The organism is Aeromicrobium sp. CF3.5 (assembly GCF_051262695.1).
Taxonomy (GTDB): Bacteria; Actinomycetota; Actinomycetes; order Propionibacteriales; family Nocardioidaceae; genus Aeromicrobium.
The window spans coordinates 113,858-226,810 of the sequence record NZ_JBIMEZ010000001.1 but is presented as its reverse complement, the minus strand read 5'-3'; the positions used below and the strand labels follow the sequence as shown (position 1 = coordinate 226,810).

The 112,953-nt window shown below is 68.7% G+C and carries 118 protein-coding genes and 1 tRNA gene (2 of these 119 only partly in view); 79 read left to right on the top strand and 40 right to left on the bottom strand.

Annotated elements, in window-relative coordinates; genetic code table 11:
- The 4 genes in view from ACHAA3_RS01150 to ACHAA3_RS01135 are tightly spaced (at most 35 nt apart) and all read left to right on the top strand, a layout consistent with a single transcriptional unit that may run on beyond the window.
- Positions 1-505, top strand: the 3' portion of a protein-coding gene (locus ACHAA3_RS01150) for a hypothetical protein (protein WP_435707094.1). Its footprint begins 155 nt before the window's first position; the window shows 505 of its 660 coding nt (coding positions 156-660); its start codon lies beyond the left edge, outside the window; it ends in the stop codon at positions 503-505.
- A complete protein-coding gene (locus ACHAA3_RS01145) occupies positions 505-1,617 on the top strand; it encodes an AAA family ATPase (RefSeq protein WP_435707093.1) in 1,113 nt (370 codons plus the stop codon). The genes ACHAA3_RS01150 and ACHAA3_RS01145 overlap by 1 nt, the downstream gene beginning before the upstream one ends.
- 35 nt (positions 1,618-1,652) lie before the next feature.
- Complete coding sequence (locus ACHAA3_RS01140) at positions 1,653-3,053, top strand: WS/DGAT/MGAT family O-acyltransferase (RefSeq protein ID WP_435707092.1); 1,401 nt, start codon at positions 1,653-1,655, stop codon at positions 3,051-3,053.
- A 10-nt stretch (positions 3,054-3,063) separates the two neighbouring features.
- Positions 3,064-3,360 carry a hypothetical protein gene (locus tag ACHAA3_RS01135; protein WP_435707091.1) on the top strand — a complete coding sequence of 99 codons (297 nt, stop codon included), beginning with the start codon at positions 3,064-3,066 and terminating at the stop codon, positions 3,358-3,360.
- On the opposite strand, the gene ACHAA3_RS01130 is transcribed toward ACHAA3_RS01135, so the two are convergent.
- The 3 genes from ACHAA3_RS01130 to ACHAA3_RS01120 all read right to left on the bottom strand — a co-directional run bounded on the left by ACHAA3_RS01130 (position 3,361) and on the right by ACHAA3_RS01120 (position 5,228).
- Entirely contained in the window at positions 3,361-3,849 is a 489-nt protein-coding gene (locus tag ACHAA3_RS01130) for a DUF2505 domain-containing protein (RefSeq protein ID WP_435707090.1), read from the bottom strand.
- An 8-nt stretch (positions 3,850-3,857) separates the two neighbouring features.
- On the bottom strand, positions 3,858-4,607 hold the full coding sequence (locus ACHAA3_RS01125; RefSeq protein ID WP_435707089.1) for a PspA/IM30 family protein: 750 nt from the start codon (positions 4,605-4,607) through the stop codon (positions 3,858-3,860).
- Between the two features lie 144 nt (positions 4,608-4,751).
- The gene (locus ACHAA3_RS01120; protein WP_435707088.1) at positions 4,752-5,228 is read right to left on the bottom strand and encodes a hypothetical protein; all 477 of its coding nucleotides are present in this window, start codon (positions 5,226-5,228) and stop codon (positions 4,752-4,754) included.
- A gap of 183 nt (positions 5,229-5,411) precedes the next feature.
- Here ACHAA3_RS01120 and ACHAA3_RS01115 point away from each other — a divergent pair, with 183 nt between their 5' ends.
- Positions 5,412-7,610: a thiamine pyrophosphate-dependent enzyme gene (locus tag ACHAA3_RS01115; RefSeq protein ID WP_435707087.1), complete on the top strand. Its 2,199-nt coding sequence runs from the start codon at positions 5,412-5,414 to the stop codon at positions 7,608-7,610.
- Positions 7,611-7,643: 33 nt separating this feature from the next.
- Here ACHAA3_RS01115 and ACHAA3_RS01110 read toward each other — a convergent pair whose 3' ends face one another.
- The 7 genes from ACHAA3_RS01110 to ACHAA3_RS01080 all read right to left on the bottom strand — a co-directional run bounded on the left by ACHAA3_RS01110 (position 7,644) and on the right by ACHAA3_RS01080 (position 12,624).
- A complete protein-coding gene (locus tag ACHAA3_RS01110; RefSeq protein ID WP_435707086.1) occupies positions 7,644-7,817 on the bottom strand; it encodes a hypothetical protein in 174 nt (57 codons plus the stop codon).
- A gap of 66 nt (positions 7,818-7,883) precedes the next feature.
- On the bottom strand, positions 7,884-8,279 hold the full coding sequence (arfB, locus tag ACHAA3_RS01105) for an alternative ribosome rescue aminoacyl-tRNA hydrolase ArfB (RefSeq protein WP_435707085.1): 396 nt from the start codon (positions 8,277-8,279) through the stop codon (positions 7,884-7,886).
- 32 nt (positions 8,280-8,311) lie between these two features.
- Positions 8,312-8,743 (bottom strand): CBS domain-containing protein, encoded by a 432-nt coding sequence (locus ACHAA3_RS01100; RefSeq protein WP_435707084.1) that lies wholly within the window; start codon positions 8,741-8,743, stop codon positions 8,312-8,314.
- A 53-nt stretch (positions 8,744-8,796) separates the two neighbouring features.
- Positions 8,797-9,729 carry an inositol monophosphatase family protein gene (locus tag ACHAA3_RS01095; RefSeq protein WP_435707083.1) on the bottom strand — a complete coding sequence of 311 codons (933 nt, stop codon included), beginning with the start codon at positions 9,727-9,729 and terminating at the stop codon, positions 8,797-8,799.
- Between the two features lie 73 nt (positions 9,730-9,802).
- Positions 9,803-10,828, bottom strand: a complete 1,026-nt coding sequence (rsgA, locus tag ACHAA3_RS01090) for a ribosome small subunit-dependent GTPase A (protein WP_435707082.1) — start codon at positions 10,826-10,828, stop codon at positions 9,803-9,805.
- Between the two features lie 15 nt (positions 10,829-10,843).
- On the bottom strand, positions 10,844-12,151 hold the full coding sequence (gene aroA / locus ACHAA3_RS01085; protein WP_435707081.1) for a 3-phosphoshikimate 1-carboxyvinyltransferase: 1,308 nt from the start codon (positions 12,149-12,151) through the stop codon (positions 10,844-10,846).
- Positions 12,148-12,624, bottom strand: coding sequence for a DoxX family protein (locus ACHAA3_RS01080; protein ID WP_435707080.1), 477 nt, complete (start codon positions 12,622-12,624; stop codon positions 12,148-12,150). Before ACHAA3_RS01080 ends, aroA begins: the two co-directional genes overlap by 4 nt.
- Before the next feature lie 71 nt (positions 12,625-12,695).
- Here ACHAA3_RS01080 and ACHAA3_RS01075 point away from each other — a divergent pair, with 71 nt between their 5' ends.
- The 3 genes from ACHAA3_RS01075 to rsrA all read left to right on the top strand — a co-directional run bounded on the left by ACHAA3_RS01075 (position 12,696) and on the right by rsrA (position 14,538).
- Positions 12,696-13,430 (top strand): SOS response-associated peptidase, encoded by a 735-nt coding sequence (locus ACHAA3_RS01075; RefSeq protein ID WP_435707079.1) that lies wholly within the window; start codon positions 12,696-12,698, stop codon positions 13,428-13,430.
- Between the two features lie 132 nt (positions 13,431-13,562).
- On the top strand, positions 13,563-14,192 hold the full coding sequence (locus ACHAA3_RS01070) for a sigma-70 family RNA polymerase sigma factor (protein WP_435707078.1): 630 nt from the start codon (positions 13,563-13,565) through the stop codon (positions 14,190-14,192).
- 82 nt (positions 14,193-14,274) lie between these two features.
- A complete protein-coding gene (gene rsrA / locus ACHAA3_RS01065; protein WP_435707077.1) occupies positions 14,275-14,538 on the top strand; it encodes a mycothiol system anti-sigma-R factor in 264 nt (87 codons plus the stop codon).
- Positions 14,539-14,636: 98 nt separating this feature from the next.
- Here rsrA and ACHAA3_RS01060 read toward each other — a convergent pair whose 3' ends face one another.
- The 8 genes from ACHAA3_RS01060 to ACHAA3_RS01025 are packed head-to-tail and all read right to left on the bottom strand — an operon-like array spanning position 14,637 to position 22,557.
- The gene (locus ACHAA3_RS01060; RefSeq protein ID WP_369797015.1) at positions 14,637-14,711 is read right to left on the bottom strand and encodes a 50S ribosomal protein bL37; all 75 of its coding nucleotides are present in this window, start codon (positions 14,709-14,711) and stop codon (positions 14,637-14,639) included.
- A gap of 38 nt (positions 14,712-14,749) precedes the next feature.
- The gene (locus tag ACHAA3_RS01055) at positions 14,750-15,106 is read right to left on the bottom strand and encodes a thioesterase family protein (protein WP_435707076.1); all 357 of its coding nucleotides are present in this window, start codon (positions 15,104-15,106) and stop codon (positions 14,750-14,752) included.
- 10 nt (positions 15,107-15,116) lie between these two features.
- Positions 15,117-16,871, bottom strand: coding sequence for an ABC transporter ATP-binding protein (locus ACHAA3_RS01050; protein WP_435707075.1), 1,755 nt, complete (start codon positions 16,869-16,871; stop codon positions 15,117-15,119).
- Positions 16,868-18,568: an ABC transporter transmembrane domain-containing protein gene (locus ACHAA3_RS01045; protein WP_435707074.1), complete on the bottom strand. Its 1,701-nt coding sequence runs from the start codon at positions 18,566-18,568 to the stop codon at positions 16,868-16,870. Before ACHAA3_RS01045 ends, ACHAA3_RS01050 begins: the two co-directional genes overlap by 4 nt.
- 15 nt (positions 18,569-18,583) lie before the next feature.
- A complete protein-coding gene (locus ACHAA3_RS01040; RefSeq protein ID WP_435707073.1) occupies positions 18,584-19,123 on the bottom strand; it encodes a GNAT family N-acetyltransferase in 540 nt (179 codons plus the stop codon).
- Positions 19,124-19,140: 17 nt separating this feature from the next.
- Positions 19,141-20,856 carry an acetolactate synthase gene (locus ACHAA3_RS01035; protein ID WP_435707072.1) on the bottom strand — a complete coding sequence of 572 codons (1,716 nt, stop codon included), beginning with the start codon at positions 20,854-20,856 and terminating at the stop codon, positions 19,141-19,143.
- 51 nt (positions 20,857-20,907) lie between these two features.
- A complete protein-coding gene (locus tag ACHAA3_RS01030; RefSeq protein WP_435707071.1) occupies positions 20,908-21,825 on the bottom strand; it encodes a DUF2785 domain-containing protein in 918 nt (305 codons plus the stop codon).
- Between the two features lie 51 nt (positions 21,826-21,876).
- Positions 21,877-22,557 carry a GNAT family N-acetyltransferase gene (locus tag ACHAA3_RS01025; RefSeq protein WP_435707069.1) on the bottom strand — a complete coding sequence of 227 codons (681 nt, stop codon included), beginning with the start codon at positions 22,555-22,557 and terminating at the stop codon, positions 21,877-21,879.
- A gap of 17 nt (positions 22,558-22,574) precedes the next feature.
- Between ACHAA3_RS01025 and ACHAA3_RS01020 the strand changes: the two genes are divergently transcribed.
- A complete protein-coding gene (locus tag ACHAA3_RS01020) occupies positions 22,575-24,032 on the top strand; it encodes a sensor histidine kinase (protein WP_435707068.1) in 1,458 nt (485 codons plus the stop codon).
- Positions 24,033-24,035: 3 nt separating this feature from the next.
- On the opposite strand, the gene ACHAA3_RS01015 is transcribed toward ACHAA3_RS01020, so the two are convergent.
- A complete protein-coding gene (locus ACHAA3_RS01015) occupies positions 24,036-24,539 on the bottom strand; it encodes a MarR family winged helix-turn-helix transcriptional regulator (RefSeq protein ID WP_435707067.1) in 504 nt (167 codons plus the stop codon).
- A gap of 33 nt (positions 24,540-24,572) precedes the next feature.
- Between ACHAA3_RS01015 and ACHAA3_RS01010 the strand changes: the two genes are divergently transcribed.
- Positions 24,573-25,463, top strand: a complete 891-nt coding sequence (locus ACHAA3_RS01010) for an EamA family transporter (protein ID WP_435707065.1) — start codon at positions 24,573-24,575, stop codon at positions 25,461-25,463.
- Positions 25,464-25,519: 56 nt separating this feature from the next.
- Here ACHAA3_RS01010 and ACHAA3_RS01005 read toward each other — a convergent pair whose 3' ends face one another.
- On the bottom strand, positions 25,520-25,771 hold the full coding sequence (locus ACHAA3_RS01005) for a WhiB family transcriptional regulator (protein ID WP_435707064.1): 252 nt from the start codon (positions 25,769-25,771) through the stop codon (positions 25,520-25,522).
- Positions 25,772-25,941: 170 nt separating this feature from the next.
- Here ACHAA3_RS01005 and ACHAA3_RS01000 point away from each other — a divergent pair, with 170 nt between their 5' ends.
- The 3 genes from ACHAA3_RS01000 (at position 25,942) to ACHAA3_RS00990 (ending at position 28,620) form a co-directional block, all read left to right on the top strand.
- Positions 25,942-26,343 (top strand): hypothetical protein, encoded by a 402-nt coding sequence (locus ACHAA3_RS01000; protein WP_435707063.1) that lies wholly within the window; start codon positions 25,942-25,944, stop codon positions 26,341-26,343.
- A 108-nt stretch (positions 26,344-26,451) separates the two neighbouring features.
- Entirely contained in the window at positions 26,452-27,636 is a 1,185-nt protein-coding gene (locus ACHAA3_RS00995) for an NAD(P)-dependent malic enzyme (protein WP_435707062.1), read from the top strand.
- Between the two features lie 12 nt (positions 27,637-27,648).
- Positions 27,649-28,620 (top strand): zinc-binding dehydrogenase, encoded by a 972-nt coding sequence (locus tag ACHAA3_RS00990; RefSeq protein WP_435707061.1) that lies wholly within the window; start codon positions 27,649-27,651, stop codon positions 28,618-28,620.
- A 23-nt stretch (positions 28,621-28,643) separates the two neighbouring features.
- Here the strand turns inward: ACHAA3_RS00990 and ACHAA3_RS00985 are convergent, their stop codons facing one another.
- From ACHAA3_RS00985 to purT, 4 genes are all read right to left on the bottom strand, one after another.
- Complete coding sequence (locus ACHAA3_RS00985) at positions 28,644-32,579, bottom strand: multifunctional oxoglutarate decarboxylase/oxoglutarate dehydrogenase thiamine pyrophosphate-binding subunit/dihydrolipoyllysine-residue succinyltransferase subunit (protein WP_435707060.1); 3,936 nt, start codon at positions 32,577-32,579, stop codon at positions 28,644-28,646.
- 91 nt (positions 32,580-32,670) lie between these two features.
- Positions 32,671-33,711, bottom strand: coding sequence for a DNA glycosylase AlkZ-like family protein (locus tag ACHAA3_RS00980; RefSeq protein ID WP_435707059.1), 1,041 nt, complete (start codon positions 33,709-33,711; stop codon positions 32,671-32,673).
- A gap of 44 nt (positions 33,712-33,755) precedes the next feature.
- Positions 33,756-34,919 (bottom strand): N(5)-(carboxyethyl)ornithine synthase, encoded by a 1,164-nt coding sequence (locus ACHAA3_RS00975; RefSeq protein ID WP_435707058.1) that lies wholly within the window; start codon positions 34,917-34,919, stop codon positions 33,756-33,758.
- Between the two features lie 74 nt (positions 34,920-34,993).
- The gene (gene purT, locus ACHAA3_RS00970; RefSeq protein ID WP_435707057.1) at positions 34,994-36,211 is read right to left on the bottom strand and encodes a formate-dependent phosphoribosylglycinamide formyltransferase; all 1,218 of its coding nucleotides are present in this window, start codon (positions 36,209-36,211) and stop codon (positions 34,994-34,996) included.
- A gap of 126 nt (positions 36,212-36,337) precedes the next feature.
- Between purT and ACHAA3_RS00965 the strand changes: the two genes are divergently transcribed.
- On the top strand, positions 36,338-37,156 hold the full coding sequence (locus ACHAA3_RS00965; protein ID WP_435707056.1) for an SDR family NAD(P)-dependent oxidoreductase: 819 nt from the start codon (positions 36,338-36,340) through the stop codon (positions 37,154-37,156).
- Positions 37,157-37,160: 4 nt separating this feature from the next.
- Entirely contained in the window at positions 37,161-37,988 is an 828-nt protein-coding gene (locus ACHAA3_RS00960; RefSeq protein ID WP_435707055.1) for a PhzF family phenazine biosynthesis protein, read from the top strand.
- A gap of 85 nt (positions 37,989-38,073) precedes the next feature.
- Here the strand turns inward: ACHAA3_RS00960 and ACHAA3_RS00955 are convergent, their stop codons facing one another.
- The 6 genes from ACHAA3_RS00955 to ACHAA3_RS00930 all read right to left on the bottom strand — a co-directional run bounded on the left by ACHAA3_RS00955 (position 38,074) and on the right by ACHAA3_RS00930 (position 43,002).
- On the bottom strand, positions 38,074-38,964 hold the full coding sequence (locus tag ACHAA3_RS00955; protein ID WP_435707054.1) for a nitrilase-related carbon-nitrogen hydrolase: 891 nt from the start codon (positions 38,962-38,964) through the stop codon (positions 38,074-38,076).
- A complete protein-coding gene (locus ACHAA3_RS00950; protein WP_435707053.1) occupies positions 38,954-39,787 on the bottom strand; it encodes a D-glutamate cyclase family protein in 834 nt (277 codons plus the stop codon). The genes ACHAA3_RS00955 and ACHAA3_RS00950 overlap by 11 nt, the downstream gene beginning before the upstream one ends.
- Positions 39,780-41,225 (bottom strand): sodium:solute symporter family protein, encoded by a 1,446-nt coding sequence (locus ACHAA3_RS00945; protein ID WP_435707052.1) that lies wholly within the window; start codon positions 41,223-41,225, stop codon positions 39,780-39,782. Before ACHAA3_RS00945 ends, ACHAA3_RS00950 begins: the two co-directional genes overlap by 8 nt.
- A 1-nt stretch (position 41,226) precedes the next feature.
- A complete protein-coding gene (locus ACHAA3_RS00940; RefSeq protein WP_435707051.1) occupies positions 41,227-41,349 on the bottom strand; it encodes a hypothetical protein in 123 nt (40 codons plus the stop codon).
- Positions 41,350-41,426: 77 nt separating this feature from the next.
- Positions 41,427-42,113, bottom strand: coding sequence for a DUF2848 family protein (locus ACHAA3_RS00935; protein WP_435707050.1), 687 nt, complete (start codon positions 42,111-42,113; stop codon positions 41,427-41,429).
- A 184-nt stretch (positions 42,114-42,297) separates the two neighbouring features.
- On the bottom strand, positions 42,298-43,002 hold the full coding sequence (locus tag ACHAA3_RS00930) for a GntR family transcriptional regulator (RefSeq protein WP_435707049.1): 705 nt from the start codon (positions 43,000-43,002) through the stop codon (positions 42,298-42,300).
- 173 nt (positions 43,003-43,175) lie between these two features.
- Between ACHAA3_RS00930 and ACHAA3_RS00925 the strand changes: the two genes are divergently transcribed.
- The 4 genes from ACHAA3_RS00925 (at position 43,176) to ACHAA3_RS00910 (ending at position 49,713) form a co-directional block, all read left to right on the top strand.
- A complete protein-coding gene (locus ACHAA3_RS00925) occupies positions 43,176-45,272 on the top strand; it encodes a hydantoinase/oxoprolinase family protein (protein WP_435707048.1) in 2,097 nt (698 codons plus the stop codon).
- The gene (locus tag ACHAA3_RS00920) at positions 45,269-47,035 is read left to right on the top strand and encodes a hydantoinase B/oxoprolinase family protein (protein WP_435707047.1); all 1,767 of its coding nucleotides are present in this window, start codon (positions 45,269-45,271) and stop codon (positions 47,033-47,035) included. The genes ACHAA3_RS00925 and ACHAA3_RS00920 overlap by 4 nt, the downstream gene beginning before the upstream one ends.
- Before the next feature lie 67 nt (positions 47,036-47,102).
- Positions 47,103-48,512: a 2-oxoadipate dioxygenase/decarboxylase gene (gene hglS / locus ACHAA3_RS00915; protein ID WP_435707046.1), complete on the top strand. Its 1,410-nt coding sequence runs from the start codon at positions 47,103-47,105 to the stop codon at positions 48,510-48,512.
- Positions 48,513-48,594: 82 nt separating this feature from the next.
- Complete coding sequence (locus tag ACHAA3_RS00910; protein WP_435707045.1) at positions 48,595-49,713, top strand: Glu/Leu/Phe/Val family dehydrogenase; 1,119 nt, start codon at positions 48,595-48,597, stop codon at positions 49,711-49,713.
- An 85-nt stretch (positions 49,714-49,798) separates the two neighbouring features.
- Here the strand turns inward: ACHAA3_RS00910 and ACHAA3_RS00905 are convergent, their stop codons facing one another.
- On the bottom strand, positions 49,799-50,332 hold the full coding sequence (locus ACHAA3_RS00905) for a hypothetical protein (RefSeq protein WP_435707044.1): 534 nt from the start codon (positions 50,330-50,332) through the stop codon (positions 49,799-49,801).
- Positions 50,333-50,631: 299 nt separating this feature from the next.
- A tRNA-Arg gene (locus ACHAA3_RS00900) sits at positions 50,632-50,703 on the bottom strand.
- Between the two features lie 78 nt (positions 50,704-50,781).
- Between ACHAA3_RS00900 and ACHAA3_RS00895 the strand changes: the two genes are divergently transcribed.
- From ACHAA3_RS00895 to lysA, 3 genes are all read left to right on the top strand, one after another.
- Positions 50,782-51,174: a response regulator gene (locus tag ACHAA3_RS00895; protein ID WP_435707043.1), complete on the top strand. Its 393-nt coding sequence runs from the start codon at positions 50,782-50,784 to the stop codon at positions 51,172-51,174.
- Between the two features lie 236 nt (positions 51,175-51,410).
- Positions 51,411-53,075, top strand: a complete 1,665-nt coding sequence (argS, locus tag ACHAA3_RS00890) for an arginine--tRNA ligase (protein ID WP_435707042.1) — start codon at positions 51,411-51,413, stop codon at positions 53,073-53,075.
- On the top strand, positions 53,072-54,466 hold the full coding sequence (gene lysA / locus ACHAA3_RS00885) for a diaminopimelate decarboxylase (RefSeq protein WP_435707041.1): 1,395 nt from the start codon (positions 53,072-53,074) through the stop codon (positions 54,464-54,466). The genes argS and lysA overlap by 4 nt, the downstream gene beginning before the upstream one ends.
- Before the next feature lie 8 nt (positions 54,467-54,474).
- Here the strand turns inward: lysA and ACHAA3_RS00880 are convergent, their stop codons facing one another.
- From ACHAA3_RS00880 to soxR, 3 genes are read right to left on the bottom strand one after another with little or no spacing between them, the layout of a single operon-like run.
- The gene (locus ACHAA3_RS00880; RefSeq protein WP_435707040.1) at positions 54,475-55,089 is read right to left on the bottom strand and encodes a M23 family metallopeptidase; all 615 of its coding nucleotides are present in this window, start codon (positions 55,087-55,089) and stop codon (positions 54,475-54,477) included.
- A gap of 14 nt (positions 55,090-55,103) precedes the next feature.
- Entirely contained in the window at positions 55,104-55,697 is a 594-nt protein-coding gene (locus ACHAA3_RS00875) for a histone deacetylase (protein WP_435707039.1), read from the bottom strand.
- The gene (gene soxR, locus ACHAA3_RS00870) at positions 55,694-56,155 is read right to left on the bottom strand and encodes a redox-sensitive transcriptional activator SoxR (protein ID WP_435707038.1); all 462 of its coding nucleotides are present in this window, start codon (positions 56,153-56,155) and stop codon (positions 55,694-55,696) included. The genes ACHAA3_RS00875 and soxR overlap by 4 nt, the downstream gene beginning before the upstream one ends.
- A 63-nt stretch (positions 56,156-56,218) precedes the next feature.
- Here soxR and ACHAA3_RS00865 point away from each other — a divergent pair, with 63 nt between their 5' ends.
- Complete coding sequence (locus tag ACHAA3_RS00865; protein ID WP_435707037.1) at positions 56,219-56,377, top strand: hypothetical protein; 159 nt, start codon at positions 56,219-56,221, stop codon at positions 56,375-56,377.
- Between the two features lie 63 nt (positions 56,378-56,440).
- On the opposite strand, the gene ACHAA3_RS00860 is transcribed toward ACHAA3_RS00865, so the two are convergent.
- Entirely contained in the window at positions 56,441-56,767 is a 327-nt protein-coding gene (locus ACHAA3_RS00860; protein WP_435707036.1) for an AzlD domain-containing protein, read from the bottom strand.
- A complete protein-coding gene (locus ACHAA3_RS00855) occupies positions 56,764-57,462 on the bottom strand; it encodes an AzlC family ABC transporter permease (RefSeq protein WP_435707035.1) in 699 nt (232 codons plus the stop codon). Before ACHAA3_RS00855 ends, ACHAA3_RS00860 begins: the two co-directional genes overlap by 4 nt.
- Before the next feature lie 56 nt (positions 57,463-57,518).
- Between ACHAA3_RS00855 and ACHAA3_RS00850 the strand changes: the two genes are divergently transcribed.
- The 24 genes from ACHAA3_RS00850 (at position 57,519) to ACHAA3_RS00735 (ending at position 77,404) form a co-directional block, all read left to right on the top strand.
- Positions 57,519-58,853 carry a homoserine dehydrogenase gene (locus ACHAA3_RS00850; RefSeq protein WP_435707034.1) on the top strand — a complete coding sequence of 445 codons (1,335 nt, stop codon included), beginning with the start codon at positions 57,519-57,521 and terminating at the stop codon, positions 58,851-58,853.
- Complete coding sequence (gene thrC / locus ACHAA3_RS00845) at positions 58,853-59,911, top strand: threonine synthase (protein WP_435707033.1); 1,059 nt, start codon at positions 58,853-58,855, stop codon at positions 59,909-59,911. Before ACHAA3_RS00850 ends, thrC begins: the two co-directional genes overlap by 1 nt.
- Entirely contained in the window at positions 59,908-60,801 is an 894-nt protein-coding gene (gene thrB / locus ACHAA3_RS00840; RefSeq protein ID WP_435707032.1) for a homoserine kinase, read from the top strand. The genes thrC and thrB overlap by 4 nt, the downstream gene beginning before the upstream one ends.
- A 168-nt stretch (positions 60,802-60,969) precedes the next feature.
- Entirely contained in the window at positions 60,970-62,919 is a 1,950-nt protein-coding gene (gene rho, locus ACHAA3_RS00835; protein WP_435707031.1) for a transcription termination factor Rho, read from the top strand.
- Between the two features lie 10 nt (positions 62,920-62,929).
- Positions 62,930-63,733 (top strand): adenylate/guanylate cyclase domain-containing protein, encoded by an 804-nt coding sequence (locus tag ACHAA3_RS00830; RefSeq protein ID WP_435707030.1) that lies wholly within the window; start codon positions 62,930-62,932, stop codon positions 63,731-63,733.
- 83 nt (positions 63,734-63,816) lie between these two features.
- The gene (locus tag ACHAA3_RS00825; RefSeq protein WP_435707029.1) at positions 63,817-64,299 is read left to right on the top strand and encodes a glutathione peroxidase; all 483 of its coding nucleotides are present in this window, start codon (positions 63,817-63,819) and stop codon (positions 64,297-64,299) included.
- Between the two features lie 134 nt (positions 64,300-64,433).
- On the top strand, positions 64,434-64,655 hold the full coding sequence (gene rpmE, locus ACHAA3_RS00820; protein ID WP_435707028.1) for a 50S ribosomal protein L31: 222 nt from the start codon (positions 64,434-64,436) through the stop codon (positions 64,653-64,655).
- Positions 64,656-64,788: 133 nt separating this feature from the next.
- The gene (gene prfA, locus ACHAA3_RS00815; RefSeq protein ID WP_435707027.1) at positions 64,789-65,847 is read left to right on the top strand and encodes a peptide chain release factor 1; all 1,059 of its coding nucleotides are present in this window, start codon (positions 64,789-64,791) and stop codon (positions 65,845-65,847) included.
- Positions 65,844-66,683 (top strand): peptide chain release factor N(5)-glutamine methyltransferase, encoded by an 840-nt coding sequence (gene prmC / locus ACHAA3_RS00810; RefSeq protein ID WP_435707026.1) that lies wholly within the window; start codon positions 65,844-65,846, stop codon positions 66,681-66,683. Before prfA ends, prmC begins: the two co-directional genes overlap by 4 nt.
- Before the next feature lie 11 nt (positions 66,684-66,694).
- Entirely contained in the window at positions 66,695-67,237 is a 543-nt protein-coding gene (locus ACHAA3_RS00805) for a hypothetical protein (RefSeq protein WP_435707025.1), read from the top strand.
- Between the two features lie 43 nt (positions 67,238-67,280).
- Positions 67,281-67,934, top strand: coding sequence for an L-threonylcarbamoyladenylate synthase (locus tag ACHAA3_RS00800; protein WP_435707024.1), 654 nt, complete (start codon positions 67,281-67,283; stop codon positions 67,932-67,934).
- Complete coding sequence (locus tag ACHAA3_RS00795) at positions 67,934-69,055, top strand: glycosyltransferase family 4 protein (protein WP_435707023.1); 1,122 nt, start codon at positions 67,934-67,936, stop codon at positions 69,053-69,055. The genes ACHAA3_RS00800 and ACHAA3_RS00795 overlap by 1 nt, the downstream gene beginning before the upstream one ends.
- Positions 69,052-69,450 (top strand): hypothetical protein, encoded by a 399-nt coding sequence (locus tag ACHAA3_RS00790; RefSeq protein WP_435707022.1) that lies wholly within the window; start codon positions 69,052-69,054, stop codon positions 69,448-69,450. Before ACHAA3_RS00795 ends, ACHAA3_RS00790 begins: the two co-directional genes overlap by 4 nt.
- A 23-nt stretch (positions 69,451-69,473) precedes the next feature.
- Entirely contained in the window at positions 69,474-69,668 is a 195-nt protein-coding gene (locus tag ACHAA3_RS00785) for a hypothetical protein (RefSeq protein WP_435707021.1), read from the top strand.
- A gap of 58 nt (positions 69,669-69,726) precedes the next feature.
- On the top strand, positions 69,727-70,527 hold the full coding sequence (gene atpB / locus ACHAA3_RS00780; protein ID WP_435707020.1) for a F0F1 ATP synthase subunit A: 801 nt from the start codon (positions 69,727-69,729) through the stop codon (positions 70,525-70,527).
- A gap of 85 nt (positions 70,528-70,612) precedes the next feature.
- Positions 70,613-70,816, top strand: a complete 204-nt coding sequence (locus ACHAA3_RS00775) for a F0F1 ATP synthase subunit C (protein ID WP_435707019.1) — start codon at positions 70,613-70,615, stop codon at positions 70,814-70,816.
- A gap of 54 nt (positions 70,817-70,870) precedes the next feature.
- Entirely contained in the window at positions 70,871-71,407 is a 537-nt protein-coding gene (locus ACHAA3_RS00770; RefSeq protein ID WP_435707018.1) for a F0F1 ATP synthase subunit B, read from the top strand.
- A complete protein-coding gene (locus ACHAA3_RS00765) occupies positions 71,407-72,219 on the top strand; it encodes a F0F1 ATP synthase subunit delta (RefSeq protein WP_435707017.1) in 813 nt (270 codons plus the stop codon). The genes ACHAA3_RS00770 and ACHAA3_RS00765 overlap by 1 nt, the downstream gene beginning before the upstream one ends.
- Positions 72,220-72,257: 38 nt before the next feature.
- Positions 72,258-73,898 (top strand): F0F1 ATP synthase subunit alpha, encoded by a 1,641-nt coding sequence (gene atpA, locus ACHAA3_RS00760; protein ID WP_435707016.1) that lies wholly within the window; start codon positions 72,258-72,260, stop codon positions 73,896-73,898.
- Between the two features lie 3 nt (positions 73,899-73,901).
- On the top strand, positions 73,902-74,834 hold the full coding sequence (locus ACHAA3_RS00755) for a F0F1 ATP synthase subunit gamma (RefSeq protein WP_435707015.1): 933 nt from the start codon (positions 73,902-73,904) through the stop codon (positions 74,832-74,834).
- Between the two features lie 11 nt (positions 74,835-74,845).
- The gene (gene atpD / locus ACHAA3_RS00750) at positions 74,846-76,309 is read left to right on the top strand and encodes a F0F1 ATP synthase subunit beta (protein ID WP_435707014.1); all 1,464 of its coding nucleotides are present in this window, start codon (positions 74,846-74,848) and stop codon (positions 76,307-76,309) included.
- Positions 76,309-76,698 (top strand): F0F1 ATP synthase subunit epsilon, encoded by a 390-nt coding sequence (locus ACHAA3_RS00745; RefSeq protein ID WP_435707013.1) that lies wholly within the window; start codon positions 76,309-76,311, stop codon positions 76,696-76,698. The genes atpD and ACHAA3_RS00745 overlap by 1 nt, the downstream gene beginning before the upstream one ends.
- Before the next feature lie 31 nt (positions 76,699-76,729).
- Entirely contained in the window at positions 76,730-77,170 is a 441-nt protein-coding gene (locus ACHAA3_RS00740; RefSeq protein ID WP_435707012.1) for a DUF2550 domain-containing protein, read from the top strand.
- A gap of 69 nt (positions 77,171-77,239) precedes the next feature.
- On the top strand, positions 77,240-77,404 hold the full coding sequence (locus ACHAA3_RS00735; RefSeq protein WP_435707011.1) for a hypothetical protein: 165 nt from the start codon (positions 77,240-77,242) through the stop codon (positions 77,402-77,404).
- 86 nt (positions 77,405-77,490) lie between these two features.
- Here ACHAA3_RS00735 and ACHAA3_RS00730 read toward each other — a convergent pair whose 3' ends face one another.
- Positions 77,491-78,078 (bottom strand): cob(I)yrinic acid a,c-diamide adenosyltransferase, encoded by a 588-nt coding sequence (locus tag ACHAA3_RS00730; RefSeq protein ID WP_435707010.1) that lies wholly within the window; start codon positions 78,076-78,078, stop codon positions 77,491-77,493.
- Positions 78,079-78,166: 88 nt separating this feature from the next.
- Between ACHAA3_RS00730 and ACHAA3_RS00725 the strand changes: the two genes are divergently transcribed.
- The 28 genes from ACHAA3_RS00725 (at position 78,167) to metK (ending at position 106,811) form a co-directional block, all read left to right on the top strand.
- On the top strand, positions 78,167-80,173 hold the full coding sequence (locus tag ACHAA3_RS00725) for a protein meaA (protein WP_435707009.1): 2,007 nt from the start codon (positions 78,167-78,169) through the stop codon (positions 80,171-80,173).
- A gap of 35 nt (positions 80,174-80,208) precedes the next feature.
- A complete protein-coding gene (locus ACHAA3_RS00720) occupies positions 80,209-81,570 on the top strand; it encodes a replication-associated recombination protein A (RefSeq protein WP_435707008.1) in 1,362 nt (453 codons plus the stop codon).
- Positions 81,571-81,607: 37 nt separating this feature from the next.
- The gene (locus ACHAA3_RS00715) at positions 81,608-82,129 is read left to right on the top strand and encodes a hypothetical protein (RefSeq protein WP_435707007.1); all 522 of its coding nucleotides are present in this window, start codon (positions 81,608-81,610) and stop codon (positions 82,127-82,129) included.
- A complete protein-coding gene (locus ACHAA3_RS00710) occupies positions 82,126-82,386 on the top strand; it encodes a DUF6167 family protein (RefSeq protein ID WP_435707006.1) in 261 nt (86 codons plus the stop codon). The genes ACHAA3_RS00715 and ACHAA3_RS00710 overlap by 4 nt, the downstream gene beginning before the upstream one ends.
- 10 nt (positions 82,387-82,396) lie before the next feature.
- Entirely contained in the window at positions 82,397-85,060 is a 2,664-nt protein-coding gene (gene alaS / locus ACHAA3_RS00705) for an alanine--tRNA ligase (protein WP_435707005.1), read from the top strand.
- Positions 85,061-85,062: 2 nt separating this feature from the next.
- Entirely contained in the window at positions 85,063-85,575 is a 513-nt protein-coding gene (gene ruvX / locus ACHAA3_RS00700; RefSeq protein ID WP_435707004.1) for a Holliday junction resolvase RuvX, read from the top strand.
- A complete protein-coding gene (gene mltG / locus ACHAA3_RS00695; RefSeq protein WP_435707003.1) occupies positions 85,572-86,738 on the top strand; it encodes an endolytic transglycosylase MltG in 1,167 nt (388 codons plus the stop codon). Before ruvX ends, mltG begins: the two co-directional genes overlap by 4 nt.
- Positions 86,735-87,544, top strand: coding sequence for a shikimate dehydrogenase family protein (locus tag ACHAA3_RS00690; protein ID WP_435707002.1), 810 nt, complete (start codon positions 86,735-86,737; stop codon positions 87,542-87,544). The genes mltG and ACHAA3_RS00690 overlap by 4 nt, the downstream gene beginning before the upstream one ends.
- A 71-nt stretch (positions 87,545-87,615) precedes the next feature.
- Positions 87,616-88,308 (top strand): prepilin peptidase, encoded by a 693-nt coding sequence (locus ACHAA3_RS00685; protein WP_435707001.1) that lies wholly within the window; start codon positions 87,616-87,618, stop codon positions 88,306-88,308.
- Positions 88,309-88,342: 34 nt separating this feature from the next.
- On the top strand, positions 88,343-89,536 hold the full coding sequence (aroC, locus tag ACHAA3_RS00680) for a chorismate synthase (protein ID WP_435707000.1): 1,194 nt from the start codon (positions 88,343-88,345) through the stop codon (positions 89,534-89,536).
- Positions 89,533-90,048, top strand: coding sequence for a shikimate kinase (locus ACHAA3_RS00675; protein ID WP_435706999.1), 516 nt, complete (start codon positions 89,533-89,535; stop codon positions 90,046-90,048). Before aroC ends, ACHAA3_RS00675 begins: the two co-directional genes overlap by 4 nt.
- Positions 90,045-91,187: a 3-dehydroquinate synthase gene (gene aroB, locus ACHAA3_RS00670; RefSeq protein ID WP_435706998.1), complete on the top strand. Its 1,143-nt coding sequence runs from the start codon at positions 90,045-90,047 to the stop codon at positions 91,185-91,187. The genes ACHAA3_RS00675 and aroB overlap by 4 nt, the downstream gene beginning before the upstream one ends.
- Positions 91,184-92,254 (top strand): M24 family metallopeptidase, encoded by a 1,071-nt coding sequence (locus ACHAA3_RS00665; RefSeq protein WP_435706997.1) that lies wholly within the window; start codon positions 91,184-91,186, stop codon positions 92,252-92,254. Before aroB ends, ACHAA3_RS00665 begins: the two co-directional genes overlap by 4 nt.
- Positions 92,254-92,820 carry an elongation factor P gene (gene efp, locus ACHAA3_RS00660; RefSeq protein ID WP_435706996.1) on the top strand — a complete coding sequence of 189 codons (567 nt, stop codon included), beginning with the start codon at positions 92,254-92,256 and terminating at the stop codon, positions 92,818-92,820. The genes ACHAA3_RS00665 and efp overlap by 1 nt, the downstream gene beginning before the upstream one ends.
- Before the next feature lie 16 nt (positions 92,821-92,836).
- The gene (nusB, locus tag ACHAA3_RS00655; RefSeq protein WP_435706995.1) at positions 92,837-93,250 is read left to right on the top strand and encodes a transcription antitermination factor NusB; all 414 of its coding nucleotides are present in this window, start codon (positions 92,837-92,839) and stop codon (positions 93,248-93,250) included.
- Positions 93,251-93,426: 176 nt separating this feature from the next.
- Positions 93,427-94,221, top strand: a complete 795-nt coding sequence (locus tag ACHAA3_RS00650; RefSeq protein ID WP_435706994.1) for a WecB/TagA/CpsF family glycosyltransferase — start codon at positions 93,427-93,429, stop codon at positions 94,219-94,221.
- An 80-nt stretch (positions 94,222-94,301) separates the two neighbouring features.
- The gene (gene pyrR / locus ACHAA3_RS00645) at positions 94,302-94,904 is read left to right on the top strand and encodes a bifunctional pyr operon transcriptional regulator/uracil phosphoribosyltransferase PyrR (RefSeq protein ID WP_435706993.1); all 603 of its coding nucleotides are present in this window, start codon (positions 94,302-94,304) and stop codon (positions 94,902-94,904) included.
- Entirely contained in the window at positions 94,901-95,866 is a 966-nt protein-coding gene (locus ACHAA3_RS00640) for an aspartate carbamoyltransferase catalytic subunit (protein ID WP_435706992.1), read from the top strand. The genes pyrR and ACHAA3_RS00640 overlap by 4 nt, the downstream gene beginning before the upstream one ends.
- A complete protein-coding gene (locus ACHAA3_RS00635) occupies positions 95,863-97,182 on the top strand; it encodes a dihydroorotase (protein WP_435706991.1) in 1,320 nt (439 codons plus the stop codon). Before ACHAA3_RS00640 ends, ACHAA3_RS00635 begins: the two co-directional genes overlap by 4 nt.
- Positions 97,183-97,196: 14 nt before the next feature.
- On the top strand, positions 97,197-98,345 hold the full coding sequence (carA, locus tag ACHAA3_RS00630) for a glutamine-hydrolyzing carbamoyl-phosphate synthase small subunit (RefSeq protein ID WP_435706990.1): 1,149 nt from the start codon (positions 97,197-97,199) through the stop codon (positions 98,343-98,345).
- Positions 98,345-101,704 carry a carbamoyl-phosphate synthase large subunit gene (carB, locus tag ACHAA3_RS00625; RefSeq protein WP_435706989.1) on the top strand — a complete coding sequence of 1,120 codons (3,360 nt, stop codon included), beginning with the start codon at positions 98,345-98,347 and terminating at the stop codon, positions 101,702-101,704. The genes carA and carB overlap by 1 nt, the downstream gene beginning before the upstream one ends.
- Positions 101,701-102,525: an orotidine-5'-phosphate decarboxylase gene (gene pyrF, locus ACHAA3_RS00620; protein WP_435706988.1), complete on the top strand. Its 825-nt coding sequence runs from the start codon at positions 101,701-101,703 to the stop codon at positions 102,523-102,525. Before carB ends, pyrF begins: the two co-directional genes overlap by 4 nt.
- 52 nt (positions 102,526-102,577) lie before the next feature.
- Positions 102,578-103,027, top strand: coding sequence for a hypothetical protein (locus tag ACHAA3_RS00615; protein WP_435706987.1), 450 nt, complete (start codon positions 102,578-102,580; stop codon positions 103,025-103,027).
- Positions 103,028-103,043: 16 nt separating this feature from the next.
- Positions 103,044-103,367 carry an integration host factor, actinobacterial type gene (gene mihF / locus ACHAA3_RS00610; RefSeq protein WP_435706986.1) on the top strand — a complete coding sequence of 108 codons (324 nt, stop codon included), beginning with the start codon at positions 103,044-103,046 and terminating at the stop codon, positions 103,365-103,367.
- A gap of 1 nt (position 103,368) precedes the next feature.
- Positions 103,369-103,968: a guanylate kinase gene (gene gmk / locus ACHAA3_RS00605; protein ID WP_435707566.1), complete on the top strand. Its 600-nt coding sequence runs from the start codon at positions 103,369-103,371 to the stop codon at positions 103,966-103,968.
- A gap of 32 nt (positions 103,969-104,000) precedes the next feature.
- The gene (rpoZ, locus tag ACHAA3_RS00600; RefSeq protein ID WP_435706985.1) at positions 104,001-104,282 is read left to right on the top strand and encodes a DNA-directed RNA polymerase subunit omega; all 282 of its coding nucleotides are present in this window, start codon (positions 104,001-104,003) and stop codon (positions 104,280-104,282) included.
- Between the two features lie 21 nt (positions 104,283-104,303).
- Complete coding sequence (gene coaBC, locus ACHAA3_RS00595; protein WP_435706984.1) at positions 104,304-105,551, top strand: bifunctional phosphopantothenoylcysteine decarboxylase/phosphopantothenate--cysteine ligase CoaBC; 1,248 nt, start codon at positions 104,304-104,306, stop codon at positions 105,549-105,551.
- Between the two features lie 72 nt (positions 105,552-105,623).
- Entirely contained in the window at positions 105,624-106,811 is a 1,188-nt protein-coding gene (metK, locus tag ACHAA3_RS00590; RefSeq protein WP_435706983.1) for a methionine adenosyltransferase, read from the top strand.
- A gap of 67 nt (positions 106,812-106,878) precedes the next feature.
- On the opposite strand, the gene ACHAA3_RS00585 is transcribed toward metK, so the two are convergent.
- Together ACHAA3_RS00585 and ACHAA3_RS00580 are read right to left on the bottom strand one after the other, a co-directional pair.
- Entirely contained in the window at positions 106,879-107,364 is a 486-nt protein-coding gene (locus tag ACHAA3_RS00585; RefSeq protein ID WP_435706982.1) for an SRPBCC family protein, read from the bottom strand.
- Between the two features lies 1 nt (position 107,365).
- Positions 107,366-107,722, bottom strand: coding sequence for an ArsR/SmtB family transcription factor (locus ACHAA3_RS00580; protein WP_435706981.1), 357 nt, complete (start codon positions 107,720-107,722; stop codon positions 107,366-107,368).
- A gap of 103 nt (positions 107,723-107,825) precedes the next feature.
- Here ACHAA3_RS00580 and ACHAA3_RS00575 point away from each other — a divergent pair, with 103 nt between their 5' ends.
- The 4 genes from ACHAA3_RS00575 to ACHAA3_RS00560 form a co-directional block, all read left to right on the top strand.
- Positions 107,826-109,823 (top strand): primosomal protein N', encoded by a 1,998-nt coding sequence (locus ACHAA3_RS00575; RefSeq protein WP_435706980.1) that lies wholly within the window; start codon positions 107,826-107,828, stop codon positions 109,821-109,823.
- Between the two features lie 121 nt (positions 109,824-109,944).
- A complete protein-coding gene (locus tag ACHAA3_RS00570) occupies positions 109,945-110,775 on the top strand; it encodes an aldo/keto reductase (RefSeq protein ID WP_435706979.1) in 831 nt (276 codons plus the stop codon).
- 26 nt (positions 110,776-110,801) lie between these two features.
- Positions 110,802-111,725, top strand: coding sequence for a methionyl-tRNA formyltransferase (gene fmt, locus ACHAA3_RS00565; protein ID WP_435706978.1), 924 nt, complete (start codon positions 110,802-110,804; stop codon positions 111,723-111,725).
- On the top strand, positions 111,722-112,953 hold the 5' portion of the coding sequence (locus tag ACHAA3_RS00560; RefSeq protein WP_435706977.1) for an RsmB/NOP family class I SAM-dependent RNA methyltransferase. The gene runs 49 nt beyond the window's last position; 1,232 of the gene's 1,281 nt are visible here — the first part of the coding sequence; the start codon lies at positions 111,722-111,724; its stop codon lies off the right edge, out of view. The genes fmt and ACHAA3_RS00560 overlap by 4 nt, the downstream gene beginning before the upstream one ends.

The following is a 112,953-nucleotide window of genomic DNA, read 5'->3' as shown; positions in this document are numbered from 1 at the left end:
GCAGTACTGGGCGGTCGCCTCCGACGTTCGCGCCGGAACCCCGTTGGTCGCCGATCACCTCGAGGCGCGCCCGGTCGAGCTGTCGGGAGCCTCGGCCGAACGCTATCTACGTGTCGACGACGAGCTGCCGGCAGCGATGGGTGACCTGCAGTGGGACCGCGACGTCACCTCGGGTGAGCTGCTGGACGGGGCTGCTCTGGTGGACCGGGGACTCGACGACCTGCGCGAGGTGCCTCTCACGGTCACCGAGGGAGCAGCCCCTGCCAATCTGCGCGCCGGGGACCAGGTCGAGATCTGGGTCGGCCCCGGTCCCGGCGACACCGCCGACCAGACCTCACTGCGAGTGCTGGCCGACGCGCGGGTGATCGACAGCGGTGGCGAGGCCGGATCGCTCGGGGGTGCCCTGGCGCGCACCGTGCTCGTGCGGGTCCCTGCCGCGCAGGTCACCGGCGAGACCGTGTCGACGATCGCGGCTGGCCACGTCACCGTCGTGCGGGTCGGCTAGTGGACGTCGTGCTGGCTGCCGGGGGCGCGGCGTGGGAGTCGCAGGTCCTGGCTCACCTCGAGCGTTCGAGCCGGTTGCGGCTGGTGAGACGGTGTGTCGACCTCGCAGACCTGCTGGCTGTCATCGGTACCGATCTCGCACCGGTCGCGCTGATCTCGACCGAGCTGCCCGGGCTCGACCTCGATGTGCTGGACCGACTCGACCGCGGCGGTGTCCGGGTGGTGCCGGTCGAGGCCACGCCCGAGCAGGCTGCTCGTTTCGGGCTGGGGCGCCCCTATGGCGTCGAGGATCTCGACGACGTCGCGGCACTGGAGCTCCTCGCTCCGGCCGAGGCCACACCGAGAGCGCCGCTGCTCGCGGTGTGGGGGCCTGCCGGGGCGCCGGGTCGCAGCTCAGTGGCACTGGCGCTGTCCTCAGCGCTGGCCGCCCGGGGTTCAGACACGGTGCTGGTCGACGCTGACGTCGACGGTGGAGCGCAGGCTCAGATGCTCGGTGTCCTGAATGACGTGTCTGGATGGGTCGCCGCGTGTCGAGCCGCCAACCAGGGTCGCGCGATCGACATCGACGAGCATGCCGAACAGGTGGAGACTCGTCTGCGCCTGGTCAGTGGCCTGCCGCGCCCCGACATGTGGTCCCAGGTCCGGCCGGGGGCCTTTGATCTCGTCCTCGATCGCCTCACGGAGACCTCCGACGCGGTCGTCGTGGACTGCGGGCACGGCATCGAGATCACCGGACCCGGCGGCCCGGGCCGCCACGCCAGCACGGTCCAGGTCCTGGAGCGGGCCGAGGAGATCGTCGTCGTGGGACGCGCCGAGCCGCTGGGCCTGACCCGCCTGGTTCGTGCTCTGCACGACCTCGCGACGATCGCGCCGGGACGCGCGCCTCGGGTGCTGATCAACATGTCACGCCGCAGCCTCGGCTGGTCGGACCGTGAGGTCGATGCCACGGTCTCCCGACTCACCGGCATCACGCCCCAGGCTCACCTGCCGTTCGACCAGCCCACCTGGGATGCCGCCGCCATCGCGGGCCGCACGCCCCGTGCCACGGCCCCGGGCTCGCCGTTCGTCGCCCGGGTCGAGGCCTTCGCCGCCACCCTGCGGCCAGCCCGGTGACCGGGTGGTAACTTCATCGCTGACGAAGGAGTGCGATGCAACGGTTGAGCCCGCTGGATGCCATGTTTCTACAGCAGGACAGCCCCACCGTGCCGCGCCAGGTGGCATCGCTCGCGATCCTCGAGCCCGGCGCTGAGCTGGACCACGACCGCCTCGTCCGGGTGATCAACGAGCGGATCGACCTGGTGCCGCGCTATCGCCAGGTGCCGCGTCTCGTGCCCGGCGGACTGGGCACCCCAGTGTGGCTGGACGACGAGAACTTCGACATCGCCCTGCACGTGCGCCGCTCCGCCCTGCCGCGTCCGGGCAGCCGCGACGCGCTGCACGAGCTCGTGGGTCGCCTCATCGCCCGACGTCTCGATCTGGACCGGTCGCTGTGGGAGCTGTACCTGATCGAGGGCTACCAGGGTGATCGTCTGGCCCTGCTGTTCAAGGCGCACCAGGCGCTCGTCGATGGATCGCACACCATCGACCTGGCGCAGGTGCTGCTGGAGGAGACGGCCCACGAGCGCGACATCCCCCACGAGGACTGGCAACCGCGTCGCTCGCCGAGCTCGGCCGGGCTGGTCCGCAGCACGCTGAACCACAACGTGCGCCACGTGGGTGAGGCGCTGCGCGTCACCGAGCACAACCTCGGTCGTCTGGCACGCCGACTGCCGGTGATCGGTGCGGACGGAAGCGTCCCGCGCACGGTCTTGTCGACCGAGCTGAGTCGACATCGCCGCTTCGCCACCCTGGCGACCGACCTCGATCAGTTCCGCCGGGTGCGTGAGGCCCACGGCGGAACCGTCAACGACGTGATCCTGGCCGCAATCGCAGGTGGCATCCGCGGCTGGATGCTGACCCGAGCCGAGCCGGTCACGGCGAAGACGAGCTTTCGGGCCATGGTGCCCATGTCGGTCGCCTCGTCGGACGGGCTTCCCACCTCGCTGGGATCCACCGTCCGTGGGCACCTCCTATCGCTGCCGGTGGGCGAGACCAATCCGGTGGTGCGGCTGCACCAGGTGTCGTACGCGCTGCAGGACCATCGCGAGACCGGGTCGGCGGTCGCGGCGAACACCTTGGCCAACCTGCCGGGCTTCGCCACCTCGACATTTCATGCCGTGGGCGCACGCGTCGCCGACGCCGAGTCCGGCCGGGGCCACCAGATCGTCATCACCAACGTGCCGGGACCGCAAGATCCGGTGTACATGGCCGGGGAGGCCGTCGCCGAGGTGTATCCCTGCATCCCGTTGAGTGGCCACCGCGCATTGTCGATCGGCGTCACGTCGTACCGCAGCAAGGTCTTCTTCGGCATCGTGGCGGATCGCGAGGCCGTGCCCGACGTCGACGTGCTGGCCCAGTGCATCGAGGACGCGCTCGACGAGCTGGTGGAGACCGTGACGTCACGTCGCGGCCGGGCTCCACGGGGTCGCCAGCGCCCCAGCAAGAAGTGAGGTGTCGCTCATGAGGATCTACCTGCCGATCGAGGCCGACCACCTGCAGCAGCTGGCTGCCGGGCGGGCTGTCGAGGTCGAGGGCTACCTGCCGTCGTCCACGGATGAGGAGGACGAGCTCGCAGCCCTGGAGACGGCAGCCGAGCAGGGCCGCATCGTCGCGGTCGCCGAGACGACCGACCCCGATGGACCCATCACGCTGGACCTCGTCGAGGCCTTGCACGTCGCAGTCGACGACAGCGGCGACCTCGCGTGGTTCGGCACGCAGGAGATCGCCGCTGTCATCGAGCTGGTGCAGGGCAGCTAGCTACAGCTTGGTCATCCCGAAGGCGACCTCTTCCTTCAGCGAGGAGACGATCGCCTTGGCGACCTCGGGCTCGATCTTGCGACCCAGCAGGGGGATCGAGACCTTGGCATCGCCCTTGACCTCAAAGACGGTGCCGCTGGAGCTTTTGGTCAGCGACGCGACGCCCACCATCTCGGCCGGCTGCCCCACGATCGAGACCTTGACGTCCGCGGTGCGGGTGCCGTGGGCGTCGGGTCCACTCCACTTCTCGGTCTGCTTGACCTTGACGGTCGAGCCGGTGATCTTCTTGACGAACTCGGGCATCGCGGCCGCCTGGGTGCGCGAGACGCTGACCGTGCAGCCGTCGCCATCCGGCTCGACGGTGACGTCGATGTCGGAGGACTCCTGGTGCTCGCACGACTCGGTCCGGAACGCCTGGTCGGAGATCAGGCCGTACACGGCCTCGACGTCGGCGCCGGTGTAGGTCAGCGACTCATTGATCTTGGTCATCTCGGCGCCTATTCGGTGGGAGTGGACTCGACGGCCGGAGTGGACGCGGCACCCTTGAGCTCGGACAGCCGTGCCTCGATCTCGAGGGCGTCGCTGTCGGCCTCGAGCTCGTCGAACTGCGCGTCGAGGCTGGACGACGCGAGCTCGGCCTGGCCCGCGACCTGAGCCTCGACCCGGCGCACCTTCTCCTCGAAACGGGACACCTCGCTGGTCGGATCGAGCACGTCGATCGACTTGACGGCGTTCTGCACCTTGGCCTGCGCGTCAGCGGTCTTCTGACGAGCGACGAGCTGGTCGCGCTTGCTCTGCAGCTCCTCGAGCTTGCCGCGCATCCCGATGAGGCCGGTCTTGAGCTTCTCGACGACCTCGTTCTGGGACGCGATCTGGGGGGCGGCGGACTTGGCCTCACCCTCGTAGCTGATCTGCTTGCCCAGTGCGACCTTGGCGAGATTGTCGAACCGGTCGGCCTCGTCGGGCTGGCCCGAGGTGCGCAGTGAATCGGCCTTCCGCGAAGCGGCCAGCGCCTTGGCGCCCCATTCCTGGGAGGCCTGGATGTCTTCGCGGTGGTCGGCTTCGGCCATCCGCAGGTTGCCGATGGTCTGGGCCACGGCCTCCTCGGCCTCGGCGATGGAGTTGGTGTAGTCACGCACCAGCTGATCGAGCATCTTCTCGGGGTCCTCGGCCTTGTCGAGGAGGGAGTTGATGTTGGCCCGGGTCAGCTGGGTAACTCGTCCGAGGATCGACTGCTTCTGGTTCATCGTCTGCGCTTTCTGTGGGGTACGCCTGAGTCTGTCCTGTTTACAGCCCTCAATCTAGAACCATGAGGTCATGGGCCTCTCGTTGCCTGGCCGGGGAGCGTCGCAGGATCGACCAGGACCCGCCGCTGCGTGCCATCGGGAGCCTCAGCCGCCGAGCAGGGCGTCCAGCAGGTCACCGACGAGGTCGGGCTCGTCCGGCGATGGGCTGGGGGTGGGACGCGGCTCGGGAGTGTTCGGAGCCGGTCGAGGCGGCGGGGCCACGGTCCGATCGGGGCGTGGGCTGGCCTGATGCGGCGAGCTGCTGCTGCCACCCCCGGCGGAGGGGGATGGAGAGGACTGGCTGGGGGGCCGAGTGGTCGGGTCGGTCGTCGGTGTCTGGCGCGTCGGCGGGGTCGGATCCGGGTCGGCGGTCTCTGCGTCACCGTTGTCGGGCTCGGGAGTCTCCTCGTCCTCGGTCGAGGGGAGATCGGCGGGTGGCGTGCTCCGGCTCGGCGGCGCCTCGGCGAGGTTGACGGGGGCCGGGTCGGAGGATCCGCCGGCGAAGGTGATGACGGAGGCGGCGGCGACCATGGTCATCACGGCAGCGGCGACCAGCTTGCCGAGACGAGGAATCTTCTGCACGACGCGATCTCCTGGGAGGGACGAAGGGGCGCATCAGCGCCGGAGGCTCATTGTCACTGTAACGACGGGGCTGCCATCGCGCAGCATCCTGATGCCGACGGAGCGGCCTGTGGTGGCGGGTCCATGCCAGGTGGCACAGTGTGATCGGGGTCGACCAATGCGTCGGCCGGGGCGGAGGCAGGCATGGTGCACGCGATCGACGATCACTTCGTCGCGCAGGTCCAGCGCTGGACCGGCGCTCCCGAGCTCGCGTCGGCGCGCGCCGATCCGATGGCCGCCCAGGTCGAGCCGCATCGGCTGCTGACCGTGTTCGAGGCGCAGACCGAGAGCCGCCATCTCGACTTCGCGGCCCGCTGGCTGCAGAGCGAGGGCGAGGGCTTCTACACGATCGGATCGGCCGGGCACGAGAGCAATGCGACGGTCGCGTCTGCGCTGCGCCCCACCGATCCGGCCCTGCTGCACTATCGATCGGGCGGCTTCTATGCGGCTCGGGCTCGGCAGGTTCCAGGTTCCAGTCCGATCGAGGACGTGCTGCACAGCATGGCCGTGTCGGTGTTCGACCCGATCTCCGGTGGCCGTCACAAGGTGTTCGGTCACCCCGACCTGTCGGTCATCCCGCAGACCTCGACGATCGGCTCGCACCTGCCACGTGCGGTGGGGTTGGCCTTCTCCCTGCCGCGCGCTCACCAGCTGAGAGCGCAGGTGCCGTGGCCGCGCGACTCCGTGGTCGTGGCCAGCTTCGGTGACGCCTCGGCCAATCACTCCACGACCCAGGGTGCGCTCAATGCTGCGTCGTACATCTCCTGCAACCATCTGCCGATCCCGCTGCTGCTGATCTGCGAGGACAACGGGATCGGGATCAGCACCCCCACGCCACCGGGATGGATCGAGTCCGCGTTGTCCCGCTACGACGGCATCTCGTTCCACCAGGTCGATGGCACGTCACCGGCCGAAGCGTTGTTGATGATGGACCGCGTCGTGCAGGAGGTTCGTTTCTCGCGGCGGCCCGCGGTCGTCCACCTGCAGACCGTGCGGTTCATGGGGCACGCCGGGTCCGACGCCGAGGTCGCCTACCGGACGCCTGCGGTGATCGCCGCCGACCACGACCGGGATCCGCTGCTGGCCACCGCGGCCACGCTGGTGGCCACCGGCCAGCTCAGCGCCACCGAGGTGCTGCAGCGATATGAACGGGTCCGCCGAGAGGTGATGGCCTCCGCCGAGGCCATGTGTGGCACCGAGAGGCTCACCACCGCGGACGACGTCATGGAGCCCCTGACCGCCCGTCACGCGCGTGCGGTGCAGCTGGGGGTGGGTCTGGCGGCCGACGATCGCCGGAGCCGTTTCGAGGGCAGGTTGCCGGAAGAGGCCGGGCCGCTCACGTTGGCCCAGTCGATCAATGCGACGCTGACCGACGTCATGGCCGCGCGGCCGCACAGCGTGGTGTTCGGCGAGGACGTCGCGGTCAAGGGCGGCGTCTACGGCGTCACACGGGGTCTGCGCAAGACCTTCGGACCCGCTCGCGTGTTCGACTCGATCCTCGACGAACAGACCGTGCTGGGCACCGCGCTCGGTGCGGCCCTGGCCGGTCTGCTGCCGATTCCCGAGATCCAGTACCTCGCCTACGTGCACAACGCCGAGGATCAGCTGCGTGGCGAAGCGGCGTCGTTGCGATTCTTCTCGGCCGGGCAGCACGCCAACGGCATGGTCGTGCGCATCGCCGGACTGGCCTACCAGAAGGGATTCGGCGGGCACTTCCACAACGACAACTCCGTCGCGGTCCTGCGGGACATCCCGGGTCTCGTGCTGGCCGTCCCCAGTCATCCGGCCGAGGCCTCCGACCTGCTGCGCACGTGTGTCGCGCTGGCCCAGGAAGAGGGGCGGGTGTGCGTGTTCCTCGAGCCGATCGCCCAGTACCACCAGCGCGATTTGCTCCCCGGTGACGGCGCCTGGCTCGCTGACTACCGGCCCCCTGCAGAGACCGACACGACGACCTTCGAGCACGTCTCGACCCACGGCGACGGCACCGACCTGCTGATGGTGACGTTCGGCAACGGCGTGCACATGAGCTGGCAGGCAGCCGATCGTCTGGCGACCGACGGAGTCTCGTGCACCACGCTCGACCTGCGGTGGTTGGCGCCCTTGCCCGAGGCCGATCTGCTCGAGCACGCGGCCCGATTCGATCGGGTGCTCGTGGTCGATGAGACCCGCCGCAGCGGTGGTGTCGGCGAGGCCGTCGTGTCAGCCCTGGTGGAGGGGCAGTACCCGGGCCGGATCGGCCGGGTCGCCAGTCGGGACTCCTTCGTGCCGCTGGGACCGGCCGCCGCGACCGTGCTGCTGTCCGTCGACGACATCGTGCGCGGAGCGACCGACCTGCTGGCCTAGGTGCGTGACCTGGCGAACCATCACCTGCCCCGACTACGGACCGTCGGGCGACGGTTCGGTCTGGGGTTCGGGTTCGGGGGCGCCGCCCGGGCCGGGGTCGCCGCCGGGCAGCACCTCGGGGAACTCCGGATCAGGTAGATCGGGGGACTCTGACGGATCGCTCTCGAACGGGTCGGCCTCGTCGGGTTCCGGGGGTGCGATGGTCATGAGATCTCCCTCGATTGGTGTGCGTCCTGTGTACCCCGTTCGCCTGAGACGAATCAAGGGTGCGGCTCACGTCCAGTCGCCGCGGCGGCCCTGCTTGGTCTGCGATCGCCGCTTCTTCGACTCGTTGGTGCGGCGCACCGATCCGCGGGTCGGGCGGGTGGCGCGCCGACTCTTGGGCGGGACGACAGCGGCGGCCACCAGGTCTTGCAGGCGAGCCCTGGCGGATTCGCGATTGCGATGCTGGGAGCGGTACTGCGACGACACCACGGTGATCGTGCCGTCGATGAGGCGATGCTTCAGGACGGCGGCGGCCCGCGCCTTCTGCTCGGGGGTGAGCACGGTGGTGTCGGTGAGTGACCAGGTCAGCTCGACCCGGGTGTCGCTGGTGTTGACGTGCTGACCGCCCGGGCCCGAGCTGCGGCTGAACTTCCAGCCCAGCTCGCGCTCGGGAATCGGGTGCACGGTGGACAGACTTCAGCACCAGCGCCGATCGGTCAACCGCCCGCGACGTAGCTGGTGAGCTGGTCGCGCTCGAACTCGAGCTGCTCCATGCGGTGCTTGACGGCGTCGCCGATGCTCAGGACTCCGACGACCTTGCCGTCCTCGAGCACCGGCACGTGACGGACGCGGTGCTCGGTCATCATGACCATCAGGGCGGCGAAGGAGTCGTCGGGAGCGCAGACCCGCACATCGGTGGTCATGATGTCGGCGATCTTGGTCTCGCGGGCGTTGCTCGTGCCGCGCAGCTTGCGGACGATGTCGCGCTCGCTGACGATCCCGACCATGGACGACCCGTCGGCACTGACCACCAGTGCGCCGACGTTGAGGTCGGCCAGTCGGTCGAGCAGCTCGGCGACCGTCGCATCAGGCAGGACGGTGAAGACCTCGCTGCTTCCCTTGGACGCCATCACGTCGCGTACCTTCATCGAACCAGCTCCTTGGATCTTGGGGTGCTGGAACTGTAACGCGAGTCACACGTTCAGGACAGGTCCTCGGACGGGCGGCGGTCGAAGGCGAAGGACCGCACGTTGTCGGACGGATCGCGCGGTCCCGGCTCGGGCTCGTCGTCCCAGCCCTCGTGCGCCGTTGCTCCGTCGGGAAAATGGCCGACGTAGGCCATGGCCTCGTCGTGCAGCAGTCCGTTGGTGCCCAGGGCGTTGTCGCCCCACGGTCCGGGGTCGCCGGCGAGACTGGTGAAGCGGCCTCCCGCTTCGCGCACGATGATGTCCAGCGCCGCCATGTCCCAGACCTTGAGCTCGGGTTCGGCCGCGATGTCGACGGTGCCCTCGGCCAGCAGCATGTAGGACCAGAAGTCGCCATAGGCGCGCGTGCGCCAGCAACGCCGCAGCAGGGCTGCGAAGGCGTCAGCCTTGCCGAGCTGCTCCCACCCGCCCAACGAGGCGTACGACATCGAGGCGTTGCCGAGCGCAGACACCCGAGAGACGCCGATGCGTCGTGCGGAGGCCATCGACCTGCCCGTGAAGGCTCCGTCGCCCACGGAGGCCCACCAGCGGCGGCCCAGAGCGGGCGCTGACACGCAGCCCGCCACGATCTGGCCGTCGTCCTCGAGGGCGATCAACGTGGCCCAGACCGGCACGCCGCGCACGAAGTTGGAGGTGCCGTCAATGGGATCGATGATCCAGCGTCGGCCCACCGTCTCGATCTCGTCATCACCGGTGCGAGGGGCGGACGAGCCCTCTTCCTCGCCCAAGACCTGGTCGCGAGAACGGGCCGACTTCAGCGTTCGCCGGATGGCGGCCTCGACCGCCTGGTCCGACTCGGTCACGTAGGTCATGTCCGGCTTGGTCTCGATCTTGAGATCCACGGCCCCGAACCGGTCCATCGAGAGACTGTCCGCGTTGTCGGCGAGCATGTGCGCGAGGCGCAGATCGTCGTTGTACACAGAAGCCATGGCCCCACGATAGAGGCGCGAGGGCGCGAATCGTGGATCTGCCGGTGGGTCTTGGCCCTCAGTCGCCCAGTACTCAGTCGCGATGGTCGCGGCTGGCCAGCATCCGACGGAACGACGCGACCCGCGGCTCGGGCAGCCGGCCGGCTGCCACGGCGACGTCGAGCGCGCACTCGGGCTCGTCGGGAGTGTGGGGACATCCGCGCGGGCAGTCGACCGCGACGTCCTGCAGGTCGGGAAAGGCGCGGATCAGCTCGCTGACCTGCACGTGGGCCAGCCCGAAGGAGCGGATGCCCGGGGTGTCGATGATGCGGCCGCCGGTCAGCCCATCACCTGCGGGCAGGGCGAGGCTGATCGCCGACGTGGAGGTGTGACGGCCGCGACCAGTGACGGCGTTGACGTGGCTGGTGACCCGCTCGGCGTCGGGGACCAGCTCGTTGACCAGGGTGGACTTGCCGACGCCGCTGTGCCCGACCATGGCGGTGACGTGGCCGTCGAGCACGGCGCGGATCGCCTCGATGTCTCCGCCGCGCTGGGTGACCAGCACCTGCACGCCCAACGGTTCCAGCTGGGCGAGCATGGCATCGGGCGAGGCGAGATCGGCCTTGGTCAGGCAGACCAGGGGAGTCATGCCGGCGTCGAAGGCAGCCACGAGGCACCGGTCCACCAGGCCTGGACGCGGTGGCGGGTCAGCCAGCGCGGCGACCACCATCAGCTGGTCCGCGTTGGCCACGATGATGCGCTCGATCGGGTCGTCGTCGTCGGCGGTGCGTCGAAGCACGGTCGACCGCGGTTCGACCTCGACGATCCGGGCCAAGGATCCCTCGTCGCCGGTGATGTCACCCACGACCCGGGCGATGTCACCCACCACGACACCCTTGCGGCCGAGCCCCCGTGACTTGACCGCCGTGACCGATCGGATACTGGACGATCCGCCTGCGGAGGAGGAGTCATCGAAGGCGACGGTGTAGCGGCCGCGGTCGATCGTCACGACCCGCCCCGTCGCTGCGTCGGAGTAGTCGGGGCGAACCTTGGTACGTGGCTGCGAGCGGCGGCGCGGTCGCTCGAAGGCCGCGTGCTCGTCGTCGTCTCGGCGTGACACGTCAGGCCATCGCTCTCACGCTGGACCGTCGAGTGGGGACGTGGCCATGGCGTGCTGCCACACGTCGGCGAACCCGGCCCAGGTCTTGGCCGTGGCGGCGATGTTCTCGACCTGCAGGTCCGCGACCCGAAGACCCAGCACGACAGCGGCATGAGCCATGCGGTGGTCGTGGTAGGTGCCGAACACGCCCCCGTGCAGGGGGCGGGGTTCGATCCTCAGCCCGTCCTCGAGCTCGGCGACCTTGCCCCCGAGTGCGTTGATCTCGGTGGCGAGTGCCGCCAGGCGGTCGGTCTCGTGTCCGCGCAGATGCGCGACGCCGGTCAGGGTGGAGGGGCCACTGGCCAGTGCCGCGATCGCGGCGACGACCGGGGTCAGCTCGCCGACGTCGTGCAGGTCGAGCTCGACGCCGAGCAGGACCTCGGGCCCCTCGACGACCAGGTCGTCGCCCTCGCGTGCCGCACGGCCGCCGAAGGCCTCGACGATCATCGGCCAGTGGTCGCCGGCCTGATCGGTGGTCGAGGGCCAGTGCTCGATGCGGGCCCGTCCGCCGGTGACCAGTGCAGCAGCGACGAAGGGGCCGGCATTCGACAGGTCGGGCTCGATCTCGACGTCGAGGCCATCGATCGGTCCGGGACGCACCGACCAGCGAGGCGTCGCGGGATCGACGTCGACCTGGACGCCACGACGCCGCAGCTCGGTGACCGTCATGTCGATGTGGGGTTGCGACGGAAGGCTGGCACCGACGTGCACGAGATCGAGACCGCGCCGAAGGCGCGCCCCGACCAGCAGCAGGGCCGAGACGAACTGGCTGCTGGACGATGCATCGATCTCGACCGTCCCGCCGTCGAGCGAGCCGCCGTGCACCGTGAAGGGCAGTGCGCCGGCGACGTCGTCCTCGTGAACCTGGGCGCCCAGGGCACGCAGGCCCGCGATCGTGGCGTCCATGGGGCGTTGGCGGGCGCGCGGGTCGCCGTCGAATCGGACCGCGACCGAGCCGAGTGCGGCGACGGCCGGGGCGAATCGCATGACGGTGCCTGCCAGACCGCAGTCGATGTCGATCAGATCCGCGACGCCGCGATCCTCCACGGGAGCGACGTTCCACGCAGCGGGATCGTCGGTGTCGATCGTGGCGCCCATCTGAGCCAGGGCAGCGGCCATCAGCTCGGTGTCACGCGAGACGAGCGGCCGAGAGATCGTGGACGGTTCGTCGGCAAGGGCCGCCAGCACCAGGGCCCGGTTGGTGAGCGACTTGGAGCCGGGAACCGCGACAGATCCATCCCAGGGTGCCGAACGGTACGGCGCCGCCCACGCAGGTGTGGTCACCGACCGAGCTGGGCCTGCACGGTCTCGGATGCCTCGACGACCTTGTCCTTGGCGCGACGAGCGATGAACTTCTTCTGGGGATCCGGGTCGAGCGTCGACAGCAGCAGGCCGCCGGTGATGGCCAGGTTCTTCAGGAAGTGGACCTTCTGGTTGGCACGGGCCGCTGGATCGGTCTCTTCCCAGAAGCGGTGGCCCGACAAGGTGGTGGGCGGCATCGTGATCGCGAGCGCTGCCGCGGACAGGCGCGGGACGCGGCCGGTGGCGAGGGCAAGGCCGGCGCCGACATGGATCGCGCCGTTGACGCGCACCAGGGTCGCGGCATCGACGGGGGTCTGGGGAGCGGCCTTGCGGATCAAGTCGGCGACAGGCTCGGCCCGCTGCGCGCGCACCTTGGGGCTCCTGATGGCTGAGATGCCGCCGTAGACGAACAACGACGCGATCATCGGACGGGCCACCACACGAAGAAGAGTCATGGTCCATTCATACCGGACCCCGGCTCACAGGCAAGCCGGGCCTGGCGGGCCGGTCATGACAGTCTGGGGCCATGTGCGGCCGTTACGCGACGTCCCAGACCTCGGCGGACCTGATCCGGGACTTCGGGGCCGACCTGGTGTCCCTGGGCGATGAGCTCGAACCGGACTTCAACATGGCGCCCACCAAGCAGGCGCCCGTGCTGGTCGGCCGGCGAGGCGACGGCGTCTCGGACGGAGCGCCGGCCCAGCGTGAGCTGCTGTCGGCCCGCTGGGGTCTGATTCCCAGCTGGGCCAAAGATGCGTCGATCGGGGCCAGGATGATCAACGCGCGGGCAGAGACCCTCGCCGAGAAGCCGTCCTTCCGTCGAGCCTTCGCGAAGCGCCGCACGCTCGTTCCCGCTGACGGGTACTACGAGTGGTACGCCAGCGAGGTTGAGGAGAAGAAGCCCGGCGAGAAGGCAAAGGCCCGCAAGCAGCCGTTCTTCATCCGCTCCAAGGACGGGTCGCCCCTGGCGATGGCCGGTCTGCACGAGTTCTGGAAGGACCCCGCATCGGGCGAGTGGGTCGTCAGCTTCACGATCATCACCACCACCGCAGAGGACTCGGTCGGCCACCTCCACGAGCGCATGCCGCTGCTGGTGGATCCCGGCGGATGGGATGAGTGGCTCGACCCGGCCCCGCGACCCACGGACGAGCTGATGGAGCTGCTGACACCGGCGGCTCCGGGGCTGCTCGATGCCTACCCGGTCGCCACGGCGGTCAACCAGGTCCGCAACAACGGCCCTGAGCTCATCGCACCCCTCTGAGGTCGCCAGTGCGCACGTGCGCGGTGGAATAGCGCACGGCCGGGCCGCGTTGACACTCCTCGAGGAGGCCCGATGTCTGCACCCAGCACATGCCTAGAACGACCTGCCGATTCCGGAGTACGCTGGCAGGTGATGACCGATCCCGGCAAGACCCCCACGGCCGATGCGGCCAGCATCAACCTCGAGGACGAGACGCTCGAGGAGCGTCACGCGCGCTTCGAGGCCGATGCATTGCCGTTCCTCGATCAGCTGTACTCGGCTGGCCTGCGCATGACGCGCAGCCCGCACGACGCCGAAGACCTGGTGCAGGAGACGTACGCCAAGGCGTTCAGCGCCTTCCACCAGTTCAAGCCCGGCACCAATCTCAAGGCCTGGCTGTACCGCATCCTCACGAACACCTACATCAACTCCTACCGCAAGAAGCAGCGCCAGCCGCAGCAGATCACCGACGAGATCGAGGACTGGCAGATCGCGGCAGCCTCGGCGCACACGTCGTCGGGTCTGAAGTCTGCCGAGATGGAGGCGCTGGAGCACCTGCCCGACAGCGACGTCAAGGACGCCCTGCAGCAGCTGCCCGAGGACTTCCGCTACGCGGTCTACCTCGCCGACGTCGAGGGATTTCCCTACAAGGAGATCGCCGAGATCATGGACACGCCCATTGGCACCGTGATGTCGCGTCTGCACCGGGGTCGCCGCCTGCTGCGCGAGCAGCTCTCGGACTACGCCCGCGACCGCGGCATGGCCGTGGCAGGTGATAAGTGATGACCGAGCGCCAGCGAGTGAACAATTCAGCCATGCTCATCACGGCAGCTGCGTACCGTGCTTCTTCGACGGAGGTGTCGTGATGGGTGCGTGCGACGGTCCAGACTGCGAGAAGGCCCTGCAGAATCTCTACCTGTTCATCGATCAGGAGATGGACACGGCCAGCTGCGAGGAGATCCAGAGTCACATCGATGACTGCTCGGACTGCCTCGATGAGTTCGACCTCGAGCGGGTCGTCAAGCAGCTGGTGTCTCGTTCCTGCGTCGAGGTCGCTCCCGCGCCGCTGCGCGATCGGGTGCTGTTCTCCATCCGCACCGTCCAGGTGCAGATCACCGAGACGACGTAGCCGCGACGAGATCACCTCGGTACGCACGAAACCCCCGTCGGATTCGACGGGGGTTTCGTGCACTGCAGAGGTGCAGTGATTGCTTCAGTGCTGCTGCGTCACGCGTTGGGGCGCTTGCCGTGGTTCGCGCCCTTCTTGCGGCGTGCGCGGCGCTTGCGTCCGGTCTTGCCCATGGGGTCCTCCTGAAGTAGACGCCCCAGTCTTTCACACGTCACAGCCGGGACAGAAACCGCTCACGATCCACGATGGCCCGCTCGATGATTCCGCGGGCCACCTCGGTGCCGCTGCCGTCGATCGCGGTCACGGTGAAGCGGGCACGTCGCTCGTCGAGGTGCTCGACCTCGGCGGTCGCGCTGACCTCGGCGCCGATCGCGCTGGCGGCGACGTGCGCGATCTCGACCCGGGTGCCGACACTGGTCTGGTCCGGGGCCAGGTCGAGCGCGGCGCACGTGGCCGCCTCGCACCAGGCCAGCAGCACCGGCGTGCCGAGCACGTCGAGATCGCCACTGCCCACGGCGCGGGCGGTGTCGGTGGGGGAGACGGTGCGGGTCACGGTGTGCGTCGTCATGGTCTCGAACCTAGCGACCCGACCACGCGGTCCACAGGTCGGCGTAGCGACCGCCCGAGGCGACCAGCTGCGCGTGGGGGCCTTCCTCCACGATGCGGCCAGCGTCCATCACCACGATGCGGTCGGCCTGCTGTGCCTGGGTGAGGCGGTGCGCGATGACGATCGCCGTGCGTCCTGCCAGCACGGACCGGGTGGCGGTCTCGAGGTCGCGAGCGCCGGCCGAGCCGGCTTCGGCCGATGCCTCGTCGAGGACCACGACGGCCGGGTCGCGCAGCACGACCCGGGCCAGCGCCAGCTGCTGGGCGCGAGCCGCGGTGAGGGAGTGACCGTGGTGGCCCAGGACGGTGTCGAGCCCGGACTGCAGGGCCGTGACCCATCCGATGGCTCCGGTGAGCTCCAGTGCCTCGAGCAGGGCCTCGTCGTCGGCGTCGGCGCGGGCCAGCAGGAGGTTGTCGCGCACCGTGCCGGCAAAGACGTGCACGTCCTGACTGACCAGGACGACGTGCTCGCGGGCGGCTGACTCGCTGAGGTCTGACAGGACGACGTCTCCCACCATCACCGACCCGCAGGTGGGGTGGATCGAGCCTGCGGCGATGGCTCCGAGGGTCGACTTGCCGGCTCCTGTCGCGCCCACGACGGCGATGTGCTCGCCCGGTGCGATCTGCAGGTCGGTCGGCTCCAGCACCGGGTGCCCGGGCTCGTACGAGTGGCCGACGCCGTGCAGGTGGAGAGCGGGCTCGGGTCCCAGGTCACCGGAGGGTGTGTGGGGGACGTCGAGTCGGGCGACGCCCACGAGCCTGGTCAGAGCGGCGCCCGCTGACTGCACGACGTCGAACAGGAACAGCAGGGCACCGATCGGGTTGAACAACCGGTGGAAGAACAAGGCGGCGGCCGTGGCGTCGCCGATCGTGCCGGTGCCGGTGCGGACCACGATGTAGCCACCGGTCAGCACGGCCATCAGCCCCACCATCTCCGAAAGATTCATGCGGAACCCGAACCGGGTGAACAGCCGGTAGACATCGACGGTCACCCGCACCGCGTCCTGCGAGCGGTCCTCGATCCGGTCCACGCCGTCCGACGACCGACCCAGCTCGCGCAGGGTGGCCGCTCCGCTGATGCCCGCCACCAGGGAGTCAGCCCGCTCGCCCTCGGCGATGCGTTGGTTGCGGTACTTGGGCGCGGACTTCGGCAGGTACCAACGCAGGGCCCACAGGTAGCACGGCGCCGCGGCAAGGCCGGACAGCCCGATGCGCCAGTCGAGGGTGAACAACCCTCCGATCGTGAACACGAGGGTGACGATCGAGGCGAGCATGGCGGGGACGGCTTCATCCAGCGACTCGGTGACGTGACGGACGTCGTCGCCGACCCGCGAGACCACGTCGCCGATGCCAGCGGCCTCGATGCGGGCCGACGGTTGCCCCAGCGCGCCCTCGAGCACCGATTCGCGCACCGTCGCCAGTGCTGGAGCCACGGCCGAGGCGAGAGCGGCGGTCGAGACCGCTGCCGCCACGGCCCCGACGAGCCCGGAGATCGCGATGACTGCGGTCAACCAGACGAGGTCGGACGGGGGACCGTCCTCGCGAACCGTGTCGACGACTCGACCGATCATCAGGACCGGGACGGTGCCGGCCAGACCGATCAGGAAGAAGGCGATCGCTGCGACGACCAACGGGGTCGGGCGTCGACGCACGAGACGCCACATGTGGTGGGCCGTGTCGCCTGGCGAGGCCACGGGCAACAGGTCTCGCACGGGGCCGGTCGTCATCGCAGGACCGCCGCTCGATAGCTGGCCTCGTCGAGCAGGTTCTCGTGGGAGCCATGGGCGGTGGCCCGGCCTTCGCGCACGTGCACGACGCGGTCAGCGGCGCGCAGCAGGGCCGGGCTCGACGTGATGAGGATGGTCGACCGGCCCGGGTGCCGGCGCACACCGGTCAGACCGTTCGCGACGTGCTGCTCGGTGACCGGGTCGATGGCGCTGGTGGGGTCCTGCAGCACGAGGACCTGGGGATCGCGGGCGAGGGCTCGGGCCAGCGAGAGTCGTTGACGTTGCCCTCCCGACAGCGAGGACCCTTCGGCGCGCACGGCCCGATCGAGACCGTCGGGGTGCAGATCGACGACGTCGGAGGCGGCCGACGCAGTCAGCACGTCATCGAGTCGGCGGGCGTCGAGCACTCCTGCGGGATCGACGATGCTGCGGATCGTGCCCTCGAGCATCGTCGTGTGGTGGCTCCCCACCAGCAGAGCACTGCGTCTGCCCTCGATCGACAGGTGCTCGAGCAGGACATCACCCAGACGCGCGCTGCCCGACTCGAGATCCTGCTCACCGGACAGGACGGCGACCAGTGCGTCGGAGGTGGCGGGATCCTCGATCACCACCGCCAGCACCTCGCCGTCGTGAGTCACCAGATCGAGGCCGAGCAGGGGACCGACCCTGGCGTCGGTGAGGGCCAGCAGAGGCGGTGATCCCACCGGTGCATCGGTGCCGGCGGCAACGAGCGGGGCCGTGGCGAGGAAGTCCCTGATGCGCTGCGCCGAAGCGCGTGAGCGCGCGAACGATGCACTGACCTCGCCGAGCTGGGCGATGGGCTCGGCGAGGAACTGCGTCAGGCCCACGATGGCGATCAGCTCGCCGATCGAGATGTCGCCGCTCAGGGCCCGGGTGCCGGCGAGCAGCACGACCGCGGCCAGCAGGAGGCCGCTCAGTCCTGTCGTGAGGCCGGCGAGATATCCCCACGAGCGGGCCAGGCCCACGGTGGCGCGAGCGGCTTCGCCGCTGGAACGTCGATAGCGGGCCACCGCGACGTGCTCGCCGCCGATGCCCTTGAGCGGCCGCAGTCCCTGGACCAGGTCGGTGGCCAGTCCGGTGGCCTCGGCCGTGCGCTCCTGCTGGGTGTGGGTGCGTCGGGCGACCAGCGGGGTGGCGACCTGGATGGTCAGCACGACGGCGGGAACGCCGATCAGGATCAACAGGCCCAGCTGCAGGTCGACGATCAGCAGGTACACCGCCACCGTCGTCAGGCTGGTCACGGCGGCCACCGAGAAGGCGAGCTGATGCAGCACCGCCGGCACCAGGGTCGCGTCGGAGGTGGCCAGGGACAGGACCTCGCCGGGCAGCAGGTCGGTGCGGGCGCCGCGCGGATGCAGCACGTGACCGGCGATCTCCGTGCGCAGCAGGTGGCCCTCGTCCTCGATGGCGCGCACCAGGAAACGACTCCCGAACCGGTACGAGGCGGCGAGCACGAGGAAGGTCGCCACGACCAGACCCAGCGAGGCGACGAACCTGCTGGCGCCTGGGTCGGAGCCTGGGTCGGCGATCCCCTGATCGATCACGACTCCGATGACGACCGGCACGAGCGTCTCGCACAGGTGCCAGGCCATGATCAGCGGAAAGCCGATCAGCACCTCGCGCCGGTGTCGAGTGATCCCACGCCAGATCAACGACAGACCGGTGCGGGGCAACATGCAGTAAGGCTAGCCTTACTGTGTGGCGACGGGCCGGGCCGGGTCGAGGTCGATCGAGAAGCCCCACAAGGTGACCCCCGGGGCCGGCGACCAGTCCAGATCGGGTCTCCGGGTGAACCCCGACGAGGCGTAGAGCCGGTGCGCTGGCGCCATCTCGGGCAACGAGCACAGCAGCACCTCGGTGAGACCGTCGTGCCGGGCGAGGCGAAGGCACTCCTCGACCAGGATGCGTCCGATGCCACGTCGTCGAGCCGTGGGGGACACCGACAGGGTGCGGAACTCGCCCTGGTCCGAACGAGTCGCCAGATCACGGTGGGGTGACCCCGGTGGGCACCAGGTCGTGGTCCCCAGCAGCTCGTCGCCCTCGACGGCCACCAGCAGCCCACCATCGCGGCCGCGGGACGTCGCATCCCCGAGCCACGTCGCGTAGTCGTGGTCGTAGGTTCCGTCGGGCCGCACCAAGTACCCCTCGGCGTCATAGCCGGCAACGGTCAGTGCGCCGACCGCATCGAGCTCACCGGGGTGCGCCGGGCGCACGACGATGTCAGATGTCATGCAGGTGGGGTCCGCGATCAGATGCCCGTGGTGTTGCGCGGGTACATCGCGTCGACGTCGGTCATGACGTTGACGAGGTAGGGCACGCCCGAGGCGAAGGCACGATCCAGTGCCGGCCCGATCTGCGTCGGGTCGGTGACCATCTCTCCGCCGCCTCCCAGAGCCGTGACGACCTGGTCGTAGCGGGTCTGCGGTGCGAGATCCGCGGCGACGTCATAGCCGTACAACATCTGCATGGGGCCCTTCTCCAGGCCCCAGGCCGAGTTGTTGCCGACGACCATGACGACCGGCAGGTTGTGTCGCACCAGGGTGTCGACGTCCATCAGGGACATGCCGGCGGCACCATCGCCGTACAGCAGCACGACCTGGCTGGAGGGCCTCGTGATGCGCGCCGCCATCGCCGCTCCCATGCCGGCGCCCAGACAGCCGTACGGACCGGGATCGAGCCAGCGGCCGGGACGCTTGGGCTCGACGAACTTGCCGGCGAACGACACGAAGTCGCCCCCGTCGCCGATGACGACGGCGTCGTCCTCCAGCCGAGGCATCAGCTCGCCGTAGATGCGGGCCGGGTGGATGGGGTCGGCCTCGGCACCGAGGAGGGCGGCGTCGCGCTCGACCGCTGCGGCGACCTCGTCGGTCAGGCCGGCCAACCACGGCGACCAGTCGGGGCGTGATCCGCTCGCCGACTGCAGGGCCTGCAGCAGTCCGGTGAACACGGTGGTGAGGTCACCGCTGGCTGATCCGGCCAGCTCGGCGTGGGTGGAGACCTGGGCGGGGGAGTCGGCCAGGTGCACGACCTTGGCCGGGGTCGTCCCGTCCTTGCCACCGAAGATGCCGTAGCCGAGTCGGAAGTCCAGCGGGGTGCCGACCACGATGACCAGATCAGCGCGGGTGAAGGAGGCCGAGCGGGCCTTGGTGACCAGCTGGGGGTGCCCGCCGGGCACGATGCCGCGTCCCATGCCGTTGGCGATGACCGGGATGCCGGTCTCGGTCACGAACGCCAGGGCTGCACCTTCGGCGCCGTCGGACCACACGTCGGTGCCGAGCACCAGCACCGGGCGCTCGGAGTCGGCGAGCAGACGTGCGATGGCCGAGAGGGCGTCGGCGTCTGGCTCGATGGCGGCGGTGGTGTTGCCGCGCGACTGCTCGGTGACGGTCGTGCTGTCGAAGAACTGGTCCATCGGGACGTCGACGAACGTCGGCCCGCGGTGCGACGACCCGGCCAGGGTGAAGGCGCGTTCCATGGTGGGCGCGATGTCGTCGACCCGGTGCGCGGTCGTCGACCACTTGGAGACGGTCTCGATGATCGGCGGGTGGTCGAGCTCCTGCAGGCTGCCGGTGCCCCAGCGCCCCGCGGGGGCACGGCCACCGACGACCACGAGGGGCGATCCGGAGAAGTGGGCCTGGGCGATGGGACTGACGCCGTTGGTGACGCCGGGACCTGCGGTCAGCACGGCGAGGCCCGGGGTGCGGGTCAGCTTGCCGACCGCCTCGGCCGCGAACACCGCCGTGGGCTCGTGCCGGACGTCGATGATCGGCATGGCCGGTTCTGCCTTGACCGCGGCGTCGTACATCGGAAAGACGTGCGCCCCGGACAGCGTGAACAGGGCCGTGACCCCGTGGGCTCGAGCCACGTCGAGCGCGTGGATTCCGCCATGCTGGTCCGAACTGGGCTTCTCCGTACCGGGTTCCGGGGTGCCGTTCTCGGTCTCGTTGCCCTGCGTGTCAGTCATGTGACGCAGGCTACTGGACGGTGGGAGCACGCGTGATCGGTCGGCGCGACCTCAGCTGAAGGGACGGGCACGGGTGGTGGCCCGGTACAGCCACGGCTGCTCGGCGCGGATCTGATCGAGCACGGCCAGCAGCAGATCGGCGCGGTGCGCGGGTTGCTTGTCGAACAGCTCGTCATCGGAACGCAGGTCGTCGCGGCCCTGCACCCCGAGGGCCAGCTGCAGGTGCAGGGCCCGCAGGAACGACGACGTGTTGCGCACCGACGGCGGCGGCCACTCCGCTTCGAGGTGGCCGCGCGTGCGTGGGGGCCTGATGCCGTCGCCGAGGCGGGCGAGCCACGGCTCCACGATGCTGGGGTCGAGTGCGTTGCGGTGCAGCAGGGTCATGACGGCGTAGGCGAGGCGGTCCTCCTCGGCGTGGCGCCAGATGTAGGCAGTGGGCGTGAGGACGCGGTCGGCAATGACGTCGAGCAGGACCGTCAGCTCCAGACGCCCGAAGTGCCGGGATCTCGCCAGCGCAGCCAGCAGATCGGCACCGTGGGCGATCGAGTTGGCCCATCCCTGCTCGGGGATCCACCCGCGATGGTCCTGCTCGCGGGTGTACCACGCGGTGGCGTGGTCGCCCCAGACCAGCACGGAGTCTGCGCTCATCAGATGCTCGGAGTTGTCGCGGCCGATGATCTCGGCCAGCATCAGGGCGCTGTACGAGCGTCGCAGCACCGAAACGTCGCCGTCGTGTCCCAACCCGTGGCGCAGACCGGGCACGACGCCATCGCCCAACCCCGCGAGCAGCTCGTCGTAGACCCCCTTGGTGATCCAGGTGGTCAGCAGGGGGTACGCGAGATCTTCGCGCCATCGAGGATTGGGATGTCCCAACATCTCGACGAGCTCGACCGTCGACTCGTTCAGCGGACGATCGGGCGGCACGTCAGCGCCGCTCTGCAGCACGGTCTGCCAGTAGGCCTCGGACATGACCTCATCGTAGATGTGTGCCCGGTCATGCCACGCTCTCGCCTTCACCGCCTAGCTGTCTCTGCGATGCCACACCTGCGCCGAGCCCACCGGGGTGAATCCGGCCGCCAGCAGGCACCGCAGCGAAGCCGCGTTCCCGGGAGCGACCATGGCCACGACGGGCTCGCTCGGCGACCGGTCGTTCGTCGCCAGCTCGCTCAGCACGGAGCGCACCAGCTCCGTCCCGTGGCCATGGCCACGACGAGCAGGGTCGACCTCGAGAGAGATCTCGGTGAGACCGGCCAGACCGGTCGCGATCACCGCGAGGTCTCCGCTCGGCGTCGCGGGTTCGAGCACACGGACGTCGTCGCGCAGGCGCCGGGCGAACTCGACCCGTGGGTGATCGGTGCGCGTGGACTCGATGAGGACGTGTCGATCCGTTGGGCGCCGGCCGGCGGTGGGCATGCTCACGAGGAGCACGTCGAGGGAGTCGATGTCCTCGCGTGCTGCCTGTGGCCCCGCCAGGGCGGTGACGACCCGCGGGTCGCTCAGACCCCCGAACCCGTCCGAGGCGAGGTCGTGCCACGGACGCGGCACCTCGTGACCGTCGTCCAGGCACAGGTAGCCGTGACCTGTCATGGCCACGACGGCCTCCAGGCGTGGTCGCCACGAGGGCAGCGCCTCGACAACGCCATCGGCAGGGGGAAAGCATCCCGCAGCAGCCGCGCAGATGACGTCGGCGAGCGGATGCACCCTGCCAAGATAGGCCTGTGCCCTCCCTCGACGACATCGTCCGGTCCCAGACCGCGCTCGACGACGACGACGTCGCCTGGCTGCGGGCCCTGGTCACCGACTGGCAGATCATCGCGGATCTGTCGTTCTGCGACCTGGTGCTGTGGGTGCCCGATGCCGAGGCCAAGGGCATGTGGGCGGCCGCTCAGATTCGCCCGACCACCGGGCCGACGACCCTGCTCGACGACCTTGCTGGTGCCTTCGTCCCCTCGAGCCCAGCCGGTCTCGTGGAGCGGTCCCTGGCAGGTGGCGAGACGTTGTCCGAGGAGACCGACGACCTCCTGGGTGGGCCCGTCGTGCGGGTCGAGGCCGTGCCGGTGCGCCGCGACGGACGATCGCTGGCGGTCGTCGCGCGCCGCGGCGCCGTCGGCCTGATGCGAACCTCCAGCGCGCTGGAGGCGGCCTATCACGACGCGGCCGCAACCTTGGTCGAGATGATCGGACGCGGCGAGTTCCCGGTGCCCGGCGCTCGGTCGGACCTGGCCGACTCCTTGCGGGTCGGCGACGGGTTCGTGCGCACGGACCACGCCGGCGTCGTCCGGTATGCCAGTCCCAACGCCCTGTCGGGGTTCCGTCGGCTCGGCCTGAAGGGCGACCTGATCGGTGTTCGTCTGGGCGAGGTGACCACGCGCCTGGTGGACCGGCGACCCACCGATCGAGGACCACTGGGGCTGTTCGCCGGCGCGACCCCCGGTGAGACCGATCTGGAGAACGCGTCGGGTTCGTTGATGGTCCGGGTCATTCCGCTGCGATCCGAGCGGGGGCGGGACGGAAGCCTGATCCTGCTCCGCGACGTCACGGAGCTGCGCCTGCGCGAACGTCAGCTGGTCTCCAAGGAGGCGACGATTCGCGAGATCCACCACCGGGTGAAGAACAACCTGCAGACCGTCGCAGCCCTCCTGCGGCTGCAGTCGCGGCGCAGTGACCTGCCCGAGGCACGCGAGGCCTTGGCGGAGGCCGAGCGGCGGGTCGGATCGATCGCGCTCGTGCACGAGACGTTGAGTCGGTCGCTGGACGACGTGGTCGACTTCGATGAGATTGCCGACCGGTTGCTGCGCAGCGTGCTCGACCTCAGTGATGGAACCGGTGCCGCGGTGAGTGCCGACCGCATCGGCTCCTTCGGTGCACTGCCAGGCGCCGTGGCCACGCCGTTGGCCATGGTGATCACCGAGCTGGTGCAGAACGCCGCGTCGCACGCGTTCGCGGACGAGTCGAGCCGGACGGGGCACGTCACGGTGGCGGTCAACCGAATTCGGGACCGTCTGCGTCTACGGGTCTCCGACGACGGCGTCGGGCTGCCGGTGGACTTCGACGGCAGTGGCGGGTTGGGGCTCTCGATCGTGCGCACACTGGTCGACGGAGAGCTCGGTGGGACACTGGAGTTCGAGACCAGCCGCCAGGGCGGAACGACGGTTGCGATCAGCCTGACGGTGTAGCCCTCAGGCGTCGTGGGCCGTGAGCAGACGGCGCAGCAGGGCGGCGAGCACGTCGCGATCGCGGTGCGACAGCACCGCCAGCACGTCGGCCTGCGTCCGGAGGTGGTCGGGCAGCGCGGCGTCGATGCGGTCCCGGCCAGCCGGTGTCAGCACGACCCGCACCGATCGCCCGTCGAGCTCGCTGGGCTCGCGACGCACCCAGCCGCGGCCCTCGAGGCGATCGAGGCGCTGGGTGACGGCACCGCTGGTGAGCATCGACGACCGCGCCAGCTCGGCCGGCGTCAGTGTCCACGGCTCGCCGGCGCGACGCAGGGTCGCCAGGACGTCGAACGAGGCAGCGTCGAGGTCGTGCGGCGCCAGGGTGCGCGTCTGGGCGGCCGACGCGATCCGGTCGAGTCGTGCCAGGCGTCCCAGTACTCCCATGGTGCGGACGTCGAGGTCCGATCGCTCGGTAGCCCATTGTCCGAGCACGACGTCGACGTGATCGGGACCATTCTCGGCAGCCATGGATAAAGCTTAGCAGTGAGGTATATTGCCTTAGTGCTAAACCATCGCCCGATCCTGCTGCTGGTCACCTCGTTCGCACCGATCGTGTGGGGAAGCACGTACCTCGTCACCACCGAGCTGCTGCCTCCTGGCCGACCCCTGCTGGCCGGTGTGCTGCGCGCCCTGCCTGCCGGCCTCGTGCTCATCGCGATCACACGCACCCTGCCGACGGGGTCGTGGTGGTGGCGGTCGCTGATCCTGGGCACGTTGAACATCGGCGCGTTCTTCGCCCTGCTGTTCATCGCGGCCTACCGCCTGCCCGGCGGAGTCGCCGCCACGCTCGGAGCGACGCAACCCCTGCTTGCGGTGGGCCTGGCGTGGTTGCTGCTGGGACAGGCTCCGACCCGGCGACGCCTGCTCGCGAGCGCGACCGGGCTCGCGGGCGTTGCGCTGCTGGTGCTCCGAGGAGACGCCGGCCTGGACCGGTGGGGCGTCGCAGCCGGGCTCGGATCCGCGGTCGTGATGGCCACCGGCATCGTGCTCACCCAGCGATGGCGTCCGCCGGTCGGCCTCCTGGCGGCCACCGGGTGGCAGCTCACCGCCGGAGGCCTGGTGCTGGTGCCCGTCATGGTGCTGGTGGAGGGGACGCGCATGCCGGCGCTCACCGGCGCGCACGCTGCCGGCTACGTCTACCTCGGCGTGATCGGGGCGTTGCTCGCCTACGTCCTCTGGTTCCGGGGAGTCGGTCGACTTCCCGCCCCGGACGTGGCCCTGCTCGGCCTGCTGAGCCCGCTCGTGGCGGTCGCCCTCGGCTGGCTGGTGCTCGACCAAGGACTGACGCGGTGGCAGCTGGTCGGTGGCGCACTCGTGCTGGGGGCGCTGGCCGTCAATCGACCCCGTTCGACACCCCGGACACGTGCTGAACCCCGCGCCCGTCTCGGATGAGACGGGAACACGGGGTTCTCCGATACGTAGCGTGGCCGAGGGCCGATCCGTTCCGACTAGGCGGTGCGGATGCGGGCCCTGGCATTGCGGCGCTTCAGCGTACGACGTTCGTCTTCGCCCAAGCCTCCCCAAACACCGTGGTCCTGTCCTGATTCCAGCGCCCATTGCAGGCACTGTTCACGGACATCACAGCGGCGGCACACGACCTTCGCCTCTTCGATCTGCAAGATGGCGGGGCCGGTGTTGCCGATGGGGAAGAAGAGTTCAGGGTCCTCATCGAGGCATGCCGATTTGTGGCGCCAGTCCATGTGGACGCTCCTTCCCGTTCGGTTGCGTGCCAATGAACCGGCCTTGTGGGCCGGGACATGGCTGTCCTCATATCGTTCCAGTGTTTTCATGACCGGACAAGGGCAGGGAGCATACTGGTGCTGTCAGTTCGGTCACACGGGTACTCGGTGACCACGGATAGAGTCGTTCCGTGACCCATGAATCGCCCCCCGACCAGCCGGCGAACCTCACCGGGACGGCGCGTGCGCTGGTGCTCGTGGCGGGCCTGATCATCTCGGTCGAGGCGATCGCCTATCTGTCCCTGGCAGCGCTCGACCTGCGCGATTCCGGTTCCGGGCGGCTGAGCAGCGGCATCGGTGTGGCCGTCATCCTCATCGCCTACGGAGTCGCGCAGCTGGTGGCGGTCCGATTTCTGCTGCGCGGCGCAGCGGCCGCGCGGAGCCCGCTCGTGGTCACCCAGGTCCTGCAGCTGCTGGTGGCCACCGGCCTGCGCGACTCGTCGACCTTGGCCCTGTCGGTGGCCGTGCCAGCAGTTGTCGTGCTGGCGTGCGTGCTGGCTCCGCCGGTGACGCGCGCCGTGGGTCGCGTGTGAGAAGATCTGCGACGGGCGTGATCCGCCCCCATCCTGACGTGTCCGATCGGCTCGTCCCTGTTCTCGAGTCCCCTCGGACGTTGCCTGATGGTTGGTGCTGACCTCAACATGCCTCTCGACACCCCTGATCCGACCGATCCCGTCTTTGCACTGCACCGCGGTGGCAAGATGCAGATCGCCGCGACGGTCCCCCTCAACGACTCCGACGACCTCGCCCTGTCCTACACGCCGGGTGTGGCGCGTGTGTGCGAGGCGATCGCCGCCGATCCGGAGGTCGCCCACGAGTACACCTGGGTGTCGAACACGGTCGCTGTCGTCACCGACGGCACCGCGGTGCTCGGCCTCGGCGACATCGGGGCAGCGGCCTCCATGCCGGTCATGGAGGGCAAGGCGGTGCTGTTCAAGCAGTTCGGTGGTGTCGACGCGATCCCGATCGCCCTCGACACCCAGGACGTCGACGAGATCGTCGACACCGTGGCCCGGTTGGCGCCCTCGTTCGGTGGCATCAACCTCGAGGACATCTCCAGCCCGCGATGCTTCGAGATCGAGCGCAAGCTGATCGAGCGGCTCGACATCCCGGTGTTCCACGACGATCAGCACGGCACCGCAGTGGTGACGTTGGCCGCGCTCATCAACGCGGCACGACTGACCGATCGTGACCTCTCCGAGCTCAAGGTGGTCATCTCCGGTGCCGGCGCTGCCGGTGTCGCGATCGCCAAGATCCTGCGGGCTGCCGGTGTCACGCGGATCGCCGTCGTCGACCGCTCCGGGGTCATCCATCCGGGCCGGACCGATCTCGGCAACAATCCCGTCAAGCAGTGGGTGGCCACCGACACGGCTCCCTGGGCCAGGCCCGGCACGATCGACGACGCGCTGGACGGCTCCGACGTGTTCATCGGCGTCTCGGGCGGCACTGTCCCGGAGGCAGCGGTGGCCCGGATGGCCTCGGATGCCATCGTGTTCGCGATGGCCAATCCCAACCCCGAGGTGCACCCCGACGTCGCCGCCCGGCACGCACGGGTCGTCGCCACGGGGCGGTCGGACTTCCCCAACCAGATCAACAACGTGCTGGTGTTCCCCGGCATCTTCCGCGGCGCCCTGGAGGTGCGGGCCACCGTGATCTCCGAGGGCATGAAGCTCGCAGCGGCCCACGCCATCGCGGACCTGGTCGGTGAGGACCTCACCGAGTCGTACGTCATCCCGTCCCCGTTCGACGCACGCGTCGCGACCGCGGTGTCGCGGGCCGTCACCGACACCGCGCGCCGCGAGGGCGTGGCGCGGCGTCCGTACTGATCGGGTCGTTCGATGTTCGCCGTCTACGTCGAGCGCCCTGATCGTGACGACCCGTTGGGCGCGTTGGTCCTGGGCGATCGGCCCGAGCCCCAGGTCCCGGACGGGTGGGCCACCGTCACGGTGCGCGCCGCGTCGGTCAACCACCACGACGTGTGGAGCCTGCGTGGGGTGGGTCTCAAGGACCAGTACCTGCCGATGATCCTGGGCTGCGATGCCGCCGGTCTCGACGAGGACGGAGCCGAGGTGATCGTGCATGGCGTGATCGCATCGCCGGGCTGGTCCGGCGACGAGACGCTCGATCCGCAGCGGAGCCTGTTGTCGGAGAAGCATCCCGGAACGTTCGCCGAGCGGGTCGCGGTCCCGCGTCACAACATCGTGCCCAAGCCATCGGGACTCTCGTTCGAAGCCGCTGCCTGCCTGCCCACGGCGTGGCTGACGGCCTATCGCATGCTGTTCACGCAGGTGCAGCTGGCCGAGGGCGACACCGTCGTGGTGCAGGGCGCGAGTGGAGGCATGTCGACGTCGCTGATCATGCTGGCGCGGGCCGCCGGCTATCGGGTGTGGGTCACCAGCCGCGACGCCGACAGCCGCGAACGAGCCCTGCAGATCGGCGCGCACCAGGCCTTCGAGTCGGGCGAGCGGCTGCCCGAGAGGGTCGACGCGGTCATGGAGACCATCGGCCGCGCCACCTGGTCGCACTCGGTCAAGTCACTGCGTGCCGGCGGCACGTTGGTCACCTCGGGCGCCACCTCGGGCGATCTCGAGGTCGGCGAGCTGCGGCACATCTTCTTCCGACAGCTCAAGATCCACGGATCGACGATGGGGACGCGCGACGAGCTCGATGCGCTCGCCCGGTTCATGGCCGACCGAGGCGTGGAGCCGCTGGTCGACCGGATCTTGCCGATGGACCAGGCCGCTGATGGCATCCGCGCGGTCAAGGACGGCGAGGTCTTCGGCAAGATCGTGCTGACCCGAGTGCCGTAGCTCCTCGGGTCAGCGGATGCTGCTCAGGGAAAGGCGCTGTCGATCAGATCGCCGAGCTCGGTCACGTGCCGGCTGTGCGAGCCGACAGCAGTGGTCGAAGACTCCGGACGCGAGACCCGGGTCAGCGGAAGCGAACCGAACTCCTCGCTCAGGTGCATCGCGACGTCTGGCCATGGACCTTGGTTGGCCGGCTCGTCCTGCACCCAGACCACCGAAGTGGCGTTCGTGAAGCGGGCCACCTCGGCGCGGAGGTCGTCGACCGGGCGAGGATACAGCTGCTCGAGTCGCACGATCGCCGTGTTCGTCACCTCGCGCTTCTCCCGAGCGGCCACGAGGTCCCAGTAGATCTTGCCTGAGCACAGCAGCACCCGCTCGACCTTCGAGGCATCGGCGCCACCTTGATCGAACGCAGTGTCGCCGATGACCGGGCGGAAGGTGCCGCTGGTGAAGTCCTCGGGGGCCGAGGTCGCGGCCTTGTTGCGCAGCATCGACTTGGGTGTGGCCACGATGAGGGGACGGTGCTCGTCCTCGAAGGCCTGACGACGCAGCAGGTGGAAGTACGACGCGGGCGTCGAAGGCTGGGCCACCGTCATCGAATCATCAGCGCACAGCTGCAGGAAGCGCTCGATGCGCGACGACGAGTGATCAGGTCCCTGACCCTCGTAGCCGTGGGGGAGCAGGAGGACCACGCCGGACTTCTGGCCCCACTTGGTCTCGCCCGCCGAGATGTACTCGTCGATGACTGACTGGGCGCCGTTCACGAAGTCGCCGAACTGGGCCTCCCAGATCGTCAGGGCCTCGGGGCGCGCCACCGAGTAGCCGTACTCGAAACCGAGAGCGGCGTACTCGCTGAGCAGCGAGTCGTAGATGTAGAAGGTCTCCTGCCCCTCCGCGACGTGGGCCAAGGGGGTCCACTCCTCGGCGGTCTCGCGATCGATGATGGTCGCGAAGCGCGTGGTGAACGTGCCACGGCGACTGTCCTGACCGGCCAGTCGCACGGGCCGGCCATCGGCCAGCAAGGAGCCCATCGCGATGATCTCGCCGGTGCCCCAGTCGATGGGTCCACTGGTGATCGATGCGGCCCGACGCTGCAGCTGCGGCTGGACCTTGGGGTGGACCGTGAAGCCCTCGGGCACGTTGGTGTAGGAGTCGCTGATCGCCTTGAGCATCTCCGGAGAGACGGCCGTGACGAGCTCGCCGTGCGTGGGCTTCTCGGGGTAGTCCGGCGTGCGGGCGTAGGCGGGATCGGTGTCCGTGGCCTTGACGTCAGCGAAGTTGCGCTCGAGCTGCTCCTGGTAGTCCGACAACGCCGCCTCGGCCTCGGCCAGTGTGATGTCGCCACGTCCGACCAGCGCCTCGGTGTACAACTTGCGCACCGACTTCTTGGCGTTGATCGTGTCGTACATCAGGGGCTGGGTGAAGCTGGGGTCATCGCCCTCGTTGTGACCGCGACGGCGGTAGCAGACGAGATCGATGACGACGTCCTTGTGGAAGGTGCGGCGGTACTCGTAGGCCAGCTGGGCGACCCGGATGCATGCCTCGGGGTCGTCGCCGTTGACGTGGAACACCGGAGCCTGGATCATGCGGGCGACGTCGGTGCAGTACGTCGAGGAACGCGACGACGAAGGTGCGGTGGTGAAGCCGACCTGGTTGTTGACGATCAGGTGGATCGTTCCGCCGGTGCGGTAGCCGCGCAGCTTGGACAGGTTCATGGTCTCGGCCACGACTCCCTGGCCGGCGAAGGCAGCATCACCGTGCACGAGCACGGGCAGCACCGGGAACTCCTCGCCGCGGTTGAGGCGGTCCTGCTTGGCGCGGGTGATTCCCTCCAGGACCGGATCGACGACCTCGAGGTGCGACGGATTGGCCGCGATGGACACCTTGATGGTGTCGCCGTTGCCGGAGGTGAACTCGCCCTCGACGCCGAGGTGGTACTTGACGTCGCCGGAACCCTGCACCGTGCGGGGGTCGATGTTGCCCTCGAACTCGCGGAAGACCTGGCTGGCCTTCTTGCCCGCGATGTTGACCAGCGCGTTGAGCCGGCCGCGGTGCGCCATGCCGATGCAGACCTCGGTCATGCCGTCGGCCGCAGCGCCCTCGCAGATCTCGTCGAGCAGCGGGATGGTCGTCTCGCCACCCTCGAGGCTGAAGCGCTTCTGGCCCACGAACTTGGTCTGCAGGAACGTCTCGAAGGCTTCGGCCTGGTTGAGCTTTTGCAGGATGCGCAGCTGCTCGGCGCGAGGTGGCTTGGTGTGCGGGCGCTCGATGCGCTCCTGGAACCAGGCGCGCTCCTCGGGCTCTTGGATGTACATGTACTCGACGCCCATGGTGCGGGCGTAGGAGTCGCGCAGGATCCCGAGGATCTCGCGCAGCTTCATGAAGCGCTTGCCGTTGCCGAACGAGCCGGTCGCGAACTCGCGATCCAGGTCCCACAGGGTGAGGCCGTGCGACGCGGTGTCGAGATCAGGGTGGACGCGCGGACTGTTGTCGAGCGGATTGGTGTCGGCCATCAGGTGGCCGCGAACGCGGAAGGCGTGGATCAGCTCGAGGACGCGAGCCTGCTTGTGCACCTCGTCGTCGTGGCTGACCGCAATGTCCTGGGCCCAGCGGATGGGCTCGTAGGGGATCTTCAGCGCACGGAAGATCTCGTCGTAGAAGTCGCTCTCTCCCAGCAGCATCTTGTGGATGCGACCGAGGAACTCGCCGGACTGGGCGCCCTGGATGACGCGGTGGTCATAGGTCGAGGTCAGCGTGACCATCTTGGAGATCGCCATCTGGGCGAGGGTGTGGTCGGAGGCGCCCTGGAACTCCGGCGGGTACTCCATGGAACCGACGCCGACGATGACGCCCTGGCCGGACATCAGGCGCGGCACCGAGTGGTTGGTGCCGATGCCGCCCGGGTTGGTCAGCGAGAGGGTCGTGCCGACGAAGTCGCTGACCTGCAGCTTGCCGTCGCGTGCCTTGCGCACCATGGTCTCGTAGGCGGACCAGAACTCCACGAACGTCATGTGCTCGGCGGCCTTGATCGACGGCACCATCAGCTGGCGGGACCCGTCGGACTTCTGCAGGTCGATCGCGAGGCCGAAGTTGACGTGCTCGGGCTTGAGCTGGACCGGCTTGCCGTTCTCGTCGATCTCGTAGCCGGTGTTCATCTCGGGCATCGCGGCCGCGGCCTTGACCACGGCGTAGCCGATGAGGTGGGTGAACGAGACCTTGCCGCCTCGGGCGCGGGCCAGGTGGTTGTTGATCACCGTGCGGTTGTCGAACAACAGCTTGACCGGCACCGAGCGCACGCTGGTGGCGGTCGGGACCGTGAGGCTCTCGTCCATGTTCTGCACGGTGCGGGCGGCTGCGCCCTTGAGCCTGACCTTGTCGACCTCGCCGGGACCTTCGGGCTTGGCGTCGGCGTCCTTGGAGTCGTCCTTCTTGGCCCCAGTTTTCTTGGGCTCAGTTTTCTTGGGCTCAGCCTTCTTCGGCTCAGTCTTCTCGGTTGCGGTTTTGCTCGATTCGGGCTTCTGAGCGGCGGACTTGTCCTCGACAGCGGGAGCGTTGGGTGCCGGCGACGGATCGACCGGCGTCGCCGTGTCGCGCCGGCCGTCCGGCTGGTCTTGGGCCGTGTTGACCGACGCTGCCTCGGCGTGACCGGGGCCGGCGGTCTGCGCCTGCGGGGCAGCCGCAACCGGCTCGGCGGGCGCAGCGGGGCGTGCGCTCCCGTTGGAGGTGGTTCCGTTCGAGCCTGACGCGTTCGAGACGGACCCGCTGGAGCTGGGCCCGGCGGAGTTCTCGTGACCATCGGGCGTGCCGCCGCGGGCGAAGAAGTCCGCCCATGAGGAGTCGACGGACGCGGGGTCAGAGATGTACCGGTCGTGCATCTCTTCGACCAGCCACTGGTTGGTCCCGAAGTCTGGTGTTGGAGTGTCCCGTGAGGTCTCGGCCACTGCCTCGATCGCCTCTTTCATCGCGTTGCGGTTCGATTGAGATTCTCCTGACCACACTAGCGCGGCGCGCCAGTGCTCGGCAGCCAGGTAGGGCCGTCGCTCCAGCCTGAATTCAGTGAGAGAGGGTGAGTCGCGCATCACGTTCGACGAACCTCCCGAACGCGTGGGCCTCGCGCTCCACGGCGTCCCGCGTGTCGCCGCTCAGGGCAGTTGCGCTGACCACGTTGATCCCGACCGTGGCGTTCCGGATCGTGCGGGTCCATCGACCGGCCAGCGCACCGTCGAGCAGGAGAAGGCCGCTGCCGCGGAGGATGTCCGAGATCGAGTCGTTGGTCTGTTCCAGGTCGGTCGAGTCGCGCGCGTAGGAGATGTACTCGTCGTAGTTGGACAGCAGCGTCGCTCGCGGAGGGTCGACCTCGACGACCTGGGCCGGCACCGCGTAGGACTCGCCGTCGATGGAGTGCACGTCCAGGCCGGACAGCTCGATGGCGCGGCGGGCGTCGGTGAGCGTGAGGCTGGTCCACCATGCGAGGTCACGCGCTCGAAAGGCGCCGTGCCCGCGGGCGTACCCGGTGGCGACGTCGGCGAGCAGCGTGTCGCGGTCAGCGAGCGGCGGCGCCGGCGGCAGCAGTCGGTAGGTGTGCTGCTTGCCCTGCATCGGGCCGCTGGCCACCAGGCACGTGGTCTCGAGGTGCATCGCGACGTGGGGCATGCGGGCATCGTCGATGTCGACCCCCAGGTCGGCGAGGGCGGCGCCGAGTGCTGCACGGGTGAGCGGCCCGTCGCCGAGCGCGGCCGGGGTGGCGGCGCTCGCCTCGGCCAGCAGGTCGTCGCTGATGCCGTGCTGTCGGAGCTGGGGTGCGTTGAGGCGGTGGACCCGGTCTGCGGTCAGTGACTGGAGCCACCACAGGTCGTCGAGCATGACGTCGTGCCACGTGGGCCGCAGCACGTGGGTGCGGACGAAGGCGCCGGTCTCGAACTCTGCCTGGAGCTCGGAGAGTGTGCGACCACAGCGTCGGCCGATCGCCCACAGCGCCATGTCGTGCAGCTGGGACTGCACCGCTCCCAGATGCCTGACGACCTCGGCTCCGGTGGTGAAGCGCGGCGTGTCGAGACCTTGGGCGTACCAGCGACCGGGGATGTGCGGCTTCACGAACCCAGCCTGCCCGACAGCGCCGACACTTCAGCGGCGGACGGTCAGCGCACGGCGTAGGGGTGCTCGGAGGCGCGGTCCTGGAAGGTCAGGATCGCCTGGTTCAGGACCTGCCCGCGACGGATCTCCGTGGCACGACGCAGCGTCTCGTCGGCCTCGATGGAGGCGTCGTCGGTCAGCACGGTGCGCAGGAACGGCGTGATCGCCGCGCTGTTCTCCCACGTCGCGGACGACCAGAGATAGGAGGGGCTGTGGTCGACCGCGTAGTAGAGCACGTGGTCGCCGACCTCGAAGCTCGGATCGTCGAAGCCGGTGGGACGCGCCCAGGAGAATCCCATGCCCTCGTCGCAGGAGACGTCGACGATCACGCTGCCTCGTGCGAAGGCACCGAGGTCGGCCTCGTTCAGGTAGGTGATCGGTGCGAGCGGGTCCTGCAGTGTGCAGTTGACGACGATGTCGTTCTCGGCCAGGTAGGCCGCCAACGGTTCGCGTCCTCGCTCGGTGATGACGCTCTTGGTGATGCCATCGGGCTCGAAGTCGAACTGGCGGATGCGCACCGAGTGAATCGGCGATCCGACGGCGGCGACGTGTCGGTTGGTCAGCACCGCGACCTGGTGAACGCCGTGCGCGTTCAGGGCGGTGACCGCGCCACGGGCCGTGGCTCCGAAGCCGATCACCACGGCGGAGAGCCTGCGCCCGTAGTCGCCGGTGATCCCGGCCAGCTCCATCGCGTGAATCACCGAGGAGTAGCCGGCGAGCTCGTTGTTCTTGTGGAAGACGTGCAGTCCGACTCCGCCGTCGTGGGTCCAGTGGTTCATCGCCTCGAAGGCGATCAGCGTCAGGTCGCGGTCGATGGCCACCTGGGTCAGAGCGGTGTCCTGCACGCAGTGCGGCCACCCCCACAGGATGGCTCCGCGGCGCATCGTCTCGACGTCGGCCAGCTGGGGCTTGGGCAGCAGGACGACGTCGGATTCGGCCAGCAGCTCTGCACGAGACGCCATGCCCGCCACGAGCGAGGACAGCTCGGAGTCGGCGAACCCGAACTTCTCGCCATAGCCGTGCTCGAGTCGGATGCAGGCGCGCAGGTCCTCATCGAGGTGCTGCAGGTGTGCGGGGTGAAGAGGGAGCCGGTGCTCGTTCTCCTTGGCGGAGGACCCGATGACGCCGAGGGTCCGCTGGGGCGCCGTGTGGTGTCCGGTGACGTTCAAGGCTTCGTGCCGCTCATGGGGTTCCCTCGGGTGGAGCGCCCGGACGGCGCTGTGGGGCGACAGTACGCCTGTTCCTACTGCACCGTGATCTCGGCGGCCGCATCCCGAGCCACCTGACGGGCGGCATCGACATCGGGGCCGAGTGCCAGGGCCACGGCCATGCGACGTCGGCCCGACACGGCGGGCTTGCCGAAGACCCGAACGGCCGTGTCGGGGGCGGCGAGCGCACGGTCGACGCCGCGGAACGTGGGCGACTCGACCTCGCCCTCGACCAGCACCGCACAGGACGCCGCGGGCCCACGGGTGCGGATGTTGGGGATCGGGAGCCCGAGGACGGCGCGGGCGTGCAGGGCGAACTCCGACAGGTCCTGCGACACGAGAGTGACCAGGCCGGTGTCGTGGGGCCGCGGTGAGAGCTCGGAGAAGATGACCTGCTCGCCCCCGTCAGATCCCGCGCAGATGAACAGCTCGACCCCGAACAGTCCGCGGCCGCGCTCTCCGCACAGATCGGCCACGACGGACGCTGAGATCTCCTGGGCCCGGGCCAGGACGGCGTCGGACAGCGCCTGCGGCTGCCAGGACTCGCGGTAGTCGCCGTCGACCTGGGTGTGTCCGATGGGCTCGCAGAACGAGATGATGTCCGAACCGTCGGGGCCCGCGTGCTTGATGGTGAGCAGGGTGATCTCGACGTCGAACGGGACGAAGCCCTCGACGATCACGCGACCGGCGCCGGCGCGGCCACCTTCTTGCGCATAGGCCCATGAGGCGTCGGTGTCCTCGGTCGTGCGGACGACGGACTGGCCCTTGCCCGATGAGGACATGACGGGCTTCACGACGCAGGGCATGCCGATCTCGTCGATGGCGATGCGGAACTCTTCTGCTGTTCCGGCGAAGCGGTAGGGCGAGGTGGGCAGGTCGAGGGTCTCGGCAGCGAGGCGGCGGATGCCTTCGCGGTCCATCGTCAGACGTGCTGCGCGGGCGGTGGGGATCACCGTGACACCCTCGGCCTCGAGCTCGAGCAGTGTCGGGGTGTGGATAGCCTCGATCTCGGGCACGACCCAGTTCGGGCGTTCCAGCTCGATGACCCGTCGCACCTCGGCAGGGTCGAGCATGTCGATGACGTGGCTGCGGTGCGCGACCTGCATGGCCGGTGCGTTGGCGTAGCGATCGACGGCGATCGTCTCGACGCCGAGTCGCTGCAGCTCGATCACGACCTCCTTGCCGAGCTCGCCGGAGCCGAGCATGAGGACGCGGGTGGCGCCGGGGGACAGGGGAGTACCGAGAATCGTCACGCGAGCAGCCTAGTCAGGCAACGACGATGCGGATACGCCGTCGGTGGTGATGGTGATCGGCTCCGGGGCTACCCGCCAGTAGGATCGGAGTGGAGCGGCCACAGGAGCCGCACATCGAGGAGAACCGTGAAGAACTTCAAGGGCAAGGTCGCCATCGTCACCGGTGGCGGCGGCACTGGGATCGGGAACGCGCTGGTCAATGCCCTCGCCCGCGAGGGGGCGATCGTCGCGTTCTGCGACATCGCCAACCTCGAGACCACCGAGCAGCAGCTGTCCGACCTCGGCGCCGCGCATCTCGCCGCGACGGTCGACATGGCTGATCGCGGTGCGATCGACGTCTTCGTCGAGCAGGTCCTCGAACGGTTCGGTCACATCGACCTGCTGATCAACAATGCCGGCATCGCCTTGGGCGATCGCACCTTCGGCGAGCTCACCACCGCAGACTTCGAGCGCATCACCGACATCAACTACTGGGGCGTCATCCACACCACGCAGACGTGCTATCCGCACCTGCTGGAGCGCCCCGAGGCCGCGGTCGTGAACCTCTCGAGCTCGCAGGGCATCCTTGCCGCCCCGTACCTGGTGCCGTACTGCACGACGAAGTTCGCGGTGCGTGGGTTCACCGACGCGCTGCGCGCCGAGCACCGGGTCCGCGGCATCAAGAACATCACCTTCCACACCGTGCACCCGGGTGCCGTGGCCACCGACATCACGCTCCATGCGGACTACCACGACACCTCGACCCAGAAGTTCCACGAGATGCTGCAGAAGGGCACCTCGGCCGCCGACGCGGCCGAGATCATCCTCAAGGGAGTGCGCAAGAGGCGCGGCCGCATCTTCATCTCCGACGGTCAGGCCCAGGACGTGCTGGCCCGGCTGCTGCCCACCGGCTACACGCACGTGCTGCGCGCCGTCATGAAGCAGCGCGGCATCACACCCCGCTGATGCCATGAGCCTTCCCTTCACCCAGGTCGACGTCTTCACCGACACGCTCACCCAGGGCAATCCGCTGGCGGTCGTGCACGACGCGGACGGACTCGCCGACGAGCAGATGGCGGCCTTCGCCCGCTGGACCAATCTGAGCGAGACCACGTTCCTGTGCGCTCCGACGGACGCCAGCGCCGACTACCGGGTCCGGATCTTCACGCCGACCGGCGAGCTGCCGTTCGCGGGCCACCCGACGCTCGGTTCGGCGCGCGCCTGGCTCGAGTCCGGTGGGGAGCCGGCCGACGAGACGACCCTCGTGCAGGAGTGCGGCGTCGGGCTCGTGCGAGTACGGCGCGACGGAGCCCTGCTGGCGTTCGCCGCCCCCGATCTCATCCGCAGCGGGCCGGTCGACCCCGCGAAGGTCGCCGAGATCGCCGAGGGCCTCGGTCTGGCGCCGGGGCAGGTGCTCGACGCCCAGTGGTGCGACAACGGCCCGGGCTGGGTCAGCCTGCTGCTCACCGACGCGCAGGCGGTGCTGGACATTGACCTCGCGGCCGCCACGATCGGCACCCAGCGCATCGGCGTGATCGGGGCTCATCCCGAGGGTTCCGAAACAGCCTTCGAGGTCCGTGCGTTCTCCCGCGGCTTCGAGGACCCCGCAACCGGCAGCCTCAACGCAGCTCTGGCGCAGTGGCTTGTCGGCGCCGGGATCGCTCCGAATGCCTACCTGGCGTCACAGGGCACGGTGGTACGTCGCACGGGCCGCATCCACGTCGTGGCCGAGGGCGACGACATCTGGGTCGGCGGCGACACGGTGATCGGCATCAGGGGCGCGGTCGAGCTTCCGTGATCGCTATCGCGGACGGCGCCGCGCCATGTCCTCGACGGTGCGAACTTGACCCGCGGTCGTCCCTGGGCGGGCCGGGAATCTATCGCTAGGTGCTGGACACGATCGGGAAGGACATCGGCTGGTCCATCAGGTTCGGGAGGATCGAGTCGTGGAAAGGGAACTGCTCACGAACCCTGGCCGTGAGCGATGCCGACACGATGACGTCCTCGGACCTCGGCTCGTCCACCAGATCGGCGACGACGGTGCCATCCGGCGCCACGATCATCGACCCTCCACCGAGCTCGGTGCCGAAGTCCACGTCGCATCCGTTGACACCGACGACCCAGGCCTGGTTCTCGATGGCACGGGCCACGAGCAACGCCTTCCAGTGCGCCACCCGCGGCAGCGGCCAGGCGGCCACGACGACGAACGCCTCGCATCCTTGCCAACGCAGAGCACGGAAGCTCTCCGGGAAGCGCAGGTCGAAACACGTCAGGATGCCGGTGTTGCCCAACGGGCTTTGGAAGGCCACCAAGGTGGAACCTGCAGTCAGGATCTCGGCCTCGCGCGACTGGTAGGCGAAGAGGTGCAACTTGTCGAAGTAGTGCAGCTCGCCCTCGGGGGAGGCCACGACCGAGCGGTTGTGGAATTGTTCTCCGTTCGCATAGGGCGCGCTGCCACCGAAGACCCAGCAACCCATGGACGCGGCGAGCTCGACGACCAGCTGCTGGTAGTCATCGAACAGATCGTGGGCGAAGGACCGGTAGCCGTCGAAGTTGAAGAAGCCGACAGGCCACATCTCTGGCAGCACCAGGACGTTCTGGACACCTTGGGGGGCCTCGGGCGCGGCAGGGTCGGGGAAAGGGGAGGCGAGCAGTGCACGCCGCATCGCGACGAGTCGATGTCGTGGGGACTCCCCGAAGGCCACCTGCTGGACCATGCGGATGCGCACCGGTAGCTCCTGCGACGGGGAGAGGTCCGGCACGTCAGGAGGCATGTCTTGCTCGCCAGTCAGTTGGGCCGACACCTCTGACGGTCTCGTCACGGATGTCGGTGATGAACATGTGGCCGGGCAGGTGCACCATGGCCCCCGAAATGCCGGAGTCCTCGATGATCGTCTGGGGTGTCACGCCGCACGCCCAGTAGACGGGCGTCTCCTCATCGGTGACGGGGAGCTCGACCCCCCAGTCCGGTGACTGCCCGTCTCGGCAGTCGATGTCACCCCCGGGCCCGATCCACACCGGGCCGCCGTGCGCCATCGGGTACTGGGCGGTCACCTCGGCGGCGGTCTCCACCTGGGAGTTATGGATGGCGCGCATCGACACCACGAGACGACCCCGCAGCTCGCCGGTGGACTTCAGATCCTGGTTGGTTCGGTAGATCGGCACCTCGCCTCCAGCGGCCACGTGCCGAAGCTGCACGCCGGCGTCGAGCAGCGCGCGCTCGGCCGAGAAACTGCAGCCGATCACGAAGGCGACGAGATCGTCACGCCAGTGCTCGAGCAGGTCGGGAACCTTTGCCCAGGAGTGGCCGTCGTAGACCATGAACCCGCCGAGGTCGGTTCGCAGGTCCGCATCCGTTGCACTGACCCGCGGCGAGTACTCCCCGGCAGGCAGGCGTTCTATCAGGGGGAGGGGCTGCTCGTTGAGCCGGCACATCGCCTCGAAGTCGTCGGCCACATCGCTGGGAAGGAAGGCCAGGTTGGCCTGGACGTACCCCGTGCACATCCCCGAGGTGGGTCGGCTCAGCTCGGCGGACCGGAACAGGGCCCTGGCCCGGGCAGGGGTCAGGTCGTCCGGCACCAAGGGTTGCTCATGCACCGGACGTCACCTTGGGCTTGGTGAAGAACCGAGCGACCACCTCGTCGTCGGGATCCGCCCGCTGCACGAGGCTTCCGACGATCAAGCCGAGCACCGAGAGACCCAGACCGAAGTAGATCTGGTGGAACGGCAAGGTCGCATTTCCGATCTCGATGGCCGAGAGAGCGACGAAGAAGCCGATGAAGCCGCCGACGCTGCTGAGGAGTGCGCCCAGGCGGCTGACCCAGCGCAAGAAAATTGAGCTGTAGAGCGGCACCAGCAGCGCCGAGGACAGAGTGCCCAGCCAAATGTTCAGCAGGATGGTGATGAAGCCGGCGTCGGCCACGATGAAGACCACGGCACCGGTCGTGCAGAGGACACCGACCACGGCCGTCGTCGCGCGGGCGAGGGTGTGCTTCGCCTCGTCCGTCATCGCCGGCTTGGCCACCCCGACCACGTCGTTGGTGAAGTTGACGCCGACGAGGTGCAGGGCGGAGTCGACCGTCGACTGCACGGCGCAGATGATGCCGATCAGGATGAGCGCCCCGAGGAAACCTCCGTTCTGCAGGCCGAACTGGATGATCGCCGAGTCGCCCAGGTTCTCGGTGCCCACATAGCGGGGCATGACGATGCCGAGGACGGCGATCATGAAGTACACGATGCCCGCGAGCAGGGCGCCGATGCCGACCATCTGTCGGGCCGTGGCCTCGTTCCTGGCCGAGAAGAAGCGGTGCAGGTAGTAGGGCTGCGCGGCCACGCCACCGAAGGCGACGAGGACGAGCGCGATCATGTCGGCCGTGGTCGGAGTGCTGCCCTGGAGCATCGACTGCAGGTTCTCCGGCACGTCGAAGGCTGCGGTGCCGTTCTGCGCGAGCGCCACGACGAAGGCGGTGACAACGGCCAGGACGATGAGGCAGCCCTGGATCAGGTCCGTGCGCACCACCGAGACCAAGCCGCCGAGCACGGTGTAGATGATCAGCACGGTGGCCAGCAGGATCACGCCGACGATCTGGTCGATGCCGATGACGACGGAGAGCACCAGACTTCCGGCGACGAGCTGGGTCATGACGCTGAAGGAGAAGGCCACCACGGTGACCAGCGCGGAAAAGACGCGCAGGGAGGTGCCGCCGAAGCGGGCCTCGAAGTAGGAGGGCACGGATCGCAGGCCGAGTCGCCTCATCCGGCCAGCGATCATGGACAGCGCCAGCCAGCCGAGGGCGAATCCCCAGAAGTACGTCGGAAAGATCGATGCCCCGCTGAGGGAGGTGTAGCCGACGAATCCGATGACTGTGGCCGAGGAGATGTACGTGGCGAAGAACGTGCCCACGGACAGAGGGAGGCTGACGTCGCGGTCCGCGACGGTGTAGGAGTCGTAGCTGCCCTTCTTGGCTCCCCACACACCGATCAGGAGCACGATGATGAAGTAGACGACGATGACCGTCAGGTATCCGAAGTTCATGTCAGCGCTCCTTCGGGTTCACCGAGGGCGAGCGGCCCTCGTGGGTCGAGGTCGCGGCGTCCCGACGGTTCAGGATCATGGCGCTGATGAACGGAAGTACTGCGAGAACGGCGAAGATGGACATGCCAAGCCAAAACATCCGGGTTCCTCTCGTGGGGGGTGGGGTTGAGTCAGGTCAACGCTGCGTGACCGGGGTGCTGCTCAGGTGATGCTGGGGACCATGGGGTGCACGTCGTAGGTACGGCTGATGACGTCGCCGTCCGGTCGCTGCATCGAGACCTCCCACCGATCGGCGAACTGACGTTCCGGGGCGATCATGGGCAGGGTGCCGCCGAGGACGACGACCCCCGGCTGGAGTCGCCCGGAGTCGCGCAGACGGTCCTTCCACTCCATCGGGCTGATCAGGTCGCCGATCGTGCCCTCCTGCAGCACGATCCACTCGCCGTCATGAAGGACCCGCGACCGCATGACGATGTCATCCAGGTCGACCGAGACGTCCTCGAGCTCCCATGCTCGGTCCGCCATGACGTTCGGAGAGATCTGCTTGGCACAGGGGACGTCGTAGGCCTCGAGTGCACGGTCGGTGTGGTCGCTGGCCACGGTGAGCAGGTCGGGATGCTCGCCGCCGCCGAGGATTAAAGCCCACTCCACCTCGCCGGAGGTGCGTGGGTGTCCCACTTCCACCCTGGTCGTCTGCAGGTTCATGTACGAAGGAATGCTGAACAGGGTGGGAACGGTGTCAGGAGCGCTGATGCCCTGCTCGGCGAGTTCAGCGATGTGCGCCTGCACCGATCGCTGGTCCCTGCCGGTGTACCCGGCGTTGTAACCGGCCGTCACAGGACAGGTGAGCGTCCTGCCAGCCACGTCGAAGGACAGTTCTGAGGTCACGGTGGGTGCTCCTGACTCAGGGGTCGTCTGGTGGGGGTTTGCCATGCTGCCGCGGTGTACGGGCACGGGCCGGTGCGTGCAGGTCAGCCGGAGAACAAGTCAGGGCCGAGGGTGAGATTGCCTGTGCGCATCGTTAGACCGTATGCGGATCGTCTGATGATCGCAAGGCTTTTAACGCACTTTGTTACCTCCGAATGCGACGCTTCGTCTGACCTTCGACCTCGGCGTAGCGCTGGAGGAGCGCGGACTCCGCGTCCCGCAGGTAGGTCTCCAGGAGCTGGACGGCCGTGTCCAGCTCGCCGGAGCGGATCTGCTCGGCGAGCTCCTGATGGCGCTCCAGGAAAGGCGCGTGAAACGACATGGGATCGCTCATGTACGCGTACGAGAGACGGAACTCGGCCAGCACCTGGCTCATCAATGTGTTCAGACGCGGGCTGCCGGCGAGTGCCACCAACTGCTCGTGGAAGCCGATGCTGGCGGCAGCGACCTTGTGCCAGTCGCCCTGCTCGGCAGCGTCGCGTCCCTCGGCGATGGGTTGCGTGAGATCCCGCAGCTGCTGTGGCTGGAGCACGACGACATCCCGGAGCGCGCCGCACTCCATGACGCGGCGCACCGCGTAGAGGTCGGAGATGTCGTTGCGTGAGAGCTCGCGCACGAAGAAGCCACGGCTGAGGTGGTGCACCACCAGGCGTTCTCGGATCAGCAGCTGAAATCCCTCGCGAAGCGAGCTGCGTGACACGCCGAGCTCGGCACGCACCCGCTCCTCCGGCAGCCGGACGCCGGGAGCGATCGACCCCGCGATGATCTGTGCGCGGATCGACGCCGCAACTCTGGTGGCGGCACCCGCCGCTTCGGCCGGGCGCGAGGAGATCTCTGCGGAGGGACTCATGATGAGTCCACTCTAGAGACGTCGCCACGCCAATTCATCACCTCGGGGGCGTGGAGGCACGCTGTCTTGCGAGGGTCGGACGATCATTACTGACAAATCGTCGGACGATCTGTACAGTCGGTTCTCGTGATCGGCATCGCGGCCGGGCGCTGGATGCACGAGAGAGGCGAGCGATGGCACACTCCGAGGAGCTGCGGGTCGGGATCGACATCGGGGGCACGTTCACTGACCTGTCCGTGCTGGACCAGCGCGGCATCGTGGCAGTGGGTAAGACCTTGACGACGCATGGTGAACCGGCCGCTGCCGTGGCCTCGGTGCTCTCGGACACGCTGCACTCCAACCGCCTGCGCGCCTCGGACGTCCGAAGCGTCGTGCATGGCACGACCCTCGTGACGAACGCCCTCATCGAACGCCGCGGCGCAAAGACTGCCCTCCTGACGACGGAGGGCTTCCGGGACGTGATCGAGATGGGCCGCGAGCACCGGTACGAGCTCTACGACCTCGACCTGGAGCTGCCGCGCCCTCTCGTCCCTCGGTACCTGCGGGTGGGGATCCGGGAGCGGGTCCTCGCCGACGGAACGGTCGACACACCGGTGGACCTGGAACAGGTGCAGAAGGTGGCCCTGGAGCTCGTGGAGGCCGGCGTCGAGGCCGTCGCGGTGTGTTTCCTGCACAGTCACGTCAACGGTGAGCACGAGAAGCGGGCTCGCGACGCCATCCGGGAGGTCGTTCCTGGTCTTCGAGTGGCGCTCTCGAGCGAGATCAATCCTGAGATCAGGGAGTACGAGCGGTTCAGCACCACGGTGGCGAACGTCTACGTCCAGCGTGTGGTGGAGGACTACCTGGAGGACCTGCGGCACAGGCTGCGCGACATCGGGGTGCGCAACGACCTGCTCATCATGCTCTCCAACGGCGGGGTGACCTCGGTCGACGTCGCACGAAGCCACCCGATCCGCATGCTGGAGTCCGGGCCTGCTGGGGGAGCGCTGGGCGCCGTGTCCTTCGCCAGGACCGCTGGTGAGGGCGACCTCATGGCCTTCGACATGGGGGGGACCACGGCGAAGCTGTGCCTCATCGAGAACGGGCGCCCGCTCGTCACGCACACGTTCGAGGTCAGTCGCGTCTACCGGCTGCGCGCGGGATCCGGACTGCCGGTACGGGCGCCCGTCATCGACATGATCGAGATCGGGGCAGGAGGCGGGTCGATCGCCCGCGTCGACTCCCTGGGGCTGATCACCATCGGGCCCGACTCGGCTGGCTCGGAGCCCGGTCCGGCGGGATACGGCCGAGGGGGCACCCAGTGCACCGTCACCGATGCCGATATCGTGCTGGGCTATCTGGATCCCGACGCCTTCCTCGGCGGCTCGATGTCCCTCGACGCCGCTGCCGCCGCTCAAGCCGTCGACGAGCAGGTCGCCCGCCCCTTGGGTATCGGTGTCGCCGAGGCGGCGTGGGGAATCCACGCCACCGTCAACGAGAACATGGCCAACGCGGCGCGAGTACACGCGATCGAGCGAGGTGTCGACCCCGCACGCCTTCCCTTGTTCGTCTCCGGCGGCAACGGCCCCCTGCACGGACCGGGCGTGGCGCAGGCCCTCGGCGCCCCCCGACTGCTCGCCCCGCCCGCTGCGGGAGTGCTGAGCACACTGGGTTTCCTGTCGGCGGCGACCTCGATCGACGTGGTGCGGTCCGCCCACACGACGCTGGACGACATCGACGACGGTGGTATCAGGGCGCTCTTCGACGCGCTGGAGGCCGAGGGCGCAGAGCTCCTCAGCGACGCGGGAGTCCACGCCGATGACATCCGGCACGACCGCAGTGTCGAGATGCGCTTCGTCGGGCAGGGCAACGAGGTCGAGGTGTCGACGCCAGCTCCGGGTCCGTCCTGGAAGAGCGAGGTGCTCGCAGCCTTCGGCCGCGAGTACGAGCGCAAGTTCGGCGACGTGGCGCCGTCGGGCGTCGGCTGCGAGCTCCTCACCTGGCGGGTGCGGTCCAGGGGCCCCGAACCCGAGGCGACACTCCGCTTCCGCCGCGGCGGGGATGCCGAGGAGTCGCTCAAGGGCCATCGACAGGCCTACTTCCCCGGTGCGAGCGGCTACGTCACGACACCGGTCCACGACCGGGCTGCACTCGCCCCCGGTACTCGACTGAGCGGGCCGGTGATCGTCGAGGAACGCGAGTCGACCCTCGTCGTCCCTCCCGAGGCCCGCTGCGTCGTGGCCGAGGACCGAAGCATCATCGTCGATCTTCAGAAGGGGAGTGCATCATGACGCGATCGACTCCACCCGTGCGCCAAGAGGGCGTCGACCCCATCGTGGTGGGACTCGTCTCGAACCGGCTCCACTCCATGCTCAACGAGCAGCAGACGGCCCTCGTCAACACGGCCTTCAGCCCGGTGGTCCGAGAGTCCTACGACTTGGCGTGCGCAGTGTTCGACTCGGTCGGCTCCATGATCGGCCAGTCCTCGGGCGGGACCCCCGGTCACATCAACGCGCTGGCGACCGGCATGCGGCACATCGCCTCGCGGTTCGCTGGTGACTCTCTGGCCGACGGCGATGTCCTCATCACCAACGACCCGTGGATGACCGCAGGACAGATCAACGACATCACCGTCGCGACCCCCGTGTTCCGCGACGGCAAGACCGTGGCCTGGTTCGCGAGCTGCTGCCACTCCCCGGACATCGGTGGACGGATTCTCTCGGCCGCGGCGACAGAGGTGTTCGAGGAGGGTCTGCGCCTGCCGATCATGAAGCTGCGTACTGCTGACGGACCCGACGAGGTCCTCGAGGAGATCATCCGAGCGAACGTCCGGACCCCGAACGAGACGATGGGTGACATGTACGCCCAGGTCGCGGCCAACCAGGTGGGCGCGCGAAGCTTGCTGCGGCTGATGGACGAGTTCGAGCTCGACAGCATCGATGAGGTGGCCGCGGAGATCATGGACCGGTCCGAGGGGGCTCTACGTCACGCGATCGGCCAGCTGTCCGACGGCACCTACGACGCATCGATGGAGTGTGACGGCTTCGGTGATGAGCCACTGACCCTGAAGGTCACCGTGACGATCCGCGGCGAGTCGATCGACGTGGACTACGCCGGATCGTCGCCGCAGTCGCCGTACGGCGTGAACGTCGTCCTGAACTACACCCGGGCCTACACGTCGTTCGCGATCAAGGCAGCCTTGGCACCGGAAGTGCCGCACAACGCCGGCTCCTTCCGCCCGGTGCACATCACCGCGCCCGAGGGGTCGGTGCTCAACTGCCTCGACCCGGCTCCGGTGGCCTCGCGCCACCTCGTGGGGCACTTCCTGCCGAGCCTGGTGTTCGAGGCGCTCCGCCCTGCGGTACCCGGAGGACTGCCGGCCACCAGCGCCGATGCGCTGTGGATGACCGTCTGGCGGGGTGCAGCCATCGGGGAGGAGGTCCCCTTCACCCTCACCGTCTTCGGGGCAGGCGGCAGTGGGGGACGACCCAGCAAGGACGGCCTGTCCACCACCGGCTTTCCGACCGGCGTGAGAGCCGCCCCGACCGAGGTGCTCGAGACACTCACCCCGTTGGTGCAGACCCAACGGGAGCTACTCACCAACTCCGGCGGCCCCGGCCGGTTCCGCGGTGGACTGGGACAACAGCTACAGGTGCGCCGGCGCGGGAGTCACGGCTGGTCCGTGAACGCCAACATCGACCGGATCGACCACCCTGCACCAGGGACACTGGGCGGGGCGGCAGGTGGCCACGGCAGCTTTGTCGACGTCGCGACCGGAGGATCGCTGCCCCGCAAGACCTTGGTCCGACTCGAGGCGCAGACCCACGTCGAGTTCCGCTTCCCGGGCGGCGGCGGGTACGGGAGCGCACTGCAGCGGCCGGTGGACGACGTGGTCGCCGACGTGGTCAACGGCTACGTGTCGCTGGATGCTGCGCGTGAGGAGTACGGCGTCGCCGTGCAGTACGTGGGTCCGTCCGAGGCGACGATCAGACCGCCGGAGCACTTCCGGGTCGATCGGGAAGAGACCGAGCGTCTTCGCGCGGAGCGTCACTGACGCGAAACAGACCAAACATCGGGGACCACCGTGTCCACGATCTCGCACGCAGGAGAGGAAGATCATCATGACGTTTCAGTCCCAGACACACCTGAGAGCTCGGTTCGCCCGCGGTCTCTCACAGATGTACGGCGAGGAGGTGCCGGCCTACACCACGTTGGTCGACGTCTCCGCTGCCGTGAACGAGGACGTCATGGGTCGCCACGGCGCAGCCGGGGAGCGCCTGGGAAGCATTCAGCGGGTCACCGCAGAGCGCCACGGTGCGATCCGGGTGGGCTCGGCTCAGGAGATGGCGCACGTAGCGCGGGTCTTTGCTGCCTTCGGCATGTATCCGGTGGGGTTCTACGACCTCCGTGATGCCTCCACGTCCTCGGTTCCAGTGGTCTCCACCGCCTTCCGCCCGACCGATCCCGAGGAGCTGGCGGCGAACCCGTTCCGCGTCTTCACCTCGATGTTGACGACCGATGACCCCCGCTTCTTCGACGCCGAGCTCCAGCAGCAGCTGCAGGGCTTCGTCGGCGGACGCACTCTGTTCTCGGAGCAGCTCTTGTTGCTGTCGGACGCGGCCACCGAGCGCGGCGGCCTGGAGGAACCTGACGCGGACCGGCTCGTGCAGCTGGCCACGCAGGCGTTCGAGCTCTCCGACGATCCGGTCGATCACACGTGGTACCGACGGCTCGAGGACGTCTCGGCGGTCGCGGCAGACATCGGCGGGGTGGCCACGACCCACATCAACCATCTCACTCCTCGGGTGCTGGACATCGACGACCTCTACGGGCGCATGCAGGCCCATGGCATCGAGATGATCGACGAGATCCAGGGCCCGCCTCGCTGGGACGGCCCGGACGTGCTGCTGCGGCAGACATCGTTCCGAGCCCTCGCCGAGGAACGCACCTTCCTGTTCGAGGACGGAACCGTGGGGCCGACAGACCTGAGAGTGCGATTCGGTGAGGTCGAGCAGCGCGGCATCGCCCTCACCCCGAGAGGCCGAGAGCTTTACGACGTCATGGTGTCCGCGACCGATCGTCGGCTGGCAGCGGGGGAGGGCGGTGGCGTCCGGGCCGAGGTCGCTCGCACGGTGTGGGAGGAGAACCTGCCACGGACCGAGAAGGAGCTGGCGCTGAAGGGCTTGGCGTACTTCACGTACACGCTCGACGAACAGGCCTGGGACACGGCACGCTCCTCCTTCCCCGGCCCACGGGTGGGCCTCACGGACCTCGTGGAGTCCGGCGTGGCGGTGCCGGAGCCGATCGTCTACGAGGACTTCCTCCCACGCTCGGCAGCCGGGATCTTCCAGTCAAACCTCACCGACGAGGGATCTCGAGACGACGCCCAGCGCGCCGTCGAGTACGACCTCGCGACGATGTCGCGGATCGTGGGCCGAACGGTCACCAACCCCTACGACCTCTACCAGCGTCAGCAGGACGACTCCGTCTCCGCGCTCTCGGCGCGGCTGAGTCTCACGATCACCACCTGAGGGCGAGTGCTGCAGTCGCCGCAGTCGCCGTCCACCACCACCAGTCAAGGAGCTGCTCTCGTTGTCTAGTCTGTTCGACCTCATGGACGAGTGGGGTCCGGAGAAGGTCATCGCCGTCAGCGACACCAAGACGGGTATGAAGGGTGTGCTGGTCATTGACAACACATCCCGGGGCGTCGGCAAGGGTGGGACGCGGATGCAGCCCACCGTGGACGTCGAGGAGATTGCCCGTCTAGCGCGGGTGATGACGTGGAAGTGGGCTGTGGTGGACCTGTTCCACGGCGGCGCCAAGGCCGGGGTCCAGGCCGATCCGGAGTCACCGCACAAGGAGGAGATCCTTCGCTCGTTCGTGCGCAAGCTCTCCGGAGAGGTGCCGGCGGAGTACGTCTTCGGCCTGGACATGGGCCTGACCGAGGACGACGCGGCCATCATCAACGACGAGCTGGGTGATCGCGGTGCCTCTGTGGGCACTCCGCACGCGCTCGGCGGGGTGCCGTACGACCAGCTGGGGGTCACGGGCTTTGGCGTGGCCGAGGCGGCCGACGAGGCTGCCGCCCTCCAGCACCTGCGGGGGGCACGAGTGGCGATCCAGGGTTTCGGGGCCGTGGGGCACGCGGCCGCCGCCCGCCTCGACGAGTTGGGCTATCAGGTGGTGGCGATCTCGACAGCTGCCGGCGCAATCGCTGATCCCACTGGACTGGACGTTCCGGCGCTCCTCAGTCGTCGACATGAGGTCGGCGACCACCTGGTCGACGATTTCCCAGACCTTCGCATCGAGCCCGGCGAGGAGCTGTACGTCGACGCCGAGATCGTCGTCCCGGCGGCGCTGCAGGACGTCATCGACGGCAGAGGAGCCAGTGCACTTCGCGCGCAGCTGGTCGTCGAGGGTGCCAACCTTCCGACGAGCCCGCAGGCGCAAGAGATCCTGCGCGAGCGTGGGGTGAGCGTCGTCCCGGACTTCGTGGCCAACGCCGGGGGCGTCGTGAGTGCGGCCTTTGCCATGGAGGCTCGGTACTCGCCCTTCCGGCCCGAGACGGACGCCATCTTCGCAACAGTGTCCGAGAAGCTCCGCGCCAACACCGCCCAGATCTTGCAGGAGGCGCGATCGCGGTCGGTCACGACCCACCAGGCCGCTCGCGCCCTGGCGCAGGAACGGGTTGGGGAAGCCATGCGCCTTCGGGGCAGGTCTCTGCCCCGCTGAGGCGCCGGACTCACTGGCCTTCGGACTGGCGCACGTCGCCCCGGCTGCGGCGCGCCTACGCCGCTTCGTAGAAGCAGACCTCGTGTCAGGTGGGTCCACCATGGGTCGATCTCGGTCCGCGGCGAATGCGTACCGGATCGAGTTGCGCCCGTTGATCGTGAGCTGTGCGGTGCCGTCTGGCGTAAGAGACAGTCACTACGGCGAGCAGTGGGCCCCAGGCCACCAGGGGCAGGTACAAGAACCCGACCAGGTTCGCTCCCGTTGACGTCATATCGGGGTGCGGAATGTGCCACCAGAAGAGCAACTGGGCCCACAAGACGGTCAGAACCAGTGCGCCGGCCGACGCGACCACGACGACCGGCTTTCGTGCGATCGAGCGTCCGCCAAGGTAGGGAACCCATCGCGGAAAGGCGTCCCCCCATGGCTGCACGAGACCAAGGGTGAGGAGCGCGAGCACCTCAGTGAGCACGCTGAGCACCACCAGCGAGATCCACCCCAATCCAGAAACGTTCAGGTTGACCAGACCCTGCTCCGTGTAACCACCCGAGAAGCCCAGGATGAGGGAGAGGCGCCACAAGGCAGATGGCAGAGGTGTCAGCGCTGCGGCATGTGCGGCCACGCGTGCCCACCGGGGCGCCGGTGCGGGTGCGGGGCGTGTCATCGACACGCATCCGGAACGGGCATGAAACCACCGCATCCACACGTGACGTACTCGAGCATCGTCCGAAGGTCTACGCCTGCAAGTCGTTCGGCCACGCCTGACGGGCCGGGGTCTACGCGAGGAGAATGTGTGTTACCTGCGAACTACTCCGCGAACTCACCAACCATCCGGACATCGACCATCAGCCCAGAAAATAGGACATCCCGGACCCGCTGCTGCGGGTTCGGGATGTTTCTCTCTCTCGAGAGATCACCACGTGCCCCCGGCAGGATTCGAACCTGCGCCCCCGCCTCCGGAGGGCGGTGCTCTATCCCCTGAGCTACGGGGGCCTCATGTGTTCGGTATGTCACCGAACCAATGTGACCAACTGCCGTGTGAGCCTACCGCACGGGCAGTACGTTACGAGCATGCCCAGAGTGATGGTCGTCGACGACACGGCGTCCATCCGGATGCTCATTCGCACCAACCTCGAGCTCGCCGGCTTCGAGGTCGACGAAGCGGTCGACGGGCAGGCCTGCCTCGACCAGCTGGCGGAGGCAGCCTCGCTGCCGGACGCGATCACGGTCGACGTCATGATGCCCCGCATGGACGGGTTCACCGCCGTCGCGGCGATCCGCGCCGATCCGCGCACGGCCGACATCGCCGTGGTCATGGTCACCACGCAGAACCATGCCGCCGACATCGCGAGGGCCACTGAGGTCGGTGTCGACTTCTTCCTGGTCAAGCCCTTCGATCCAGAGGAGCTCATCGTCGAGCTGCAGCGAGCGATCGCCGTCAGATCGGACGCTGCGAACTCTTGAGCGGCCGACTCGGCCGTCGTACCGTTGAGGCACACGGAGAGGAGGTGGTCCAAAGAATGAACAGCTCTTGGACAAGTGAGGTGGCTGTCCGCTAGTCGGACGTCCGAACCCCGGACCTGGCTGGTGAACATCAGCAGCCACCCGACCCGCAGGGTGCCGAGTGGTCCGCTCGGCGAACATTCCCTGCGGGTCGCCCATGCCCGGGCGCCGTGTCGGCCTCCCGATAGTGTGGAGTCGTGACTCCCGAGCAGCTGTCCCAGGCGATCGTGACCGCCCTCGCCGCACTGGTCGACGCGGGCGACGTGTCGTTGCCCGACGGCGTTCCGGCGACCGTGACGGTCGAGCGTCCCAAGGTGCGCGACCACGGCGACTACTCCACCAACATCGCTCTGCAGCTGGGCAAGAAGGCCGGCATGAACCCCCGCGAGTTCGCATCGCTGCTGGCCGATCGGCTGGTGGGTACCGACGGCATCGCGGCGGCCACCGTGGCCGGCCCCGGATTCCTCAACATCGGTGTCGACTCCAGCAGCCAGGGCGTTCTCGCCGGTCAGGTCGTCGCGGCAGGCGATGCCTACGGTCACACCACCGAAGGCACCGGCAGCAACGTCAACGTCGAATTCATCTCCGCCAACCCCACAGGGCCCCTCCACCTGGGCCACACCCGCTGGGCTGCCGTCGGTGATGCCATCGCGCGGGTCATCGAGGCCACCGGCGCCACCGTCGCTCGCGAGTTCTACATCAACGACCGAGGTGTCCAGATGGACCACTTCGGTGCTTCGCTGATGGCCCGCGCCCACCACGAGCCCCCGCCCCCGGACGGCTACCAGGGCGAGTACGTCGTGGGCCTCGCCCAGAGGATCGTGGCCGACCAGCCCGACATCGTGCACCTGCCGAATGATGAGCAGATGGTCGCATTCCGCGAAGCGGGCTACGCACTGCAGCGCGCCGAGCACGAGTCCGAGCTGCACGAGCTGAACACCGACTTCGATGTCTGGTTCTCCGAGCGCTCCCTGCACGACAGTGGCGCCGTCGAACGCGCCTTCGACCGGATCCGCGAGCAGGGCCGGTTGTACGAGTCCGAGGGCGCGCTGTGGATGCGCACCAGCGACTTCGGCGACGACAAGGACCGGGTGCTGCGCAAGAGTGATGGCGAGCTCACCTACTTCTCCTCCGACACCGCGTACTACGTCGACAAGCGGGACCGTGGATTCGATTCGTGCATCTACCTGCTGGGTGCGGACCACCACGGCTACGTGGGTCGGCTCAAGGCCATGGCGGCCTGCGTGGGCGACGAGCCCGACCAGCAGCTGCAGGTGCTGATCGGCCAGCTGGTCAAGATCTTCAGCAACGGTGAAGAGCTCAAGCTGAGCAAGCGTGCCGGCATGATCGTGTCCCTGCGTGAGCTGATCGACCTGATCGGCGTTGACGCCCTGCGCTACACGCTGATCCGCTACCCGGTCGACACCCCGTTGACGCTGGACGTCGCCGAGATGACGAAGCGGTCGAACGACAACCCTGTGCACTACGTGCAGTACGCGCACGCACGGCTGTCATCCATCACCCGCAATGCCGCCGACCTCGGGATCGCGGCGGACGCTGACTCCTACGACGCGACGTTGCTGGCGCACGAGCGTGAGGGCGACGTGCTTCGAGCGCTGGCGGAGTTCCCACGCGTCGTCGCGCGGGCGGCCGAGCTGCGAGAGCCCCACCGGGTGGCGCGCTACCTGGAGGACACGGCGGCGACCTTCCACAAGTTCTACGACGTCTGCCACGTGCTGCCCAAGGGCGACGAGGAGATCAGTGACCTCCATCGTGCGCGCCTCGTGCTGGTCGCCGCGACCCGTCAGGTGATCGCCAACGGTCTCACGCTGCTGGGTGTCTCTGCGCCGGAGCGCATGTGAGGTCCCACGAGGCGGGAGCCATCCACGGGCGTGCCGGCGACCGCGGCCCGGCCTGGCTGCGCAACCCCGACGACTCGAACGAGCTGGTGGGTCACCTCTGGGCCCAGAACGTGTCGAAGATCGACGGCGTCCTGACGGTGGCGGGGGAGTCGGCCACCGATCTGGCTGCTGAGTTCGGCACTCCCACCTACGTGGTGGACGAGGACGACTTCCGCGCCCGGGCGCGGGCCTTTCGTGATGCCTTTCCCGATGCCGACGTCTACTACGCGGGCAAGGCGTTCTTATGCGTCGCCACGGCCCGGTGGATTGCCGAGGAGGGGTTGAACCTCGACGTGTGCACCGGTGGCGAGCTCGCCGTGGCACTGTGCGCCCAGGTGCCGGCCGAGCGCATCGGGCTGCACGGGAACAACAAGTCCGTGGCCGAGCTGCGCCGCGCGGTCGAGGCCGGCGTCGGACGGATCATCATCGACTCGGTCGAGGAGATCGGTCGTCTCTCGGCGATCGCCACCGAGCTTGGTCGCACGGCGCAGGTGATGGTTCGGGTGACGGCCGGTGTCGAGGCGCACACGCACGAGTACATCTCGACGTCGCACGAGGACCAGAAGTTCGGGTTCTCGATCGCCGACGGAGCCGCGCTCCACGTGGTGCGGCAGGTCGTGGAGGCTCCCGGCCTCGAGCTGCTCGGTCTGCACTCGCACATCGGCTCGCAGATCTTCGTCACGGACGGGTTCGAGGTCGCCGCCCGCCGCGTGCTGCGCCTCCATGCCCAGATCATCGACGAGCTGGGTGTCACGCCGCCGGAGTTCGACCTGGGTGGCGGGTTCGGCATCGCCTACACGACGCAGGACGACCCGAAGTCGCCGGCGGAGCTGGCGCGCGGGATGCTCAAGATCGTCGACGACGAGTGCGCTGCGCTGGGCGTCGAGGTGCCACAGCTGTCGATCGAGCCGGGTCGGGCCATCGCGGGCCCCTCCACGTTCACGCTGTACGAGGTCGGCACGGCCAAGTCCGTGGGGCTCGATGGCGGTGCCTCGCGGCGCTACGTGTCGGTCGACGGCGGCATGAGCGACAACATCCGACCGGCCCTGTACGGCGCCGACTACTCGTGCACCCTCGCCTCGCGCTCCTCCGACGCGCAGGCGGTGCTCAGTCGCGTCGTCGGAAAGCACTGTGAGTCCGGCGACATCGTGGTCAAGGACGAGTTCCTGCCCAGCGACGTCGTCGCGGGCGACCTGCTGGCCGTGCCCGGAACAGGGGCGTATTGCCGGTCGCTGGCCAGCAACTACAACCACGTCCCGCGTGCTGCGGTGGTGGCGGTCCGCGAGGGTGAGGCCCGCCTGATCGTCCGTCGTGAGACCGAGGACGATCTTCTCGCGCTCGACGTCGACTAGCCGTACAGCTAGGCGGTGACGGTGAGGACTTCTCCGTTGTGTGGCAGCGACCCGTCGAAGGTGACCCGCACAGCGTTGGCATGGTCGATGTCAGGGTTGTCGACTGCTTGGACATGAACGTGGGGCTCGGTGCTGTTGCCGGAGTTCCCGCATCGACCGAGCACGTCGCCCACGTGCACCCGCTGTGCTGGCCGCACCGTGACGCTGCCCTGTTGAAGGTGGCAGAGGGCAACCACCATGCCCTCGCTCTCGATGAGTACATGGTTCCCGGCCAGTGCGGCCCACCCCGCTCGTGCTCGACGCCGCTGGGTGAGCGCGTAGCCGATCGAGGGGAGACCGCGGTACGCGCGATGGTCCGGTTCCGCGTCATGCGTCCTGAGGACGACCCCATGCACGGGTGCCAGCACGTTGCGTCCGAAGCCGGGAAACCGTTCCGGTGGTTCGGGGCGCATGAGGGTGCCCACCGTGATGGAGGCTGTGCGTCCCCGCGCGTCGACGGGGACGAAGTCGATGGCGTACGACGACGCGAATAATGCCGTGCCATGGCTGGGCACCCGGTCTGCGGGGCTGTTCTGCACGAGCCAGCGACCGACGAAGGGGTACCTCAGATCAATGGACGTCATGTGGCCGAGTATGGCTAGAGATCTGGGGCGCGGTCAGCCAGGTACTGCGCGATCTGGTCGTCGGTCCAGTCGCGGGACTCGCGCAGGCCTTCGGCGAGGGTGTGCAGGTAGGCCTGCGACGGGGCGGTGTGGAAGCTGTCGGCGGCCCCGTCGGGGGCGGTGAAGGTCAGGAGCGGACGCTCGTCGAGCGTCCCGACGTCGATCAGGGTCTCGTAGCGGCCGGGGCCCACGGTGTGTCGTCCGTCGGGCAGGGCAGCCGAGACGATCGCGGCGAGGGGATCGTCATCACGGGGGTCGCGGTGCATCTCCTGCGCGGCGATGGCGGCGAACTGCTGCGGTGTCACCAGATGGCCCCGCGCTGCGGTGAAGCCGGGCAGCTGGTGGTCGTAGAAGGCCACGCCGCCGCCCCACTGAGGTGAGCTGCCGGCGAAGTACAAGGTGCCGGGGAGATCGACGGCCACCGAGCGAACCGGGGGGCTGGGGTCGCGAGCCCCCGGATGGGGACGTTCGCCTCCCGGCGGCACCCCGCCCTGGAGGTAGGCGGCGAGCCGCTTCGTCCACATGTTGGATCCGTACGAGACGTACCAGACGTGCCGGTCGGCGTTCACGAGCGGACACGGCCTGTGGTCAGCAGGCGTCGAGGCCCGTCTCCGTCGGTGGCCAGCTCATCGCCCGGGTTGTAGAGCGTGCAGCTGCGCAGCGAGAGGCAACCGCACCCGATGCACCCGTCGAGATCGTCGCGCAGGCGCTGCAGCTGCTCGATCCGGTCGTCCAGATCAGTGCGCCAGCGCTGGCTGAGCCGGGTCCAGTCGGCCTTGGTCGGCGGCCGACCGCTGGGAAGTGAAGCCAGAGCATCGAAGATGTCGGTCAAGGAGATGCCGACCCGTTGCGAGACCCTGATGAATCCGATCCGGCGCAGCACGTGACGCGCGTAGCGGCGTTGGTTTCCCGCGGTCCGGGTGCTCTCGATGAGTCCCTGCCTCTCGTAGAAGTGCAGAGCCGACACGGCCACCCCGGACCGAGATGCCACCTCGCCTGGAGTCAGGAACGCGCTTCGCCCAGCCATGGTGCGACCGTAACCCATCAGGAAGTTGACCTCAACATATGTTCAGGTTGTTGGGTTGAGTCCATGACCTTTTTTCGCCGTCTTCGAACCGCACCACCCCAGGGCGACGCCCACTCCGACGTGGAGTGGGCACAGCGGCGCGCCGCCCATCGCGCACGCCTGGCGCACCAGCAGACGCATCGCCGCGAGCTCGAGCACGAAGGTTTTCGTCGCGACCGGTGAACCGGCAAGGTTGAGTGACGTCAGGCCAAGGCTCTGCGATGAGCGGGTCGGCCTCGAGAGCGATCAGGTGACGGCGCGCAGGATCGCCGTGACGGTCGCGGCCGCGACGACCGCGAGCAGCACCGATCCACGCCGCCACACGATGACCGCCGCCGCCGCGACCCCGACGGTCGACGCGCCAACCGCGAGCCGGGGGCCGTCGGCGAAGACGCTGGTCGCGACCAGGGCCGCCAGCACGGCAGGAGCGGTCAGCACGATCACCCCGCTGAACCGTGCAGGCAGGGCCCGGCCGCCGAGCAGGACAGGACCGAACGACTTGATCGCGGCCGTCGTCACGGCGACTCCCGCGATGGTCCACCAGATCGCGGCGCCCGTCACCGACCCGTTCATGCTGCCCTCCGCCGCAGACCCCAGAAGGCTGCACAGCTGGCAGCGAGGATGGGCACTCCGGCAGGGGTGAACGGGACCAGGGCCAGCGCGATGGCCGCGCCGGCCAGGGCGACACCGATGCGGTCGCGATCGCGCAGCTCGGGGATCAGGATCGCCACGAAGAACGCCGGGTACACCGCGTCGAGACCGAACCGATTGAGATCGCCGATCAGGTCTCCGCCGAACGCCCCGATGATCGTGCCCAGCTGCCACATCAGGAACTGCGGAGCGGTCGTGCCGAACAGCTTCCAGCGGTCGAACGTGCCATCGGGTCGCAACGCCAACGCCCACGACGAGTCGACCACCGTCATGCCCTGCGCCGCCCGCCACGTTCGCCCGCCGGGCAGGGACGGGGCAAGGGCGACGCCCATGGGAAGGAACCGGGAGTTCATCAGGGACGCCGCAGCGATCGCGGCCGCCGGGTTGCCGCCGCCGGCGAGGATCGCGACGGACGCGAACTGTGCTGACCCGGCGAACACGATCAGTGACATGGCGATCGCTGCCCACGCGCTGAAGCCGGTGTCGCGGGCGACGACCCCAAAGGACAGGGACAACAGACCCCCGGCGACCGAGAACGGAAGACCGACCCTGATGCCCTCGATGAACGAAGCCCGTGGATCGGGGCTGTCGACATCGTGTCGATCCGTGCTGGCCACGTCTCAGGATCGCAGACGGGCGACGCGGAGGGTTGCGAGGCCGATACCCTTGCCCGGTGAGTGCCTCATCGCCTGAGTCAGGCTCGTCCGAGTTCGACCGCCCCCTCCGTGTCGCCCTGCTGGGCTGCGGAGTCGTCGGAACCCAGGTGGCCCGACTGCTGACGCGTGACGCCGCCGAGCTCAGCAAGCGCGTCGGCGCGCCGATCGAGCTGGTCGGCATCGCCGTGCGTCGCCTCGGCCGCGAGCGTGATCTCGACCTGCCGGCCGACCTGTTCACGACCGACGCCGCAGCTCTGGTGTCGCGCGGTGACCTCGATGTCGTGATCGAGGTGATCGGCGGGATCGAGCCGGCACGCGACCTCATTCTCTCCGCGCTCAAGCACGGCGCCTCGGTCGTCACGGCCAACAAGGCGCTGCTCGCCGAGGACGGTGCGACCCTGCACGAGGCGGCTCACCAGGCCGAGCGTGACCTCTACTTCGAGGCAGCCGTGGCGGGCGCGATCCCGATCGTGCGGCCGCTGCGCGAGTCGCTGGCGGGTGACTCCGTCGAGCGGGTCCTGGGCATCGTGAACGGCACCACCAACTTCATCCTCGATGCCATGACCACGACCGGTCAGGGCTTCAACGAAGCCCTCGAGGAGGCCCAGCGCCTCGGGTACGCCGAGGCAGACCCCACCGCCGACATCGAGGGCTTCGACGCCGCGGCCAAGGCCGCCATCCTGGCCGAGCTCGCCTTCCACACGCGCGTGACGATCGCCGATGTCCACCGCGAAGGCATCACCGATGTCACCGCGGCAGACATTCGCTCAGCTGCCGACATGGGATGCGTCGTCAAGCAGCTGGCGATCTGCGAGAAGCGCGACACCCCCGGCGGTCCTGCGGTCTCGGCGCGGGTGCACCCCGCCATGATCAGCCGCGACCACCCCCTGGCCAGCGTCCGCGGCGCCTACAACGCCGTCTTCGTGGTCAGCGAGGCCGCCGGTGACCTGATGTTCTACGGTCCCGGCGCCGGCGGTGCACCCACGGCGAGCGCCGTCCTCGGCGACGTGGTCTCCGTGGCGCGCAATCGTCGAGCCGGTGTGTTCGGTCCCGGCGAGTCCACCCACGCCGATCTGGAGGTCCTCGACATCGGGCGGGCCCGCACGAGGTACCACATCTCGATCGACGTCGACGACCGTGCCGGCGTGCTCGCGCAGGTCGCCGGTCAGTTCGCCGAGTTCGACGTCTCGATCCGCACGGTGCGCCAGGAGGGCAGCGGCCTGGACGCCCAGCTGGTCGTGGTGACCCACGAGGCCGACGACGCCGCACTGGCCGCCACGGTCGCCTCTCTGCGGGGACTGGACATGGTGCGCGACGTCAGCTCGGTCATGCGGGTCGAGGGCGGCATCTGATGGCCAGCCCCTGGCGCGGAGTCATCCACGAGTACCGCGACCGCCTCCCCGGCATCGAGAACGTCATCACCCTCGGTGAGGGCGGCACTCCGCTGATCCACTCTCCGTGGCTGTCCAACCTCGTGCACGGTGACGTGTGGCTCAAGGTCGAGGGCGACAACCCCACCGGATCGTTCAAGGACCGCGGCATGACGGCCGCCATCTCCGCCGCGGTCGACGACGGTGCACGAGCCGTGGTCTGTGCCTCCACCGGCAACACCTCAGCATCCATGGCCGCCTACGCCTCGCGCGCCGGTCTGACCCCGATCGTGCTGGTGCCGCACGGCCGCATCGCCGCCGGCAAGATGGCCCAGGCCGTCATGCACGGCGCCGAGGTCATCCAGGTGCGCGGCAACTTCGACGACTGCCTGAACATGTCGCGCGGCCTGGCCAAGGAGTTCCCGGTCGCTCTGGTCAACTCGGTCAATCCGATGCGTCTGCAGGGTCAGAAGACCGCGTCGTTCGAGATCGTCGACCAGATCGGCGACGCCCCGGACCTGCACGTCCTGCCGGTCGGCAACGCCGGCAACATCTCCGCGTACTGGCTGGGATTTCGCGAGTATCACCAGGACGGCCCCGCCACCCGCACGCCCGCGATGTGGGGATTTCAGGCCGCCGGTGCCGCTCCCCTAGTCCACGGTGCACCTGTGATGCACCCCGAGACGGTGGCCACGGCCATCCGCATCGGCAACCCGGCCTCCTGGACGCTCGCGGAGGAGGCCCGTGACGACTCCGGCGGACGCATCGGCTCGGTCACCGACGAGCAGATCCTGTCCGCGCAGCGCGAGATCGCCAGTCGCGAGGGCACGTTCGTGGAACCGGCCTCGGCGGCCGGTGTGGCGGGCCTGCTGGCTGCTGCCGAAGCCGGCGAGGTCGAGCGCGGTCTGCGCATCACGGTCACCGTCACCGGACACGGGTTGAAGGACACCGAGACGGCCCTGAGCGGTTTCGACTCGATCGTCGACTCGGTCATCGACGCCGACGTGCAGGCCGCCGCGAACGCCGCCGGCCTGACATGAGCTTCGTCGACGGACCGGTCACTGTGCGGGTCCCGGCCTCGAGTGCCAATCTCGGACCGGGCTACGACTCGCTCGGCCTGGCGCTGAGCCTGCACGACGAGATCACCGTCGAGGTCACGGGTGCCCACCTGGACATCGACGTGCAGGGTGAGGGAGCCGAGTCGGTCATCCTCGACGAGAGTCACCTCGTGGCCCGCGCGATGCACGCCGCCTTCGACCTGATGGCCGAGACGCCACCCGGTCTTCGCCTGTCCTGCCGCAACCACATACCGCACGGACGGGGACTCGGATCCTCCTCGGCAGCAATCGTCGGCGGGATCTGGGCGGCGCGGGCCGTGGTCGTCGGCGGGATCGAGCGGCTCGACGACGCCGCCGCACTGCAGCTGGCCGTCGATCTCGAGGGGCATCCGGACAATGTGGCGGCCGCGCAGCTCGGTGGCCTCACGATCGCGTGGATCGAAGGAGCTGCCGCCGAGGTCGAGCGGCTGGACACCGACGTCGAGGTCACGGTCTTCGTGCCGCCCACGGCGGTGTCGACCAAGGCAGCGCGCGGTCTCCTGCCGGCTCAGGTGAGCCATGCGGACGCAGCAGCGAACTCGGGCCGCACGGCCCTGTTGATCGCAGCACTCACCACCACGAACCCCACGGGGTTCGACCGCCTGATCTCGGCCACGGAGGACCGACTGCACCAGTCGTACCGCGCCGAGGCGATGCCCGCGTCGTACCAGCTGGTGCGACAGCTGCGTGTCGAGGGAATCCCGGCGGTCATCTCAGGCGCCGGCCCCACTGTCCTGGCCTTCATGCGCGGGATCTCGGACCGTGCGCCAGAGGGGTGGTCCGCGCTCGAGCTCGAGGTCGACCACGGCGGCGCCACCATCGTCGGCACCTGATTGGGCTCCCGTAGCAGCGATCGCAGATGCTACAGTTCGAGGGCCGGAGTCGAGATCTTCTCCCCGGTGACCGCCATGAAATCCAGTCCGTCTTCGACGGGCGCGCCTGACCTCATTCGTGCACGGATCATCCGTCCCAGGCTCATGGCCAACGCAAAGGACCACTACGTGACTGACACACCCACGACCGACAACGCTGCTCCCGCGACCGCTGCCAAGCCCACCCGCCGCACCTCTGGCGGACTGGGAGGCAAGGTGCTCGCCGAGCTGCAGCAGATTGCTTCAGAGCTCGGCATCGACGGTGCCGGCCTGCGCAAGGGCGCGCTGATCGATGCGATCAAGGTGGCCCGCGGCGACGGCCCGCCGGACGAGGCCCCGGCCACGGAGCAGAAGCCCGCAGAGCAGCCCGCCGCCGAGCAGGCGCCCAAGCAACAGGCCCGCAAGCAGCAGTCCAAGAAGGCCGCTCCGAGCAAGACCGAGACGACCGGGGACGAGGGTGGCGCGAGCGAGAAGCCCGCCCAGAACGAGACAGCCAAGAACGAGCCCGGCAAGAACGAGTCCGGCAAGAACGAGAAGGACGAGTCGGCCGCCCGATCCGGTGGGCGCAGGAACCAGCCGAAGCGCGACCAGGCCGGCCAGGACGATGCCGCCCGGAGCGAGGCCCCCCAGGCCGAGGGTGGCAAGAACGATGACGGCAGGAACGACGGCGGTGGCAACGACGCGCGCCAGGACGACGCCAGCAGGGACGACACCAAGAACGAGGGCGGCGGCAACAACCGCAATCGTCGCAATCGCAACCGCCAGAACGACGGTGGCGGCAACGGTGGCGGAAACAACAACGGTACCGGAAACAACAACGGTGGCGGGCGCCAGCAGAACAACGATCAGCAGAACAATGATCAGCAGGGCGGCCCGGACGATGATGACGCCAATGGTCGTCGCCGTAACCGCCGCGGCCGCAACCGCAACAGCCGCGGCATGGAGTCCGAGCCCACCTACTCCGAGGACGACGTCCTGGTCCCGGCCGCCGGCATCCTCGACATCCTTGACAACTACGCCTTCGTCCGCACCACGGGTTACCTGCCGAGCGACAACGACGTCTACGTCTCGCTGTCGATGGTGCGCAAGTGGAACCTGCGCCGCGGCGACGCCGTCACCGGCCAGGTGCGCCAGCCGCGCGAGGGTGAGCGCAAGGAGAAGTTCAACCCGATGGTCAAGGTCGAGTCGGTCAACGGCATGTCGCTGGAGGACTCCTCCAAGCGCGTGGAGTTCTCGAACCTGACCCCGCTGCACCCGACCGAGCGTCTTCGCCTCGAGGGTCAGGCTGGCGGAATGACCGGCCGGGTCGTCGATCTCGTCGCGCCGCTCGGCAAGGGACAGCGTGGCCTGATCGTCTCGCCGCCCCAGTCCGGCAAGACCATGGTCATGCAGCAGATCGCGCGGGCGATCACCGAGAACAACCCCGAGTGCCACCTGATGGTCGTGCTGGTCGATGAGCGCCCCGAGGAAGTCACGGACTTTCAGCGGACCGTCAAGGGCGAGGTCATCGCCTCGACCTTCGACCGGCCGGCCAGCGACCACACCACGGTCGCCGAGCTCGCCATCGAGCGGGCCAAGCGACTGGTCGAGCTCGGCCACGACGTCGTGGTCCTGCTCGACGGCGTCACCCGCCTCGGTCGCGCCTACAACCTGGCTGCGTCGGGAGCCGGACGCGTCACGTCCGGCGGTGTCGATTCCTCGGCACTGCACCCGCCGAAGAAGTTCTTCGGCGCTGCTCGCAACATCGAGGACGGCGGCTCGCTGACGATCCTGGCGACGGCCGCGGTCGAGACCGGCTCGAGTGTCGACGAGCTGATCTTCGAGGAGTTCACCGGTACGGGCAACTGGGAGCTGCGTCTGCGCCGCGAGCTGGCCGATCGGCGCATCTTCCCGGCCGTCGACCTCGCCGCGTCGAGCACGCGTCGTGAAGAAGAGCTCATGGATGACGCCGAGCTCGCCGCGACCTGGAAGCTGCGCCGCGAGGTTGCCGGCGTCACCGCTCAGGAGGGCCTGGAGTCGGTGCTCGGCCGGTTGGCGAAGAGCTCCAGCAACAGCGAGTTCCTGCAGAAGCTCACGTAGGATCCCTCGCATGTCGGCTGGATGGATCGTGGCGGTCGTCGAGGCTGCCACGATCCTGACGCTGGTCGTCCTGCTGGTGGTCGGAGGCGGTCGTCGCCGTGCCCTGCGCGCACGAGTTCGCGAGCTCGAGCGCGGTCGACGTCGTCGGCGATCGGTCCTCTCTCCCGAAGGCGCGGTCAAGGCCGTCTGGGAGACCGCCTCCTTGGTGCGCGACAAGGGGGTCGGGGGCGCGTGGCGCTCGTCGATCAGTGAGATCGCCAACTGGGCCCAGGTGGAGCGACCCGATCTCGTCCGGCTGGCCGGGGTCGACGGGTGCGTGGCGATCGTGTTCTCCGACATCGAGGACTCCACGGCGCTGAACGACCGGCTCGGCGATCGTGCCTTCGTGCGCCTGCTGTCCCAGCACAACGCCATCGTGACCAAGCAGGTCGGCCGCCACCACGGCCAGGTCATCAAGACGCAGGGCGATGGCTTCATGATCGCCTTCGCCGAGGCCGCGCAGGCGACACGCTGCGCGATCGACGTCGAGCGGGCACTGCTCAAGCGGCGAGCCACGCCGTCCATCGTGGTGCGCATCGGCATCCACTACGGCTCGGCGGTGCATCGCGACAACGACATCTTCGGCCGCAACGTCGCGTTGGCCGCTCGGGTCGCCGCCATGGCCGAGGGTGGCGAGATCCTCGTCAGCGGAAGCGTGGCCGACCAGCTTGCCGACATCGAGGAGTTGGACCTGATGCTCACCGAGCCGCGCACGGTGCAGCTGCGCGGCCTGGCCGGCGATCACCTGGTCGCGTCCATCGACTGGGTACCGTGACCGAGATCGGCTCCGGCATCGGTCGAGTCCTGGCGGCGCACTTCAGGTGGTCGGTGTCGGGGGCCCCCTCTACGCTGGAGCGCATGACGACTGCACACGACTTCAGCGCCACCGCCATCGACGGCGCCGAGCGCCACCTGGCCGACTACAAGGGCAAGGTCATGCTGGTGGTCAACACGGCCACGGCCTGCGGCTTCACCCCACAGCTGGAGGGTCTGGAGACGGTCTACCAGTCCTATGTCGACCGTGGGCTGGTCGTGCTGGGCTTCCCCTGCGATCAGTTCGGCAACCAGAACCCCGAGGACGCCGAGGGCACGGCTGCCTTCTGCAGCAAGAACTACGGCGTGACCTTCCCGATGTTCGCCGAGATCGACGTCAACGGCGACGGCGCGCACCCCCTGTACACGTGGCTCAAGACCGAGAAGGGCGGCGTCGGTCCCAGCAAGATCAAGTGGAACTTCACCAAGTTCTTGATCAACGCCGACGGCGAGGTCGTCAAGCGCTACGGCTCGACGACCAAGCCCGAGAAGATCGCCAAGGACATCGAGAAGCTCCTCCCGGCGTGATCGAGCCAGCAGGATGCGGGGAATAACCAGTCGCCGGATTTTGCTCTAGTACCTGCCAACTGGCACCATTCATCCTTGGTCCTGGTTCACGGGCCGCATCCGCGGAACCGACCCAGCACCGCAGAGAGGACATCATGCAGAAGAACATCCACCCCACGTACGGCGACACCCAGGTCACCTGCACGTGCGGCAACAGCTTCACGACGCGCAGCACCTCCGACGAGGGCACCCTCCGGGCTGACGTCTGCTCGGCGTGCCACCCCTTCTACACCGGCAAGCAGAAGATCCTCGACACCGGTGGACGCGTGGCCCGCTTCGAGAAGCGCTACGCCAAGCGCGACACCCAGAAGTCCTAGCGCGATCACAGCGCCGGCCCGCCCCCCTGCACCACACTGGGGGGTGGGCCGGCGTTGTCGTCTGTCCACCTGCGTCGCCCCGCCCCCGTCGACCTTCCGGGTCGATCCCCTCCATTGACTGGAAACAGGTGTCATGTTCGAAGCCGTCGACCAGCTCGTCGCTGAACACGCCGAGCTCGAGCAGCGCATGGCCGATCCTGCGGTCCACTCCGATCCGGCGATGGCCAAGAAGGTCGGTCAGCGCTATGCCGAGCTGTCCGCAGTCGTGCGGGCCTACCGCGACTGGCAGCAGTCGACCGAGGATCTCGAGGCAGCCCGAGAGCTGGAGATGGCCGATGAGGTCGCAGCTCTCGAGGAGCGCATTCCTGCCTTGTCCGCTCGGCTCGAGCACCTGTTGGTGCCGCGCGATCCCGCTGACACCAAGGACGTCCTGCTGGAGATCAAGGGCGGCGAGGGTGGTGAGGAGTCGGCCCTGTTCGCCGGCGATCTGCAACGCATGTATGCCCGGTTCGCCGAGCAGCAGGGGTGGAAGACCGAGATCCTCGACTCCACCGAGTCAGCCCTCGGTGGATTCAAGTCCGTCACCATGGCCGTCAAGGGCAAGGCCAGTGCAGAGCCTGGTGAGTCGCCGTACGCGCGGCTGAAGTTCGAAGGTGGCGTGCACCGGGTCCAGCGGGTTCCCGTCACCGAGTCGCAGGGTCGCATCCACACCTCGGCCGCGGGGGTGCTGGTCCTGCCCGAGGTCGAGGACGTCGACGTCGAGATCCACGACAACGACCTGCGCATCGACGTGTACCGGTCGTCGGGTCCCGGGGGGCAGAGCGTCAACACCACCGATTCGGCCGTCCGCATCACCCACGTGCCCACCGGTGTCGTGGCGAGCTGCCAGAACGAGAAGTCCCAGCTGCAGAACCGAGAGCAGGCCATGCGCATCCTGCGCTCGCGGTTGTTCGACGCAGCGCAGGCGGCGGCCGACGCCGAGGCATCGGACGTCCGCAAGTCCCAGATCCGCACGGTGGACCGCTCCGAACGGGTCCGCACCTACAACTTCCCCGAGAACCGTCTGTCCGACCACCGCACCGGGTTCAAGGCCTACAACCTCGATCAGGTCATGAATGGCGCGCTGGGTGACGTCATCGGATCGTTGGTCGAGGCCGACCTCACCGATCGTCTCGAGCGGATCGGCGAGTGACGCGCGTTCGCACCCAGGCCGAGAAGCTGCTCGAGGGCGCCACGGCCACCCTCACGCACGCGGGAGTGGCCTCGCCGGTTGCTGACGCGCAGTGGCTGTTGTGCCACGTGCTCGGCGTTCCTCGGGCCATGCTGCATCGAGCCTCGGTGGGGGGACCGCAGCGCGACGCCTACCTCGAGCTCGTCGATGCGCGAGCTCGGCGTTTTCCCCTGCAGCACCTGGTGGGGTCGGCCGCCTTCCGCTACGTGGAGGTCGAGGTGGGACCGGGCGTGTTCGTCCCCCGCCCGGAGACCGAGCTGCTGGCCGGCTGGGCGATCGATCAGGTCCGGGACGCCGAGGCTCCGGTCGTCGTCGAGCTGTGCGCGGGGTCGGGTGCGATCTCGCTGGCCATCGTGCACGAGGTGCCTCAGGCCCGGGTCCACGCGGTCGAGCTGGATCTACCGGCCTTCGAGTGGGCGGCACACAATCTGTCGGGCACGGGAGTCGACCTCCGCCTCGGGGACATGGCCGACTCCTTCAACGACCTGGACGGCGCCGTCGACGTCGTGGTGGCCAACCCGCCGTACATCCCGCTCGACGCGTGGGAGTCGGTCGCGCCCGAGGCCCGCGATCACGATCCTGCGCTCTCGTTGTGGTCCGGGGATGACGGTCTGGACGCGATGCGCGTCGTCGAGCGGGTCGCTCGCCGCCTGCTCAGGACCGGGGGAGTGGTGGGCGTCGAGCACGCCGACGCGCAGGGAGAGAGCGCCCCGGCGGTGTTCGTCGATCGCTGGCACGACGTCCGCGATCATCGCGACCTGGCCGACCGGCCCAGGTTCGTGACGGCGACTCGCTAGAGTCGTCGTCTGTGAACGGCGAGTACCTGGCCCTGCTGGGCCTGGCCGTCGCCGTCGGCGTCGGCGCGGCCCTGGTCCCCATCTTCGTCAATGCCGAGGTCTGGGTCGTCGCGATGGCCCTCAAGGTCGACAGCCCGTCGTTCCTCACCGTGCTGATCCTGGTGCACGTCATCGTCACCACCGGCGGCAAGGCGGTGGTCTTCCAGCTCGCACGGGAGGGGACCCGCCGGATCAAGATGGTCGAGCCGAGAACGCCTCGCACCGCCGTCGGATCGCAGGTGCGACGTGTCAATCGCTCCATCGCTCGAACGCGGGCGTTCCAGGCCCTGAAGCGTCTCAACGACTGGTTGATCGGCCTGCTGGACCGCCCCTATGCCGGCGGCTTGACGGCGCTCTTCTCCTCGCTGACCGGGATACCGCCACTGGCGATCGTCACCTTGCTGGCCGGGGCCTCCAAGCAGCCGCTGGCGCTGTTCTTGATCATGGTCTTCATCGGTCGGTTCACGCAGTTCATGGCCATCGCCTTCGTGCTGTACCAGGTCTCCTGGTTCTGAGGTGCCGCGCCGATCGTCGGTGTTGACCCCCTACGATGACGAGGTGCTCTATGACTGCAGTGAGGAAGCCTCGTTCGACGAGGGGCTGCTGGCCGCGCAGTCGGCGTTGGAGGAGGGCGAGCTGATCGTGCTGCCCACCGACACCGTCTACGGCGTCGCGGCCGACGCCTTCTCGCCGCAAGCCGTGCAGCGCCTGCTGGACGCCAAGGGACGCACCCGGCAGATGCCACCGCCAGTCCTGGTCGGCGCACCGACCACGCTGGAGGCGCTCGCGGTGGACATCCCCGGATGGCTGCGTGCGGCCGTGGGCGCGCTGTGGCCCGGTCCGTTGACCGTCATCTGTCACCAGCAGCCGTCGCTGACGTGGGACCTGGGCGAGAGCCACAACACCGTCGCGGTCCGCATGCCCGACGACCGCGTCGCGCTGGCGCTGCTCAAGCAGACCGGACCGCTGGCCGTCAGCAGCGCCAACACCACCGGTGATGCCGCTGCCACCACGGTGGCCGAGGCCGAGGAGATGCTGGGCGAGTCGGTGTCGGTCTACCTCGACGGCGGCCCCGTGTCCTCCGGCCAGCCGTCCACGATCCTGGACGCCACGGGAAGCACCCCGCGCATCCTGCGAGCCGGGCCCATCGGTGTCGACGTCCTCCACGAGTTCAACAACACGATCGAGGAGCCTAGGCAGGGGCGCCACTAGTGCGCGAGTACCTGGTCGTCGCGGGCATCGCGCTCGGGGTGACCTACCTGCTGGCCTCCATCGCGCGATCGGCCGCACTTCACCTGGGCGCGGTGGCCCGAGTCCGTGGTCGCGACGTACACGTGGTGCCCACTCCGTACTTCGGCGGACCAGCCATGCTCGGTGGGCTGCTCGCGGCGTACCTGGCGGCCACCAACCTGCCGTTCCTGTCGCTGGCCGACGAGTCGGTGTTCGGTCCGGTCCGCGGCGTCCTGCTCGGCGGGGCGGTGATCTGCCTCGTCGGGGTCATCGACGACCTGTACGAGCTCGATGCTCTGAGCAAGTTCGCCGGCCAGGTCCTGGCCGGTGTGCTGGTCGTCACCCAGGGCGTGCAGTTCTTGTACCTGCCGCTCTACGGCACGTACCTGGGTCTGGACCGGGCGCAGGCCACCATCTTCACCGTGGTGCTGATCGTGGCCACGGCCAACGCGGTCAATTTCGTCGACGGACTCGACGGGCTGGCTGCTGGCATGGTCGGCATCGGCGCCGTGGCCTTCTTCGCCTACGCGTTCACCCTCGCGGTGCAGAACGGCGAGACGAGGGCCATCGCAGCGGCCATGCTCACGGCCGCACTGGCGGGGGCCTGCCTGGGCATCCTGCCGCACAACTTCTTCCCGGCCCGGATGTTCATCGGCGACTCCGGTTCGATGTTGATCGGATTCGTGCTGGCCTGCTCGTCGATCAGCCTCACCGGGCAGTTCCCGGCCACCAGCCTCGACGAAGGCGTCGGTGGCGCCGAGGTCACGTTCCTGCCGTCCCTGCTGCCGCTGATCCTGCCGTTCACGATCCTGCTGGTTCCGTTCGCGGATCTGGCGCTTGCTGTGGTCCGTCGCACGAGGGCCGGTCGATCGCCGTTCAGCCCCGACAAGATGCACATCCACCACCGCCTGCTCGAGATCGGCCACTCGCACCGCCGTGCGGTGCTGCTGATGTACGCCGCAGCCGGCCTGGTGGCGTTCGGAAGTGTCGTCATCAGCCTGTTCCAGGGGTGGCAGTCCATCGCTGGATTCGGGGTGCTGACCACGCTGACTGCGGCCGCCGTCTTCGTGCTGCCGCGACTCGATGAGAGGGTCGATTCATGAGCCTGCAGAGAGTGGCGCTCCCGGCCCTGGCCGTGGTCGCCGTCGTCGCCGTGGTCTTCGGCGCGACCTCGGGCCCGGCTGCTGCATGGTCGGCGCTGGGTGGGGGGCTGGCCGTGGTGGTGCTGCTTGCCTCGACGCCGATGATCCTCGGCCCCATCGCCCTGGTGATGCCCGGCTTCTCCCTCGCCGCCGCTGTCACCTTCTACCTCACCAAGATCTCGGTCCTGGCCGCCGCGCTGGTCGGCCTGAGCTCGCCGCAGGCGCGCGACGGCGTCGACGCCACGGCACTCGGCCTGGCCGTGATCGCCACCACGCTGGCCTGGACGGCGCTGCTCGTCGTCGCGGAGATACGGGCTCGCCAGCCGATCTACGACCTGCCAGACGACCGCTCGTGAGCCCCTGCTAGATTGCTCACGTCATGAGCGAGACTTCGCCGCCGGTGGATCCTTGGATCTCCTTCAGTCGAATCGTTGCCGGTGTCATCGTCTACGGTGCCGCAGGCTTCGGGCTGGACGCGTGGTGGGACACCTCGTTCATGGTGGGGATTGGAGTGGTGGTCGGTGCCGTTCTCGGTATCTACACCGTCTTCGCCTCGCTACGCATCAGAGCATGACGTCGGCCGTCTTCGGACATGCTGGACCGTGACCACGCCATGAGACAAAGGGTGATGAGTGATCTTCGCTGGACAGGCTGGATTGGGCACCGCTGATCGCGGACCGTACATCCCGAGCCCCTCGAGCTTCGAGATTCCGCCGATGTTCGAGATCGCTGGTCTCGGCATCACCAAGCCGATGCTGCTGCTCGCGCTGTCGGTGCCGCTGATCGCCGGAGTCTTGTGGTCGGCGTCGCGCCACGCTGCCGTCGTGCCCGGCCGACTGCAGTTCGCGGGCGAGATGGCCTATGGCTTCATCCGCACCATCGGTCGCGACAACATCGGCTCCGACCACTTCGTGAAGTTCATGCCGTACCTGGTGTCGGCCTTCTTCATCATCGTGGTGAACAACTACTACGGCCTCATCCCGCTGCTCCAGTTCCCCACCTTCTCGCGCATCGGCTTCACGGCGGCCATCGCCCTGTTCACCTGGCTGCTGTACAACGGCGTGGGCATCGCCAAGCACGGTGTTCTCGGCTACTTCAAGCTGCAGACCATGCCCGCTGGCGTCGGCGGGCCGATCCTGTTCGTGCTCGTCCCGCTGGAGTTCTTCTCCAACATCATCGTGCGCCCCTTCACGCTGGCGCTGCGACTCTTCGCGACCATGTTCGCGGGTCACCTGCTGCTCATCCTCTTCTCGATGGGCGCGGCCTACCTCGCCTTCGACCTCGGCGGTCTGTACATCCTGGCCGGCATCGGCTCGGGCATCATGTTCATCGCCATCGGCTTCCTGGAGATCCTGGTCATGTTCCTCCAGGCGTACGTGTTCACCCTGCTGACCGCCATCTACGTCGGTGGAGCGCTCGCCGACGAGCACTGACCGGGCTCCCGCCGCGGTCACCACAACTGCATAAGACTTCGCACACCGACGCCGCCTGGCGTCGACTACGAAAGGAACATCCACGATGGATGGCTCGCTCAACATGCTCGGCTACGGCATCGCGACGATCGGTCCCGGCCTCGCCGTCGGCCTGATCTTCGCTGCCTACATCAACGGCGTGGCTCGTCAGCCCGAGGCGCAGGGTCGCCTCCAGACGATCGCCATCTTGGGCTTCGCGCTCGCCGAGGCGCTTGCCATCATCGGCATCGCTCTCGCCTTCGTCCTTTAGTTACGGTTCACCGGACCGTGACCGTACTTCCACGCCACAGATCGAGGTGACGTCGTGAGCTCTGTCTTGCACACCGCTGAAGGCTACGAGATCAACCCGCTCGTCCCCTTCCTGCCCGAGGTCGTGATGGGTGCCGTGTTCTTCGGCATCTTGATCTTCCTCGTCGCGAAGTTCGTGGTGCCCAACTTCGAGAAGGCCTACGCAGACCGCACGGCCGTCATCGAAGGTGGCATCGAGGACGCCAAGCAGGCCCAGAAGGAGGCCCAGGCAGCGCTGGAGAAGTACACCGCCCAGCTTGCCGATGCACGCCACGAGGCTGCTGCCATCCGTGAGGATGCCAAGGAGCAGGGCGCGCAGATCCTGGCCGAGTCCCGGGCCCAGGCCCAGGCCGAGGCCGAGCGGATCACCTCCACGGCACACGCGCAGGTCGAGGCCGAGCGTTCCCAGGTCATCGCGCAGCTGCGTGGTGAGGTCGGCTCGCTCGCGACTGACCTGGCCAGCCGCATCGTCGGCGAGTCCCTCGAGGACGACGACCGTCAGAAGCGAACGGTCGAGCGGTTCATCGCCGAGCTCGAGGGGTCGGCCAACTGATGAAGCACCAGATGCGCGGAGTGTCGGCCGTCTCGTTGACCGACGTGCTCGCCGTGGTCGACGGGGTGAGCAAGCCCGGTGCGGACCTCTCGGCCGAGCTCTTCGCCGCCGTCGCCGCGATCGACGGGGCTCCGGCCCTGCGGCGCATCCTGACCGACCCGTCCACCGACGCCGCAGCCAAGCAGGGTCTGGTGTCATCGGTGTTCGGTGCGAAGCTGGGCGCCGCGTCGATCTCGATCCTCCAGGCCGCCGTGGCGGGACGCTGGAACTCTCCGCGCGACCTGACCGATGGTCTGGAAACTGCGGGAGTGTCGGCGGTCGTGGCAGCAGCAGATGCTGCTGGCGATCTCGATGCGCTCGAGACCGAGGTCTTCGAGATCGGCCGCCTCGTGTCCTCCGACGCCGAGCTGCGCGGGGTGATCTCCGACCGCGGCGTCTCCGCGGACGCCAAGCGCTCCTTGCTGACCAACCTGCTCGACGGCAAGGTCTCTGATTCGGCGCTGGCCCTCGCGGTCCAGGCGGCCGTGGCCCGCCGTGGCTCCTTCGAACGCACGCTGTCCGACTTCGGCGACACCGCCGCAGCCCGGCGCGGTCGTCTGCTCGCCGAGGTCCGCGTGGCCTACACGCTGGACGACGACGAGAAGTCGCGCCTCACGTCCGCATTGGGCGCCAAGTACGGACACGACGTCCACCTCAACATCATCGTCGACCCCTCGGTCGTCGGAGGCATCTCGGTCTCCGTCGGCGACGAAGTGGCCGACGGCACCATGTCCACTCGCCTCGAGACTGCCCGCCGGCAGCTCGCAGGCTGAAGCCCCGCGCGCATCACACACAGAAGGCAGGCACACACATGGCCGAGCTCACGATCAGCCCCGACGACATTCGCGGCGCCCTGCAGAAGTTCGTCTCCGAGTACAAGCCCGAGGCGGCCTCCACCGAGGAGGTCGGCATCGTCGCCGAGGCCGGCGACGGCATCGCCCGCGTCGAGGGCTTGCCCTCGGCCATGGCCAACGAGCTGCTCGAGTTCGAGGACGGCACCCTCGGCCTGGCGCTGAATCTCGACGTCCGCGAGATCGGTGTCGTCATCCTGGGTGACTTCTCTGGCATCGAGGAGGGTCAGCAGGTCCGCCGCACCGGCGAGGTCCTGTCGGTGCCTGTCGGTGACAACTACCTCGGTCGCGTCGTCGATCCGCTCGGCAACCCGATCGACGGCCTCGGCGAGATCGCGAGCGACAAGCGCCGTGCTCTCGAGCTCCAGGCACCCAACGTGATGCAGCGCAAGAGCGTGCACGAGCCGATGATGACCGGTCTGAAGTCCATCGACTCGCTGACGCCCATCGGCCGCGGACAGCGCCAGCTGATCATCGGCGACCGCCAGACGGGCAAGACCGCCATCGCGATCGACACGATCATCAACCAGAAGCAGAACTGGGAGTCCGGCGACGAGAGCAAGCAGGTCCGCTGCATCTACGTCGCCATCGGTCAGAAGGGATCGACCATCGCCGCCGTGCGGGGCGCCCTCGAGGAGTCCGGCGCTCTGGAGTACACCACGATCGTCGCTGCTCCTGCCTCGGACTCGGCCGGCTTCAAGTACCTCGCCCCGTACACCGGCTCGGCCATCGGCCAGGAGTGGATGTACAGCGGCAAGCACGTCCTCATCGTGTTCGACGACCTGTCCAAGCAGGCCGACGCCTACCGCGCCGTCTCGCTGCTGCTGCGTCGTCCGCCGGGCCGCGAGGCCTACCCCGGCGACGTGTTCTACCTGCACTCGCGGTTGCTCGAGCGCTGCGCCAAGCTCAGCGACGAGCTCGGCGCCGGCTCGATGACCGGTTTGCCGATCGTGGAGACCAAGGCCAACGACGTGTCGGCCTTCATCCCGACCAACGTCATCTCGATCACCGACGGCCAGATCTTCTTGCAGTCCGACCTGTTCAACGCCAACCAGCGTCCGGCGGTCGACGTCGGCATCTCGGTCTCGCGCGTCGGTGGTGCGGCCATGCAGAAGTCGATGAAGGCCGTCACCGGTTCACTCAAGGTCGAGCTGGCCCAGTACCGGGCCATGGAGGCATTCGCGATGTTCGCCTCCGACCTCGACGCCGCCTCCAAGCAGCAGCTGGCCCGCGGTCAGCGCATCATGGAGCTGTTCAAGCAGGGCCAGTACGCGCCTTTCCCCGTCGAGGACCAGGTCGTCTCGATCTGGGCCGCGTCCACCGCCAAGCTCGACCCGGTGCCCGTCGAGGACATCAGCCGCTTCGAGACCGAGTTCCTGGACTACCTCAAGCGCTCGCACGGCGGCATCCTCGATGCCATTCGTGAGAGCGGCAAGTTCGAGGACGACAACAAGCAGGCCCTCGAAGGCGCCTACGAGTCGTTCACCGATCAGTTCGAGACCTCCGAGGGCGGCTCGATCAAGGTCGGCCACGAGGAGCACGAGGCTCTGACCGACGATGACGTCGAGCAGGAGCAGATCGTCAAGCAGAAGCGGGGCTGACGTATGGCTGCGTCGGTACGAGAACTACGCGCGAAGATCAGGTCGACCCAAGCGACCAAGAAGATCACCCGCGCCATGGAGCTCATTGCCGCGTCTCGCATCATCAAGGCGCAGCAGCGAGCGGCGGCCTCGGCGCCGTACGCCCGCGAGCTGACCCGCGCGGTGTCCGCGGTGGCGACGTTCTCCAACGTCGACCACCCGCTGACCCGCGAGAAGGAGAACCCCACCAAGGCGGCCGTCCTCGTCGTCTCCAGCGACCGTGGACTCGCCGGCTCCTACTCCTCGGCGGTGCTCAAGGAGGCCGAGCGCCTCGTCGAGAAGCTCACCGGCGAGGGCAAGGAGGTCGACCTGTACCTCGCGGGGCGCAAAGCCGAGGCGTACTACAACTTCCGTCAGCGCGAGTTCGTCCAGTCCTGGTCCGGTTTCTCCGACAGCCCGGACTACTCCGATGCCCGTGAGATCGGCAACGTCCTGGTCGATGCGTTCAACATCGATCCCGAAGCTCTCGAGGAGGACCAGGACGCCGAGCGTGCGGTCGACGAGCTGCACGTGGTCTTCACGCGGTTCCGGTCGATGCTGACCCAGGAGCCGGATGTCATCCGCCTGCTGCCGCTGGAGGTCGTCGAGGGCTCGGATCCTCCCGAGTCCGACGATGTGCTCCCGCTGTACGAGTTCGAGCCGTCGGCCACCGAGGTGCTCGACGCTCTGCTGCCCAAGTACGTGCACAGCCGCTTGTACTACTGCCTGCTGCAGGCGTCAGCCTCCGAGCTGGCCGCCCGCCAGAAGGCGATGAAGTCCGCGACGGACAACGCCGAAGATCTGATCCAGAAGTACACCCGAACTGCCAACCAGGCCCGCCAGGCGGGTATCACCCAGGAAATCAGCGAAATCGTGGGCGGAGCCAATTCCTTGGCCGACGCGAACGCTGGGGAGTGAGAGAAGAGACCATGACTGCCACCATTGACGAGTCCAGCTCCAACCAGGGCGGCACCGGCAGCTCCACGGGCCGCGTGGCCCGCGTGATCGGCCCGGTGCTCGACATCGAGTTCCCCACCGATCAGATCCCCGACATGTACAACGCGCTCAAGGTCGACACCACCATCGACGGTGTCACCGAGACGTTGACCCTCGAGGTCGCGCTGCACATCGGCGACGGACTGGTCCGTGCCATCAGCCTGCGGCCCACCGACGGCATCGTCCGTGGCGCCACGGTCACCGACACCGGCGGACCCATCACGGTCCCGGTCGGCGACCAGACGCTCGGCAAGGTGTTCAACACCACCGGTGATGTCATGAACCTCAAGGAGGGCGAGGCCTGGGAGGTCAAGGAGCGCCGTGGCATCCACGGCAAGGCTCCTGCCTTCGACCAGCTCGAGTCCAAGACCGAGATGTTCGAGACCGGCATCAAGGTCATCGACCTGCTGACGCCGTACGTGCTCGGCGGCAAGATCGGCCTGTTCGGCGGCGCTGGTGTCGGCAAGACCGTGCTGATCCAGGAGATGATCGCCCGTGTCGCTCGCAACCACGGTGGCGTGTCGGTGTTCGCCGGAGTCGGCGAGCGCACCCGTGAAGGCAACGACCTCATCGCCGAGATGGAGGAGGCCGGCGTCCTCGGACAGACCGCCCTCGTCTTCGGCCAGATGGACGAGCCGCCGGGAGCACGTCTGCGCGTCGCCCTGTCGGCCCTGACCATGGCCGAGTACTTCCGCGACGTGCAGAACCAGGACGTGTTGTTGTTCATCGACAACATCTTCCGGTTCACGCAGGCCGGCTCGGAGGTCTCCACGCTGCTCGGCCGCATGCCGTCGGCCGTCGGTTACCAGCCCACGCTGGCCGACGAGATGGGCGTGCTGCAAGAGCGCATCACCTCGACGCGTGGTCACTCGATCACGTCGCTGCAGGCCATCTACGTGCCGGCGGACGACTACACCGACCCGGCCCCGGCCACCACGTTCGCGCACCTGGATGCCACGACCGAGCTCAACCGTGAGATCGCCTCCATGGGCATCTACCCGGCCGTGGACCCGCTGACCTCCACGTCACGCATCCTGGACCCGCGTTACATCGCCGACGACCACTACCGCACGGCGAACCGGGTCAAGTCGATCCTGCAGCGCAACAAGGAGCTGCAGGACATCATCGCGATCCTCGGTGTCGACGAGCTCAGCGAGGAGGACAAGACGCTGGTCTCGCGCGCACGCCGCATCCAGCGCTTCCTGAGCCAGAACACCTACGTGGCCAAGCAGTTCACCGGCATCGAGGGCTCGACGGTCTCCATCGACGAGACCATCGACGGCTTCACCAAGATCTGTGACGGCGACTACGACCACGTGGCCGAGCAGGCCTTCTTCATGTGCGGCGGCCTCGAGGACGTCGACAAGAAGTGGGAAGAAATCCAGAAGGGTCTCTGATGGCATCGTCCAGTGCAGGCAGTCTGCAGGTCGAGCTCGTGGCCGCCGACCGCGTCGTGTGGTCGGGCGAGGCTGACGAGGTCAGCGCGCGCACCGTCGAGGGTGACCTCGGCGTGCTGCGCGGGCACGCGCCCCTGCTGTCGCTGATCGTCCCGGGTGTCGTGGTCATCAAGGCCGTCCACGGTGACACGGTCCGTGCCGCGGTGATCGAGGGGTTCCTCTCGGTCGCTGACGATCACGTCTCGATCCTCAGCGAGGAGATCTTGCTGGAGGCAGAGATCGACACGGACAAGATCCAGCACGAGATCGATCAGGCCAAGGCCGAGGAGGACTACGACGCCGTGCGTCGCGCCGAGGCCAAGTTCCGAACCATCGGCAAGGCCGTCTGAGCTTTTCGGCGTTCTCGCGAAAGGGGAGCTCGTGCCACTGTGGTTGTGGTTGGTCGACTCCCTCGCGCTCATCGTCGGTCTGGCGGTGCTCGTGCTGGTGTGGTTCGTCGTGCGCAGACGAATCCTGGCGGCGCCCGGCAGCTTCGACCTGAGCACCAACCGGCATGCTGATCCAGGCCCCGGTTGGGTGCTCGGGTTCGCTGTCTACGGCGACACCGAGCTGCGGTGGTACCGGACCTTTTCGCTGACTCTGAGGCCGGCCCTGCGCTTCACCCGTGGGTCAGTGCTGATCGAGGGCCGCAGGGCACCCCAGGGCGGAGAGATGCACGCGCTGCACGCCGGCCACGTGGTGGTCGAGACCGACAACGACTGCGGGGTGCGTCAGTTCGCGATGAACCCGAGAGCCCTGACGGGCCTGCTGTCGTGGTTGGAATCCTCCCCGCCAGGACAACGCGTCAACAATGTCCTCTAGTACTGATTGACGATATGCCTCTGGTCCGAGAGAATCATCACAACCAACCCCGAGGCAAAGAGGTACATCGTGTTCGTCAAGCGCCTGACGGCAGCTGCCGTCGTCACAGCCGTGTCCGTCATCGGCATCGCGCCCGCAGCTTCTGCTGCCAAGGCCCCCGCGACGAGTGACACGTCGACCGTCACCATCGTCAAGTCCGGCTCCTACTCCACCAACGGGATCGACTGGGACTGATCAAGTCCGCGCCAAGCCCCACCGTCCCCCGGGGCGGTGGGGCTTCGTCGTCCCGGGGAGGTCAGCGTTCGCCACCGTGCGTGGGGTCAGCGTTCGCCTCCGGGGACCCACAGGATGTCGCCGTCGGTGCGGTTCGCGTGTCGGCCGAGGATGAACAGCAGGTCGCTGAGGCGGTTCAGGTACTTGGCGGTCAGCACGTTCATGGACTCACCGTGCTCGGCATGCGCGGCCCAGGTGGCCCGCTCGGCGCGGCGCACCACGGTGCAGGCCACATGAATGGCCGCGGCCGTCGGGGTGCCTCCGCGCAGGATGAACGAGCGCAGCTTCGGCAGGTCCTCGTTGTAGTGGTCACACCATCCCTCGAGACGGTCGACGTAGTCCGGCTCGACCCGCAGCGGGGGATATTCCGGGTCCTGGACGATCGGGCAGCTCAGATCGGCCCCGACGTCGAACAGGTCGTTCTGGACGTGGGTCAGCACGGCAGCCACGTCGTCGTCCAGGGTTCCCGCAAACTGACGACCGAACGCCAGGGCCAGCCCGAGCTGGGCGTTGGCCTCGTCGACGTCGGCATAGGCCTGCAGGCGCAGGTCGAGCTTGGACGTCTCGCTCATGTCGCCCAGACGGGTCGTCCCGGCGTCGCCGGTGCGGGTGTAGATGCGCGTCAGATTCACCATGGGACTGAGTCTAGATCCCTCGGGTGTGAGCCAGGCCGCTCCAGCAAACAGGTGACCGCTCACATTACGGGAAGGTAACCTGACCGGCATGGCTGACACGAGTGCGGCAGACCTGCCCGAGCGCGATCGACCCTGGGTCATGCGCACCTATGCCGGTCACAGCTCGGCAGCCGAGTCCAACGCCCTGTACCGCAAGAACCTCTCCAAGGGGCAGACCGGGCTCTCGGTGGCCTTCGACCTGCCGACACAGACCGGGTACGACCCGGACCACGTGCTGTCGCGCGGTGAGGTCGGCAAGGTGGGCGTGCCGATCCCGCACCTGGGCACGATGCGGAGGTTGTTCGAGGACATCCCCCTGGACGCGATGAACACCTCCATGACCATCAACGCCACCGCGATGTGGCTGCTGGCGATGTACCAGGTCGCCGCCGAGGAGCAGGGCGTCGATCCGTCCCAGCTGGCCGGCACCACCCAGAACGACATCATCAAGGAGTACCTGTCGCGCGGCACGTACGTGTTCGGCCCGGCGCCGTCGCTGCGACTGACCACCGACATGATCGCCTACACGGTCAGCACCATCCCGAAGTGGAATCCGCTCAACATCTGCAGCTATCACCTGCAGGAGGCCGGCGCGACGCCCACGCAGGAGCTCGCGTACGCGCTGACCACTGCGATCGCGGTGCTCGACGCGGTCAAGGACTCCGGCCAGGTGCCGCCCGAGGAGTTCGAGAACGTCGTGGGGCGCATCTCCTTCTTCGTCAACGCCGGCGTGCGGTTCATCGAGGAGATGTGCAAGATGCGCGCCTTCGGGCGTCTGTGGGACGAGATCACCCGTGAGCGCTATGGCGTGCAGGATCCCAAGATGCGGCGCATGCGTTACGGCGTGCAGGTCAACTCCCTGGGGCTGACCGAGGCGCAGCCCGAGAACAACGTCCAGCGCATCGTGCTGGAGATGCTCGGGGTCACCCTGAGCAAGGATGCTCGCGCCCGCGCCGTGCAGCTGCCAGCCTGGAACGAGGCCCTCGGCCTGCCTCGCCCGTGGGACCAGCAGTGGTCCCTGCGTCTGCAGCAGGTGCTGGCCTTCGAGTCCGACCTGCTGGAGTACGACGACATCTTCGAGGGCTCGGTCGTCATCGAGGCCAAGGTCAACGAGCTGTGCGAGGGCGCCAAGGCCGAGATCGATCGGGTCCAGGCCATGGGCGGTGCAGTCGCTGCCGTGGAGTCCGGGTACATGAAGCAGGCCATGGTCGGTTCGCACGCCGAGCGTCGTGCCCGCATCGAGGCCGGCGACATGTTGGTCGTGGGTGTCAACAGCTACACGGAGACCGAACCGTCGCCGCTGACCGCCGACCTCGACGGCGCCATCATGGCCTCCGATCCGAAGGCGGAGGCCAATGCGATCGCAGAGCTGGAGGTCTGGCGCGAGCAACGCGACGCCGGTGCGGTCGAGGACGCGCTGCAGCGCCTCCAGAACGAGGCCAAGACCGACACCAACCTGATGGAGGCGACCCTCGCCGCCGTGCGGGCCGGCGCCACCGTGGGGGAGTGGGCCGGGGCGCTGCGCGAGGTGTTCGGGGAGTATCGGGCGCCCACTGGAGTCAGCGGTGTGGCCAGCGTCGTCGATGCCGGCGCCGAGCTCACCGCGGTGCGCGAGAAGGTCAAGGCGACCGGCGACGAGCTGGGCACCCGCCTGCGCTTCCTGGTCGGCAAGCCGGGCCTCGACGGCCACTCCAACGGCGCCGAGCAGATCGCGGTGCGCGCCCGCGATGCCGGCTTCGAGGTCGTCTACCAGGGCATCCGGCTGACCCCCGCCCAGATCGTTGCCGCCGCGGTCGCCGAGGACGTGCACTGCGTGGGCCTGTCGATCCTGTCCGGATCCCACATGGAGCTGGTGCCCGACGTGCAGGCCGCCATGAAGGAGGCAGGCATCGGTGACGTCCCGCTGATCGTCGGCGGCATCATTCCCACCTCTGACGCCCGCACGATGGAGGCCGCCGGAGTCGCCGCGGTGTTCACCCCCAAGGACTTCGGCATGACCACGATCATGGACCGCATCGCCGACGAGATCCGCAAGGCCAACGGCCTACCCGTCTGAGCCGCACACCCACCCTCCACCGATAGAGTCAGATCATGGCGTCTGACGGGTTGTTCGACCTGCCGGGCGACTCGACGGTCCCGATGCCGGGTGGGGGGAGTCTGGCCGGCAACACGCACGCATCGGCTCCGCTGGCGGTGCGGATGCGACCGCGAGCGCTCGATGAGCTGGTCGGCCAGCAGCATCTGCTCGCGCCGGGCTCACCGTTGCGTCAGATGATCGACGGCGATCAGCCGCTGACCATCTTGCTGTGGGGGCCTCCGGGCACCGGCAAGACGACGATCGCGAGCCTGCTCAGCGCTCACACCAACCGCCGATTCGTCGAGGTCTCAGCGGTCAGTGCGGGCGTCAAGGAGGTGCGGGAGGTCATCGCCGGCGCCCGACGCGCCCTGGCCAACGGCGTCGAGACCGTGCTGTTCGTCGACGAGGTGCACCGGTTCAGCAAGTCCCAGCAGGATGCACTCCTGCCCGGCGTGGAGAACCGCTGGGTGTCGCTGGTCGCCGCCACGACCGAGAACCCGCACTTCAGCGTCATCTCGCCACTGCTGAGTCGATCCCTGCTGCTGACCCTGCAGAACCTGTCCGACGACGACATCGGCGTGCTGGTGGACCGTGCACTCATCGACGACCGGGGTCTGGCCGATGCAGTCACCTTGACTGACGAGGCCCGCGACCACCTGGTCCGTCTCGCGGGCGGAGACGGTCGGCGTGCGCTGACCTATCTCGAGGCCGCAGCCGGAGCCGCCACGGCCCAGGGCAAGCCCGAGATCGATGTCGACGATGCTGCGCTGGCCGTCGACAAGGCCGCAGTGCGGTACGACCGCGACGGTGACCAGCACTACGACGTGATCAGTGCGTTCATCAAGTCGATCCGCGGATCGGACGTCGACGCCGCCCTGCACTACCTGGCCCGGATGATCGAGGCCGGCGAGGACCCCCGGTTCATCGCACGTCGGCTGATGATCCACGCCAGCGAGGACATCGGTATGGCCGACCCCACGGCCCTGCCCCTGGCCACCGCCACCGCGCAGGCCGTGGCGATGATCGGCTTTCCCGAGGCGCGCATCCCCCTGGCGCAGGCGGTCATCCACCTGACCGCGGCCCCCAAGTCCAACGCCGTGGTCGTCGCCATCGACCGGGCCCAGGCCGATGTTCGCGCGGGCAAGGTGGGGGCCGTGCCCCCGGCGCTGCGCGATGCCCATTACGCGGGCGCCAAGAAGCTCGGTCACGGCCACGACTACGTCTACCCGCACGGTGACGTCCGCGGCGTCGTCGGCCAGCAGTACGCTCCCGACGATGTCGACGGGGCGACCTACTACGAACCGACCGAGCACGGCTTCGAGGCGCGCCTGCGTGAGCGACTCGAGATGATCCGGACCATCTTGCGCGACCGCTGATCTCAAGAACCATCCCCTGCGCGCTAGGCTCGACATCATGTCAACGGAGGTGCTGCTGCTCGCGGCCACGGCCGTGCTGGCCGTCGTTGCGGTGATGGCGGCCCTGATCGCGGTCCGCGCGGTGCGCCGCCTCGATCGTGCTTCTGCACCCTCCGACCAGACAGTGCGCAACGAGGTCGCGACCTCGAGCAGTGCGAGCGCTGAGCTGGTCCGGCTCGGTCCCGACCCTTCCAGGGCGCCCGCGCAGCAGGTAGTCCGACTGGTCGAAGGTCGGGTGGTGGTCTCGCCCACCCAGGAGCAGGTGGTGGCCACGGCGCTGGGGCGTCCTGCGGCCCGTGCCTCGGTCTACGCCGCCGGACTCGCGCACGCCCTGCGGCCCGAGAGCCGTGATCGCATCCAGGCCATCGTGCGTCGCGAGTTCCGCCGTCGTCGTCGGCTGCGGCAACGCGTCGCCCGCCGCGCCGCGCGCCAGATACCGTCCCGCGCCCTGCACCCCGACGAGACCTGGCTCAGCGGCGGAACACCGTCCGGCGACCAGCCACGGGTGGTCGGCGAGTGATCTCCCGAGTCGCCTGGCTGGCAGCAGGTGCGGTCGCTGGCGCCTACGCGACCGTCAAGGGGCGCCGGGCCGCGTATCGTCTCTCGCCCCCGGGCGTGATCGATCAGGTGGCGGCAGCCGGCGCCGGATGGCGCGAGTTCCGCACCGAGATGATCACTGGCATGACGGCCCGCGAGAACGATCTGACCTCCCGACTCGAACAGGCGCCCGCCCCGCGGGACGCCATCGAGTCAGACCTCCCGAAGGACCACCCATGAAGAGCCCCGCATGCTGACTGCTGAGATCCGTCGTCGCTTCCTCGACCACTTCGCGAAGGCCGGCCACACGGTCGTTCCGTCGGCGCCGTTGTTGTTCGACGACCCCAACCTGTTGTTCGTGCCGGCCGGCATGGTGCCGTTCAAGCCGTACTTCCTCGGTCAGGAGACGCCGCCGTGGCCGACGGCCGTCAGCGTCCAGAAGTGCGTGCGCACCCTCGACATCGAGGAGGTCGGCAAGACCACGCGCCACGGCACGTTCTTCCAGATGAACGGCAACTTCTCCTTCGGCCAGTACTTCAAGGAAGGCGCCATGGAGCTCGCCTGGTCGTTGATCACCGGTGATCTCGACGACGGTGGGCTCGGCATCGACCCCGCCACCATCTGGGTCACGGTGCTCGACTCGGACCAGGAGTCCCGTGCTCTGTGGAAGAAGGTCGCGGGCCTGCCCGACGAACGCATCCAGGACCGAGGACTGCTCGACAACTACTGGCACATGGGCGTCGCCGGTCCTGGCGGCCCGTGCAGCGAGATCTACGTCGACCGAGGCCCCGAGTTCGGCCCCGACGGCGGCCCGGTCGTCGACGAGGACCGTTTCCTGGAGATCTGGAACCTGGTCTTCATGGCCGAAGAGATCGCCAACGTCCGCGGCAAGGACCAGTTCGACGTCGTGCAGCCCCTGCCGCAGCCCAACATCGACACCGGCATGGGCCTGGAGCGGGTGGCGTACCTGCTGCAGGGCAAGGCCAACCTGTACGAGACCGATGAGGTCTTCCCGGTCGTCGAGAAGGCCGCCCAGCTCACCGGACGCACCTACGGCGCCGACCACGACGACGACGTGCGATTCCGGGTCGTCGCCGATCACGTCCGCAGCGGCTTGATGCTGATGGGTGACGGCGTCACGCCGGGCAACGAGGGCCGCGGGTACGTGCTGCGTCGCCTGCTGCGCCGGGCCGTGCGCTCGATGCGCTTGCTGGGCTACGAGGATCGGGCGCTGCCCGAGCTGCTGCCGGTCAGCCTGGAGCAGATGAAGACGTCCTACCCCGAGCTCGAGGCCGACTTCGCGCGCATCGCGAAGGTGGCCTATGCCGAGGAGGAGGCGTTCCGGCAGACGCTGGGCAAGGGCACCCAGCTGTTCGAGACCGCAGCGAACCGGGTCAAGGCCGCGGGCGGCACGTCGCTGGCCGGCGATCAGGCCTTCGCCCTGCACGACACGTACGGCTTCCCGATCGACCTGACGCTGGAGATGGCCTCCGAGCAGGGTCTGACGGTCGACGAGGAGGGCTTCCGCTCCCTCATGGGCGAACAGCGCTCGCGGGCCAAGGCGGATGCCAAGTCCAAGAAGGGCAGCCACGCCGACACCACCGTCTACCGCGGCGTCCTCGACGCCAACGGACCGACCGACTGGCGTGCCTACACGACCCTGAGCACCGAGTCGCGTGCACTGGCCCTGATCTCGGACGGTCAGAGTGTGCCTGCGCTGTCGGCCGGGTCGATCGGCGAGGTGGTCCTCGACCGCACGCCGTTCTACGCCGAGTCGGGTGGGCAGCACGCCGACGCGGGGCATCTGCGCTGGTCCACGTCGTCGGGAGAGGGTTCCGTCGAGGTGCTCGACGTCCAGCGGCCGGTCAAGGGGCTCGTGGTGCACCAGGTTCGCGTCCTCGACGGCGAGCTCACCGTCGACACGGCGCTCGAGGCGCAGGTCGATCCTGACTGGCGTCGCGGAGCACGGCAGGCGCACTCGGGCACTCACGTGGTGCACGCAGCGCTGCGCGAGGTGCTCGGGCCGACAGCCCTGCAGGCCGGCTCGTTCAACCGCCCGGGCTACCTGCGGCTCGACTTCGGCTGGAACGGAGCGCTGTCGCCCGATCAGATGAGCAGCGTCGAAGAGGCCTCGAACCGTGCCCTGCGCGAGGACCTCGAGGTCACGGCACAGACGATGTCCTTGCCCGAGGCCCGCGAGTGGGGCGCACTCGCCCTGTTCGGTGAGACCTACGGCGAGGACGTGCGTGTCGTGCAGATCGGCGGTCCGTGGTCGCGCGAGCTGTGCGGTGGCACCCATGTCGAGCGCTCGTCGCAGATCGGCACCGTGGTGCTGACCTCCGACGGCTCGGTCGGTGCCGGCAATCGGCGCATCGAGGCGCTCGTCGGCCTCGAGGGCTTCGCCTACCTGGCTCGCGAGCGTGACGTGGTGCGGCAGCTGACTGACATCCTCAAGACGCAGCCCGGGGACGTCACGGCTCGGGTGCAGGACCTCGTCGACCGGCTCAAGGCGGTCGAGAAGGAGTCCGAGAAGCTCAGGGCAGCCCAGCTGATGGGCGCCGCCGCCGACATCGCCGCCGCGGCCCGCGACATCAACGGCGTCGCCTTCGTCGGACACCACGCGGCGGGCGCCGGTGGTGGTGACGTGCGCTCGCTCGCGCTCGACATCCGCGGTCGCCTGCAGGACCGTCCGGCGGTCGTGGCCGTCATCGGCGATGCCGGCGACAAGCCGATGGCGGTCGTGGCGTTGAACGCGGCGGCCCAGGACCGCGGCCTCAGCGCCAACGACCTGATCGACGTGATCGGCCCGGTCATCGGCGGGCGTGGTGGAGGCAAGGCCGACGTTGCGCAAGGCGGCGGCACGGACGTCTCGGCCATCTCGGCAGCGCTCGACGCCGCAGCGGCGGCGCTGTGACGATGACCGAACCCGACGAGATGCGACCCCGCGACCTGCGCAGGGGGCGACGGATCGGTGTCGACGTCGGTGACGTGCGGATCGGCGTCGCTGCCTGCGATCGAGACGGAATCCTCGCCTCGCCCCTGGAGACGGTGGCGGCCGGCACGCTGGCCGTGGCTCGTCTGGCCGAGATCGTGGACGAGGTCGAGGCGATCGAGTGCGTGGTGGGTCTGCCGATCGGCCTGTCCGGTCGTGAGGGGCCGGCAGCGGCCAAGATCCGAGCCTTCTGTGAGGATCTGTCACGCGCGATCAATCCGGTGACCATCCGACTCATCGATGAGCGAATGTCTACGATGACTGCGGATGCGCTCCTGCGTCAGCAGGGTCGATCTGGTGTCGATCGTCGAAAGGTCATCGATCAGGCTGCGGCCGCGGTGATCCTGGAGACAGCGCTCGACGCCGAACGCATGCGGGGAACCGCCCCGGGTGAGATCTTCGAACGATCCGACCAGCGATGCAATGGTGACTCATGAGTGACAGTGGACTTGACCTGATGACCGGTGGGGGCGACCCCTCCGGCGATGACGGTCGGAGCAACCGGTCGAACGGGCGACGGCGCGCCGAGAAGCCTGCGCGCAAGCCCTGGGCCCGATGGATCCTGGTGCTGGTCGTGCTGCTGGCCCTGGTCTTCGGTGCCTACACCGCCTACGGCAAGGTCCAGACCTACTTCAACGGCCCCGAGGACTTTCCCGGTCCGGGCACGGGCAGCGTGACGGTCGAGATCCCCGAGGGAGCCGGCGGTCAGTCCATCGCGAACATCCTCGAGGACGAGGGTGTCGTCCAGACCGCCGAGGCGTTCTACCAGCTCAGCCTGGTCGATGACCGATTCCAGGCCATCCAGGCCGGCTTCTACGAGCTGCAGGAGGAGATGTCCTCCGACGGTGCGATGGCGATCCTGTCGGACCGATCCAACCGCGTGGAGGGCAAGGTCACCATCCCGGAGGGCGCGAGGGTCGACCAGGTGGTCGAGATCGTGTCCTCGGGCACCGACATCAGCGCCGAGGAGCTGCAAGCCTCGCTCGACGACCCGTCGTCGATCGGGCTGCCCGACATCGCCGGCGGCAATCCCGAGGGCTACCTGTTCCCCGCCACCTACACCGTCGAGCCCGGGGCGAACGCCGAGTCGCTGCTGAGTCAGATGGTGGCCAAGACCGTCGCGGTGGAGCAGGATCTCGACATCGAGGCACGGGCACGCGCCCTGGGGTACAGCGCCAAGGAGATGCTGACCGTGGCGAGCATCCTGGAGTACGAGGCCAACCAGGACGAGGACTACGCCAAGGTCGCGCGGGTGCTGTACAACCGGCTCGACGACGGCATGCCACTGCAGCTGGACTCGACCGTGTCGTACGTCAGCGGCCGCAAGGGCGATGTGTTCACCACGCCCGAAGAGCGCAACGCCGAGTCGGCCTACAACACGTACGCGAACGCGGGACTGCCGCCGGGACCGATCGGGTCACCGGGAGAGAAGACCATCGAGGCAGCGCTCAACCCGGCCGACGGCGACTGGTTGTTCTTCGTCGCGGTGAATCTCGAGACCGGTGACACGGTCTTCTCCGACACGTTCGCGCAGCACAACGTCGCCGTGGCCCAGCTGCAGGAGTACTGCCAGACCGCGCCGGATGGCGTCTGCGGATGAGGTGTGCCGTCCTCGGCTCACCGGTGAAGCACTCGCTGTCCCCGGTGATGCACCGGACGGCTTACCTCGCGCTCGGACTGGACTGGACGTACGAGGCGGTCGAGGTGCCCGAAGGGACCCTCGCGGCCTTCGTCGGGGCGCTGGGCGAGGACGTGCGCGGCTTCTCGATCACCGCGCCGCTGAAGCGCGAGGCCGCCGCGGTGGCTCACCGCAGCAGCACGGTCGTGGACCTGCTGGGCATCGCGAACACCCTGGTGGTCGGCGAGGACGAACGACTCACGGCCGACAACACCGACGTGGCCGGCACGGTCGCGGTTCTGGCCGAACGGGGGGTTGTCGCGTCGACCGCGCGCATCCTCGGTGGGGGTGCGACGGCGGGATCGATCGCGCACGCGATCGCTGGCGCCGGGGTGCGGCATCTCGATCTGGTCGTGCGGGACCCGGCACGGGCGCAGGACGCCCTCGCGATCGCTCGCGGCAGCGGTCTCACGGTGACGGTCTCGAGCCTGGCCGATCCACCGGGTCGACCGGTGGACCTCCTGGTCTCGACGATCCCCGGCGCCGCCGTCACGGACCACGCCGAGCAGTGGGTGGTGGGAGTCTCTGCGGTGTTCGACGTGGTCTACGACCCGTGGCCCACGGCGTTGGCCAGCGCCGCGGAGCGCACCGGTGCGACCGTCGTGTCGGGCCTGGACCTGCTGGCGCACCAGGCGGCCGTGCAGGTGCAGCTGATGACCGGCGAGGTCGTCGAGCCCTCGCTGCTGCGTGACGCGGCGCTCGAGGCCCTGGATCGCCGACGACGCTGAGGGTGCCGGATCGTGTCGCTGTCCTGTGCACGAAACCGCATCTGAGCGGGTGCAGCCACTAGGCTCACCGGGTGGATCCGGTCCTGCTCGTCGCCCTCAGCGCAGTTGCAGCAGCGGCGATCGCCCTGGCCGGGCCTCGTGCCATCTTGGCGCTGCCCGAACCGGCCGAGCCCGAACCGGACAAGATCCCTTACGCGCAGGTCGCGACGATCCGCGGCATCCGCTGGTGGCTCGCGGTGCCGGCGGCGATCGGCGCGGGGGTGGTGGCGTGGCGCATCGAGGTGCCCGAGCTGATGCCCGTGTGGATCGTGCTGGCCGGAGTCGGTGCGTGGTTGTCGTTCATCGACTGGCACACCCGGTACTTACCCTTCGTGCTGGTCGTCCCGCTGTACGTCCTCGTCCTCACGCTGACGGCCATCGGCGCCGCGTGGGCCCGCGACGTCGACCTGGTCGTGCACGCCCTGATCGGCAACGTGGCGCTGTATGCGATCTATCGCGCGATGCACTGGCTGGCGGCACGGTTCTTCGGTGGTGCGTTCGGCTACGGCGACGTACGCCTGTCGGCCGTGATCGGCCTCGCGCTGGGTGCACTCGGACTGGCCGAGACCGTGGTCGGCGGGTACGTCGGATTCCTTCTCGGCGGCATCCTGGGGGCCATCCTGGCCCGGCTGGGGCTGGTGGATCGATCCGGCTTCGCCTTCGGGCCCTACATGCTGCTCGGTGCCGTGATCGGTGTCGCGGCGGGTGGCGTGCTGTACGCCTGAGCGAGGGGCGGTGCCGCCGTGGAAGAATCGCCCCATGCTTCGTTGGTTGACCGCAGGTGAGTCGCACGGCCCCGCCCTGATGGCGGTCCTGGAGGGCCTGCCCGCCGGGGTTCACGTCACCAGCACCGACATCCAGTCCGCACTGGCTCGGCGCCGGTTGGGCTACGGCCGCGGAGCCCGCATGGCCTTCGAGGCCGACGCGCTGGAGATCATCGGCGGCATCAGGCACGGGGTGACGATGGGCAGCCCCGTCGCGATGCGGATCGGCAACAGCGAGTGGCCCAAGTGGGACCAGGTCATGGCGGCCGATCCTGTCGACGACGACGTGCTGGCCGGTCTGAAGCGCAATGCGCCGTTGACGCGGCCTCGGCCCGGCCACGCCGATCTGGCCGGCATGCAGAAGTACGACTTCGACGAGGCCCGGCCGGTGCTCGAGCGGGCCAGCGCTCGCGAGACGGCCGCTCGTGTCGCCCTCGGCGAGGTCGCGGCCCAGTTCATCGCCCAGACCACCGGTGCGACGGTGCTGTCGCACGTCGTCGAGCTCGGCACCGTTCGCGCACCGGCCGGGTCCATCCCCTCGCACACCGATGTCGAGGCGCTCGACGCCAATCCGGTGCGCTGCTTCGACCCCGACACCAGCGACGCGATGGTCGCCGAGATCGACACGGCACACAAGGACGGCGACACGCTCGGCGGTGTGGTCGAGGTCGTGGTCGACGGACTCCCGCCCGGTCTCGGTTCGTACACCCACTGGGACCGCCGCCTCGACGGCCGGCTGGCCGCCGCACTGATGGGCATCCAGGCCATCAAGGGCGTCGAGCTCGGTGACGGCTTCGAGCTCGCCCGCACCCGTGGCTCGCTGGCCCACGACGAGATCGTCCCGACTCCCGGCACCGATGGGAGCTGGGGCATCCGTCGCACGACAGGCCGATCCGGTGGCACCGAGGGCGGGATGACCACCGGCGAGCAGCTGCGGGTCCGGGCCGCGATGAAGCCGATCGCCACCGTGCCGCGGGCGCTCCGCACCGTGGACGTCAGCACCGGCGAGGAGACGCGCGCCCATCACCAACGCTCCGACGTCTGTGCCGTCCCGGCCGCTGGCATCGTGGCCGAGGCCATGGTGGCGCTGGTCGTGGCTGACGCGATCATCGAAAAGTTCGGCGGTGACTCGGTCAGCGAGACCCGTCGCAACGTCGAGACCTATCTCGAGCACCTGAGGTTCGCGTGACCGCTGGACCGGTCGTGGTGCTCGTCGGGCCTCCCGGTGCCGGCAAGACCACGGTGGCCGACGCCGTCGCGGCCCGCTGGAACGTGGCAGTGCGTGACACCGACCACGACATCGAGCGGTCTGCCGGCGTCACGGTGCAGGAGATCTTCATCGACCACGGTGAGCAGCACTTCCGGGCCCTGGAGGAGAAGGCCGTCGCTGCGGCGCTGGCCGAGCACCAAGGTGTGCTGTCGCTGGGCGGCGGTGCGATCCTGAGCGAGACCACGCGCGCCGCGCTCGCCGATCACGCCGTCGTGTTCCTCGACGTCGGACTGGCCGCGGCGGCATCTCGAGTCGGACTCGGCGCGGGCCGACCCTTGCTGCTGGGCAACGTACGGTCCCAGCTGAAGTCGCTGATGGACGCGCGTCGCCCGCTCTACACGGCCGTCGCCACCCACGTCATCGTCACCGACGAGCTCGACGCGAACGGGGTGGCCGACCAGGTCGTCGACCTGATCGGGGCGTCGTCATGACCCGGCGCATCACGATCGACGCCGGTCGTCCCTACGACGTCACGATCGGGGCCGGCGCACGCGACGAGCTGTTGCGTGCCGTCGGCGACGACGCGCTGCGCATCGCGGTGATCCACCCGCCGACGCTCACCGAGATGCTCGAGTCCCTGGTCCAGCCGTTGCGCAACGCCGGGCGCCAGGTCACGTCGATCGAGGTGCCCGACAGCGAGGCGGCCAAGACCGCCGACGTGCTCGCGACCTGCTGGGCGCGTCTGGGTGAGGAGGGCTTCACCCGCTCGGACGTGGTCGTCGGTCTCGGGGGAGGCGCCACCACCGACCTGGCCGGCCTGGTCGCGGCCACGTGGCTGCGGGGCGTGGCCTTCGTGAACGTGCCCACCACCGTGCTCGGCATGGTCGATGCGGCGGTCGGGGGCAAGACCGGCATCAACACACCGCACGGCAAGAACCTTGTTGGCGCCTTCCACGAACCGGCGGCCGTCCTGTGTGATCTCGACGTCCTGGGCAGTCTGCCGATGGCCGAGCTGCGCAGCGGGATGGCCGAGATCCTCAAGTGCGGGTTCATCGCCGACACGGGGACCTCGACGGGGATCCTCGACCTCTTCGAGGCCGATCCCGCTGCAGCCCTCGACCCGACCTCGCCGCTGCTGGCCGAGCTCATCGCCCGCGGCATCGAGGTCAAGGCTCACGCCGTCTCCGGTGATCTGCGCGAGACCAGCGGCTCTGCTGGATTGGTGCCGGGTCCGCACCGTTCTGGAACGGGCATCGGGCGCGAGGCGGTCAACTACGGGCACACCCTGGGGCACGCCATCGAGATCGTGCGCAGGCACCAGATCCGGCACGGCGAGGCGATCAGCATCGGCATGGTGTTCGTCGCCGAGCTGGCCCGGCGCTCCGGACTCATCGGTGCCGAGCTGCTCGATCGACACCGGTCGGTCCTCACGGCGGCGGGGCTGCCGGTGACGTGGGACAAGTCCAGCTCCTCGGACTGGAACGACCTGCTCGCAGCGATGCGTCTGGACAAGAAGTCCCGAGGTGCCCAGCTGAGATTCGTCGTGCTGGAGGATCTCGGGCGCCCCGGAATCCTCGCCGGACCGGACGAGGCCCTGCTGGCGGACTGCTTCCGCGCGGTGACCGCATGAGTGCCGAGCGGCGTCAGCGCCTGGTCACCGAGCTCGCGGCACGTGGGGTGGCGGGCCTGTTGGTGACCACGGCCGAGAACGTGCGCTACCTGAGCGGTTTCTCGGGGTCCAACGGGGCGCTGCTGGTGCCGGCCGACGGCGACGCGGTGCTGTTCACCGATGGGCGCTACCGCGACCAGGCGGCCGCCGAGGCCCCTGATCTGCTCGTCGAGGTGGGTCGCGACCTGCTCGGCGGTGCAGCCAGGCGCATGAGGTCCGACGGGCCGTGGGCCCTGGAGACCCACACCCTCAGCGTCGATGACCACCGCCAGCTCTCCGAGCTCGCGTCGGTGCCGCTGGTGCCGGGCGCGAGGCTCGTCGAAGGTCTGCGCGAGATCAAGGACGACCGCGAGATCGAGTCGTTGCGCACCGCCTGCGCCATCTCCACCGACGCATTGACCTGGTTGCTGGACCAGCCCCTCACCGGCCTCACCGAGCGTCAGATCGCCCGACGCCTGGAGTTCCGCATGCTCGAGACCGGAGCCGAGGCCATTGCCTTCTCCACGATCGTCGCGGCCGGGGAGAACACGGCCATCCCACATCACCAGCCGACCGACCGACCGTTGGACCTCGGCGATCTGCTCAAGGTCGACTTCGGTGCTCGCGTCGACGGCTATCACGCGGACTGCACGCGCACCATGGTCGTGGGTTCGGCGGATGCCTGGCAGCGCGACGTGCACGCCGCGGTCCGCGACTCCCAGGCCGCCGGGGTGCGCGCGTGCACGGACGGCACCACCCTGGCCGAGATCGACCGTGTCTCGCGCTCCTCGCTGGACGTTGCCGGCTGGCTGGACCGGTTCACCACGGGCCTCGGACACGGTGTCGGGCTCCTGATCCACGAGGACCCGTTCATCTCCGCCGCGCACGCCGGTAGACTCGCTCCTCGCACCGTCCTCACGGTGGAGCCGGGCATCTACGTCCCGGGACGTGGGGGAGTGCGCATCGAGGACACCGTCCTCGTGACGAGTGCCCCCGGCCAGCCCGACGTACTCACCCAGATGACCACCGACCTCCTGGAGATCTCCTGATGGCCACCTCGAACGACCTGAAGAACGGCATGGTGCTGAACATCGAACGACAGCTGTGGGCTGTCGTGGAGTTCCAGCACGTCAAGCCCGGCAAGGGCCCTGCCTTCGTCCGCACCAAGCTCAGGAACGTCGAGTCCGGCAAGCTCGTGGACAAGACCTTCAACGCCGGCACCAAGGTCGAGACCGCCACGGTGGATCGCCGCACGATGCAGTACCTGTACAACGACGGCACCAGCTACGTGTTCATGGACAACACCACCTTCGAGCAGCTCGAGGTCGCGCCCTCGGTCATGGGTGACACCGTCGGATTCCTGCTGGAGAACCAGGACGCCGTCGTCGCGACGAACGAGGGTCGTGTCCTGTCCGTCGAGCTTCCCCCCACGGTCGAGCTGCTGGTCGAGTACACCGAACCCGGCCTGCAGGGCGATCGATCCAGCGGAGGCACCAAGCCTGCGCGCCTCGAGACCGGCAAGGAGATCCAGGTCCCGCTGTTCCTGACCGCCGGCGAGAAGATCAAGGTCGACACCCGCGACGGCGGCAGCTACGTCAGCCGCGTGTCCTCGTGAATCTGCGGTCCCACTGATGTCGGCTCGCACCAAGTCCCGCAAGCGTGCTCTCGACGTCCTGTTCGAGTCCGAGCTGCAGGGCCGTCCGCTCGGTGAGTCGCTGACCGAACGCCGAGCTGCTGGCCACGAGTATCCGGCCAACGACTACGCGGTGGCGCTCGTCGAGGGTGTCATCGAGCACCATGAGCGACTCGACGCCCTGATCTCCGAGCACGCGGTCGGGTGGACGCTGGACCGCATGCCGGGCGTCGACCGCAACCTGCTGCGGCTGGGCGCCTACGAGATCCTCTACCTCGACGACGTCCCGGACGCCGTCGCGGTCAGCGAGGCCGTCGATCTGGCCCGCGAGCTGTCCACCGACGAGTCCCCGACCTTCGTGGCCGGACTTCTCAGCCGCCTGGTCGAGCTGAAGCCCTCCCTCGCCCTCTGACCCTCTCTCGCCTCAACCTCCCTCGTTCGTGACTCCCCAGGACGTTGTGCCATAGGGAGTCTCGGGTACAACGTCCTGACCGTGTGCGTCCCCACGAACCCGCGTCATGAGCGAGAGCGCCGGGGCTCTCTCCGGGTGGAACCTGTCACCGCAGGCGGGCCCCTGAGAGCGAGTTCATGATCACCGACGACTTCATCGACCGGATGGCGGACAAGTGTCTGCGCAGCGATGCCGAGCTGGACGCCGCGCTGTGTGATCCCCAGCCCAAGCGCATCCAGACGGTCAACCTGCACCACCTGGCACTCGCCGATCGTGACCCGATCTTCGCGGCGACGATCGAGGCCGCCGACTACATCAGTGCCGACGGCTGGCCCATCGTCACCCTGATGCGCTCGCGCGGCGTCAGGACGCAGCGGGTCACGGGATCGGCGCTGGTGCACCGCATGATCGGCAGCCGAACCTTCGCAGGTCTCAAGGTCGCGATCCTCGGTGCCGATCGTGAGGTCGGCGACGATGTCCGCGGCATGTTCCACGACGCGGGCATGCTCGTGGAGTTCCGCGATCACGGCCGGCGCGACGCGTGGGATCCCCGCGGCCTCGCGCGGCGGCTGGTCGCCGACGACGTCGAGATGTTGCTGATCGCCGTCACCCCGCCCTTCGGCGACCGCATCGGCGAGGCCATCCGACGCTGCGGCTACCACGGCGTCATCGTCAACGTCGGCGGGTCGCTCAACATGGTCACCGGGGCGGCGCAGATGGCTCCGGCCTGGGTGCGGGCCACCAGGACCGAGTGGCTGTTCCGGCTCCTGCAGGAGCCTCGTCGCCTGTTCCGCCGCTACCTCATCGAGTGTCCGCCGGTCTTCCTCAAGCACGTGCTGCCCACCTACTGGCGCCGCTCGCGCACCGTCGCGCCGGAGACTCTCCGCGACGGGTTCGCCCAGCCGCACGAAGACCTGTCACGCGCCGCCTGAACCGTCCGCGGGCGCTGATAAGGTGATCGCGATCGACATCCTTTAACGGCCGTCCCGTGAGGCGGAGAAGGAGGTCACTCGTGACGACGTCCTCCGGCGAAAATCAGAGTGCTGCCCAGTCCCGCCCCATCCTCGAGCGCACCGTCCTCGACGAGCAGGACATCTCGCGGGCGCTGACCCGCATCACCCACGAGATCCTCGAGCGAAATCGCGACGCCGACGGTCTGGTGATCCTCGGGATCCCCACGCGCGGAGTGCATCTGGCCGACCGGATCGCCGCGCGCATGTCCGAGGTCGAGGGCCGCACCATCGCGGCGGGCGCGCTCGACATCACGATGTACCGCGACGACCTGCGCCTCAAGCCGGCCCGAGCGCTCGAGCACACCGACATCCCCGAGGACGTCGATGGACGCACCGTCGTGCTGGTCGACGACGTGCTGTTCTCGGGCCGGACCATCCGCGCGGCGCTCGATGCCCTGGCCGACATCGGTCGCCCTCAGGCCGTCCAGCTGGCCGTGCTGATCGACCGGGGCCACCGCCAGCTGCCGATCCGGGCCGACTACGTGGGCAAGAACCTGCCGACGTCGCTGGCCGAGCAGGTCAAGGTCGCCGTGGACGAGGTCGACGGTCGCGATGCGGTGTCCATCTCGGGTGGGTCGATCTCCGGCGGCGGTTCCGCATGATCAAGCACCTGCTCAGCGCTGGAGACCTCACCCGGTCGGACGCCGTACGCATCCTCGACACGGCCGAGGAGCTCCTCGGGGTGGCGAGCCGCCCGATCAAGAAGCTGCCGACCCTGCGGGGTCGGACCGTCGTCAACCTGTTCTTCGAGGACTCCACCCGCACCCGCATCTCCTTCGAGGCCGCGGCCAAGCGGCTGAGTGCCGATGTCATCAACTTCTCGGCCAAGGGCTCCAGCGTGTCCAAGGGCGAGAGCCTCAAGGACACGGCGCTCACGCTGCAGGCGATGGGTGCCGACGCCGTCATCGTGCGACACCATCACTCCGGCGCGCCCCATCGTCTCGCGCAGGCCCAGTGGACCAGCGGCGCTGTCATCAATGCCGGCGACGGCACCCACGAGCACCCCACCCAGGCTCTGCTCGACGCCTTCACGATGCGAAAGCATCTCGGGGATCTGGCTGGCAAACGGGTGACCATCGTGGGCGATGTGCTGCACAGTCGTGTCGCTCGGTCCAACGCCCTGTTACTGCACACCCTGGGTGCCCGGGTGAGGCTGGTGGCGCCGCCCACCCTGCTGCCGGTCGGTATCGATGCCTGGCCGGTGGAGACCTCCTACGACCTCGACGCCTCGCTCGAGCAGGCCGACGCCATCATGATGCTGCGGGTGCAGGCCGAGCGGATGAACGCGGCCTTCTTCCCCAGTGCCCGCGAGTACAGCCGGCGGTACGGGCTGGACACCGCCCGGATGAATCGTCTGCCCGATCACGCCATCGTGATGCACCCCGGTCCCATGAACCGGGGCATGGAAATCACCGCCGACGTCGCCGACCACGAGCGGTCGGTCATCGTCGAGCAGGTGACCAACGGAGTCGCGGTCCGCATGGCCGTGTTGTACCTGCTGGTCGGGGGAGCCACCTCGGCCGAGGAGTCGTCCGATCTCACCGACGTCGAAGGAACCGCATGACCGACTACCTGATCCTCGGCGCGACCATCCTCGGCGCTGATCCTGCCGATCTCGTCCTGCGCGACGGCGTGATCGCCTCGATCGGTGCGGACACCGCCGCGCCGCGAGACGGCGTCGAGCTGCGCACGATCGACGCGACCGGACTCATCGCACTGCCCGGCCTCGTGGACCTGCACACCCACCTGCGCGAGCCGGGCCGTGAGGACGCCGAGACGGTGCACACCGGCTCGCAGGCCGCCGCACGTGGTGGATTCACCTGCGTGCACGCCATGGCCAACACCGATCCGGTGGCCGACACCGCCGGTGTCGTCGAGCAGGTGTTCCGGCTGGGCCGCGAGAGCGGGTACTGCGACGTGCAGCCCATCGGTGCGGTCACCGTGGGGCTCGGCGGTGAGCGGCTGGCCGAGCTCGGTGCCATGGCCGACTCAGCGGCCGGGGTCCGGGTCTTCTCCGATGACGGCAGGTGCGTCCACGACGCCGTCCTGATGCGGCGGGCGCTGGAGTACGTCAAGGCGTTCGACGGCGTCATCGCGCAGCACGCGCAGGAGCCGCGCCTCACCGAGGGCGCGCAGATGAACGAGGGCCGGTTGTCCGGCGAGCTCGGGCTCACCGGGTGGCCAGCGGTCGCCGAGGAGGCCATCATCGCGCGTGACGTCCTGCTGGCCGAGCACGTCGGCTCACGGTTGCACGTGTGCCACCTGTCCACGCGCGGGTCGGTCGAGATCGTGCGCTGGGCCAAGAGCCGTGGCATCGACGTCACGGCCGAGGTCACGCCGCACCACCTGCTGCTGACCGACGACCTGGTGCGCAGCTACGACCCGATCTTCAAGGTCAATCCGCCGCTGCGCACGGCCGACGACGTCGAGGCGGTGCGGGAGGGACTGGCCGACGGCACGATCGACATCGTCGCGACCGACCACGCGCCGCACCCCATGGAGGACAAGGAGTGTGAGTGGTCGGCAGCGGCCTTCGGCATGATCGGGTTGGAGACGGCTCTGTCGATCGTGCAGCAGACGATGGTCGACACCGGTCTGATCGGCTGGGAGCGGGTGGCCGAGGCCATGTCGGCGCTGCCCGCCTCGATCGGTCGGGTCGCCTCCCACGGTCGGCCGATCGCCGTGGGTGAGCCGGCCCACCTGGTGCTGTACGACCCGACCACGTCGCGCGAGGTGCGACCCGTTGACACCGCCTCGCTGTCGCGCAACACGCCCTACGCAGGCCGCGAGCTGCCCGGGCGGGTCGTCGCCACGATCCTCGCCGGTCGCCCCACCGTGCTCGACGGTCAGCTCGTCCCGGACCGGGAGGTCCTTTCATGACTCGAGGTTCACGCATGAGTACTGTTCCCGCGATCCTGGTGCTGGAGGACGGCCGGGTGTTCCACGGTCAGTCCTACGGCGCCACGGGGGAGACGATCGCCGAGATCGTGTTCTCCACCGGCATGACCGGCTACCAGGAGACCCTCACCGACCCGTCGTACGCGGGTCAGATCGTCGCGATGACAGCGCCGCACATCGGCAACACCGGCGTCAACGACGAGGATTTCGAGTCCCGGCGGTTCTGGGTCGACGGCTATGTCGTGCGCGACCCCGCCCGGGTCTTCAGCAGCTGGCGATCGGACCGTTCGCTCGACGACGAGCTGAAGCATCAGGGGGTCGTCGGCATCAGTGGCGTCGACACCCGGGCTCTCACGCGGCACCTGCGCGAACGTGGATCCATGCGCGGGGCCATCGCGTCGGGTCCCGACTCCTTCAGCGCCGCCGACATCGACCAGCTGCTGGCGCGCATTACGGCGGCGCCCCGCATGGAGGGCTCGGACTTCCTGGCTGACGTCACCACGACCGAGGCGTACGTCGTGCCTGCCGTGGGGGAGAAGCGCTTCACCGTGGCCGCGATCGACCTGGGCATCAAGGGCATGACTCCGCGCCGGATGGCCGAGCGGGGCATCGAGGTGCACGTCCTGCCGGCGACGACCAGCTACGCGCAGATCCAGGACATCGCGCCCGACGGTGTCTTCATGTCCAACGGGCCGGGTGATCCCGCCACCGCCGACCATCCGATCGCGCTGGTGCAGGCGGTCCTGGCCGACCGCATCCCATACTTCGGCATCTGCCTGGGCAATCAGGTCTTCGGGCGCGCCCTGGGCCGGGGGACCTACAAGCTGGTCTACGGCCACCGCGGCATCAACCAGCCGGTGCAGGACCTCACCACCGGCAAGGTCGAGGTCACCGCCCACAACCACGGATTCGCTGTCGACGCTCCGGTCGAGGGCATGTTCGACACCCCGTTCGGTGACGCCCGCGTCACGCACGTGTGCCTCAACGACCAGGTCGTCGAGGGCCTCGCGCTGCTCGACCGGCCCGCGTTCAGCGTGCAGTACCACCCCGAGGCTGCCGCCGGCCCGCACGACGCCGCCTACCTGTTCGACCGATTCATCGACCTCATGTCCGAACCTCGCACGATGACTGGAGTGAACGCCTGATGCCCAAGCGCACGGACATCGAATCGGTCCTGGTCATCGGCTCGGGCCCGATCGTCATCGGACAGGCCTGCGAGTTCGACTACTCCGGCACCCAGGCGTGCCGGGTCCTGCGCGAGGAGGGCCTGCGGGTCATCCTCGTGAACTCCAACCCGGCCACGATCATGACCGATCCGGAGTTCGCCGACGCCACCTACGTCGAGCCGATCACCCCCGAGTACGTCGAGATGGTCATCGCCAAGGAGCGCCCCGACGCCCTGCTGGCCACGCTGGGCGGCCAGACCGCGCTCAACGCGGCCATCGCCCTGGACAAGGCCGGTGTGCTGGACAAATACGGCGTCGAGCTGATCGGTGCCTCGATCGACGCGATCGAGAAGGGCGAGAACCGCGAGACCTTCAAGCGGATCGTCGAGGACCTGCCGCAGCAGTGGGGCGCCGAGGTCGCCGCCTCGGTCATCTGCCACACGATGGACGAGTGCGTCGCGGGCGTCGACGAGCTGGGCGGGTACCCGGTCGTGGTCCGACCCTCGTTCACGATGGGCGGCAGCGGCAGCGGGCTGGCCTACGATCGCGCCGACCTCGACCGCATCGCCGGATCGGGCCTGGCGCTCAGCCCCACCACCGAGGTGCTGCTCGAGGAGTCGATCCTCGGGTGGAAGGAGTACGAGCTGGAGGTCATGCGCGACACCGCCGACAACGTGGTGATCGTGTGCTCGATCGAGAACTTCGACCCCATGGGGGTGCACACCGGCGACTCCATCACGGTGGCTCCGGCCATGACCCTCACCGACGTGGAGTACCAGCGCTTGCGCGACATCTCGATCGGTGTCATCCGTGAGGTCGGCGTCGACACCGGCGGCTGCAACATCCAGTTCGCGGTCAACCCCGAGGACGGCCGCATCGTGGTCATCGAGATGAACCCGCGGGTCTCGCGCTCCAGCGCGCTGGCGTCCAAGGCCACCGGATTCCCGATCGCCAAGATCGCCGCCAAGGTCGCGATCGGGTACACCCTGGACGAGATTCCCAACGACATCACGCGTGAGACGCCGGCCTCCTTCGAGCCGACGCTGGACTACGTCGTCGTCAAGGTGCCGAGATTCGCGTTCGAGAAGTTCCCGGCGGCCGACTCCACGCTGACCACGCACATGAAGTCCGTCGGCGAGGCGATGGCAATCGGTCGCAACTTCACCGAGGCCCTGCAGAAGGCACTGCGCTCGCTGGAGCGGCCGGATGCGGAGTTCGACTGGAGCAAGCGCTGGGTCGACCTCGACAAGGACGCCCTGCTCGCCGACATCGCGCGTCCCCACGACGGCCGACTCAAGAAGGTGATGGACGCGCTGCGTGCGGGGGCCACCACCACCGAGGTCTTCGAGTCCACCCGCATCGACCCGTGGTTCGTCGACCAGCTGGCCCTGATCAACGAGGTGGCCGCCGAGCTGATCGCGGCCGACCAGCTGTCGCCGCTGCTGCTGCGCCGGGCCAAGCGGCACGGCTTCAGCGACCACCAGATCGGTCGGATCCGCGAGATGGCACCCGACGTGGTGCGCGGTGTGCGACACGCGCTCGGGGTCCGTCCGGTCTACAAGACCGTGGACACCTGCGCGGCAGAGTTCGCTGCGAAGACGCCGTACCACTACTCCTCCTACGACGAGGAGACCGAGGTCGAACCCCGCGACCGTCCCGCTGTCATCGTGCTCGGCAGCGGACCCAACCGCATCGGCCAGGGCATCGAGTTCGACTACTCGTGCGTGCACGCGGTGCAGGCGTTGTCGACCGCCCCGTTGCAGTGGGAAGGCCGGGAGTGGGGCGGCTACGAGACGATCATGGTCAACTGCAATCCCGAGACCGTCTCGACCGACTACGACACCGCCGACCGGCTCTACTTCGAGCCGCTGACCCTCGAGGACGTCCTCGAGGTCGTGCACGCCGAGCAGCAGGCCGGCCCGGTCGCCGGCGTCATCGTGCAGCTGGGCGGACAGACTCCGCTGGGCCTGGCCGCCGGTCTCGAGGCTGCCGGCGTGCCGATCGTCGGCACCCAGCCGGCTGCGATCGACCTGGCCGAGGAGCGCGGAGCGTTCGGACAGGTGCTCGATGCCGCAGGCCTCCCGTCGCCCAAGCACGGCATGGCCACCACCTTCGAGCACGCGCGACAGATCGCCGAGGAGATCGGGTACCCGGTGCTGGTGCGCCCGTCGTACGTGCTGGGCGGCCGGGGCATGGAGATCGTCTACGACGAGCAGACCCTCGCCGACTACATCAGCCGGTCCACCGAGATCTCGGCCGAGCGACCCGTGCTGGTCGACCGGTTCCTCGACGACGCCATCGAGATCGACGTCGACGCCCTGTACGACGGAACCGAGCTGTTCCTCGGCGGCGTCATGGAGCACATCGAGGAGGCCGGAGTGCATTCGGGCGACTCGGCCTGCGCCCTGCCCCCGATCACGCTGGGCGATCTGGAGATCGGCCGCATCCGTGAGTCGACCGAGGCCATCGCCCGCGGTGTGGGCGTGCTGGGACTGATCAACATCCAGTTCGCGCTGTCCTCGGACATCCTCTACGTCATCGAGGCCAATCCGCGTGCTTCACGCACGGTGCCGTTCGTCTCCAAGGCGACGGCCACGCCGCTGGCCAAGGCAGCAGCCCGGGTGATGCTCGGCGAGTCGATCGCCGACCTGCGTGCCGACGGTCTGCTGCCGGCGACGGGGGACGGTGGGCTGATGCCGGCCGGTGCTCCGATCGCGGTGAAGGAGGCCGTCATGCCCTTCAACCGGTTCCGCACCTACGAGGGCACCTACGTCGACACGCTGCTGGGTCCGGAGATGCGTTCGACCGGTGAGGTGATGGGCTTCGACACCTCCTTCGGCAAGGCCTTCGCCAAGAGTCAGGCCGGGGCCCAGAACGGCCTGCCCACGTCGGGGCGGGTGTTCGTGTCGGTGGCCAACCGGGACAAGCGCCACATGATCTTCCCCATCAAGCGACTGGCTGATCTGGGATTCGAGATCCTCGCGACCAGCGGCACGGCCGCAGTGCTCGCCCGCAACGGGGTCACGGCGACGGTGGTCCGCAAGATCCATGAAGGACAAGTATCAGGGGTAGCTGACCAGGGCACGGTCGTCGAGAAGATTCAGGCGCAGGAGGTCCAGCTGATCATCAACACGCCGCACGGCATCTCGGCGGGCGTCAACGCGCGCGTGGACGGTTATGAGATCCGCACCGCAGCGGTCGCCGAGGGCATCCCGTGCATCACCACGGTGCAGGGCCTCGGAGCGGCCGTGCAGGGCATCGAGGCGCTGATCGACGGAAGCATCGGCGTCACCTCGCTGCAGGAGTGGGGCACGTTCTTGAAGGAGGCACGCGCATGACGTTCGGTTCCCGGCTCGACGCCGCTCGGCGGGCGTACGGCCCCCTGTGCGTCGGCATCGACCCGCACGGGTCCGTGCTGGAGCAGTGGGGTCTCTCGGACTCGCTCGACGGACTCGAGCGATTCGCCGGCACCTGCGTCGAGGCACTCGCCGGCCGGGTCGGCTTCGTCAAGCCGCAGTCGGCGTTCTTCGAGCGATTCGGTGCCACCGGGGTGGCAGTGCTCGAACGGACCCTGGCCGACTTCCGACACACCGGCACGCTGACCGTCCTGGACGTCAAGCGGGGCGACATCGGGAGCACGGCTCGGGCCTACGCAGACGCCTACCTCGACGAGGACTCACCCATGGCGGCCGACGCCGTCACGGTCAGCCCCTTTCTGGGCTTCGGCTCGCTCCAGCCCTTCTTCGACGTCGCCGCACGCAACGATGCCGGCGTGTTCGTCCTCGCGCTGACCTCCAATCCCGAGGGTCACCAGGTGCAGCACGCACGCGACGACACCGGTCGCACGGTGGCCGAGGGGATCCTCGACGAGCTGCGCGCCCGCAACGCCGGTGCCGCGCCCCTGGGCTCGTTGGGTGCCGTGGTCGGAGCCACGATCGGCCAGACGGAGGCCGACCTGGACATCAACGGCCCGTTGCTGGTGCCGGGACTCGGCGCCCAGGGCGGGACCGTCGAGGACCTGGCCCGGTTGTTCGACGGGGTGCGGTCCCAGGTGATCGCAGCGAGCTCGCGCGGCGTGCTGGGTGCCGGACCTGAGGTCGGGGCGCTGAGGGCGGAGGCCACGCGCCTCAATGCTGAGCTGGTGCAGGCGAACTTGTAAGGTCGCCTCAAGCGAGCATCAAGGGGCTGGGTGGCCTGCGGAGGGGGACTGCATGTCGGCGGGCAAGGCGTGGACGGTGAACCTGACGGGTGGCGCAGCCGCGGCGGTGCTGCTGGGACTCCTCGGCGCCTGCAGCGGACCGAGCGCGTACTGCCAGACCGTCCAGGATGACGAGCAGGTGCTCGACTCCTTCGACTCGGACAGGACGACCGAGGCCTACACCGGATACACAGCCGTCCTGACCGACATCAGCGAGGTCGCTCCGGCAGAGAGCAAGAAGCAGTGGACCACCATCGCTTCGGCGACCCGCGGTGTGCTGCAGGCCCACGACGAGGTCGGCTTCGCGCTCGACGACATGGCCGACGCGGACGAGCGAGCCTCGCTGTCCGAGTCCGACATCGCCGTGCTCGAGGAGGCCTACGCCTCGTTCAACGACACGCAAGCCGACCGCGAGGCGGTCGTCAAGGACGCCCAGAGCTCGTGCGACATCGACCTGAAGTAGCGAGAGGACCGAACAGATGGCACTGCCGAAACTGACGCCCGAGCAGCGAGAGGACGCCTTGGCGAAGGCGGCCGTCGCGCGGCGGGTTCGTGCCGAGGTCAAAAATCGTCTGAAGAACTCGGGCGCCACCCTGACCGAGGTCATCGACCAGTCCCGCACCGATGGCATCATCGCCAAGCTCAAGGTCGTGGACCTGCTGCGCTCCATGCCCGGAGTGGGCGCGGTCAAGGCCGCCGAGATCATGGATCGACTCGGCATCGCCGAGAGCCGGCGGCTGCGCGGCCTCGGCGCCAACCAGGTCTCGGCTCTGGTGGCCGAGTTCGATCCCGCGCGTGAGTGATCTGCGGCCCGATCGATCGCGGCTGGTCGTGCTGGCCGGTCCCACGGCCGTGGGCAAGGGAACTGTGGCGGCATGCGTGCGCCGTGACCACCCAGAGATCTGGATCTCGGTGTCGGTCACGACGCGACCGGCCCGCCCGGGCGAGGTCGACGGAGTGCACTACCACTTCATCGACGAGGCACAGTTCGACGAGCTGGAGGCCACCGGCGGGCTGCTGGAGTCGGCGCTCGTCCATGGTCGGGCCCGCTACGGCACGCCGCGTGCAGCGGTCGAGGAGCAGCTGGCCGCCGGCCGATCGGCGCTGCTGGAGATCGATCTGCAGGGTGCGCGGCAGGTGCGCAAGGCCATGCCCGACTCCCTGATGTGCTTTCTGGCCCCGCCGAGCTGGGAGGAGCTGACCCGCCGTCTGGTCGGCCGCGGCACCGAGTCCGCAGCGGAGCGTGAGCGACGTCTGGAGACGGCTCGGGTCGAGCTGGCCGCCGAGTCGGAGTTCGACGTCACCATCGTGAACACCGATGTTGGGACTGCCTGCGCAGAATTGGTACAGTTGTTCGTTGACGGACATGACTCTGCTCGCCCGGGCATCGAACCGTCCCGTTGAATCCTTCTCTCTCCAACTCTGTGAGGCTCTCTGTGTCCACCACGCGTTCCGTTGCCATCGGCATCACCAATCCGCCGCTGGACGACCTGCTGGAGAAGGCTGACAGCAAGTACAAGCTGGTGCTCTACAGCGCCCAGCGTGCTCGCCAGATCAACGCCTACTATTCCCAGCTCGGCGAGGGCCTGCTGGAGTACGTCGGCCCCCTGCTCGAGACAGACGTGCAGGAGAAGCCGTTGTCGATCGCGCTGCGCGAGATCAACTCCGACCTCCTGACCGTCGAGGACATCGACCCCACGGCCACGCCCGAGGCCTGATCCTCCCCGAGGACGCTCGTCATGACTGACGTGACACCCACCGCCGCCACCGGGCTCGACGTCGTCCTGGGCGTCAGCGGTGGGATCGCGGCCTACAAGGCCGCTGAGGTGCTGCGCCTGTTCACCGAGGCGGGGCACCGCGTGCGCGTCGTGCCCACTGCGGCGTCGCTGAACTTCGTGGGAGCCGCCACGTGGGAGGCGCTGTCGGGCCAGCCGGTCCAGTCCGAGGTGTTCGACCACGTCGACGAGGTCGCGCACGTGCGCATCGGTCAGTCCGCCGACCTCGTCGTGGTCGTGCCGGCCACCGCCGACCTGATGGCGCGTGCGGCCGCGGGCCTGGCCGACGACCTGCTCTCCACCACGTTGCTCACCGCTCGTTGTCCGGTCGTGCTCGCCCCGGCGATGCACACCGAGATGTGGGACCACGCCGCCACCGCGGCGAACGTCGCGGTCCTGCGCTCGCGCGGCGTGCACGTGATCGAGCCCGCCGTCGGTCGCCTGACCGGCGTCGACACGGGCAAGGGCCGACTCCCCGATCCCGCCGACATCGTGGCCGCTGCCCTCGGGCTGCTCGACCCTGTGCCGGCTCGTCCGCACGATCTGTCCGGCAAACGGGTCGTGGTGTCGGCTGGCGGCACCCGCGAGTACCTCGACCCCGTCCGGTTCCTGGGCAATCGATCGTCGGGACGGCAAGGGTGGGCTCTGGCCGAGGCCGCAGTCGCTCGAGGAGCCGAGGTCACGCTGGTCGCCGCCAACGTGGCCCTGGAGCCACCGGCCGGTGTCGAGGTCGTCTCGGTCGTCAGCACGGAGGATCTACGCCTCACCATGCTCGAGGCCGCCCGCGACGCCGACGTCGTGGTCATGGCTGCGGCGCCGGCCGACTTCCGCCCCGCCGAGTTCATCGGGACCAAGATCAAGAAGACGCCCGACGGTGCTGCGCCCCAGATCTCGTTGATCGAGAATCCCGACATCCTCGCCGAGCTCGTCGCCTCTCGGCACGGGGCCGCGTCGCCCGTGCTCGTGGGATTTGCCGCCGAGACCGGCGACGAGTCCGCCACCGTGCTCGAGCACGCCCGGGCCAAGCTCGCCCGCAAGGGGTGCGACCTGCTGGTCGTCAACGACGTCGGTGGAGGTCGCGTGTTCGGCAGCGAGGACACCGAGGCGGTCATCTTGTCCGCTGGCGGTTCCAGCACCGAGATCTCGTTCGGTCCCAAGATCGACCTGGCCCACGCCGTCTGGGACGCCTGCGTCCACGAGATGGACGATTGAGCGTCCACCCATCCTGATCGTTAGAGTGTTGTTCGTCGTGCGCCGCGCCAGCGGCCTGAATGAGGAGAGTTCGTGAGTCGTCTATTTACTTCCGAGTCCGTGACCGAAGGTCATCCGGACAAGATCGCCGACCAGATCAGCGACAGCGTGCTCGATGCACTGCTGGCCGAGGATCCCAAGAGCCGGGTGGCGTGCGAGACCTTCGTGACCACCGGCCTGGTCCTGGTCGGCGGCGAGGTCACCACCGAGGCCTACGTCGACATCGCGCGCATTGCGCGTGATCGCGTGCTGGAGATCGGTTACGACTCCTCCACCAAGGGCTTCGACGGAGAGTCCTGCGCCGTGCAGGTCACCCTCGACGCGCAGAGCCCGGACATCGCGCAGGGCGTGGACACCGCTGAGGAGACGCGCCTCGGTGGCGCCACCGATCCCCTCGACGCCCAGGGTGCCGGCGACCAGGGCCTCATGTTCGGCTTCGCGGTCGATGAGACCCCCGAGCTGATGCCGCTGCCGATCACGATCGCCCACCGGTTGGCCCAGCAGCTGACCCAGGTCCGCAAGGACGGCACGCTGCCCTACCTGCGCCCGGACGGCAAGACCCAGGTCACCATCGAGTACGACGATGACGACAGGCCCGTGCGGGTCGAGGCGATCGTGCTGTCCACGCAGCACGAGGACGGCGTCGACCTGGACCACCAGCTGCCGAACGACATCAAGAAGCACGTCATCGACACCGTGCTGGCGCAGTACGACATCGACACGTCGGACTACCGGTTGCACATCAACCCCACGGGCAAGTTCGTGATCGGTGGACCCATGGGTGACGCCGGCCTCACGGGCCGCAAGATCATCGTCGACACCTATGGCGGCTACGCGCGTCACGGTGGTGGCGCCTTCTCGGGCAAGGATCCGAGCAAGGTCGACCGCTCCGCCGCCTACGCCATGCGGTGGGTCGCCAAGACGATCGTCGCTTCGGGGCTCGCTCGCAAGGCCGAGGTCCAGGTCGCCTACGCGATCGGCGTGGCCAAGCCGGTCGGGTTCTACGTCGACACCTACGGCACCGAGACGGTCCCGGTCGACACGATCCGTGACGCCGTCCTGGAGGTCTTCGACCTGCGCCCCGGTGCGATCGTGCGCGATCTCGACCTGCTGCGTCCGATCTACGCGCAGACCGCTGCCTACGGCCACTTCGGCCGCGATGGTCTGCCGTGGGAGGACACCTCCCGCGCAGCCGCGCTCAAGGCCGCCGCCGGCGCCTGATCGCATCTGAGCCACGAGAACGCCCTCACCCGGACCGGGTGAGGGCGTTCTTACGTGTGCGGTCGCCTCAGGCGTCGCCGAGTACCCCGTCGATCTGACCCATGGCCGCGGTCAGGCCCTCCTCCATGCCCATCGCGAGCACCTGCTCCAGGGCCTCGCGCGAGTCGTAGGACGACACGGTCACCATCGTGGTGCGGCCGTCGGACTCGCTGAAGGTGAACACGAAGTGCGTGGCTGGCAGGTCGGCCACCGGGTTGCCGTCCGCGTCGGCGAAGTAGTCGTCCGCGGCGAACGACTCGCCCGGCTCGACCGCCGAGATCCGCCAGAGCCCGTGGTGCTGCTCGCCCTCCGGCGACGTCATGAAGTAGCGCATGACGCCACCGGGGGACAGGTCGTGCTCGACGACCGTGGCCGGGTAGGTCGGGGGTCCCCAGATGCGTTCGAGCTTGCGGGGATCGGCGTACAGGTCCCAGACCCTGTCCCGCGGGTGGTCGAATGTCGCGGTGACGGTCAGGGTGTGGTTCTCGAGATCCTTGTCGATCAGCAGGTCCATGTCATCGTCCTTCGTGGGTGGTGGGTGGATCGTGCGGTGTGGCGTCGAGCAGATCTGCCATGCGCTGGATCCGGCCCTCCCAGGCCTCGGCCAGCTGGTCCAGCGCTCGACGAGCACGCTGAACGGCATCCGGGTCGGAGCACACGAGGAGCTCCCGCCCGTGACGGTGCTTGGTGACGAGCCCCACCCGCTCGAGCACCGCGACGTGCTTTTGCACCGCCGCGAAGCTCATGGGATACGCCTCGGCCAAGCGGCTGACCGACAGCTCGCCCCCGACGGTGCGGCGCACGATGTCGCGGCGCGTGGCATCAGCGAGGGCGTGGAACAGGCGGTCCACCGTGGGGTCGTCCAGATCCATTAATACAACCATAAGGTTGTACGTTAGTCGGCGGCCGTGGATCTGGCAAGGTCTGAGGGGGAGCGACTCGGGTGTGTCCGGCCCGGCTGGTAGAAACACCCACGTGAGCGACACGGGTGGTGACGAGCGGAGCGACGAGCAGCTGGAGCTGATCGCCGCACCCGCGTCGCGGCACAAGGCTCGCGTCAAGCCCCCGCCCGACGCCGCGGCCGAGCTCCCGGTCGCCCGCGTCGCCGTCGACACCGGGCTGGCCCACCTCGACCGCCTCTTCGACTACCTGGTGCCGGCCGATCTCGACGACCAGGCGGTGGTCGGCAGCCGGGTCAAGGTGCGATTCGCTGGCCAGCAGGTCGACGGATTCGTGATCGAGCGCGTGGCCGAGTCCGCCCACGGTGGACGACTGGCCTTCCTGACCAAGGTCGTCTCGCCCGAGCCCGTGCTGTCCCCGGAGGTGCTGGGTCTCGCGCGCGACGTGGCCGACCGGTACGCCGGCTCGCTCGGCGACGTGCTGCGGCTCGCGGTGCCCCCTCGACACGCTCGAGCCGAGAAGGCGCGTCAGTCACCCGTCAGCATCGAAGGACCAGCCGACCCCGCCGTGTGGGCCGATCTGGCCGGTGGCCCGGCGATGATCGAGGCTCTCGCGTCGAGACAGAGCCCGCGGTCGTGGTGGAACGCGCTGCCCGGATCCGATCCAGCCCTGCTGGTGGCCCAGGCCGTACTGGCGACCGTGCTCAGTGGTCGAGGCGCGATCATCTGCGTGCCCGACCAGCGCGACGTCGAGCGGTGGCGTGTCACCTTCGCCGAGGTGCTCGGTGCCGACGGATTCGTCGTGCTGACCGCCGGGCAGCCGCCGGCCGAGCGGTGGCGCTCGTTCCTCGCGGCGTCGCGAGGTGCGGTGCGAGTGGTCCTCGGCACGCGAGCAGCGGCCTACGCCCCGGTCACGGACCTCGGTCTCCTGGGGCTGTGGGACGACGGCGACGATCTCTTCGAGGAGCCGCGAGCCCCCTACCCGCACACCCGGGAGGTCATGCTGCTGCGGGCCTCGCGGGAGAAGTGCGGGTTGCTGGTGGGTGGACACGCCCGCACCGCCGAGGGCCAGTCCCTGGTGGCGTCGGGCTGGTGCGACGAGCTGGTGGCCGATCAGCCGACCCGTCGCACACGGTGGCCGCGGGTCACCCTCACCGACGGCAGCGTCGACGGCGCCGCGCCGGTGCGTCTGCCGCGTGAGGTCTTCGCCGCGGTGCGCGCGGCCGCCGGGCCGGTGCTGGTGCAGGTGCCGAGGCGCGGCTACCGCACCTCGCTGGCCTGTCAGCGATGCCGTGCGTCGGCACGCTGCGCGGCCTGCGAGGGCGCCCTGGTGCAGACCGGCGCCGCCACGGCCCCGGTGTGCCGGTGGTGCGGCACGGTGGCCGATCCCTGGTCGTGCCGGGAGTGCGGGGGGTCCGTGCTGCGCGCGCCGACCGTGGGTCAGCTGCGCACGGCCGAGGAGTTCGGGCGAGCCTTCCCCGAGCAGACCGTGGTCACCAGCGGCGGCTCCCACGTCCTCGCCGAGGCGCCCGGCGGCCGCACCATCGTGCTCGCCACGCCGGGGGCGGAGCCGCCAGCGCCCCAGGGCTACTCCGTCGTCGTGCTGCTCGACACCTGGCTCATGCTGGCCCGCGACGACGTGCGCATCCTCGAGGAGTCGCACCGCCGCTGGTTCAACGCCCTCGCTCTGTCCGGGCCAGGAGCGCAGGCCGTCGTGATCGGCGATCCGGCCCAGCTGCAGGCCCTGGTCCGTGCTGATCCGGTCGGCCTGGCCGAGCGTGAGCTGGCCGACCGGGCCGAGACGCACCTGCCACCTGTCGCGCGCCTGGCCGGTATCGAGGCCGACGCCGAGGTGCTCGCCACGCTGGTCGAGCGATCGTGGCCTCCGCACACCGAGGTGCTCGGCCCGGTGCCGCTCGACCCACGCGATCCGGCCTCGCCGCAACGCCTCATCCTGCGCACCCCCCGCCGCGAGGGCGCCGCGCTGTCGCGCGCGCTGCAGGAGGTCGCGGCCGAGCGCAGCGCAGCCAAGCTCCCCGGCGTCCGCATCCAGGTCGACCCCACCCGCCTCTGATCCCACCCGTCACATGATTCCCAGGATCTCCTGGGAATCCTGCACGTCTCCCAGGTTCCAACAGGGGAGAGGCGCCAGGTTTCGGGGAGAGGCTTGTCCCTGTGGGTCGTAGCGTGGAGCCATGATCACGCACACCCTCGCCTCCGGACGTCAGCTGCCCGCAGTCGGTTTCGGCACCTACCCCCTGAGCGGCGACGACGGCATCGCCTCGATCGTCTCGGCCATCGAGGTCGGCTACCGGCTGATCGACACGGCCGTGAACTACGAGAACGAGACCGAGGTCGGGGAGGCGATCCGCCGCTCCGGCGTCGACCGCGACGACCTGCTCGTCTGCAGCAAGCTGCCCGGCCGCGACCACGGCTACGACGACGCGATCGCCTCGACGCGCGGATCGCTCGACCGGCTCGGCCTCGACCATCTCGACCTGCACCTGATCCACTGGCCGAACCCGAGCCAGGACCAGTACGTCGAGGCGTGGCGCGCCCTGGTCGACCTGCAGCGCGAGGGACTCGTGCGCGACATCGGGGTCTCCAACTTCACGGCGACACACCTGGACCGGATCATCGACGCGACCGGCGTGACGCCGGCGGTCAACCAGATCGAGCTGCACCCGTACTTCCCCCAAGTGACGATGCGGCAGGTCAACTCCGCCCGCGGCATCGTGACCGAGTCGTGGAGCCCGCTGGGCAAGAAGCAGGCCCCGTTCGCCGAGCCGGTCGTGGTCGCAGCGGCCGAGCGCCTCGGCGTGACGCCCGGCCAGGTGATCGTGCGGTGGCAGCTGCAGATCGGCGCCCTGCCGATTCCCAAGTCCGGCACGCCGTCGCGGCAGCGCGAGAACCTGGACGTCGACGGCTTCGAGCTGGCCGATGACGAGGTCACCGCGATCACCGCGCTCGGCCGGTCGGACGGTCGCCTGTTCGACGGCGACCCGGACACCCACGAGGAGATGTGATCGCGACCGACAACTAGGCTCGGCGAGTGAGACTCGTCTTTGCCGGAACGCCTGAGGCCGCCGTCCCCAGCCTCGAGGCGCTGGTCGCCAGCCGACACGAAGTGGCTGCCGTCATCACGCGGCCCGATGCAGCGGCCGGTCGGGGCCGCTCGCTGCGTCCCTCCCCCGTGGCCGTAGCGGCTCGGGTCCACGGCATCGAGGTGCTCGCGCCGCAGAAGGCGTCGGCCCCGGACTTCCTCGACCGCCTCCGAGTGATCGATCCGGCCTGCATCCCGATCGTCGCGTACGGCGCACTGATCCGCCGCGAGGCGCTCGACATCCCCGAGTTCGGCTGGATCAACCTGCACTTCTCGGTGCTGCCGTCGTGGCGTGGAGCTGCACCGGTGCAGCGCTCGATCATGGCCGGCGACGAGGTGACCGGTGCCACCGTGTTCAGCCTCGTCGAGGGTCTCGACGAAGGTCCGGTGCTGGGCACCATCACCGAACGCATCCGCCCTGACGACACCTCCGCGATCCTGCTGGACCGACTGGCCGGACTCGGCAGCACGCTGCTGACCGACGTCGTCGATCACATCGAGGACGGCGACATCGGAGCGGTCCCGCAGCCGGAGGAGAACATCTCCTACGCCCACAAGCTCACGACCGAGGACGGCCAGATCGGGTGGAATCGTCCCGCCTTCGCGATCGACCGGCAGATCCGTGGCTGCACCCCGGCACCCGGGGCCTGGACACTGCTGGAAGACGCTCGTCTCAAGATCGGCCCGGCCACCATCGCCGAGGACTCCACGCTCGAACCGGGCCACCTCGGCGTGGGGAAGCGTGAGGTGCGGGTGGGTACCGCGACGACCGACCTCGTGCTGGGGGACGTGCAGGCGGTGGGCAAGAAGCAGATGGCCGCGGCGGACTGGGCGCGTGGCACACGACCTGCCGACGGCACGGTGCTGGGATGACAGATCCTGTCCGGTCCATCGCCTTCGCCGCGCTGCGCGCTGTTGACGAGCGCGATGCCTACGCCAACCTCGTGCTGCCCGACATGCTCGTGCAGCACCAGATCGAGGGACGCGACGCCGCCTTCGCCACCGAGCTGGTGCACGGCACGTTGCGCCGCCGGGGCACCTACGACGCCGTCATCGATCGCGTCGCAAGCAAGGGCATCGGCTCCATCGACCCGCCGGTCCTCGACGCGTTGCGCCTGGGGGCGCACCAGCTGCTCAGCATGCGGGTGCCGGCGCACGCCGCGGTGTCGACCACGGTCGACATCGTGCGTCGCGAGGTGGGACACAAGCCCGTGGCATTCGCGAACGCGCTGCTGCGCAAGATCGGTCAGAAGGACCTGGACGGGTGGCTCGACGCCACCACCGAAGGCCTGCATGCCGACGACGCACGCGCGATCCGGCACTCTCACCCGCGATGGATCGTCGAGTCGCTGCGCGACGCACTGGGCGGCCACGCCACGCAGATCGACAAGCTGCTGATGGCCAACAACGAGCCGCCCAAGGTGACGCTCGTGGCGCGTCCTGGTCTGATCGAGGCGGAGGATCTGCCCGGTGTGCCCGGTCTGCTCTCGCCCTACGCACGGATTCTCGACGCCGGGATGCCCGGGGAGATCGAGGCCGTGCGCGAGGCCCGCGCGGGCGTGCAGGACGAGGGCTCCCAGCTGGTGGCCATCGCTGCCGCCGACGCCGCGGTCGACGGTTCGGACACACGCTGGCTCGACCTGTGCGCCGGGCCCGGAGGCAAGGCGGCCCTGTGGGGTGCCATCGCAGCCCAGCGCGGTGCCTCGCTCGTGGCCAACGAGATGCAGCCGCATCGCGCCGTGCTGGTCAGCAAGGGTGTGCGCCGACTCGACAACGTCGAGGTCACGGTGCACGACGGGCGTGACGCACCCTGGGAGCCGGCGTCGTTCGACCGGGTCCTCGTCGACGCCCCGTGCACCGGACTGGGTGCCCTGCGTCGGCGCCCCGAGTCCCGGTGGCGGCGGCAGTCGTCCGACCTCGACCAGCTGGTGCCGTTGCAGAAGGCCCTGCTGGCCCGAGCGCTCGAGCTCACCCGGCCCGGCGGCGTCGTGGTCTACGCCACCTGCTCGCCGCACCTCGCCGAGACCACCGGCGTGCTCGAGGCGGTCACGGCGGACCGCGATGACGTGCAGGTGGAGTCCACGCGCCAGCTGTGGCCGCA

Bases quoted from the DNA above. Each gene is read 5' to 3' on its own strand.
- ACHAA3_RS01140 (WP_435707092.1), top strand. From the start codon at position 1,653: ATGCAACGGTTGAGCCCGCTGGATGCCATGTTTCTACAGCAGGACAGC.
- ACHAA3_RS01135 (WP_435707091.1), top strand. From the start codon at position 3,064: ATGAGGATCTACCTGCCGATCGAGGCCGACCACCTGCAGCAGCTGGCT.
- ACHAA3_RS01130 (WP_435707090.1), bottom strand. From the start codon at position 3,849: ATGACCAAGATCAATGAGTCGCTGACCTACACCGGCGCCGACGTCGAG.
- ACHAA3_RS01125 (WP_435707089.1), bottom strand. From the start codon at position 4,607: ATGAACCAGAAGCAGTCGATCCTCGGACGAGTTACCCAGCTGACCCGG.
- ACHAA3_RS01115 (WP_435707087.1), top strand. From the start codon at position 5,412: ATGGTGCACGCGATCGACGATCACTTCGTCGCGCAGGTCCAGCGCTGG.
- ACHAA3_RS01110 (WP_435707086.1), bottom strand. From the start codon at position 7,817: ATGACCATCGCACCCCCGGAACCCGACGAGGCCGACCCGTTCGAGAGC.
- ACHAA3_RS01100 (WP_435707084.1), bottom strand. From the start codon at position 8,743: ATGAAGGTACGCGACGTGATGGCGTCCAAGGGAAGCAGCGAGGTCTTC.
- ACHAA3_RS01095 (WP_435707083.1), bottom strand. From the start codon at position 9,729: ATGGCTTCTGTGTACAACGACGATCTGCGCCTCGCGCACATGCTCGCC.
- ACHAA3_RS01080 (WP_435707080.1), bottom strand. From the start codon at position 12,624: ATGACTCTTCTTCGTGTGGTGGCCCGTCCGATGATCGCGTCGTTGTTC.
- ACHAA3_RS01075 (WP_435707079.1), top strand. From the start codon at position 12,696: ATGTGCGGCCGTTACGCGACGTCCCAGACCTCGGCGGACCTGATCCGG.
- ACHAA3_RS01070 (WP_435707078.1), top strand. From the start codon at position 13,563: ATGACCGATCCCGGCAAGACCCCCACGGCCGATGCGGCCAGCATCAAC.
- rsrA (WP_435707077.1), top strand. From the start codon at position 14,275: ATGGGTGCGTGCGACGGTCCAGACTGCGAGAAGGCCCTGCAGAATCTC.
- ACHAA3_RS01055 (WP_435707076.1), bottom strand. From the start codon at position 15,106: ATGACGACGCACACCGTGACCCGCACCGTCTCCCCCACCGACACCGCC.
- ACHAA3_RS01050 (WP_435707075.1), bottom strand. From the start codon at position 16,871: ATGACGACCGGCCCCGTGCGAGACCTGTTGCCCGTGGCCTCGCCAGGC.
- ACHAA3_RS01045 (WP_435707074.1), bottom strand. From the start codon at position 18,568: ATGTTGCCCCGCACCGGTCTGTCGTTGATCTGGCGTGGGATCACTCGA.
- ACHAA3_RS01040 (WP_435707073.1), bottom strand. From the start codon at position 19,123: ATGACATCTGACATCGTCGTGCGCCCGGCGCACCCCGGTGAGCTCGAT.
- ACHAA3_RS01035 (WP_435707072.1), bottom strand. From the start codon at position 20,856: ATGACTGACACGCAGGGCAACGAGACCGAGAACGGCACCCCGGAACCC.
- ACHAA3_RS01030 (WP_435707071.1), bottom strand. From the start codon at position 21,825: ATGTCCGAGGCCTACTGGCAGACCGTGCTGCAGAGCGGCGCTGACGTG.
- ACHAA3_RS01015 (WP_435707067.1), bottom strand. From the start codon at position 24,539: ATGGCTGCCGAGAATGGTCCCGATCACGTCGACGTCGTGCTCGGACAA.
- ACHAA3_RS01005 (WP_435707064.1), bottom strand. From the start codon at position 25,771: ATGGACTGGCGCCACAAATCGGCATGCCTCGATGAGGACCCTGAACTC.
- ACHAA3_RS00995 (WP_435707062.1), top strand. From the start codon at position 26,452: ATGCCTCTCGACACCCCTGATCCGACCGATCCCGTCTTTGCACTGCAC.
- ACHAA3_RS00990 (WP_435707061.1), top strand. From the start codon at position 27,649: ATGTTCGCCGTCTACGTCGAGCGCCCTGATCGTGACGACCCGTTGGGC.
- ACHAA3_RS00985 (WP_435707060.1), bottom strand. From the start codon at position 32,579: ATGAAAGAGGCGATCGAGGCAGTGGCCGAGACCTCACGGGACACTCCA.
- ACHAA3_RS00960 (WP_435707055.1), top strand. From the start codon at position 37,161: ATGAGCCTTCCCTTCACCCAGGTCGACGTCTTCACCGACACGCTCACC.
- ACHAA3_RS00955 (WP_435707054.1), bottom strand. From the start codon at position 38,964: ATGCCTCCTGACGTGCCGGACCTCTCCCCGTCGCAGGAGCTACCGGTG.
- ACHAA3_RS00945 (WP_435707052.1), bottom strand. From the start codon at position 41,225: ATGAACTTCGGATACCTGACGGTCATCGTCGTCTACTTCATCATCGTG.
- ACHAA3_RS00940 (WP_435707051.1), bottom strand. From the start codon at position 41,349: ATGTCCATCTTCGCCGTTCTCGCAGTACTTCCGTTCATCAGCGCCATG.
- ACHAA3_RS00930 (WP_435707049.1), bottom strand. From the start codon at position 43,002: ATGAGTCCCTCCGCAGAGATCTCCTCGCGCCCGGCCGAAGCGGCGGGT.
- ACHAA3_RS00925 (WP_435707048.1), top strand. From the start codon at position 43,176: ATGGCACACTCCGAGGAGCTGCGGGTCGGGATCGACATCGGGGGCACG.
- ACHAA3_RS00920 (WP_435707047.1), top strand. From the start codon at position 45,269: ATGACGCGATCGACTCCACCCGTGCGCCAAGAGGGCGTCGACCCCATC.
- hglS (WP_435707046.1), top strand. From the start codon at position 47,103: ATGACGTTTCAGTCCCAGACACACCTGAGAGCTCGGTTCGCCCGCGGT.
- ACHAA3_RS00910 (WP_435707045.1), top strand. From the start codon at position 48,595: ATGGACGAGTGGGGTCCGGAGAAGGTCATCGCCGTCAGCGACACCAAG.
- ACHAA3_RS00895 (WP_435707043.1), top strand. From the start codon at position 50,782: ATGCCCAGAGTGATGGTCGTCGACGACACGGCGTCCATCCGGATGCTC.
- ACHAA3_RS00880 (WP_435707040.1), bottom strand. From the start codon at position 55,089: ATGACGTCCATTGATCTGAGGTACCCCTTCGTCGGTCGCTGGCTCGTG.
- soxR (WP_435707038.1), bottom strand. From the start codon at position 56,155: ATGGCTGGGCGAAGCGCGTTCCTGACTCCAGGCGAGGTGGCATCTCGG.
- ACHAA3_RS00865 (WP_435707037.1), top strand. From the start codon at position 56,219: ATGACCTTTTTTCGCCGTCTTCGAACCGCACCACCCCAGGGCGACGCC.
- ACHAA3_RS00860 (WP_435707036.1), bottom strand. From the start codon at position 56,767: ATGAACGGGTCGGTGACGGGCGCCGCGATCTGGTGGACCATCGCGGGA.
- thrC (WP_435707033.1), top strand. From the start codon at position 58,853: ATGGCCAGCCCCTGGCGCGGAGTCATCCACGAGTACCGCGACCGCCTC.
- thrB (WP_435707032.1), top strand. From the start codon at position 59,908: ATGAGCTTCGTCGACGGACCGGTCACTGTGCGGGTCCCGGCCTCGAGT.
- ACHAA3_RS00830 (WP_435707030.1), top strand. From the start codon at position 62,930: ATGTCGGCTGGATGGATCGTGGCGGTCGTCGAGGCTGCCACGATCCTG.
- ACHAA3_RS00825 (WP_435707029.1), top strand. From the start codon at position 63,817: ATGACGACTGCACACGACTTCAGCGCCACCGCCATCGACGGCGCCGAG.
- rpmE (WP_435707028.1), top strand. From the start codon at position 64,434: ATGCAGAAGAACATCCACCCCACGTACGGCGACACCCAGGTCACCTGC.
- prfA (WP_435707027.1), top strand. From the start codon at position 64,789: ATGTTCGAAGCCGTCGACCAGCTCGTCGCTGAACACGCCGAGCTCGAG.
- ACHAA3_RS00790 (WP_435707022.1), top strand. From the start codon at position 69,052: ATGAGCCTGCAGAGAGTGGCGCTCCCGGCCCTGGCCGTGGTCGCCGTC.
- ACHAA3_RS00785 (WP_435707021.1), top strand. From the start codon at position 69,474: ATGAGCGAGACTTCGCCGCCGGTGGATCCTTGGATCTCCTTCAGTCGA.
- ACHAA3_RS00775 (WP_435707019.1), top strand. From the start codon at position 70,613: ATGGATGGCTCGCTCAACATGCTCGGCTACGGCATCGCGACGATCGGT.
- ACHAA3_RS00765 (WP_435707017.1), top strand. From the start codon at position 71,407: ATGAAGCACCAGATGCGCGGAGTGTCGGCCGTCTCGTTGACCGACGTG.
- atpA (WP_435707016.1), top strand. From the start codon at position 72,258: ATGGCCGAGCTCACGATCAGCCCCGACGACATTCGCGGCGCCCTGCAG.
- ACHAA3_RS00755 (WP_435707015.1), top strand. From the start codon at position 73,902: ATGGCTGCGTCGGTACGAGAACTACGCGCGAAGATCAGGTCGACCCAA.
- atpD (WP_435707014.1), top strand. From the start codon at position 74,846: ATGACTGCCACCATTGACGAGTCCAGCTCCAACCAGGGCGGCACCGGC.
- ACHAA3_RS00745 (WP_435707013.1), top strand. From the start codon at position 76,309: ATGGCATCGTCCAGTGCAGGCAGTCTGCAGGTCGAGCTCGTGGCCGCC.
- ACHAA3_RS00730 (WP_435707010.1), bottom strand. From the start codon at position 78,078: ATGGTGAATCTGACGCGCATCTACACCCGCACCGGCGACGCCGGGACG.
- ACHAA3_RS00725 (WP_435707009.1), top strand. From the start codon at position 78,167: ATGGCTGACACGAGTGCGGCAGACCTGCCCGAGCGCGATCGACCCTGG.
- ACHAA3_RS00720 (WP_435707008.1), top strand. From the start codon at position 80,209: ATGGCGTCTGACGGGTTGTTCGACCTGCCGGGCGACTCGACGGTCCCG.
- ACHAA3_RS00715 (WP_435707007.1), top strand. From the start codon at position 81,608: ATGTCAACGGAGGTGCTGCTGCTCGCGGCCACGGCCGTGCTGGCCGTC.
- alaS (WP_435707005.1), top strand. From the start codon at position 82,397: ATGCTGACTGCTGAGATCCGTCGTCGCTTCCTCGACCACTTCGCGAAG.
- ruvX (WP_435707004.1), top strand. From the start codon at position 85,063: ATGACCGAACCCGACGAGATGCGACCCCGCGACCTGCGCAGGGGGCGA.
- mltG (WP_435707003.1), top strand. From the start codon at position 85,572: ATGAGTGACAGTGGACTTGACCTGATGACCGGTGGGGGCGACCCCTCC.
- ACHAA3_RS00690 (WP_435707002.1), top strand. From the start codon at position 86,735: ATGAGGTGTGCCGTCCTCGGCTCACCGGTGAAGCACTCGCTGTCCCCG.
- aroC (WP_435707000.1), top strand. From the start codon at position 88,343: ATGCTTCGTTGGTTGACCGCAGGTGAGTCGCACGGCCCCGCCCTGATG.
- aroB (WP_435706998.1), top strand. From the start codon at position 90,045: ATGACCCGGCGCATCACGATCGACGCCGGTCGTCCCTACGACGTCACG.
- ACHAA3_RS00665 (WP_435706997.1), top strand. From the start codon at position 91,184: ATGAGTGCCGAGCGGCGTCAGCGCCTGGTCACCGAGCTCGCGGCACGT.
- efp (WP_435706996.1), top strand. From the start codon at position 92,254: ATGGCCACCTCGAACGACCTGAAGAACGGCATGGTGCTGAACATCGAA.
- nusB (WP_435706995.1), top strand. From the start codon at position 92,837: ATGTCGGCTCGCACCAAGTCCCGCAAGCGTGCTCTCGACGTCCTGTTC.
- ACHAA3_RS00650 (WP_435706994.1), top strand. From the start codon at position 93,427: ATGATCACCGACGACTTCATCGACCGGATGGCGGACAAGTGTCTGCGC.
- ACHAA3_RS00640 (WP_435706992.1), top strand. From the start codon at position 94,901: ATGATCAAGCACCTGCTCAGCGCTGGAGACCTCACCCGGTCGGACGCC.
- ACHAA3_RS00635 (WP_435706991.1), top strand. From the start codon at position 95,863: ATGACCGACTACCTGATCCTCGGCGCGACCATCCTCGGCGCTGATCCT.
- carA (WP_435706990.1), top strand. From the start codon at position 97,197: ATGAGTACTGTTCCCGCGATCCTGGTGCTGGAGGACGGCCGGGTGTTC.
- carB (WP_435706989.1), top strand. From the start codon at position 98,345: ATGCCCAAGCGCACGGACATCGAATCGGTCCTGGTCATCGGCTCGGGC.
- pyrF (WP_435706988.1), top strand. From the start codon at position 101,701: ATGACGTTCGGTTCCCGGCTCGACGCCGCTCGGCGGGCGTACGGCCCC.
- ACHAA3_RS00615 (WP_435706987.1), top strand. From the start codon at position 102,578: ATGTCGGCGGGCAAGGCGTGGACGGTGAACCTGACGGGTGGCGCAGCC.
- mihF (WP_435706986.1), top strand. From the start codon at position 103,044: ATGGCACTGCCGAAACTGACGCCCGAGCAGCGAGAGGACGCCTTGGCG.
- coaBC (WP_435706984.1), top strand. From the start codon at position 104,304: ATGACTGACGTGACACCCACCGCCGCCACCGGGCTCGACGTCGTCCTG.
- ACHAA3_RS00585 (WP_435706982.1), bottom strand. From the start codon at position 107,364: ATGGACCTGCTGATCGACAAGGATCTCGAGAACCACACCCTGACCGTC.
- ACHAA3_RS00580 (WP_435706981.1), bottom strand. From the start codon at position 107,722: ATGGATCTGGACGACCCCACGGTGGACCGCCTGTTCCACGCCCTCGCT.
- ACHAA3_RS00570 (WP_435706979.1), top strand. From the start codon at position 109,945: ATGATCACGCACACCCTCGCCTCCGGACGTCAGCTGCCCGCAGTCGGT.